91 protein-coding genes and 2 tRNA genes (1 of these 93 cut by a window edge) are annotated in these 114,241 nt (G+C 72.2%); 47 read left to right on the top strand and 46 right to left on the bottom strand.

Translation table 11 applies throughout. The features are described from left to right. The 7 genes from hscA to FGE12_RS09195 all read right to left on the bottom strand — a co-directional run. Positions 1-712 carry the start of a Fe-S protein assembly chaperone HscA gene (gene hscA, locus FGE12_RS09225; protein ID WP_153866046.1) on the bottom strand. It extends 1,139 nt beyond the left edge of the window, so 712 of the gene's 1,851 nt are visible here — the first part of the coding sequence; its start codon is at positions 710-712; the stop codon falls past the left edge of the window. 1 nt (position 713) lies between these two features. Next, positions 714-1,292, bottom strand: coding sequence for a Fe-S protein assembly co-chaperone HscB (hscB, locus tag FGE12_RS09220; RefSeq protein WP_370458957.1), 579 nt, complete (start codon positions 1,290-1,292; stop codon positions 714-716). Between the two features lie 162 nt (positions 1,293-1,454). Continuing rightward, on the bottom strand, positions 1,455-1,844 hold the full coding sequence (locus tag FGE12_RS09215; protein WP_153866313.1) for an iron-sulfur cluster assembly accessory protein: 390 nt from the start codon (positions 1,842-1,844) through the stop codon (positions 1,455-1,457). A 12-nt stretch (positions 1,845-1,856) separates the two neighbouring features. Then, positions 1,857-2,255: a Fe-S cluster assembly scaffold IscU gene (gene iscU / locus FGE12_RS09210; RefSeq protein ID WP_153866045.1), complete on the bottom strand. Its 399-nt coding sequence runs from the start codon at positions 2,253-2,255 to the stop codon at positions 1,857-1,859. Between the two features lie 49 nt (positions 2,256-2,304). Further along, positions 2,305-3,666 carry an IscS subfamily cysteine desulfurase gene (locus FGE12_RS09205; RefSeq protein WP_153866044.1) on the bottom strand — a complete coding sequence of 454 codons (1,362 nt, stop codon included), beginning with the start codon at positions 3,664-3,666 and terminating at the stop codon, positions 2,305-2,307. A 378-nt stretch (positions 3,667-4,044) separates the two neighbouring features. Continuing rightward, positions 4,045-4,662: a tRNA-uridine aminocarboxypropyltransferase gene (locus FGE12_RS09200; RefSeq protein ID WP_153866043.1), complete on the bottom strand. Its 618-nt coding sequence runs from the start codon at positions 4,660-4,662 to the stop codon at positions 4,045-4,047. Next, positions 4,659-5,210, bottom strand: a complete 552-nt coding sequence (locus FGE12_RS09195; protein ID WP_153866042.1) for a hypothetical protein — start codon at positions 5,208-5,210, stop codon at positions 4,659-4,661. Before FGE12_RS09195 ends, FGE12_RS09200 begins: the two co-directional genes overlap by 4 nt. A gap of 241 nt (positions 5,211-5,451) precedes the next feature. Between FGE12_RS09195 and FGE12_RS09190 the strand changes: the two genes are divergently transcribed. Next, the gene (locus FGE12_RS09190; protein WP_153866041.1) at positions 5,452-5,700 is read left to right on the top strand and encodes an arsenate reductase family protein; all 249 of its coding nucleotides are present in this window, start codon (positions 5,452-5,454) and stop codon (positions 5,698-5,700) included. 3 nt (positions 5,701-5,703) lie between these two features. On the opposite strand, the gene FGE12_RS09185 is transcribed toward FGE12_RS09190, so the two are convergent. After that, positions 5,704-6,387, bottom strand: a complete 684-nt coding sequence (locus FGE12_RS09185; RefSeq protein WP_153866040.1) for a hypothetical protein — start codon at positions 6,385-6,387, stop codon at positions 5,704-5,706. 128 nt (positions 6,388-6,515) lie between these two features. Between FGE12_RS09185 and FGE12_RS09180 the strand changes: the two genes are divergently transcribed. The 11 genes from FGE12_RS09180 (at position 6,516) to FGE12_RS09130 (ending at position 17,244) form a co-directional block, all read left to right on the top strand. Then, entirely contained in the window at positions 6,516-7,265 is a 750-nt protein-coding gene (locus tag FGE12_RS09180) for a YebC/PmpR family DNA-binding transcriptional regulator (RefSeq protein WP_153866039.1), read from the top strand. Between the two features lie 95 nt (positions 7,266-7,360). Further along, positions 7,361-7,954 (top strand): crossover junction endodeoxyribonuclease RuvC, encoded by a 594-nt coding sequence (gene ruvC, locus FGE12_RS09175; RefSeq protein WP_153866038.1) that lies wholly within the window; start codon positions 7,361-7,363, stop codon positions 7,952-7,954. After that, complete coding sequence (gene ruvA / locus FGE12_RS09170; RefSeq protein WP_153866037.1) at positions 7,951-8,571, top strand: Holliday junction branch migration protein RuvA; 621 nt, start codon at positions 7,951-7,953, stop codon at positions 8,569-8,571. The genes ruvC and ruvA overlap by 4 nt, the downstream gene beginning before the upstream one ends. 11 nt (positions 8,572-8,582) lie before the next feature. Then, complete coding sequence (locus FGE12_RS09165; RefSeq protein ID WP_153866036.1) at positions 8,583-9,125, top strand: DUF2378 family protein; 543 nt, start codon at positions 8,583-8,585, stop codon at positions 9,123-9,125. 73 nt (positions 9,126-9,198) lie between these two features. Then, positions 9,199-10,224, top strand: a complete 1,026-nt coding sequence (ruvB, locus tag FGE12_RS09160) for a Holliday junction branch migration DNA helicase RuvB (RefSeq protein ID WP_153866035.1) — start codon at positions 9,199-9,201, stop codon at positions 10,222-10,224. 95 nt (positions 10,225-10,319) lie between these two features. Continuing rightward, positions 10,320-11,834: a hypothetical protein gene (locus FGE12_RS09155; RefSeq protein ID WP_153866312.1), complete on the top strand. Its 1,515-nt coding sequence runs from the start codon at positions 10,320-10,322 to the stop codon at positions 11,832-11,834. 445 nt (positions 11,835-12,279) lie between these two features. Then, positions 12,280-13,218, top strand: coding sequence for a UDP-3-O-acyl-N-acetylglucosamine deacetylase (gene lpxC, locus FGE12_RS09150; RefSeq protein WP_153866034.1), 939 nt, complete (start codon positions 12,280-12,282; stop codon positions 13,216-13,218). A 112-nt stretch (positions 13,219-13,330) separates the two neighbouring features. Then, positions 13,331-14,434 (top strand): thioredoxin domain-containing protein, encoded by a 1,104-nt coding sequence (locus FGE12_RS09145; protein ID WP_153866033.1) that lies wholly within the window; start codon positions 13,331-13,333, stop codon positions 14,432-14,434. A gap of 20 nt (positions 14,435-14,454) precedes the next feature. Beyond that, on the top strand, positions 14,455-15,696 hold the full coding sequence (locus tag FGE12_RS09140) for a DUF4388 domain-containing protein (RefSeq protein ID WP_194797731.1): 1,242 nt from the start codon (positions 14,455-14,457) through the stop codon (positions 15,694-15,696). Then, positions 15,696-16,448: an orotidine-5'-phosphate decarboxylase gene (gene pyrF / locus FGE12_RS09135; RefSeq protein WP_153866032.1), complete on the top strand. Its 753-nt coding sequence runs from the start codon at positions 15,696-15,698 to the stop codon at positions 16,446-16,448. Before FGE12_RS09140 ends, pyrF begins: the two co-directional genes overlap by 1 nt. A 172-nt stretch (positions 16,449-16,620) precedes the next feature. Further along, positions 16,621-17,244 carry a hypothetical protein gene (locus FGE12_RS09130; RefSeq protein WP_194797730.1) on the top strand — a complete coding sequence of 208 codons (624 nt, stop codon included), beginning with the start codon at positions 16,621-16,623 and terminating at the stop codon, positions 17,242-17,244. On the opposite strand, the gene FGE12_RS09125 is transcribed toward FGE12_RS09130, so the two are convergent. Continuing rightward, positions 17,241-18,848, bottom strand: coding sequence for a leucyl aminopeptidase (locus FGE12_RS09125; RefSeq protein ID WP_153866031.1), 1,608 nt, complete (start codon positions 18,846-18,848; stop codon positions 17,241-17,243). The genes FGE12_RS09130 and FGE12_RS09125 overlap by 4 nt on opposite strands. A gap of 686 nt (positions 18,849-19,534) precedes the next feature. Between FGE12_RS09125 and FGE12_RS09120 the strand changes: the two genes are divergently transcribed. Together FGE12_RS09120 and FGE12_RS09115 are read left to right on the top strand one after the other, a co-directional pair. Beyond that, positions 19,535-20,332, top strand: a complete 798-nt coding sequence (locus FGE12_RS09120) for a sulfite exporter TauE/SafE family protein (protein ID WP_153866030.1) — start codon at positions 19,535-19,537, stop codon at positions 20,330-20,332. Beyond that, positions 20,311-20,793, top strand: a complete 483-nt coding sequence (locus FGE12_RS09115) for a hypothetical protein (protein ID WP_370458930.1) — start codon at positions 20,311-20,313, stop codon at positions 20,791-20,793. The genes FGE12_RS09120 and FGE12_RS09115 overlap by 22 nt, the downstream gene beginning before the upstream one ends. A 16-nt stretch (positions 20,794-20,809) precedes the next feature. On the opposite strand, the gene FGE12_RS09110 is transcribed toward FGE12_RS09115, so the two are convergent. Further along, the gene (locus FGE12_RS09110; protein ID WP_153866029.1) at positions 20,810-21,670 is read right to left on the bottom strand and encodes a tetratricopeptide repeat protein; all 861 of its coding nucleotides are present in this window, start codon (positions 21,668-21,670) and stop codon (positions 20,810-20,812) included. A gap of 51 nt (positions 21,671-21,721) precedes the next feature. Then, positions 21,722-23,269: a short-chain fatty acyl-CoA regulator family protein gene (locus FGE12_RS09105; RefSeq protein WP_153866028.1), complete on the bottom strand. Its 1,548-nt coding sequence runs from the start codon at positions 23,267-23,269 to the stop codon at positions 21,722-21,724. A 256-nt stretch (positions 23,270-23,525) separates the two neighbouring features. Between FGE12_RS09105 and FGE12_RS09100 the strand changes: the two genes are divergently transcribed. Beyond that, positions 23,526-24,479 (top strand): CoA ester lyase, encoded by a 954-nt coding sequence (locus FGE12_RS09100; protein WP_194797729.1) that lies wholly within the window; start codon positions 23,526-23,528, stop codon positions 24,477-24,479. A gap of 68 nt (positions 24,480-24,547) precedes the next feature. On the opposite strand, the gene FGE12_RS09095 is transcribed toward FGE12_RS09100, so the two are convergent. From FGE12_RS09095 to FGE12_RS09075, 5 genes are read right to left on the bottom strand one after another with little or no spacing between them, the layout of a single operon-like run. Further along, positions 24,548-26,191, bottom strand: a complete 1,644-nt coding sequence (locus tag FGE12_RS09095) for a DEAD/DEAH box helicase (protein WP_194797728.1) — start codon at positions 26,189-26,191, stop codon at positions 24,548-24,550. A gap of 33 nt (positions 26,192-26,224) precedes the next feature. Further along, on the bottom strand, positions 26,225-27,301 hold the full coding sequence (locus tag FGE12_RS09090) for a carboxypeptidase regulatory-like domain-containing protein (RefSeq protein WP_153866026.1): 1,077 nt from the start codon (positions 27,299-27,301) through the stop codon (positions 26,225-26,227). Next, positions 27,301-28,974: a caspase family protein gene (locus FGE12_RS09085; RefSeq protein WP_194797727.1), complete on the bottom strand. Its 1,674-nt coding sequence runs from the start codon at positions 28,972-28,974 to the stop codon at positions 27,301-27,303. Before FGE12_RS09085 ends, FGE12_RS09090 begins: the two co-directional genes overlap by 1 nt. 3 nt (positions 28,975-28,977) lie before the next feature. Beyond that, the gene (locus FGE12_RS09080) at positions 28,978-29,793 is read right to left on the bottom strand and encodes a hypothetical protein (RefSeq protein ID WP_228530682.1); all 816 of its coding nucleotides are present in this window, start codon (positions 29,791-29,793) and stop codon (positions 28,978-28,980) included. A 3-nt stretch (positions 29,794-29,796) separates the two neighbouring features. Beyond that, the gene (locus FGE12_RS09075; protein WP_194797726.1) at positions 29,797-30,372 is read right to left on the bottom strand and encodes a sigma-70 family RNA polymerase sigma factor; all 576 of its coding nucleotides are present in this window, start codon (positions 30,370-30,372) and stop codon (positions 29,797-29,799) included. A 138-nt stretch (positions 30,373-30,510) separates the two neighbouring features. On the opposite strand from FGE12_RS09075, the gene serC reads away from it, so the two are divergent. From serC to FGE12_RS09055, 4 genes are all read left to right on the top strand, one after another. Next, the gene (gene serC, locus FGE12_RS09070; RefSeq protein WP_153866025.1) at positions 30,511-31,599 is read left to right on the top strand and encodes a 3-phosphoserine/phosphohydroxythreonine transaminase; all 1,089 of its coding nucleotides are present in this window, start codon (positions 30,511-30,513) and stop codon (positions 31,597-31,599) included. A 110-nt stretch (positions 31,600-31,709) separates the two neighbouring features. After that, positions 31,710-32,273 (top strand): chalcone isomerase family protein, encoded by a 564-nt coding sequence (locus FGE12_RS09065; protein WP_153866024.1) that lies wholly within the window; start codon positions 31,710-31,712, stop codon positions 32,271-32,273. A 334-nt stretch (positions 32,274-32,607) separates the two neighbouring features. Continuing rightward, positions 32,608-33,813, top strand: coding sequence for a parallel beta-helix domain-containing protein (locus FGE12_RS09060; protein WP_194797725.1), 1,206 nt, complete (start codon positions 32,608-32,610; stop codon positions 33,811-33,813). Continuing rightward, the gene (locus tag FGE12_RS09055) at positions 33,800-34,894 is read left to right on the top strand and encodes an SO2930 family diheme c-type cytochrome (protein WP_228530681.1); all 1,095 of its coding nucleotides are present in this window, start codon (positions 33,800-33,802) and stop codon (positions 34,892-34,894) included. The genes FGE12_RS09060 and FGE12_RS09055 overlap by 14 nt, the downstream gene beginning before the upstream one ends. A gap of 10 nt (positions 34,895-34,904) precedes the next feature. Here the strand turns inward: FGE12_RS09055 and FGE12_RS09050 are convergent, their stop codons facing one another. Both FGE12_RS09050 and FGE12_RS09045 read right to left on the bottom strand, forming a co-directional pair. Then, positions 34,905-35,939, bottom strand: a complete 1,035-nt coding sequence (locus FGE12_RS09050; protein ID WP_153866021.1) for a PA0069 family radical SAM protein — start codon at positions 35,937-35,939, stop codon at positions 34,905-34,907. A gap of 94 nt (positions 35,940-36,033) precedes the next feature. Continuing rightward, positions 36,034-36,106, bottom strand: a tRNA-Gly gene (locus FGE12_RS09045). A 223-nt stretch (positions 36,107-36,329) separates the two neighbouring features. On the opposite strand from FGE12_RS09045, the gene FGE12_RS09040 reads away from it, so the two are divergent. Further along, complete coding sequence (locus tag FGE12_RS09040) at positions 36,330-37,865, top strand: hypothetical protein (protein WP_153866020.1); 1,536 nt, start codon at positions 36,330-36,332, stop codon at positions 37,863-37,865. Between the two features lie 54 nt (positions 37,866-37,919). Here FGE12_RS09040 and FGE12_RS09035 read toward each other — a convergent pair whose 3' ends face one another. Continuing rightward, positions 37,920-39,824, bottom strand: coding sequence for an ABC transporter substrate-binding protein (locus FGE12_RS09035; RefSeq protein WP_370458929.1), 1,905 nt, complete (start codon positions 39,822-39,824; stop codon positions 37,920-37,922). Positions 39,825-39,968: 144 nt separating this feature from the next. On the opposite strand from FGE12_RS09035, the gene FGE12_RS09030 reads away from it, so the two are divergent. Then, complete coding sequence (locus tag FGE12_RS09030) at positions 39,969-40,880, top strand: hypothetical protein (RefSeq protein ID WP_153866019.1); 912 nt, start codon at positions 39,969-39,971, stop codon at positions 40,878-40,880. A 22-nt stretch (positions 40,881-40,902) separates the two neighbouring features. Here FGE12_RS09030 and FGE12_RS09025 read toward each other — a convergent pair whose 3' ends face one another. From FGE12_RS09025 to prfA, 4 genes are all read right to left on the bottom strand, one after another. Beyond that, positions 40,903-41,292 (bottom strand): zf-TFIIB domain-containing protein, encoded by a 390-nt coding sequence (locus FGE12_RS09025; protein ID WP_153866018.1) that lies wholly within the window; start codon positions 41,290-41,292, stop codon positions 40,903-40,905. A 115-nt stretch (positions 41,293-41,407) separates the two neighbouring features. Continuing rightward, positions 41,408-42,673, bottom strand: coding sequence for a UDP-N-acetylglucosamine 1-carboxyvinyltransferase (gene murA, locus FGE12_RS09020; RefSeq protein ID WP_194797723.1), 1,266 nt, complete (start codon positions 42,671-42,673; stop codon positions 41,408-41,410). A 13-nt stretch (positions 42,674-42,686) separates the two neighbouring features. Next, positions 42,687-43,568: a peptide chain release factor N(5)-glutamine methyltransferase gene (gene prmC / locus FGE12_RS09015; RefSeq protein WP_153866017.1), complete on the bottom strand. Its 882-nt coding sequence runs from the start codon at positions 43,566-43,568 to the stop codon at positions 42,687-42,689. Then, positions 43,565-44,653, bottom strand: a complete 1,089-nt coding sequence (gene prfA / locus FGE12_RS09010) for a peptide chain release factor 1 (protein ID WP_153866016.1) — start codon at positions 44,651-44,653, stop codon at positions 43,565-43,567. Before prfA ends, prmC begins: the two co-directional genes overlap by 4 nt. A 130-nt stretch (positions 44,654-44,783) precedes the next feature. On the opposite strand from prfA, the gene FGE12_RS30655 reads away from it, so the two are divergent. The 3 genes from FGE12_RS30655 (at position 44,784) to FGE12_RS09000 (ending at position 47,272) form a co-directional block, all read left to right on the top strand. Beyond that, on the top strand, positions 44,784-44,906 hold the full coding sequence (locus FGE12_RS30655; protein ID WP_255449876.1) for a hypothetical protein: 123 nt from the start codon (positions 44,784-44,786) through the stop codon (positions 44,904-44,906). Between the two features lie 185 nt (positions 44,907-45,091). Beyond that, a complete protein-coding gene (locus FGE12_RS09005; RefSeq protein WP_153866015.1) occupies positions 45,092-45,907 on the top strand; it encodes a lipopolysaccharide assembly protein LapB in 816 nt (271 codons plus the stop codon). Positions 45,908-45,943: 36 nt separating this feature from the next. Further along, the gene (locus FGE12_RS09000) at positions 45,944-47,272 is read left to right on the top strand and encodes a hemolysin family protein (RefSeq protein WP_153866014.1); all 1,329 of its coding nucleotides are present in this window, start codon (positions 45,944-45,946) and stop codon (positions 47,270-47,272) included. Between the two features lie 7 nt (positions 47,273-47,279). Here the strand turns inward: FGE12_RS09000 and FGE12_RS08995 are convergent, their stop codons facing one another. Genes FGE12_RS08995 through FGE12_RS08985 form a run of 3 tightly spaced genes read right to left on the bottom strand, consistent with a single transcriptional unit; the run spans position 47,280 to position 49,982 of the window. After that, on the bottom strand, positions 47,280-47,846 hold the full coding sequence (locus tag FGE12_RS08995) for an RNA polymerase sigma factor (RefSeq protein ID WP_153866013.1): 567 nt from the start codon (positions 47,844-47,846) through the stop codon (positions 47,280-47,282). A 9-nt stretch (positions 47,847-47,855) separates the two neighbouring features. After that, positions 47,856-48,365, bottom strand: coding sequence for a PaaI family thioesterase (locus FGE12_RS08990; protein ID WP_153866012.1), 510 nt, complete (start codon positions 48,363-48,365; stop codon positions 47,856-47,858). A 30-nt stretch (positions 48,366-48,395) separates the two neighbouring features. Beyond that, on the bottom strand, positions 48,396-49,982 hold the full coding sequence (locus tag FGE12_RS08985) for a glucose-6-phosphate isomerase (RefSeq protein WP_153866011.1): 1,587 nt from the start codon (positions 49,980-49,982) through the stop codon (positions 48,396-48,398). Positions 49,983-50,176: 194 nt separating this feature from the next. Here FGE12_RS08985 and FGE12_RS08980 point away from each other — a divergent pair, with 194 nt between their 5' ends. Beyond that, positions 50,177-52,108 carry a carboxypeptidase regulatory-like domain-containing protein gene (locus FGE12_RS08980; RefSeq protein ID WP_194797722.1) on the top strand — a complete coding sequence of 644 codons (1,932 nt, stop codon included), beginning with the start codon at positions 50,177-50,179 and terminating at the stop codon, positions 52,106-52,108. A 9-nt stretch (positions 52,109-52,117) separates the two neighbouring features. Here the strand turns inward: FGE12_RS08980 and FGE12_RS08975 are convergent, their stop codons facing one another. After that, on the bottom strand, positions 52,118-52,993 hold the full coding sequence (locus tag FGE12_RS08975) for a hypothetical protein (RefSeq protein ID WP_153866009.1): 876 nt from the start codon (positions 52,991-52,993) through the stop codon (positions 52,118-52,120). A 189-nt stretch (positions 52,994-53,182) separates the two neighbouring features. Here FGE12_RS08975 and smc point away from each other — a divergent pair, with 189 nt between their 5' ends. Continuing rightward, positions 53,183-56,785, top strand: a complete 3,603-nt coding sequence (smc, locus tag FGE12_RS08970) for a chromosome segregation protein SMC (protein ID WP_153866008.1) — start codon at positions 53,183-53,185, stop codon at positions 56,783-56,785. An 83-nt stretch (positions 56,786-56,868) separates the two neighbouring features. Here smc and FGE12_RS08965 read toward each other — a convergent pair whose 3' ends face one another. Continuing rightward, entirely contained in the window at positions 56,869-58,068 is a 1,200-nt protein-coding gene (locus FGE12_RS08965) for a hypothetical protein (RefSeq protein ID WP_153866007.1), read from the bottom strand. 37 nt (positions 58,069-58,105) lie between these two features. Further along, entirely contained in the window at positions 58,106-59,479 is a 1,374-nt protein-coding gene (locus FGE12_RS08960) for a sigma 54-interacting transcriptional regulator (RefSeq protein ID WP_153866006.1), read from the bottom strand. A gap of 99 nt (positions 59,480-59,578) precedes the next feature. On the opposite strand from FGE12_RS08960, the gene FGE12_RS08955 reads away from it, so the two are divergent. Continuing rightward, a complete protein-coding gene (locus FGE12_RS08955) occupies positions 59,579-59,905 on the top strand; it encodes a PilZ domain-containing protein (RefSeq protein WP_153866005.1) in 327 nt (108 codons plus the stop codon). Between the two features lie 5 nt (positions 59,906-59,910). Here FGE12_RS08955 and FGE12_RS08950 read toward each other — a convergent pair whose 3' ends face one another. The 4 genes from FGE12_RS08950 to groES all read right to left on the bottom strand — a co-directional run bounded on the left by FGE12_RS08950 (position 59,911) and on the right by groES (position 62,849). After that, positions 59,911-60,345, bottom strand: coding sequence for a hypothetical protein (locus FGE12_RS08950; protein ID WP_153866004.1), 435 nt, complete (start codon positions 60,343-60,345; stop codon positions 59,911-59,913). A gap of 102 nt (positions 60,346-60,447) precedes the next feature. After that, positions 60,448-60,705: a glutaredoxin 3 gene (gene grxC / locus FGE12_RS08945; protein WP_194797721.1), complete on the bottom strand. Its 258-nt coding sequence runs from the start codon at positions 60,703-60,705 to the stop codon at positions 60,448-60,450. A gap of 172 nt (positions 60,706-60,877) precedes the next feature. Continuing rightward, the gene (gene groL / locus FGE12_RS08940; RefSeq protein WP_153866003.1) at positions 60,878-62,521 is read right to left on the bottom strand and encodes a chaperonin GroEL; all 1,644 of its coding nucleotides are present in this window, start codon (positions 62,519-62,521) and stop codon (positions 60,878-60,880) included. Positions 62,522-62,558: 37 nt separating this feature from the next. Beyond that, positions 62,559-62,849, bottom strand: coding sequence for a co-chaperone GroES (gene groES / locus FGE12_RS08935; protein ID WP_153866002.1), 291 nt, complete (start codon positions 62,847-62,849; stop codon positions 62,559-62,561). Positions 62,850-63,257: 408 nt separating this feature from the next. Here groES and FGE12_RS08930 point away from each other — a divergent pair, with 408 nt between their 5' ends. Continuing rightward, positions 63,258-63,851 carry a hypothetical protein gene (locus FGE12_RS08930; RefSeq protein ID WP_153866001.1) on the top strand — a complete coding sequence of 198 codons (594 nt, stop codon included), beginning with the start codon at positions 63,258-63,260 and terminating at the stop codon, positions 63,849-63,851. Positions 63,852-63,879: 28 nt separating this feature from the next. Continuing rightward, positions 63,880-64,524 carry a hypothetical protein gene (locus FGE12_RS08925; RefSeq protein ID WP_153866000.1) on the top strand — a complete coding sequence of 215 codons (645 nt, stop codon included), beginning with the start codon at positions 63,880-63,882 and terminating at the stop codon, positions 64,522-64,524. Positions 64,525-64,533: 9 nt separating this feature from the next. On the opposite strand, the gene rpoZ is transcribed toward FGE12_RS08925, so the two are convergent. From rpoZ to FGE12_RS08895, 6 genes are all read right to left on the bottom strand, one after another. Further along, complete coding sequence (gene rpoZ / locus FGE12_RS08920; protein WP_153865999.1) at positions 64,534-64,782, bottom strand: DNA-directed RNA polymerase subunit omega; 249 nt, start codon at positions 64,780-64,782, stop codon at positions 64,534-64,536. Positions 64,783-64,860: 78 nt separating this feature from the next. Beyond that, positions 64,861-65,832 (bottom strand): hypothetical protein, encoded by a 972-nt coding sequence (locus FGE12_RS08915; RefSeq protein WP_153865998.1) that lies wholly within the window; start codon positions 65,830-65,832, stop codon positions 64,861-64,863. Positions 65,833-65,844: 12 nt separating this feature from the next. Beyond that, on the bottom strand, positions 65,845-67,398 hold the full coding sequence (locus FGE12_RS08910) for a caspase domain-containing protein (RefSeq protein ID WP_370458928.1): 1,554 nt from the start codon (positions 67,396-67,398) through the stop codon (positions 65,845-65,847). 86 nt (positions 67,399-67,484) lie between these two features. Beyond that, positions 67,485-68,252: a DUF4384 domain-containing protein gene (locus FGE12_RS08905; protein WP_153865997.1), complete on the bottom strand. Its 768-nt coding sequence runs from the start codon at positions 68,250-68,252 to the stop codon at positions 67,485-67,487. Continuing rightward, the gene (locus FGE12_RS08900) at positions 68,249-68,800 is read right to left on the bottom strand and encodes an RNA polymerase sigma factor (protein WP_370458927.1); all 552 of its coding nucleotides are present in this window, start codon (positions 68,798-68,800) and stop codon (positions 68,249-68,251) included. The genes FGE12_RS08905 and FGE12_RS08900 overlap by 4 nt, the downstream gene beginning before the upstream one ends. Before the next feature lie 26 nt (positions 68,801-68,826). Further along, positions 68,827-69,819 (bottom strand): hypothetical protein, encoded by a 993-nt coding sequence (locus tag FGE12_RS08895; RefSeq protein WP_153865996.1) that lies wholly within the window; start codon positions 69,817-69,819, stop codon positions 68,827-68,829. 287 nt (positions 69,820-70,106) lie between these two features. Here FGE12_RS08895 and FGE12_RS08890 point away from each other — a divergent pair, with 287 nt between their 5' ends. From FGE12_RS08890 to FGE12_RS08880, 3 genes are all read left to right on the top strand, one after another. Continuing rightward, positions 70,107-70,949, top strand: a complete 843-nt coding sequence (locus FGE12_RS08890; RefSeq protein WP_153865995.1) for a nucleotidyltransferase — start codon at positions 70,107-70,109, stop codon at positions 70,947-70,949. Positions 70,950-71,134: 185 nt separating this feature from the next. After that, the gene (locus FGE12_RS08885; protein ID WP_194797782.1) at positions 71,135-72,331 is read left to right on the top strand and encodes an aspartate kinase; all 1,197 of its coding nucleotides are present in this window, start codon (positions 71,135-71,137) and stop codon (positions 72,329-72,331) included. Positions 72,332-72,374: 43 nt separating this feature from the next. Next, the gene (locus FGE12_RS08880; RefSeq protein ID WP_153865993.1) at positions 72,375-73,100 is read left to right on the top strand and encodes a hypothetical protein; all 726 of its coding nucleotides are present in this window, start codon (positions 72,375-72,377) and stop codon (positions 73,098-73,100) included. An 18-nt stretch (positions 73,101-73,118) separates the two neighbouring features. On the opposite strand, the gene FGE12_RS30900 is transcribed toward FGE12_RS08880, so the two are convergent. The 5 genes from FGE12_RS30900 to FGE12_RS08855 form a co-directional block, all read right to left on the bottom strand. Then, positions 73,119-74,921, bottom strand: a complete 1,803-nt coding sequence (locus FGE12_RS30900; RefSeq protein WP_153865992.1) for a glycosyltransferase — start codon at positions 74,919-74,921, stop codon at positions 73,119-73,121. Positions 74,922-74,961: 40 nt separating this feature from the next. Beyond that, positions 74,962-75,381 (bottom strand): serine O-acetyltransferase, encoded by a 420-nt coding sequence (locus tag FGE12_RS30895; protein WP_370458956.1) that lies wholly within the window; start codon positions 75,379-75,381, stop codon positions 74,962-74,964. Positions 75,382-75,824: 443 nt separating this feature from the next. Further along, positions 75,825-77,390 (bottom strand): nitrous oxide reductase family maturation protein NosD, encoded by a 1,566-nt coding sequence (locus FGE12_RS08865; RefSeq protein WP_153865990.1) that lies wholly within the window; start codon positions 77,388-77,390, stop codon positions 75,825-75,827. 186 nt (positions 77,391-77,576) lie between these two features. Then, complete coding sequence (locus FGE12_RS08860) at positions 77,577-78,512, bottom strand: ATP-binding protein (RefSeq protein WP_153865989.1); 936 nt, start codon at positions 78,510-78,512, stop codon at positions 77,577-77,579. 67 nt (positions 78,513-78,579) lie between these two features. Beyond that, positions 78,580-79,242, bottom strand: a complete 663-nt coding sequence (locus FGE12_RS08855; protein ID WP_153865988.1) for a hypothetical protein — start codon at positions 79,240-79,242, stop codon at positions 78,580-78,582. A 276-nt stretch (positions 79,243-79,518) separates the two neighbouring features. Between FGE12_RS08855 and FGE12_RS08850 the strand changes: the two genes are divergently transcribed. The 9 genes from FGE12_RS08850 to FGE12_RS08805 all read left to right on the top strand — a co-directional run bounded on the left by FGE12_RS08850 (position 79,519) and on the right by FGE12_RS08805 (position 105,414). After that, positions 79,519-83,157 carry a tetratricopeptide repeat protein gene (locus FGE12_RS08850; RefSeq protein ID WP_153865987.1) on the top strand — a complete coding sequence of 1,213 codons (3,639 nt, stop codon included), beginning with the start codon at positions 79,519-79,521 and terminating at the stop codon, positions 83,155-83,157. Further along, positions 83,157-84,617 carry an adventurous gliding motility TPR repeat lipoprotein GltE gene (gene gltE / locus FGE12_RS08845; RefSeq protein ID WP_153865986.1) on the top strand — a complete coding sequence of 487 codons (1,461 nt, stop codon included), beginning with the start codon at positions 83,157-83,159 and terminating at the stop codon, positions 84,615-84,617. Before FGE12_RS08850 ends, gltE begins: the two co-directional genes overlap by 1 nt. Before the next feature lie 134 nt (positions 84,618-84,751). Further along, positions 84,752-85,036 (top strand): adventurous gliding motility protein CglF, encoded by a 285-nt coding sequence (gene cglF, locus FGE12_RS08840; RefSeq protein ID WP_153865985.1) that lies wholly within the window; start codon positions 84,752-84,754, stop codon positions 85,034-85,036. 3 nt (positions 85,037-85,039) lie between these two features. Then, positions 85,040-86,977, top strand: a complete 1,938-nt coding sequence (gene gltG, locus FGE12_RS08835) for an adventurous gliding motility protein GltG (RefSeq protein WP_153865984.1) — start codon at positions 85,040-85,042, stop codon at positions 86,975-86,977. A gap of 131 nt (positions 86,978-87,108) precedes the next feature. Then, positions 87,109-87,744 carry an adventurous gliding motility protein CglE gene (cglE, locus tag FGE12_RS08830; RefSeq protein ID WP_153865983.1) on the top strand — a complete coding sequence of 212 codons (636 nt, stop codon included), beginning with the start codon at positions 87,109-87,111 and terminating at the stop codon, positions 87,742-87,744. A gap of 12 nt (positions 87,745-87,756) precedes the next feature. Further along, complete coding sequence (locus tag FGE12_RS08820) at positions 87,757-89,706, top strand: DEAD/DEAH box helicase (protein ID WP_194797720.1); 1,950 nt, start codon at positions 87,757-87,759, stop codon at positions 89,704-89,706. 125 nt (positions 89,707-89,831) lie between these two features. Further along, complete coding sequence (locus FGE12_RS08815) at positions 89,832-102,131, top strand: tetratricopeptide repeat protein (protein ID WP_153865982.1); 12,300 nt, start codon at positions 89,832-89,834, stop codon at positions 102,129-102,131. A 143-nt stretch (positions 102,132-102,274) separates the two neighbouring features. Beyond that, entirely contained in the window at positions 102,275-104,197 is a 1,923-nt protein-coding gene (gene gltJ, locus FGE12_RS08810) for an adventurous gliding motility protein GltJ (protein WP_153865981.1), read from the top strand. 116 nt (positions 104,198-104,313) lie between these two features. After that, on the top strand, positions 104,314-105,414 hold the full coding sequence (locus FGE12_RS08805) for a TIGR04552 family protein (protein ID WP_194797719.1): 1,101 nt from the start codon (positions 104,314-104,316) through the stop codon (positions 105,412-105,414). Between the two features lie 54 nt (positions 105,415-105,468). Here the strand turns inward: FGE12_RS08805 and ffh are convergent, their stop codons facing one another. Beyond that, positions 105,469-107,136, bottom strand: a complete 1,668-nt coding sequence (gene ffh / locus FGE12_RS08800; protein ID WP_153865980.1) for a signal recognition particle protein — start codon at positions 107,134-107,136, stop codon at positions 105,469-105,471. A gap of 107 nt (positions 107,137-107,243) precedes the next feature. Between ffh and FGE12_RS08795 the strand changes: the two genes are divergently transcribed. Further along, positions 107,244-107,329: transfer RNA gene (locus FGE12_RS08795), tRNA-Leu, on the top strand. A 27-nt stretch (positions 107,330-107,356) separates the two neighbouring features. Here the strand turns inward: FGE12_RS08795 and FGE12_RS08790 are convergent. Further along, positions 107,357-107,827, bottom strand: coding sequence for a site-specific integrase (locus FGE12_RS08790; RefSeq protein WP_228530701.1), 471 nt, complete (start codon positions 107,825-107,827; stop codon positions 107,357-107,359). 741 nt (positions 107,828-108,568) lie between these two features. Between FGE12_RS08790 and FGE12_RS08785 the strand changes: the two genes are divergently transcribed. The 5 genes from FGE12_RS08785 (at position 108,569) to FGE12_RS08765 (ending at position 112,656) form a co-directional block, all read left to right on the top strand. Beyond that, positions 108,569-109,006, top strand: coding sequence for a hypothetical protein (locus FGE12_RS08785; protein ID WP_153865978.1), 438 nt, complete (start codon positions 108,569-108,571; stop codon positions 109,004-109,006). After that, the gene (gene istA, locus FGE12_RS08780) at positions 109,003-110,550 is read left to right on the top strand and encodes an IS21 family transposase (protein WP_153865977.1); all 1,548 of its coding nucleotides are present in this window, start codon (positions 109,003-109,005) and stop codon (positions 110,548-110,550) included. The genes FGE12_RS08785 and istA overlap by 4 nt, the downstream gene beginning before the upstream one ends. Continuing rightward, positions 110,540-111,292 carry an IS21-like element helper ATPase IstB gene (istB, locus tag FGE12_RS08775; protein WP_194797718.1) on the top strand — a complete coding sequence of 251 codons (753 nt, stop codon included), beginning with the start codon at positions 110,540-110,542 and terminating at the stop codon, positions 111,290-111,292. The genes istA and istB overlap by 11 nt, the downstream gene beginning before the upstream one ends. Positions 111,293-111,414: 122 nt before the next feature. Continuing rightward, positions 111,415-112,191: an RHS repeat-associated core domain-containing protein gene (locus FGE12_RS08770; protein WP_194797717.1), complete on the top strand. Its 777-nt coding sequence runs from the start codon at positions 111,415-111,417 to the stop codon at positions 112,189-112,191. Positions 112,192-112,215: 24 nt separating this feature from the next. Next, on the top strand, positions 112,216-112,656 hold the full coding sequence (locus tag FGE12_RS08765) for a hypothetical protein (RefSeq protein ID WP_153865974.1): 441 nt from the start codon (positions 112,216-112,218) through the stop codon (positions 112,654-112,656). Positions 112,657-114,241 lie beyond the last annotated feature (1,585 nt).

Genomic DNA, 114,241 nt, shown 5'->3' with positions numbered 1-114,241 from the left:
CGCCGAGCGCCGAGTCGCCGCCGGTGCTCTTCACCTCGAACACCCCGTCCACCAGCTTCAGGATGGAGACGTCGAAGGTGCCGCCGCCCAGGTCGTAGACGGCGAAGGTGCCCTGGCTGTTCTTGTCCAGGCCGTACGCGAGCGCCGCCGCCGTGGGCTCGTTGATGAGCCGCAGCACCTCGAGCCCCGCGAGGCGGCCCGCGTCCTTCGTGGCCTGGCGCTGGGCGTCGTCGAAGTAGGCGGGCACGGTGATGACCGCCTGCTCCACCTTGCCCGCGAAGTGGCTCTCCGCGCGGCGCTTGAGCGTGCGCAGGATCTCTCCGGACACCTCGATGGGCGTCACCGGCTGGCCGCCCGCCACGTCGAAGCGCACCACGGAGTGGCTGCCCTCGATGAAGCGGTAGCTGCCCAGCTTGCGGGTCTCGGGGTCGTCCGGCGAGCGCCCCATGAAGCGCTTCACGCTGACGATGGTGTCCGTGGGGGCCTCGGGCGCGAGCCTGCGCGCGCGCGCGCCCACCACCACGCCGCCGTCCTTCGCGTAGTGCACGACGGAGGGGAGCAGCAGGGCCTCGCCCTCGTCCGCGGGCAGGCACTGGGGCTTGCCGCCGATGACCGCCGCCACGAGCGAGTTGGTGGTGCCCAGGTCGATGCCCACCGCGTGGCCCTTGGGCTTGAGCGGGTCGTGAATCTGCAGATAGCCGTTCTTGCTCATGTCAGCCCAGTGCCTCCTCCTCGAAGGCTTCCACCTGCTCGAGGAAGCGCGTGAAGTACCTCACGCGTCCGAGCCCATGCGAGGCCTTTGTGAGCGCCGCGGCCGCTTCCTCGCTGCCCGCGGGCGCCGAGCCCAGCGCGTGCAGCGCCGCCACCGCCTGCGCGAGCGCCTCCTTCTGGCGCGCCGTCACGTCCACCGCCATGCCTTGCGCGCGCGTGAGGTCCTTCGCCTCCATCGCCTCGTCGAGCGCCTCGCGCAGCTCCATCACCTCCTCGAGGAAGTCGAGGGGCATGTTCTTCTGCGCGCTCGCGTCGTCGCGGTCCAGGTCCACGCCCTGCAGCTTGAGCAGGTAGAAGGCGCGCCGCACCGGGTCCTTCAGCGTCTTGAAGGCCTCGTTGAGCGCGGTGGTCTGCTCGAGCGAGAGCCGGCGCTCCTTCGCCTCCGCCTGTGCGAAGCGGTCCGGGTGCAGCTTGAGGCTCAGCTCGCGGTAGCTGCGCTCGAGCGCCGGCGCGTCCACGTCGTAGGCGCGCGGCAGGCCGAACACGTCGAAGTGGGTGGCGCCGGCGGGGCGCGCGGCGATCTTCCCGCAGGCGGGGCAGAAGGGGCTCGCGCCCGGGTCACTGTGGCAGTTCCAGCACTTCACAAGTCGCTCCGGGAGCAGGGGCTCCAAAGACGAGAGGCCCGACCCTGCAGACGGGCCGAGCCTCGAAACCTTACGGGGGCGCGTGAGCCACCCCCGGGCTCAGATCGCGAAGCTCTCGCCGCAGCCGCACGCCGCCTTGACGTTGGGGTTCTGCAGCTTGAAGCCGCTCGCCATCAGCCCCTCCTCGTACACGAGCTCGGTGCCGATGAGGTACAGGTAGCTCTTGGGGTCCACGAACACGCGCACCCCGTCGCGCTCGAAGATCTTGTCGCGCTCGCGAGGGCGCTCCGCCCACTCCATGGAGTAGGCGAGCCCCGAGCAGCCGCCGCCCTTCACCGCGATGCGCAGGCCGGCCTCGGGCGTGTTGCGCTCGGCGAGCAGCAGCTGCAGGCGCTTCACCGCGCTGTCCGCCACGCTCACGCCGCGTGCGGGCTTCGCGGCCGGGGCCTGCGGGGGAGTGCTCTGGGTCTGGGTCGCCGCGTCGCTCATCGTCAGCACGCCTTACGCCTTCTGAGCGCGGGCCTCGCGCTTCTTCTTGAAGTCCGCCACGGCCGCCTTGATCGCGTCCTCGGCGAGCACGGAGCAGTGGATCTTGACCGGGGGCAGCGCGAGCTCGCGCGCCACGTCCTTGTTCGAGATCTCCATGGCCTGGTCCACGCTCTTGCCCTTCACCCACTCGGTCACGAGCGAGCTGGAGGCGATGGCGGAGCCGCAGCCGAAGGTCTTGAACTTCGCGTCCTCGATGATGCCCTCGTCGCTGATCTTCAGCTGCAGGCGCATCACGTCGCCGCAGGCGGGCGCGCCCACCAGGCCGGTGCCCACGTTCGGGTCCGCCTTGTCCAGGGTCCCCACGTTGCGGGGGTTCTCGTAGTGGTCGATGACCTTGTCGCTGTAAGCCATGGTCTTGCTCCCTGATGCGTGTGCGTAAACGCGGGTTGGGGCGGCCGCGCTAGTGCGCCGTCCACTCGATGCTCTTGAGGTCGATGCCTTCCTTGGCCATCTCGTACAGCGGGCTCATCTCGCGCAGGCGCCGCACCTTGTCCACCATGAGGCGGATGACGTAGTCCACCTCCTCCTCGGTGTTGAAGCGCCCGATGCCGAAGCGGATGGAGCTGTGCGCCATGTCCTCCTCGACGCCGCAGGCGCGCAGCACGTAGCTGGGCTCGAGCGAGGCCGAGGTGCAGGCGGAGCCGCTGCTCACCGCCACGTCCTTGATCGCCATCATCAGCGCCTCGCCCTCGACGAAGGCGAAGGAGATGTTGAGGTTGCCCGGCAGCCGGTGCTCGAGGCTGCCGTTCACCGTCACCATGTCCAGCTGCTCCATGATGCCGGTGCGCAGCCGCTCGCGCAGGCGGTAGGTCTTCGCGCTCTCCGCGGCCATGTCCTGCTGCGCAATCTCGGCCGCGGCGCCGAAGCCCACGATGGAGGCCACGTTCAGGGTGCCCGAGCGCATGCCGCGCTCGTGGCCGCCGCCGTCGATGATGGGGGCGATGCGCACGCGCGGCTTGCGGCGCACGTAGAGCGCGCCCACGCCCTTGGGGCCGTACATCTTGTGGCCGCTCATGGAGACCAGGTCCACCTTGAACTCGTCCACGTTGAAGGGGACCTTGCCCACGCTCTGCACCGCGTCGCAGTGGAAGAGGATGCCCTTCTTGCGGCACAGCGCGCCGATCTCGGCGACGGGCTGCAGCACGCCGATCTCGTTGTTGCCGTGCATGATGGACACGAGGATGGTGCGCTCGGTCATCGCCGCCTCGAGCTTCTCGAGGCTCACCCGGCCGTCCTGCTCCACGTCCAGGTAGGTCACGCGCGCGCCGCCCGTGGGCAGCTCCGCCCACTTGCGGTAGGTCTCGTCCCCCTCGATGCCGTGCTTGAGGCTGAGCTCGGCGAGGTTGTCCTGGGTCACGTCCTGGCCGCTCAGCTGCGCGAGCCGCAGCATCTTCAGCTCGTCCAGGCGCTCCTGGCGCACGCGCTCCAGGCGCTTGCAGGTGTCCAGCACCGCCTTGTGCTCGGTCTTCAGGGTGATGATGTGGTCGCCCTTGGAGCGGTAGAACTCCACCACGCCCTTGATGGCGAGGTTGTCGCTCTCGGTGGCGCCCGAGGTGAAGACGATCTCCTTGTCGGACGCCCCGATGAGCGCCGCCACCTGCTTGCGCGCCTTCTCCACCGCGGCCTCGGCCTTCCAGCCGAAGGCGTGGTTGCGGCTCGCCGCGTTGCCGAAGTCCTCGCGCAGGTACGGCAGCATGGCCTCCAGCACGCGCGGGTCGAGCGGCGTGGTGGCGTTGTTGTCCATGTAGATGGGCAGCTTCATCGCTCTCGAGTCCTTACCGCGCGGGTCCCCGCGCGAGCGTCCGCTCCGGAGGGGCTCCTACCGGCTCCCACCGAATGTGGACCAAACTGGTCTATTATAAAAATCCGTCCCCCAGGGTCAAGCAGACATAAGCCCGTTCGCGGCTGGCGGGCAGGCGTCCGGTCCGACTGGGAAGACCCGGCGACTCCCTACACCAAGCGGCGCGCGGATGCACCCCGGCGGCCCCTCTCTAGGACGCGGGAGGGGGCACGGCGTTGCGCGTCCAGGAGCTCCGAGGGGGTCACCGCAGGGCCTCTCCTCGTGAGCGCCCGCCCGCCCTGCACGCCGTGCAGAAGGGGGCCTGCTGGGTGCCATGGGACGCGGGCGGGAGAGGGAGGGCTAAGGGGCCGCGTTGCCGCGCAGGGCGGCGATCGCCGCCTCCATCCCGCCTCGCCCCTCCCACACCGCCTGCACCATGCGCTGGTGCAGCGCGCGCAAGGGGGCGGCCTTCTCCTCGCCCTCCAGCAGCGCCACCGCCTCGGCGATGGCCTCCAGCGTGGACATGCCGTCCGCGTGCGGGGGCTGGCGAAGCCGCTTCGTGCCCGGGACCGGCGGGGGCAGGGACAGGCGGGGCAGCCCGCGCAGCTGCGGCAGCCGGTGCACCATGCGCCGCGCCTGGCTCCAGCTGCCGTCGATGACCACCACCTGCTCGGGGGGCGGCGCATGGGCGGGAGGGCCCGAGGCTCCGGGATAGAGCAGCCAGGTGTTGGGCGCCTCGAGCGCCGCCGCGTCGAAGGGCTCGCCGGGCACGCTGTAGGGCAGCAGCCGCCCGCGGGTGAGGGCGAGCAGCGCGATGCGCGCGGTGTTGCTCGTCTTCCAGGTCTCGCGCCCGTGGCGCACCACGAGGAAGCGCGTGCGCGTCTCCACGCGGGGGACATCTGCGCAGAAGCAGAAGCGCTCCTGCACCCAGCAGTGCTTGCAGCGTCCGGCCAGGTCCGCCGGGGTGGAGCTCCTCATGAGCGCTCGCGCCGGGCGTCGCGGTAGCGCTGCATCAGCGCCCGGGCCTCCTTGAGCTTCTCCTCGACGAAGCGGTCGTCCGCGTCCGTCTCCTCGTCCGCCTCGATCGCGAACAGCTCGGTGAGGGCGGTGGCCGGCAGCCCCAGCCACTCGCCGGCGCGCAGCAGCACCGGCTCGCGGCGGCCGGCGAAGGTCTCGGGGCCCTCGGCGGGGCCGCAGCGGCACAGGCGCGCCCCGTCGCTCTCCACGTCCACGTAGAGCCCCAGCACCTCCGCGTCCAGCTCCGCGGCGATGGCGCAGGTGACCTCGGCCACGTACGCCGCGAGCGCGTGCGCCGCCGAGCGCTCGGAGGTGGAGCGCACCTCGTAGGCGTGCCAGCCGCCCGCCTTGATCTCCGCGCCCCCGGACACCGGCGCGAGCTCCGCGGGCGGGCCCTCGATGCGCGAGAGCAGGCGGCGCACGGGCGCCTCGAGGCGCTTCTCGTGCGCACTCGCGGCCGGGCAGAAGAACAGGACCCGGTACTCACGGCTGTTGACGGCGGTGTCCATGCGGAGAATCGGCGGGAGGGGCCACGGCGACGGGCCGCGGCGGGGGCGAAGAAGACCCGCGAACGCCCCGGCGTGCAAGCCCTGCCTGGCCTCCTACACGGAGATTGAGCCGCGGGCGCCCGCCTGCTAGACCCGCGACCCCATGGCGACCACGCTCTACGTCAAGAACGGTTGAACGGGCTGCAAGTCAGCGCGGGAGTTTCTCGCGCACAAGCAGGTGCCCCACACGGTCCGGGAGCTGATGAAGCAGCCCCTGACGGAGGCCGAGCTGCGCGCGCTCGCTGAGCGCATCGGCGGCGTGCGCGAGCTCGTCGCGCCCAAGCGCCGCAAGGAGCTGGCCGAGATCCCGGACGAGGCGCTCGCGCGCCACCTCGCCGAGAACCCGAACCACGTGCGCAGGCCCCTGGTGGACACGGGGCGGCAGCTGCTGGGCGGCTTCACCGCGGACGTGCGCGCGGCGCTCGAGTCGGAGTGGGGCACCGGCGACTAGTCGCTAGAAGAGGCGGAAGCCCACGCCCAGGCGCAGGGTGTAGCCGAGCCGCGTGGTCCAGTCCTCGGCGGGGCGCTCGCGCAGCGCGTCCACGCCCAGCTGACCGGCCACCAGCAGGCTCACGTCCTCCCCGAGGTAGGCCTCGATGCCGCCGCCGCCCAGCGCCTGGAAGCGCCGCGCGCCGCCGGGGCTGAGCCCGAGGTCCAGCGGCAGGTCCACGAGCCCCAGCGCGTACACCGTCTCGCTGAGCCGGTAGCTCGCCACCAGCCCCGGCGTGACGCGCGCGAACACTGCGTCGAAGTTGTCCTCGTCCAGGTAGGTGGCACCCGCGTCCAGCACCAGGCCCGCGCCGAGGCTGGGGGCCACCGAGAGCGGGCCGCGCTCGTACACGCGCGCGCGCACCAGCCCCTCGAGCGCGAGCGAGATGCGGAAGTAGTCCAGGCGCGCGCGCCCCTCGAGTTCGAAGAGCGAGTGGCCGCTGCGCACCCCGGCCGCGAGCTCCGGCGCGCCCACGAAGCCGTACCAGGACATGCCGCCGTCGGGCAGCACCGCGGGCGCCACCGCGCCGCCGAACTGCTCCTGCCGCTCGGCGGCGCCGGGCAGGTGCACGGGCGCCTGGGCGCGGGCCCTCGCGGGCACGGTGGAGAGGGCGAGCAGCAGCAGCGGCAGCAGGGGGAAGCGCGTCATGGCGAGGGCGCAACTTGCCGCCCTCCGCACACGGCGTCGAATTCTTCCGTTGCGCTTGAGCAATTTTCCCCGCGCTCGCCGCCGCGCGGGTTTGACGAGCGCCCGCGGCTCGGGGCAGAAGACGCGGCATGTCCGGTCACAATCGCTGGTCCAAGATCAAGCGCCAGAAGGCGGCGATGGGCGCGAGCAAGGGCAAGCTGTTCAGCAAGGTCATCAAGGAGATCACGGTGGCCGCGCGCCTGGGCGGTGGCGACCCCGCGGGCAACGCGCGGCTGCGCGTGGCCATCTCCGCCGCGCGCGACGCGAACATGCCCGGCGACTCCATCCAGCGCGCCATCAAGAAGGGCACCGGCGAGCTGGAGGGAGCGCACTACGAGGAGGTCATGTACGAGGGCTACGGCCCCGGCGGCGTGGCGGTGATGGTCGAGTGCGTCACCGACAACCGCAACCGCACCTCGGCGGACGTGCGCAGCACCTTCGGCAAGGAGGGCGGAAACCTCGGCTCCGAGGGTGCGGTCGGCTGGCTGTTCGCCAAGAAGGGCGTCATCGGCGTGAAGCCCGGCCCCAGCGAGGACCAGGTGATGGAGCGCGCCATCGAGGCGGGCGCCGAGGACGTGGTGCCCCACGGGGACGAAGGCTTCGAGGTGAGGACCGCGCCGGCGGACCTGCACCAGGTGGCCAGCGCGCTCGAGGCCGCGGGCCTGGCGCTCGCCGAGCAGAAGTGGGCCTACTTCCCCTCGACCACCGTGCGGCTCTCCGGCGAGGCCGCCAAGAAGATGCTCAAGCTGCTGGAGGCGCTCGAGGAGAACGACGACGTGCAGAACGTGCACGCGAACTTCGAGATCGACGAGGCGGAGCTGGAGGCGCTCAGCTCCTAGGGCCTCCCAGGCCTCTAGCCCGAGGCGCCCCGCGCGCGGTACAAGCCTCCGGGGGCGGATGTGAACATCCGTTCCGTCTTCGCTCGGAGTGGACCTTGCGCGTTCTAGGGGTGGATCCCGGCAGTCGCTTCATGGGCTACGGCGTCGTGGAGGAGCGGCGCGGCCGGCTCGTGCACGTGGGCCACGGCGTCATCAAGGTGGACCCCGACGCGCCGCTCGAGCAGCGGCTCATGGTGCTGCACACGGAGCTCGCGCACGCCATCGCGCTCTACAAGCCCGCGGCCGTGGCGGTGGAGGGGCTCTTCACCTTCCGCAACGCGCGCAGCGCCCTGGTGCTGGGGCACGCGCGCGGGGTCGCGCTGCTCGCCGCCTCGCAGGCGGGCCTGAGCGTGCACGAGTACGCGCCCAGCCGCGTGAAGAAGGCGGTGGGCGCGGGCGGCGCGGACGGCAAGGACGCGGTGGCGCGCATGGTGCGCATCGTGCTGCAGATGCCCGAGCTCGCGCACGAGCGCGCGGACTCGAGCGACGCGCTCGCCGTCGCGCTCTGCCACCTGAACCTGCACCGCGGCGCGCTCGCGAGTGGCGCTGCGCAGCCCGCGCAGAAGTCAGGGGCGCGCGGTAAGAAGGGGGCTTTCGCGCACCTGGAGGGCCGGCTCAGCCCCTCCTACAAGCGCCCGGAGGCCGGATGATCGCAGCGCTGAACGGACGGGTGGCCGAGAAGAGCCTCGGCGAGGCCGTCATCGACGTGCAGGGCGTGGGCTACCGCGTCGCCTTCTCCAACCTCGCGCTCGGGCGGCTGCCGCCCGAGGGGGAGGGCGTGCAGGTGCGCGTGCGCACCGTGGTGCGCGAGGACGCGCTGGACCTCTACGGCTTCCTCACCCGCGGCGAGGAGGAGATGTTCCTGCTGCTCACCAGCGTCTCGGGCGTGGGGCCGAAGCTCGCGCTCAACGTGCTCTCCGGCCTCGAGGTCCCCGAGCTCGCGGTGGCGCTGGGGCGCGGCGAGGTGAGCCGGCTGACCAAGATCCACGGCGTGGGCAAGAAGACGGCCGAGCGCCTGGTGCTGGAGCTGAAGGAGAAGGTGAAGGAGCTGCACCTGGAGGCGGTCGCCAGCTCCCTGGGCGGTGCGAGCGCTCCGGCGCCCGCGAGCGGGGCGAAGAGTGATCTCGTGTCCGCATTGCTCAACCTCGGGTACAAGGGTCCCCAGGCCGAGAAGGCAGCAGATCTCGCGAGCGAGCGGCTCGGGCCCGAGGCCCCCTTCCAGCAGCTGTTCCGCGAGGCACTCAAGTCCGTGCGCTCCAGCGCATGAGGTGAGGTCGGATGGATGGCTCTCAGGGCGCTCCGGTGCCGCGGCGCAACTTCGAGGGCCTCTTCGAGCACGTGCTCCAGCCGGATGGGGCCTTCCGCGAGGCGCTGCGCCGGGCGGGCTACGACGCCGCCGACCCGCGCGAGAGCTACCCGCTGGGCGTGTGGCGGGAGGCGCTGCGGGTGGCGCGGGCGCATGCGCACCCGCAGCTCACCGAGGCCCAGGCCTACCGGGAGCTGGGGCGCCAGGTCATCCAGGGGCTGAGCCACACGCTGGTGGGGCGCGTCTTCGCGCTCGCGGCGCCGATGCTGGGCCCGGCGCGCTGCGTGGCGAAGATGCCCACCTACCTGCGCTCGAGCCGCGAGGACGTCCGCGTGCACGTGCGCGCGCTCGAGCTGCGGCTCTGGGAGGTGGAGGTCCACGACCCCGACCCGCTGCCCGAGTTCGTGGCGGGCTCGGTGGAGGCGGTGCTGCGTCTCACCCGGGTGCTGCCGCGGGTGGAGGTGGAGCTGCAGAGCGCGAGCGCCTACGTGCTGCGCGTGAGCTGGATCGCCTAGGCAGGCGGGCGTGTGCGGGGCCGCGAGAACGGCGCCCGGAGCGTGGGAGGTCTTTGGTAGGGTGCTGGGCGATATGGCGAGGAAGGAAGACACCCTGTCGGGCCAGCAGCAGAGCGAGGAGGTGCGGGTCGAGGCCTCGCTGCGCCCGCGCAGCTTCGACGAGTACGTGGGCCAGACGGCGGTGGTCCAGAAGCTCAAGGTCTACGTGCAGGCGGCCCAGGGGCGCCAGGAGGCGCTGGACCACTGCCTCTTCTCGGGCCCCCCCGGCCTGGGCAAGACGAGCCTCGCGTTCATCATCGCGGCGGAGCTGGGGGTGGGCGTGCACGTGACGAGCGGCCCGGCCATCGAGCGCAAGGGCGACCTCGCGGGCCTGCTCACGAACCTCAACCCGCGCGACGTGCTCTTCATCGACGAGGTGCACCGCCTCAACGCGGCGATCGAGGAGTACCTCTACCCGGCGATGGAGGACTTCCGGCTGGACGTCACCATCGACACGGGGCCGGCCGCGCGCGCGATGAAGATCGAGCTGCCGCCGTTCACGCTCATCGGGGCCACCACCCGCACGGGCCTGCTCACCAGCCCCCTGCGCGACCGCTTCCAGATTCAGGAGCGGCTCGAGTTCTACGAGCCCAAGTTCCTCGAGCAGATCCTGGACCGCTCCGCGCGCATCCTCGGGGTGAAGCTGGACCGGGGCGGCTCGCAGGAGATCAGCCATCGCTCGCGCGGCACGCCGCGCATCGCGAACCGGCTGCTGCGCCGCATCCGCGACTTCGCGCAGGTGGAGGGCGACGGGCGCATCACCCGGGAAGTGGCGGCGCAGTCGCTCGACCGGCTCGGCGTGGACAAGAGCGGCCTGGACGCGATGGACCGGCGCATCCTGCTCACCATCATCGAGAAGTTCGGCGGGGGCCCCGTGGGCGTGGAGACCATCGCCGCGAGCGTGGGCGAGCAGCGCGACACCATCGAGGACGTGTACGAGCCCTTCCTCCTGCAGGAGGGCTTCCTGCAGCGCACGCCGCGCGGCCGCCTCGCCACCCACCGCGCCTACCAGTACTTCGGCAAGGCGCCGCCCGCGACGCCCCAGGGGACCCTCTTTTGAGCCCTCCGCCTCCCGCCGCCCCCCGCAGCACGCCGGGCGCGCTCGCGCGCTCGGGCGGCCCGCCGCGCCTCGCCGCGGACTTCTACGCGGACCTGATGCGCAGCAGCCAGGCGAGCCGCGCCGGCTACCTCGCCGAGCGCGAGCGCTGGCTGCGCAGCGTGCAGGTGGACGGGCGCGAGGAGCTGCTCTTCGAGCTGGAGATGCTGCTGCGCGGGGTGGAGCGCTACTTCAACCTGCACAACATCACGGTGGATGCGCGCGAGCGCCCGCTCGTCACCCGGGACTTCCGCGAGGAGCTCGCGGACGTGCGCGACGCCATCAACCACTGCATCCGGCTCGCGCGCCAGCTGCTGGACCCGGACAGCGACCAGAAGATGGTCTTCCGCAAGTACGTGGAGAGCCAGCTCGCGGACGACCGCGTGCGCCGCGCGCTGCTCGAGGAGGCGCTGGACCAGGACAGCCCGCAGGAGAGCCTCTTCGTGCTGCGCCAGAGCTTCGATGCGCTGCGCACGGTGATCGATCACCTGCTCAAGCTGCCCGCCTGCGCGCTCAACCTCTTCACCGACGTGGGCAACCTCGCGCTGCGCGAGATCGTGCTCAACCGCTACTTCCGCCCCTTCCGGCCGCTCGAGTTCCGCATCGAGTACGACCGCATCAAGTCGGTGCGCCTGCTCGAGCTGCTCGCGGAGATGCCGGAGACGGACCGGCCGCTGTACTCCACCGCCTTCCTCGCGCTGTTCCGCGTGCTGCACTACCTCTCCTACGTGGAGCCGCGCGACCCACGCGAGGCGAAGGAGGGGCGTGACGCGGGCGCCGCCGCGGCCCCGGCTGCGGGCGCGTTCCCGCGCCGCGTGCGCGTGGTGCTCGCGCTGGTGCGCAGCGAGGCGGTGAGCCTGGTGGGCTTCCTCAACGCGGAGCTCGCCCCGCGCGCGGGGCCCAAGCGCCTCAAGGCCGCGGCGCTGCGCGCGGCGAGAGACCTCGCCAAGGAGTGCGAGCGCATCTCGCGCCGCGTGCTCGTGGACCTGGACCGCGATCCGGAGGCCCCCGCCCACGCGGCCGCCGCCTTCCGCACCCTGTTCCGCGAGCAGGTGGTGGCGCTCGCCGCGGCGCTCGGCGCCAACGGCCACAGCTCGCCCGAGGACGCCTTCGAGGCGCTCGTCTCCCCCGAGGAGCGCGCGCACCGGCTGCGCCAGGACCTGTGGGTGTTCGCCCAGCTGTGCCGCGCGACGGAAGGGGCGCTGCGGCGCGACGAAGCAGCGGGCGCGGCAGGCGCTCCGGGCCCGGACGCCTCGGACACGGCGCGCCGCGCGGACGCGCACCTCGCCGCGCTGGGGCGCTTCCTCGCGGACTTCCACGCCGTGAGCTACCAGCTGCTGCGCTACGGGGACTTCGAGCCCTTCGACCGCTTCGCCGCGCTGCTCACCGAGCTGCCCTGGCCCCCCGAGGGCCCCGGCATGCGCCAGCGCCTCGCGGAGGACCTGCGCCTCTTCGGCAAGGTGCTCGAGAGCACCTTCCGCGCGGTGAGCCGGCGCGCGCTCCTGCGCGAGCGCGCCTTCGAGCGTGCCGAGGCCGAGGCGCTGCGCGACCGCTACCTGCCGCCCCCGGCGTAGCGGCGCTGCGCCCCCGGGCGCCGTCCCTGCCCACCCCGTCACACGTTGCGCGCGAATGTCGGACTTTCCGGCATTCGTCGGCGAGCGCGTTGCCTTGTGGACCTTGGCTGGGCTAAACACGCGCCGCATTGCGCCATCGCCCTGCGGGACGGTGGCCCGGCGGAGAACCGGGACACGCATGTCGCGGTCCGCGGTGGGTGTGGCGGGACCCTGAGGCGGGGAGCGGCGTGGGGCCCGGGCGGCGGGGGAGGGTGGGCCGCAGAACCCTCCTGATAACGAGTGCTTGTGGCGGACTCCGGGGTGGGCAAAAAGTAGACGGCGAGCGGGCCCCCTGGCACATCGATTGCTCAAATTGCGCGGCGCATCAGATCAGCAGCGAACGTTTCTGGCCGGCGGGCAGGCGTCGCCCGGGCAGGAATCGGAAGTCACGAGAGGCAACTGCGACATGTCCGTGTCCTCATTCAATCAGCGCACGCTCAACACGGTGGTCTCCACGCAGGGCGTGGGGCTGCACTCGGGTGCGCCGGTGACGCTCACGCTGCGGCCCGCGCCCGCCAACCACGGCATCGTGTTCGTGCGGACGGACCTCGCGCGGCCGGTGAGCATCCCCGCGCTGAGCGAGTACGTCGTCGACACCTCGCTCGCCACGACGCTGGGCAAGGACGGCGTGCGGGTGGGCACGGTGGAGCACCTGCTCGCGGCGCTCGCGGGCCTCGGCATCGACAACGTGCGCATCGAGCTGGACGGGCCCGAGGTGCCGATCATGGACGGCAGCGCGGCCCCCTTCGCCTACCTGGTGAAGACCGCGGGCGTGCGCGTGCAGGACACGCCCAAGAGCTTCGTGGTCATCAAGCGCCCGGTCACGGTGATGGAGGGGGACAAGGAGGCCACCTTCGCCCCGGCCAACCGCTTCAAGGTGAGCGCCACCATCGACTTCAAGCACCCGCTCATCAGCGACCAGTCCTTCGAGCTCGAGTTCAGCGACCGCTGCTTCAACCGCGAGATCGCCCGCGCGCGCACCTTCTGCTTCCTGCGCGACGTGGAGATGCTCAAGAAGATGGGGCTCGCCAAGGGCGGCTCGCTGGACAACGCCATCGTGGTGGACGAGTTCAGCATCCTCAACCCGGACGGCCTGCGCTTCGCGGACGAGTTCGTGCGCCACAAGATCCTGGACGCCATCGGCGACACCTCGCTCTTCGGCCGCCCGGTCATCGGCCACCTGAAGGTCTTCAAGACCGGCCACGCGCTCAACCAGAAGCTGGTGGCCAAGGTGCTCAGCGACCCCGCGAACTACGCCGTCGTGCACGCCTGCAAGCGCGACGTGGAGCACATGGATCTGCGCCTGCCGGACCTGGCGGGAATCCTCCAGCCGCTCGTCGGTTAGCTGGCCGCTCGGCAGAGCGCCGCGCCCCTCGGCTCCCTTTGACCGCCCGGCGGTCGGAGGGAGCCGAATTTCTTTGCCGCCCCCCACATCCTCGCACTAGACCGTCCAGACCATGTCCTTCTCGCCTCGCCGCTTCGCCCCCACCGCCCTGGCCGCCCTCCTGGCCCTGTCCTTTACCGCCGGCTGCAACAAGGAGAAGACCCCGGCCGCCACGCCCAGCACCTCGGCCGCGCCGGCCACCCAGGGGGAGCCCTCGGCGGACACGGTGGTCGCCACCTACGGCAACGAGAAGATCACCTTCGGCCAGCTCAACGAGCGGCTGAAGGAGCCGCTCGCGAACATGGAGTCCGAGTACCGCAAGCAGAAGCAGCAGATGCGCGAGCAGGGCCTCGAGGGGATGATCACCGAGCGGCTGGTGCAGGCGGAGGCCAAGAAGCGCAACCTCACCGAGGAGCAGCTGATCAAGGCCGAGGTCGAGGACAAGGCGCCGGTGCCCTCGGACGCCGAGGTGAAGAAGCTCTTCGAGCAGGCGCAGAGCGGCGGCCAGCTGCCCCCGGGCACCACGCTCGAGCAGGTGAAGCCGCAGATCATCAACTTTCTGCAGCAGGGCAAGAAGCGCGAGCTCGCGCAGGCCTTCTTCGAGAAGCTGCGCAAGGACAACAACGTCCAGGTGACGCTGCCCAAGCCCCCGGTGGAGCGCAAGGAGGTGGCGGCCACGGGCCCCGCGCGCGGCCCCGAGAACGCGCCCATCACGATGGTGGAGTTCAGCGACTTCCAGTGCCCCTTCTGCGGCCGCGCGGTGGGCACCGTGGAGCAGGTGATGCAGGCCTACCCGGACAAGATCCGGCTCGTGTTCCGCCAGTTCCCGCTCGAGATGCACAAGGACGCGCCCAAGGCGGCCGAGGCGGCGCTGTGCGCGAACGAGCAGGGCAAGTTCTGGCAGTACCACGACACGCTCTTCAAGAATCAGCAGGCGCTCTCCGTGGATGACCTGAAGAAGCACGCCGGCAGCGTGGGGCTGGACGGCAAGAAGTTCGCCGAGTGCCTCGACTCCGGGAAGATGAAGGCCACGGTGGACGCGGACCAGAAGGCCGGCTCCGCGGTGGGCGTGACCGGCACCCCTGCCTTCTTCATCAACGGCGTGATGCTCTCCGGCGCGCAGCCCTTCGACGAGTTCAAGAAGGTCATCGACGAAGAGCTGCAGGCGAAGAAGTAGGCGGGCGGGGCGACCGGCGCGTGGCCTCCCGTCCCCGAGCGACGCCGCGGCTGGGCGGCGAGGCCGCGGCGCTCGAGCTGGAGCTGCCGCTCGCGGCGGCCCTGCGCTCGGCGCGCCCCTTCGCCGCCCACTTCTACGCCCCCGAGGGCCTCGTCCTCCTGCAGGAGGAGCTCGCCCCCGGGGGCTACTTCGCCGGCAGCCTGCCGGCGCTCTCGCTCGCGGAGGTGTTCGGCCACGTGCTGAGCGGCATCCGCTCGGGCGTGCTGGTGGTGCGCCGCGGGGCGCTGCGCAAGAGCGTGCACTTCCGCGACGCGCAGGTGGTGTTCGCCACCTCCACGGAGGCCCATGAGCGCCTGGGCAGCGTGCTCACGCGCCTGGGGCTGGTGAGCACCGAGCAGCTCGCCGAGGGCCTGCGGGCAGTCGCGCCCGGGGTGCGCCTGGGGCAGGCGCTCACGCGCGCGGGCTACCTCACCGAGGCGAACCTCTACAACGCCATGACCTACCTCGTGCGCGAGGTGGTGGTGGACCTCTTCGAGCTCCCGGACGGGGACTTCCTCTTCCTCGAGGGCGCCCCGCCCCCCGAGGGCGACAGCCTCAAGCTGCCGGAGCGCACGCGCGAGCTGGTGCTGGAGGGGATGAAGCGCGCGGAGGGCGTGCTGAGGCTGCGCGAGCGCTTCCCGGACTCGGCGCGCGTGCAGCCCCTGCCGGACGCCATGGGCGCGCCGGGCGAGGAGCGGCTCCTCACGCGCGCGGCCGCGCGCCCCACGGTGGGCGAGCTGCGCACGCACTTCGAGGGCAGCCTCTACGGCTACCTGCACTGGCTGGACGAGCGCGTGCGCGACGGCACCTTCGAGGTGGCGCTGCTGCCAGAGCCCGGGCCCCCGGAGCTCGCGGGCGAGGGGCTGGGAGCCGCGGCCCTGGGGCCCGAGGCGCGCTACGCCGCGCTCATCGCGCGCGTGGCCGAGGCGATGCGCCGCGCGGGGCTGGGGCTCGAGTCGCTGCGCGGCTTCCTGCTCACCCCGCCGCCCACGCTGCAGGCGGCCTTCGAGGGCGTCACGCTCTCCGAGGAGGGGCTGCTGGACGTGGAGCGCCTGAAGCAGAATGTGGCCGCGCGCGCGCCGGTGCTGGCGCGCGCCCGCACGCTCGAGGCGCTGGACGCCTTCGCCGCCTACGCCCTCTTCTCCGCGCGCAACCTGCTCTCCGAGCAGGAGGCCGCCGCGCTCGCCCGCGCCTACCGCGCGCTCCAGGAAGGAAGCCCCTGATGCCGCCGCCGCCGCCCCCGTCCGCGCCGGACTCCCGCGCCGCCGCGCGCTCGCGCATCGCGCTCGCCGCGGACCTCCCGCTCGCCGAGGGGCTCGCGCTCTACGCCCGGGTGGCGCCCCACGTGGGCTACGCGAAGGTGGGGCTCAGCCTCTTCGTGGAGCACGGGCCCGCCGCCGTGCGCGCCTTCCAGGAGCGGGGCGCGCAGGTGTTCCTCGACCTGAAGCTGCACGACATCCCCAACACCGTGGAGCTCGCGGCCGCGCGCGCGGCCGCGCTCGGCGTGGCCTTCCTCACGGTGCACGCCTCGGGGGGAGACCCGATGCTGCGCGCCGCGATGCGCGGCGTGAGGGCGGGGGCGCAGGCCGCCGGCTGCGCGCCGCCGCGGGTGCTCGCCGTCACGGTGCTCACCTCCTTCTCGCCCCCGGAGCTGCAGGCGGTGGGGCTCGAGGGCGGGCCCGAGGCGGCCGCGGCGCGGCTCGCGGCGCTGGCCGTGGGCGCGGGCGTGGACGGGCTGGTGTGCTCGCCGCGCGAGGTGGAGGGCCTGCGCCGCAGCCTCGGCCCCGCGCCCTACCTGTGCACGCCGGGCATCCGCCCCGAGGGGGCGGCGCGCGGCGACCAGGCGCGCGCCGAGACGCCCGCCTATGCCGTAAAGGCCGGCGCGGACCTGCTCGTGGTGGGCCGGCCCATCTACGCCGCCCCCGAGCCGCTCGCCGCGGCGCGCGCCATCGCCGAGGAAGTTTCCGCCGGCTGACAGCCCTCCTGTACCCCGGCCCGCAGGGCCCCTGGCCGCGAGGCGCCCGCGTGCGCAGCGTTGGGGGAGCGGGCCTCCCTGCCTGCGCTCCCCCGAGGGCGCAGCGGGACGTGTGGGGCCCCGGGAGGCCCGGATGGGCGGCGCACGGCGGCAGCGGCGGTGGATGGGGCAGATGGCGCGCGGAGGCCTCGTCGCGCTCGGAGCGCTGGTGGGGCTCACGGGCTGCAGCAGCGCGCGGCCCCTGCAGCGCGCGAGCCCCGCCGGGGCGCCCTCGGTCGGCGCTGCCGCGGCGGCTGCGGCCACCACGCCCGCGCGCTACGTGGACGAGGTGCTGGGCTTCGAGATCTCCCGCCCGTCCGCGGAGTGGCAGCTGGACGAGACGGACGAGCGCACCCCCGAGGGGCTGGTCATCCCGGTCATCCTGCGCAACCGCGCCACCGGCGCGCAGGTGGTGCTGCAGGTGGCGCCGGCGGTGGCCACCCCGGCGCAGTTCGCCGAGCGGCTCACGGACGGCCTGCGCACCCAGCCGGGCTTCACCACCACCGACCCCGAGCCCCTGCCGCTCTCCGACAGCGCGGTGGGCTTCCACTTCACCATGGGCGAGGCGGTGCACGGGAAGGTGGCGGTGCTCGACGGCGGCGAGGACCGCGTCTTCATGATGATGGCCACCTGGCCCGCGAGCGCGCCGGCCGCCGTGCTGGCGAGCGTGGACGCCATCATCGGCAGCGTGCACGCGCTGCCGGCGGACGCGGTGCCTGCGCTGCAGGTGCCCGCGCCGCCGCTCGCGCTGCGCTAGGCGCTGCGGCCCGCGCGCGCGCCCTTCTTGCCCTTGGCGCGCGCCGGGGCCTGCGTGCCCCCGGCCCCGGGCTCTCCGAGCTCCGACTCGAGTTCGCTGGTGCGCCGGCGCACCAGCTCCACGAGCGTGCGCACGCCCACGCCGGTGGCGCCCTTGCCGTGGTAGCCGCGCTCCTTGGGGCTCTGGCTGGGCCCGGCGATGTCCAGGTGCACCCAGGGCGTCTCGCCCACGAACTCGCGCAGGAAGTGGGCCGCGTTGATCGCGCCGCCCCAGCGCTCGCCCGAGTTCTTCATGTCCGCGATCTCCGAGCGCAGCGCGTCCTTCTGCAGCTCGTGGATGGGCATGCGCCACAGCTCCTCGCCCGCGCTCCAGGCCGCCGAGAGCACGGCCTCCATCGCGCCCTCGTCGTCGCCGAAGGCGCCGACGATGTAGTTGCCCAGCGCCACGATGCAGGCGCCGGTGAGCGTGGCCAGGTCGACGATCTGCGCGGGCTGGTGCTCGGCCGCCCAGGTGAGGATGTCACCGAGCACGAGCCGCCCCTCGGCGTCCGTGTTGGTGATCTCCACCGTCTTGCCCAGCCGGCTGGTGAGCACGTCGCCGGGGCGGTACGCGGTGCCCGAGGGCATGTTCTCGCAGGCGCCGATGAAGGCGTGCACGGGGAAGGGGGGCTTGAGCTGCGCGATGACCTTCATCGCGCCGAGCACGGCGGCGCTGCCCGCCATGTCCGTCTTCATGTCCACCATGCCCTCGGCCGTCTTGAGCGAGAGGCCGCCCGAGTCGAACGTGATGGCCTTGCCCACCAGCGCGAGCGGCGCGCGCTTGGCCGCGGTCGGGTCCTTGGGCACGTAGCTCACCTGGATGAGCCGCGGCTCCTCGGCGCTGCCCTGGGTGACGCCCAGGAACATGCCCATCTTCATGCGCTCGATCTCGCGGCGCCCGCCGATGGTGGCCTTGAGCCCGCCCTCGCGCGCCGCCTCCTGCGCGGCCTCCGCGAGGCGGGTGGGGTTCACCACGTTGGGCGGCTCGTTCACCAGGTCGCGCGCCCAGTTCGTCGCCTCGGCCACGCGCACGCCGTGGTCCAGCGCTGCCTGCAGCGCGCGGTCCTTCTCCACGCCCTCGGGCAGCAGCACGCGCACCGTGGCGAGGCCCTGCGCGTCGCGGCCCTGGGTCTTGTAGCGGTCGAAGCGGTAGGCGCCGAGCACCAGCCCCTCCGCCACCGCCTGCACGCAGGCCTCGCGCGGCTCGGCCGCCGCGGGCAGCGCGAGCGTGAGCTGCGCCGCCTTCAGCCGCAGCGCCGTCTTCGCCGCACGGCCCGCCGCGAGCCGCAGCACCTCGGGCGTGAAGCGCGCGGGCGCGCCGAGCCCCAGCAGCAGCACGCGCCCCACCTTCAGCTTGCCGTGGGTGTGCAGCACCAGCGACTGCTCCGCCTTGCCCTTGAAGCCCTCCTGGGTCGCGGCCTCGCGCAGCACGCCGTCGAGCGCCGTGTCCACCTGCGCCAGCGCCGCAGCGGCGCCGGACGCGCCGAGCTCGCCTTCGAAGAGGGGGATGACGAGCAGCTCACCGCTCGCGCGGGCGGCGTCGCCGCTGAGGAAACCGAGGTTCATGGACGGGGCCTTCATGACGGAGGATTCGGGGACGGCCTTCACCGCAGGCCGATCCAGAGAAAATGGGGTCGCGGACTGTAACGTTCCGCCTGTTGTGCGCCAAGCGAAGCCTGCCGCCCACACACCGCTTCTCGCGGCGTTGACGCGGTGCAATGGAGGGACGCGCGCCTCGCGGCGGGCGCTGTGGCCGCGCGCGTGTCGGGCGAGGACCCGGCGGCGCGGCGCGCGCAGGTGCAGCGCGCGGGGCCCGGGCCCGCTGAGCGAGCAGGCAAGCTCACGTCGGAAGGCCCGTCCACGCTCCCGCGCGGCGCGGGCCGTCCCGCGGCGCTGTGAGCCGCTGCGGCTGCCGTCATGCGCAGGGTGCTCTGCCTCCGCGTCAGAGCTCCGCGCCCGGCGCGAAGCGCTCGACTGTGAGCCAGACATGGACTTCGCGGCAGACGTGGAGCGCGCGCACGCGGAGCACTGGGGTACTCGCGCGGCCGAAGCCGCCGCTCGTTCGCAGCAACTGCGCGCTTCGCACGCGCTTGCTCCGCGCAGGCGAGGCGGCCTCGCGCCGTGGGTTGCCGAGTTGTGGACAGCGCAAGTCGCGTGAGCCGATGCAGAAGCAGCCGTGCGGACGAGCCGCGGCGCGCGCGCGTTGGCACGCCGCTGTCCGGGTTGCAGGGCGCGCCCTATGCTCGTGCGCAATGACGGTTCTGCTGCTCATCGGCTCGGGGGCGCTCTCTGGCGGGGCGGGGGCCCTGCTCGGCATCGGCGGCGGCATCGTGCTCGTGCCGATCCTGGTGCTCGGCTTCGGTGTGCCGCTCGAGAACGCGGTGCCCGCGAGCCTGATGTGCGTGGTCGCGAGCAGCTGCGCCGCGGCGGCGAGCTACGTGGAGCACCACCTGAGCGACCTGCGGCTGGGCCTCACGCTGGAGCTGGCCACGGTGGCGGGCGCCATCCTCGGCGGGCTCGCCGCGGGGCTCATCGCGCCGGCGGGGCTCGCGGTGGCCTTCGGGCTCTTCTGCCTCTACGTCGCGCTGCAGATCCTGCTCACGCGCGCGCAGCCCTCGCCGGAGCACGCTTCGGAGGCCGAGGCGACCGAGGGCTACCGTGTGGAGAACTACCCGCTGGGCATCGGCGGCTCGCTGGTGGCCGGCGGGCTCTCGGCGCTCCTGGGCGTGGGCGGCGGGCCGGTGAAGGTGCCGCTCATGGCGTACGGGATGCGCGTGCCCTTCAAGGTGGCGGCCGCGACGAGCAACCTCATGGTGGGCGTCACCGGCGCAGCGAGCGTGGCGGCGTACGCGTTTCGCGGCCACCTGCAGCTGGGGCTGGTGGCGCCGCTGGTGGTGGGCGTGCTCGGCGGGGCCTGGGCGGGCAGCCGGGTGATGCCGCGCGTGCCCACGCGCGTGCTCAAGCGGCTCTTCGCCCTGGTGCTGCTGTGGGTCGCTGCGCAGATGCTGTGGAAGGGGGGACACGTCCTGTGGCCGAGCCTGGCGAGGTAGGGGAGAAGGTCATCGCAGTCAGCGTGCCGGTGGGCGCGGACGAGTCTGCGCCGCCGCTGCGCGGGGGATCGCTGGGCGACCCCGCGCTGGAGGACGCGCTCGATGACGCGCCGGACGCGGTGACACGGGGCGCATCGGCCAAGGGAGGCGTGCGCGCCCGCGGCGAGGTGATCGCCGGCGAGCGGTGGATCGCGCGCGTGCTGCGCACGGGCGCGGTGCTCAGCGGCGGCCTCTTCCTCAGCTCGCTTGCGCTCGAGCTGCTGCCGGCGAGCCAGGGCACCAGCGTGGCCATCGACTCACTGCGGAAGGCCGGGGCCTCGCTCCTGCTGGTGACGCCCGTGGCGCGGCTCGCGGTGGCGGGCGTCGCGCTGGGGCTGCGGGGCGAGTGGCGCTACACGCTGTACGCTGCGGGCGTGCTCGGGCTGCTCGCGCTCGCGGTGGGCGCGGGCGTCGCTGCGTAGCGGCGCCTCCGCTGTTCTAGACGCCGCGGGCGCTGAAGTGCGCGAGCACGCTGCGCACCTTCGCAGCCTCCTCGGTGCGGCCCTGGTCCTCGTAGAGCGGGAGCACGGCCTCGAACTGCTCGCGCGCAGCAGCCCAGTCCTGGGAGTGGTAGCAGGCGAGCCCCAGGTCCCAGCGCGCGCGCGCCTCGTAGAGGTGATCGTGCAGGGCCTCGTAGGCCTTCACCGCGGACAGCAGGTGGGGGCGCGCTGCCTCGGGGTTACCCAGCAGCCCCTCGCACTCGCCCAGCAGCAGCTGGCACAGCGCCGCGGGCAGCGGGTCCTCGTCCTCCTCGGCGAGCGGGAGCGCCTCGAGGAAGCGCCCGCGGGCGGCCGCGTAGTCGCCGCCCTCCATGCGCAGGTCGCCCAGGTCCATCAGCAGGGCGGTGATGCGCTGCCGGTTCTTGAGCTGGCGGAAGAGGATGAGCGCCTCCTGGTACTTCTCGGCCGCCGCCTCCTTCTGGCCGATCGCGCGCAGCGACTCGCCGATGCCCGCGCGGCACAGCGCCTCGCCCTCGCGGTCCTTGCTCTCGTTGAAGAGCAGGGCGGCCTTGGCGATGTGCTCCATCGCGCCCTTGTGATCCTCGAAGTTCGCTCGCACGACGCCCAGGCCGAACAGCGCCTGCGCCTCGCCCCGCTTGTCCTTCGCGGCGCGGAAGTGGCCCAGGGCCTCCTCGTAGTGCTGGCGGCTCTCGGCGTGCTCCTCGAGCAGGCCGTGCAGCTCGGCGAGCTCGAGCAGCTCCTTGCCGATGGCCGCGGGGTCCCCCCCGAAGCGCACGGTGGCGAGCTGGGTGCGCTGCTTCTGGAGGGCGTCCTGCAGGGCGGAGCGATCGTGTTCCATCTTCGGAGTCGTTCGACAGGGTCGTCGGAGAGGAGGGGGAGGGCGAGGGACTCAGGCTTCCGGCTCGCCCTTGTTGCGGCGCCGGGGGCTCTTGTCCAGGCTTTCCGCCTGCCCGTGCTCGTGCACGAGGAGGGGACTGAAGAAGCAGTCCTTCTTCGTGTACTCGTCGAAGGAGAAGGCGAAGCGGTAGCTGGCGGCCGCGCGCTGGTTGCAGTCGGTGCGCTCGCAGAAGCGGCAGCTGACACCGCTGGGCACCGCGTCCTTCTTCAGGTCGTTGGTGGGCAGGCCGTACGCGAGGTACTTCGCGTTCTCTGCGTGGGTGCCCAGGCCGATGGAGTAGGCGGTCCCCTTGACGATGGAGCCCTCCACCGGCTGCAGCTGCACCTTGGCGAAGCAGAAGTAGGTCTGCCCGTCCGGCATGATCGAGTACTGGCGGGTGATCTGCGAGGGGTTCAAGAAGGCCAGGTGCACGGCCCACTTGCCGCAGCTGCCGCTGCCGCCGCTCGCGAACTTGAGCCCCGTGCCGCTGTAGCGCTTGCTGATGTTGCCGGCGATGTCCGAGCGCAGGAAGTGGAAGGGCAGCCCCGAGCGCTTGGGGTCCGAGAGGTTGCACAGCCGGTGCGCGACGGTCTCGTAGGTGGTGCCGAAGATGTTGCTGAGCAGCTCCACGTCGTAGCGCGTGCGCTGCACCTCCTTGAAGAAGTCCCCGTAGGGCAGCATCAGCGCGCCGGCGAAGTAGTTGGCGAGGTTCACCTTGATGAGCCGCAGCGTCTCGGCGTGGCGCGTGCGCGCGCCGCCCACGATGCGCTCCACCAGGCGCTCGCGGTCCAGGGTGAGCAGGCCCGCGCTCGCGGCGAGCTGGAACTTGAGCGGCTGCTCGGTGAGGTCCGGCGAGAGGTTGAGCGTCTGCGTCTCCGGGTCCAGCCGGCGCACCACGCTGGAGCCGCCGGCCGCCGGCTCGAAGGAGACGCGGTAGCCGAAGCGCTCCTCCAGCGCGCGCGCCAGCTGCAGGCTCGTCACCTGGCGCTCGAGCCGGAAGTCGCGCCGCAGCGCCTCCGCCTGCTCCTCCAGCTCGGGGAAGAAGTTGCGGTGGCTCTCGAGGAAGTCCGTCACCTCGTCGAAGGGCGAGTAGTCGAAGCGCAGGCCGCTCGAGCCCGGCGCGGTGCCGCTCTGGGTGCGCGCGCGCTCCTCGGCGGAGAGCTGCGCGAGCACGTTCTCGAGCTGGGTGCGCGTGTTCTTGTACAGGTTGAAGAGCGCGGCCACGGTGCCGGCGAGCTTCGGCTCGGCGGACAGGCTCTGCAGGCTCTCCGGATCGATGTCGAGGCTCTTGAGCAGCGGCTCGTCCAGCAGCTTCGCGAGCGCCTCGTCCACGCGGCCCTCTCCCAGCGTGCCCATGAACTGCTCGGGGTCCTGGTCGAAGTAGCGCAGCGCCTTCCAGAGCAGCGGGAAGGGCATCACGCGCTTCCCCTTCTCGATGAGGTTCAGGTACGCGGGGCTGACCCCCAGGTCCTTCGCGGCGTCCGTCTGCTTGATGTTGCGCGCGAGCCGCAGGCTGCGGAGCTTCAGCCCCACGTTCGCGTTGAGGGCATTCTCGTTCATGGTTGCTCCCCACTGTGCGGGGCGATTTACGGATTTGCAATCAAAGGTGTGCAGGATTGACAGGCGCGTTGCAGGGCGAGCGGCCGCGTGCTCCGCGGGCCGCGGGCGGGCCGGCGGCTCCCCCAAGCGTGGGTAATGACTCCCGTTTGTCATACGAATGGGCAGGCAGGCGTCTGGCCTGATTCTTCGGTCAATTTTTACCCGTGTCGGTGAAAAGGCACGCGGGTGGGGTGGGGCGGGGGCAGAATCCGGCGCCATGGCCTCCCCCACCGCCCAGCTGACGATCGCGAAGGACTTCCGGGTCCGGCGCTCCGAGCTCACCTGCCCCGCGCACTCGCTGAAGATGATGGCCAAGGCCGCGGCGAGCGCGGCCGACGAGGTCATCTTCGATCTCGAGGACGCGTGCGCGGTGTCCCAGAAGGTGGCGGCGCGCGCCACGCTGATCGAGGCGCTGCGCACGCTGGACTTCGGAGGGAAGGTGCGCGCGTTCCGGCCGAACGCGGTGAACACGAAGTACTTCTACCGGGACCTCATCGAGGTGGTGGAGGCGGCAGGCGCCTTCGTGGACGTGGTGGTGGTGCCCAAGGTGTACACCGCGGACGACGTGCGCTTCGTGGACCGGCTGCTCACCGGCGTCGAGCAGGCGAGTGGGCTGCCGGTGGGGCGCATCCGGCTCGAGGTGCTCATCGAGAGCGCGCAGGCGCTCCTGCGCGCAGAGGAGATCGCCGCGTGCTCCCCGCGCATGGCCTCGCTCATCTTCGGCATCGCGGACTACGCGGGGGACACCGGGGCGCGGCGCTTCACCGAGGCGGAGTTCCAGACCTTCCACTACCCCAAGAGCCACATCATCGCGGCCGCGCGCGCCGCCGGCATCGACGTCATCGACAACGTGACGGTGCACTTCCGCGACCTCGAGCAGGTGCGCCGCGACGCGGAGGCGGGCAGCCGGCTTGGCTTCGACGGCAAGTGGGCCATCCACCCCTCGCACATCGAGCCGATCCACGCGGCCTACACGCCCACGCGCGAGGAGCTCACCCGCGCGCTCGGCATCCTCGAGGCCTACCGCAAGGCGGACGTGGAGCAGGGCACGGGCGCCATCGTGTACGAGGACGAGATGGTGGACGCGGCCACGCTGCGCGTGGAGTGGAAGAAGCTCGCCGTCGCGCGCCAGGCGGGGCTGCTGGACGAGGCGGGCCAGCTCAGGCCCTGAGCGTGCACCCCGACGCCGGTGCAAGCGCCCGGTCCCGCCAGAGGGCCGAGCGCGCTTCCGGACACGGCCTAGCGGCGCCCGCCCGGCGCCCGGCCACCGCCGCGTCCACCACCGCCCGGGCCCTTGCGCGGCCCGCCGGAAGCAGGCCCCGAGCGCCGCGGACCACCGCCTGCGCCGCGTGCGCCGAAGCCCTTGCTGCCGCCGCCTGCGGCGAAGGACTTGCCCGGCTTGCCCCCACCGCGCGCCTTGCCCAGCGCTCCGCGGCCCTCGCCGCGCACGCCCTGGCGGCGCCCCTCGCTGCGGCCCTCCGCGGCTTCGAGCCTGCGGGGCGAGGCCCCCCGCGCATCGCGCTGCTGGCGCGCATCCATGCGGCCGGGCGGCAGGGGCGCGCGCCGCGGGGCTCGGCCCTCGTCCTCGTCGCTCGTGCGCACGCGGCGCTCGGGCTTCGCGGGGGCCTGCGCCTGCGGCTTGCCGTGGCTGCGCGCGTGGCGCCCGAGCGGCTCTCCCGGGCGCTTGCCGGACACGCCGTGGTCCGGCTGCGGAGGGCCGGGGTCCTTCTGCGCGGCGTAGAAGCGCTCGAGCTCGGCGACGAAGGTGGCATCGCGGCGCGGCACCTCGGCGCGCGGGATGCGGGCGCGGATGATGCGCTCGATCTCCTTGAGCCGCTCGGCGTCGTCCTCGGTGGCGAAGGTGGAGGCGAGCCCGCTCGCGCCAGCGCGCGCGGTGCGCCCGATGCGGTGCACGTAGTCCTCGGGCGAGTGGGGGAGGTCGAAGTTGATGACGTGGCCGATCTCCTCCACGTCCAGGCCGCGCGCCGCGATGTCGGTGGCCACGAGGCAGCGGTACTGGCCGCGCGAGAAGCCCTCCAGCGCCTGCTTGCGCTGGTTCTGGGTGCGGTCGGAGTGGATGGCCGCGGCCTTGTAGCCCTCGCGCTTGAGCGCCTTGAGCACCTTGTCCGCGCGCTGCTTCGTCGCGGCGAACACCAGCACGCTGGCCTCGTCGCGCTTGAGCAGGGTGAGCAGCATCGCGTACTTCTCGTCCTGCTTCACGACGTAGAGCTTCTGCGCGGCGCGCGCCGCAGGCGTGCCGCTGGGCGTCACCTCCACGCGCACCGGCTTGCGCAGCTGGCGCTGGGCGAACTCGGTCACGTCGTGGCCCAGCGTGGCGGAGAAGAGCAGCGTCTGGTGCTGCTTGGGCAGCACCTTCAGGATCTCCTCGAGCTGCTGCTGGAAGCCCATGTCCAGCATGCGGTCGGCCTCGTCGAGCACCAGGCCCTCGACGCGCGAGAGGTTCACCGACTTCGTGGAGAGCAGGTCCACGAGCCGCCCGGGCGTGGCGAGGATGAAGGTGGGCTGCTGCTTGAGCGCCTCCACCTGCGCGTTCATGTCCTCGCCGCCGATGACCACCGCGTGGCGGAGGCCGTGTGCCTCGCCGAAGAAGCGCGCCTGCTCGGCGATCTGCATCACCAGCTCGCGCGTGGGGGCGAGCACCAGGCCCCGCGTGCCCTCCTGCCCGCGAAAGCGCTCCATCAGCGGCAGCAGGAAGGCGGCCGTCTTGCCGGTGCCCGTGGCTGCGCAGCCCACCACGTCGCGGCCGGCGAGGGCCGGCGGGATGGCCTGGGACTGGATGGGGGTGGGGGCCTCGAAGCGGGCTCGCCGCAGCGTGGCGAGGGACTCCGGGGACAGCCCGAGGGACTCGAAGGTAGCGCTCACGCGCCCTGCGCTATCACGCCATCCCCGCGCCCGCTAGGGCAGGGCGCTGCACACCGGGGTGCTGCCCTTGCCGCAGCTGCTGCCGTCCGGGCACTGCGCGTTGTCGGTGCAGGAGAGGCCGCAGCTCCCGGAGGCGCATACCCCGCCCTCCAGGCCCCGCGCCTGGCACTCGGCGTCCTCGGTGCACGCGCCGCCGAGCACCTGGTAGCCCGCGCAGGTGGCGGGGCGGCGGCTGCCGTCCGGAACGCAGCTCCCCTCGACGCAGGCGAAGCCCGCGCTCGAGCAGGTGCCCGCGCCGGTGCAGGGCACGAGGCAGGCCGAGCCGCCCTCGGGCAGGGGGCGGCACAGGGTGTTCTTGCCGCACTGCCAGTCCCCGCTGCAGGCCGCGCACAGCTTGCCGCTGCCCTCGCAGCGGTCGTTCTTGCACTTGAAGCCCGCGGCGCACTGCGTGTCGCCGGTGCACTCCACGCAGCGCCCGTCCGCGGCGCACACCGCGCCAGCCACGCAGCCCGAGTACTGGCAGCCGCGCTGGGCGTAGCTGGGGTCGTCCGCGAGCTCCACCTTGAGGGGCTTCTGCTCGCCCGGCGTGACGCAGCTCTGCTGGGCGCTCACCGGGAAGCCCGCGGCCGTCACGGCGATCTCGTAGCAGCCCTCGGGCAGGGGGCCCACGCGCGCGCGGCCCGTCTTCTCCAGCTTCAGCTTGCGCAAGGGCGTGCCCTCCACGGACACGCTCGCGTTGCTCAGCGCCATCTGGCCGGGCGTGGCCACCTCCAGCTGCAGGAAGCCGCCGGGGCGCGGCGCCACGTCCCCCAGCTCCACGGCGCGCGCGCCGTCCACGTGCACGGGGATGCGGGTGGCCGAGTCGGAGCTCGCCAGCACGAAGAGCTCGGACTCACCGGCGGGCACGCCCGCGAGCTCCCAGTGGCCGTCCGGCCCCACCGCGGTGGAGATCTCCGGCGCGCCCACCACCGCGACGACGGCGAGCGTGGGGTCGCTCTGGGTGAGCCGGCCGCGCACGGTGCCCACGCGCAGGGGCGCGTTGTCGATGCTGCCACAGCCGCTCAGCGGGCCCGTGAGGAGCGCGAGGGCGAAGAGGAGTGCGTTGCGCATCAGAACCGGTACCCCACGCCTGCCCAGCCGCCGGTGTAACCCACCGCCTGGGCCTGGCCATCCGTCATCACGTACGTGACCATCAGGTGCGCCTGGGAGCTGAGCTCCAGCCGCTCCGTCAGGCGCCACACCACCCCGCCCACCACGCCGGGGCTCACTGTGAGGTAGCTCTGCGCCCCGTGGTAGGCCTCCAGCTGGAAGGACCTCTGCAGGGAGAGGGCGGCCACGCGCGGGCCGGCAAAGAGGCTCAGGCGCTCGAAGCGCCAGGTGTAGGGAACCGCCATACCGAGCGAGAGGGTGCGGTAGCGGAAGGGCACCGGGGCGCTGCCCGGGTCCAGCGCGAGCGCGTGGCTGCCCGTGCCCGCGCTCACGTCCAGGAGCAGGCTGAAGTCCTCGAGCGGGCGGTGCTCCCAGCGGAAGGCCACCCCCAGCTGGGGGCTCGCCGGCAGGAGCTGCTCGCGGCTGTGGCGGTCGACGAATGCGAACACCCCGCCCATCAGGCTCACCGTGCGCTGCGCCTGGGACTGCTGCACCAGCTGCTCGAGCGGCAGGCGCTGGCCGGCGAGCAGGTCCACCTCGCGGGTGAGCAGCACGCTGCCGCCCTTCTCCAGCTGCACCGTGCGCTTGCCCGGGGCCACCGCCGCGCCGCCCGGCAGCTCCACCCGCTGCTCGCCGTCCACCTTGAGCGTGAAGCCGTCCAGGCGCGGGTTGTAGGAGTAGAGCTCGGGGCGCCCCGTGCGCCGCACGCTGCCGGCGAGCACCACCGGGTCCGCGCCCACCTCGAGGATCTCCGCGCTGGGGCGCTGGCGCCCCTCGGTGAAGGCGAAGGTGCGGCGGCGCGCGTAGTCGTGGGCCTCGGTGGCGGTGACCGCCCCGTCCACGTTGCGGTCCGCCTCGCCGGAGAGCCCCTCGATGAGGAAGTGCGTGTAGATGTCGTTCTGGAGGGTGTCGTCCTCGCGCGCCGTCTCGCCCCAGTCGGCGGCCGCGAACTTCAGCGCCGCGCGGCTCGAGTCCTCGAGCGGCCGGGTGAAGAAGCCGGCCTTGATGCCCGCGAGCTCCTTCTCCAGCGCCTGCGGCAGGAGGCTCTTCCCGCTGCCCGAGTGGCAGGTGGCGAGCACCAGCAGGCGCCGGCGGCTGGGCAGCTGGTCGAACTCCGCCTCCAGCGCGTCCATGGAGAGCGCCGTCTGCGGGATGGCGCGGAAGGAGGCGTCGCGGGTGACGAGGTAGCGGCGCAGCTCGCCCCGCTCGTCGCGCGCGAGCGTGCCGTGGCCCGAGAGGTACACCACCACGATGTCGTCGGGCCGGGTGGCCTCGCGCGCGAGCTGCCGCACCGCCGCGAGCACCGCGGCGCGCCCCGTCTCGCCGGGCGTGGCGAGCACCCGCACGCTCTGGAAGGCGCCGCGCGCGGGGTCCTTCAGCGCGGCGGCGAGGTCCGTTGCGTCCTTCTCCGCGTAGCGCAGGGCGCGCCACTGCGGGTCGTCCGGGTGGCCGATGCCCACCAGCAGGGCGAAGCGGCGCGGCGCGTAGGCGCTCGCGAGTGCCCCCTCGTCTACCTGCAGCGGGACGAGCCCTCCCTTCTCACCCCCGCTCCCCTGCGCGCGCACGGAGGCCGCCGGCGCGCCACAGGCGGCCAGCCACGCGAGGAGGAGGAGGGGGAGGAGGGCGCGCGTCACAGGTCAGCGCGCATTCTCTCCAGATCCCACCCGCACGTCGAACCGGGAGACCTGCAGGCCCAGGTCGCGGGGGGCGGAAGTGTCACCTGCCAGGGCGCGGCGTACCGCCTCGGGCTCGACCGGCTGGCCGGCCGGCAGCCCCACGAGCAGCAGGCGCAGGGGACCGCGCTCGCCCTGCAGCCCCACGCCGGCGAGGCCCGCGTCGCCCGCCAGGTCGTGCGTGCCCGCCTCGAGCGGGAAGCGCCCGAGCAGCTCGGGGGCGCTGCCCGCGCGCTGCTGGAAGAGCAGGGCGGTGCCCGCCTCGGTGGCGTGGTAGCGCAGCAGGAGGACGTCCGCGTCCTGCACCGGGGCGCCCGCGTCCAGCCGGCGCAGCGCGCCCGAGCGCGAGCGCGCAGCCACCGAGAGCTCCAGCTCCAGGCGGCCCGCGCCCTTCACCCCCTGCTCCTGCGGGGCGAGGGGAGGGGGCTGCAGCTGGCGCACGGCGACCATCGCCACCAGGCCCGCGGCGAGCGCGGCGGCGCCCGCGCCCACCCAGCGGCGGCGCGCAGGCGGGGCAAGCGCGCGGCGGATGCGCGCGAAGCCCACCTCGTCCAGGGGGCGCTCTGCGGGCGGGGCGAGCGAGAGCAGCAGCCGGTCCACCTGGCCGTCCAGCAGGCCGGGGCCCGCGCTCTCCTGCAGGAAGCGCTCGCACACCTCGCACTCCTCGGCGAGGTGGCGCGCGAAGTGGGCGCGCGTCGCCTCGTCGCCCGCCTCGAGGGCGCGCAGGGCTTCTGCGCTCAGGTGCTCGCTCATGTTCCGGCCCATCGTCTCATCCCCCATGGCTCACTCCCTGCGTCCTGCGAGCACCTGGCGCAGCAGCTCGCGCTTGATGCGTGCGCGAAAGCGCTCCAGGCGCATCGTCACCGCACTCTTGCCCACGCCGAGCTTCTCGGCGATCTCGCGCGCGCTCAGCTCGCCCTCGACGTAGAAGAGCTGCACCGTGCGCTTCTCCTCGCCCTCGGGCAGCCGCTCGATGAGCTCGCGCACCACGGCGATGTCGCGCTCGAGCTGCAGGGCGGGGGGCAGGTGCGGCACGCTGTCCGGCTCCGCGTCCGCCAGCTCCTCGTCCATCCGCCGCGCCTGGCCCCGGCGCTCCAGCCGGGTGCGGGCGCGGTTGCGCGCGATGGAGAGCAGCCACGCCTCGAAGGCGGCCGGCTCCTTCAGCCGGGGCAGGGCCTTGAAGGCCCGCACGTAGCTCTCCTGGATCACGTCTTCCACCTCGTCCGGGTCCAGCGGAGCGAACGCCGCCACCGCACGCCCCACCAGCGGGCGCGTGCGTCGGTACAGCTCACTGAAGGCAGGCGCATGCCCGTCCACCGCGCGCCGGACCCAGTGCGTCAGCTCCTCCGTGGGACCCACTTGCTCTCCTGACCTCCCGAGCGGCCCAGCGGCCACAGGCGCCTGCCGGACGCCGGGCGCCAGTTCCTGCTGGCCCGCTGCCCCAGGTGGGACACAATGCCCTCCCGCCAGCCCCCCTTCCTGCCACGAGGACGCCCCATGCGCGCCATCAATTTCAGCGCCGGCCCTGCCGGCCTCCCCCTGCCGGCGCTCGAGCGCGCCCGCGACGAGCTGCTCGACTACGCGGGCAGCGGCATGTCGATCATGGAGCAGAGCCACCGCGGCAAGGTGTACGAGGCCGTGCACGCCGAGGCCCAGGCGCTCCTGCGCGAGCTGCTGGGGGTGCCCGAGACCCACCAGGTGCTCTTCCTGCAGGGTGGCGCGCGCCAGCACTTCGCCCAGGTGCCCATGAACTTCCTGCCGCCCGGCGGCAGCGCGGACTACCTGCTCACGGACACCTGGAGCGAGGGCGCGCTCGAGGAGGCGCGCTGCTACGGAAGCCCCCGCGTGGCCGCGAGCACCGCCGGGCCGGACGGCCGCTACACCCGCGTGCCCCGCCAGGGGGAGCTGCAGCTGGACCCGAAGGCCGCCTACGTGCACCTCACCAGCAACAACACCCTGTTCGGCTCGCAGTTCCACACCTTCCCGGACGTGGGCAGCGTGCCGCTGGTGGCGGACATGAGCAGCGACTTCCTGTGGCGCCCCACGGACGTGGGCCGCTTCGCCCTCATCTACGCGGGTGCGCAGAAGAACGTGGGCCCCTCGGGCCTCGTCATCGTGCTCGCGCACCGGGACTTCCTCGCGCGCGGCCGCAAGGACATCCCCAAGATCTTCCAGTACGGCGTGCACGCGGCGAACGACTCGCTCTTCAACACCCCGCCGACCTTCGCCATCTACCTGTGCCGCAACGTGCTCGCGTGGGCCAAGGGCGTGGGGGGCCTCGCGCAGCTGGAGCGCTGGAACCGCGAGAAGGCGGCGCTGCTCTACGGCACGCTGGACCGGCTCTCCGGGTTCTACCGCGCGCCGGTGGAGCGCGAGAGCCGCTCGGTGATGAACGTGGTGTTCCGCCTGCCCACCGAGGCGCTGGAGGCCACCTTCGTCGCCGAGGCCCAGAAGGCCGGCATGGTGGGGCTCAAGGGCCACCGCAGCACCGGCGGCATCCGCGCCTCGCTCTACAACGCGGTGAGCGTGCAGGACGTGCGCACCCTGGTGGACTTCATGGAGGCCTTCGCCCGCACGCACGGCTAGCGGGCGCAGTGTTCCCCCGCACGATGAATATGGCCCCGGGCGCGGCGTCCCCCTCGACGCGCCGTCCCGCGTTTGACTAGACCTGTCGCCCCAACCCCGGAGAGAACCCCATGAAGAAGCTGTCGGTTCCCGTGCTGCTCCTGTCGCTCGCGCTCGCCCTGCCTGCCCTGGCCAAGGAGAAGGCCGGCGTGAACCTGCCGGACCGCGTCACGGTGGAGGGCAAGAACCTCACGCTCAACGGCATCGGCCTGCGCACCAAGCTCATCTTCAAGGTCTACGTGGCCGGCCTCTACCTCGAGAACCCGTCCAACAACGCCGAGCAGGTCATCCACTCCGACCAGGTCAAGCGCGTGCAGATGGTGATGCTGCGCGACTTGGAGAAGGAGAAGGTCGCCGAGGCGGTGCGCAACGGCTTCGAGAAGAACAACAAGGAGAAGATGCCCGCGCTGAAGGAGCGCCTGGACAACCTCGTCGCCGAGATTCCGGACTTCAAGAAGGGCGAGTCCTTCGTCATCACCTACCTGCCCGGCAAGGGCGTGACGATGACGAACAAGGCCGGCCAGGTCGTGACCGTGCCGGGCAAGGACTTCGGCGACGCGCTCTTCTCCGTGTGGCTGGGCCAGAACCCGGTGGACGGCGGCCTGCGCGACGAGATGCTCGGCAAGAAGGGCTAGCCCGACCCCGACTTCCCGCAGGGCCCGCGCCCCGCTTCGCCCCGCCGCCCTCACGGCGCGGGGTGGGGCGGGGCGCGCTCTTTCCGCCCACCGTCACGAGGGACGTACCCGGGTCGCAGGAATCAGCCCGGTCGCCGAAACGGCTGTCCGCGAGAGGACGCGCCCACCCGCTGGGCGGGTCCCGCTTTTCCAGGCCATCCGAATTCTCCCCTGCAGGGCCGGCGAATGGCCGCCGGGAGACTCTGGGGGGCCGATGTTCAGGCGTGCGCTGTGGCTGTCCGTGTTGTGCGGCGCGTGCTGGGGCTGCGGAGGCGGCAGTCCACCGCAGCCCGCCGTGGACCCGCTGTGCAGCGGCGTCGCGGGCACCTGCACGGCGTTCGCCGCGGGGACGAGCGAGCAGGACATCCAGCGCGCGCTCGTGGCCGCAACGCCGGACAGCACCTTCGTCTTCGGCGAGGGCACCTTCTCCTTCCAGAATGCGCTCGCGCTGGTGAACGTGGCGGGCGTCACGCTCCAGGGCGCAGGGCGCGAGCGGACGGTGCTCGACTTCTCGGGGCAGGTGGCCGGCAGCGAGGGCCTCTCGGCAGAGACCACCAGCCGCCTGCGCGTGCGGGACCTGGGCTTGAAGGACCCGAAGGGGGACGGCATCAAGGTGGTGGGCTCCTCGGACGTGCGCTTCGAGCGCGTGCGCGTGGAGTGGACGAGTCCAAACGCCGCGGAGCACGGCGCCTACGGCCTGTACCCCGTGCAGTGCACCCGCGTGCTCGTCCAGGACAGCTACGTGCGCGGCGCCTCGGACGCGGGCATCTACGTGGGACAGAGTCGGGACATCGTCGTGCGGCGCAACGAGGCCACGGGCAACGCGGTGGGCATCGAGATCGAGAACTCGCAGCGCGCCGACGTGTACGAGAACGCGCTGCACGGCAACACCGGCGGCCTGCTCCTCTCCTCGCTGCCACTGCTGCAGGTGGGCAACGCACGCCAGGTGCGCGCCTACCGCAACCAGATCCACGACAACAACCTGGCCAACTTCGCGGCGGGCGGAAACACGGCGGCCCTCGTGCCCGCGGGCACGGGCGTGCTGGTGCTGGCGCACGCGGACGTGGAGCTGTTTGACAACACGGTGTCCAACCACCACTCGGTGGCCATGGCGGTCCTCAGCTACCTGCTCACCGGGCTGGAGCTCGGCGAGCCCGCCTACGACCCCTACGCGCGGGGCGTGTACCTCCACGACAACAGCTTCTCCGGCAACGGCTCGGCGCCGGACACGGCGACCTCGCTGGGCCAGATGCTCTCGCCGCTGCGCTCCCACATGCCCGGCAAGCGCACCGCCGACGTGGTGACGGACGGCCTCGTGCCGCCGGGCGCCAGCGGCGCGAACCCGCTCGAGCTGTGCCTGGGCAGCGCGACCGCCAGCTTCGTGAACCTGCACGCGGACGCTCCGGACGAGCACGGGCTCTTCACCCACTTCGACACGGACGTGGCCCCCTATGCCTGCACCCGCGCTGCGCTGCCGGAGGTGTCCTTTGAGGGCCTGTAGCGCGCTGCTCCTGCTGCTCGCGCTGCTGGGCTGCAGCGCGGGCGACGCTCCGTCCGACCCGGAGCAGCCCGCCTGCGACGGCCCCGCGGCGGGCTACCTCCAGACGCCGCCGCCGAAGCTCTCCGCGTGGTGCCTCGTGCGCAATGACGGTGGGGTGCTCCAGCCCCTGGGCCGCAGCGTGCCCTACGAGCTCAACACGCCGCTGTTCTCGGACTACGCGCAGAAGTACCGCACCGTGTGGGTTCCCCCCGGAACGCGCGCCGCCTACCGGGACGCAGGCCCCATGGACCTGCCGGTGGGCAGCGTGGTGACCAAGACCTTCTCCTTCGCGCAGGACCTGCGCGCGCCCGCCGCGCAGCAGCGCCGCGTCGAGACGCGCATCCTGATGCGCACCGAGGCCGGCTGGGTGGGGCTGCCCTACCTCTGGAATGCCGAGGGCACGGACGCGACCCTGGAGCCCGCGGGCGCCATCGTGGACGTGGCCTGGACGGATGCCGCGGGCGCACCGCAGCGCACCCAGTACCTGGTCCCCAACCAGACCCAGTGCAAGAAGTGCCACGAGGACGCCGCGGGCCAGCCGATGCACCTGCTCGGGCCCACCGCGGGCCAGCTCAACCGCACGCTGGACTACGGCCAGGGCGCCGAGAACCAGCTCGCGCACTGGACGCAGGTGGGCCTGCTCGAGGGCGCTCCCGCCCCCGAGGCCGCCCCGCGCCTCGCCGCGTGGGATGCGCCCGGGGAGAGCGTGGAGGCGCGCGCCCGCGCCTACCTGCAGGCCAACTGCGCCCACTGCCACAGCCCCAGCGGCCCCGCGCGCACCAGCGGCCTGTACCTCACGGTCGACGAGACGGACCCCCTGCACCTGGGCATCTGCAAGCCGCCGGTGGCCGCGGGCGCGGGCTCTGGCGGCCACGACTTCGACGTGGTGCCCGGCAAGCCCGAGGAGTCCATCCTCAGCTACCGGCTGCGCTCGGTGGACCCCAAGGTGGCGATGCCCGAGCTGGGCCGCAGCGTGGTGCACGCGGAGGGCGTGCAGCTCGTGGAGGCGTGGATACGCGGCCTGCCGGGCAGCTGCAGGTAGGCGGCGGCCTTCAGAAGAGGCTGAGCTGGGGCCCCTCGCGCACCGGGCGGCGGAAGGGGCTCGGCCCCGGCTCGGAGTCCCCCATCTCCGTGGGCAGCAGCCCCAGGCGGCGCGCCGTGGTCTTGAACAGCGCGTCGATGGCGCGCGCGTACACGCCCTGGCCGTGCATGCGGTGGCCGAAGCGCGAGTCGTTGAGCTCGCCGCCGCGCGTCTCGCGGATGCGGTGCAGCACGCGGTCCGCGCGCAGGGGGAGGCGCGCGCGCAGCCGCTCCTCGAAGACCTGGGCCACCGGGCCCGGCAGCCGCAGGAGCCCGTAGAAGGCGCTCGTGGCGCCCGCGTCCTTCGCGGCCGAGAGCACCCGGGCGATGTCCTCGTCGTTGAGCCCGGGGATGAGCGGCGACACGGACACGGAGACCGCGATGCCCGCCGCCGCGAGACGCTCGATGGTCTGCAGGCGCCGCTTCGGCGTGGCGACGTAGGGCTCCACCGCGCGCGCGAGCTCCGCGTTGTGGAAGGGCACGCTGATGCCCACCCACAGCCGCGCCTCGCGCGAGAGCGTCTGCAGCACGTCGATGTCGCGCTCGACGAGCGGCGCCTTGGTGATGATGCCCACGGGGTTGCGGTACTCGGCGCACACCTCGAGGCAGCGCCGGGTGAGCCGCAGGCTGGCCTCGAGCGGCTGGTAGCAGTCGGTGACGCCGCTGAACACGACCGTGTCGCCCTGCCAGCGCGGCCGCTCGAAGGCCTCGCGCAGGAGGTCTGGCGCGCGCGGCTTCACCACCAGCTTCGTCTCGAAGTCCGTGCCCGCGCCCATGCTCAGGTACTCGTGCGTGGGGCGTGCGTAGCAGTACGCGCAGGCGTGGAGGCAGCCGCGGTACGGGTTCACGCTCCAGGTGAAGCCCACGTCCGGGCTGTCGTTCTTGCCCAGCACCTCGCGGCTCTGGTCCTCGTAGACCTCGAGCGTGGAGGGAGGGATCTCCTCCAGGTACTCCACCTCCGTGCTCGCCCACGGGTTGGGCGGATTGGCGATGGGACGCGCGCGCATACACCCAGGGTGAGGCTGAACGTGCGTTCAGTCAAGCGCACTGGGCCGCAAAGACAGAAGGCCGGCCCTCCAGGGAGGACCGGCCTTCTTTGAGAGCGGCGGACCGGGTTCGAACCGGCGACCCCGAGCTTGGGAAGCTCGTGCTCTACCAGCTGAGCTACCACCGCGTGAGCAGGCGCCAAACTAGGGGCGAGCCCCTGCCTTGTCAACGCCGAACGAGCGCGCGGAATCGATGTCCACTGCGCGACGCCGTACCGGTGTGCAGCGGACGTCGCGGCGACTGCCTGCCGCGCACCGTGCAGGCGAGCGCGCGGGGCGCAGTCCGGCCGTCCTGCGCGAGCGCGGCGGCGTGCGCATCCCTCGGAGCAGGGCTGCTGCTCGGAGGGGGACATGGGCGTGGGACGTTGGGGCACGAGGCTCGGCGCGCTGGCGTTGGTGGGGCTGCTGGCCGCGTGCGGCGGCTCGGACGGGGACGCGCCGCCGACGCCGCAGCCCTCGCCGGACCTTCCTGACGCCGGCCCCGGCCTCCCGGACGCGGGGCCCTCCGCGCCGGACGCGGGTCCGGGCGACGACGGCAGCACCGGAGGCCAGCTCGGGTGGTCGCGCGAACAGGGCTACGTGGGCGACTCCTGGAACCTGCGGGCGATGGAGGGCGCGAAGGACGGCAGCTTCGTCGTCTGGACCTTCTGCCTCCGCGACTGCACGGGCGAGACGGGGTCGCTCGTCTCGCGCGTGGACCGGGTGCAGGCCTTCCGCGCGGACGGCACGCTCTCCTGGTCCCGGGACTTCCCCCGCACGGCGCGCCTGCTGAGCCTGGAGGTCTCCGCGAGCGGCCGCGTGGTGATGTCCGGCAACTACTCGGGCGCACCGGACTTCGGCGGCGGTCCGCTGCAGGTGCCCCGGCCTCCGGTCGACGGCGGCTTCTTCCTGCTCGTGCTCTCCGCGGACGGCCAGCACCTCTGGTCGCGCGGCTTCGCCCCCACGCCCGTGGAGCCGAGCGGCGCGCCGCGCAGCTTCCAGCTCCGCGTCGCTGCGGACGACTCGGACCACCTCGTGCTCGCCGGCCGTCACACGGGCCCGCTGGATCTCGGCGGCGGGGTGCTCGAGCCCGGCTCGCGCAGTCCCTACCTCTTCGCGGCGCGCTTCGATGCCGCGGGCCAGCACCTCTGGTCGCGCTCGCTGCACGCCGTAGCGGCAGGCGGCGACGTCTCCGTGGAGGCGCTGGGCACGGACGCTGCCGGCAACCTCGTGCTGGGAGGCACGGCCGCGCCTCCCGGCGCCCCGCGCGGCGACTCCACCTGGGACACCGAGGGTGGGGCGCCCTACGCCCTGAGCCTCGCCGCGGCGGACGGGAGCCCTCGCTGGACGCAGCTGCTCGAGGGGCCCCGGGGCGCGCTCACCGCCGTGGCGCGCACGCCCGAAGGGGGCGTCGCGCTCGCGGGCCACTACGGCCGCAGCGGGTTCGAGTTCGCGGGCCGCGAGGTCGCAGCGCCCCGAGGCCTGGATGCGCTGCTGCTCGCCGTGGGGCCCGGGGGTGAGCCGCGCTGGGCGCGCGCCTTCGCGGGCTCCTCGCGCGAGGTGGAGCCCAAGCTCGTCTCCGACGCGCAGGGGAACCTCACCCTCGCCGTGGTCTCGGACGGGACGCTGGACCTGGGAGGGGAGACCTTCGTCCCGCCGCCGCGCAACGAGCCCAAGGGCCAGCTGTACCTCGGCCGCTACGCCGCGCAGGACGGCGCCCACGTCTGGTCGCGCCTCATCGGCAACCACACCCGCTTCAGCTCGCCCTTCTTCGTCTACGGCATCTCGCCGCAGCCGGATGGGTCCGTGGTGTACGGCGTGCTCAACAGCCGGCTGGAAGACCCGGTGGTGTTCGACGGGAAGACCTTCCGCCAGCGGGGCCTGCTCTTCCTGCAGCTGCTGCCCTGAGCATCGCGAAAGCCCGTTGCAACTCAGTTGCAACGGGCTCTCGGCGCGTGGGGCCTAGCCCTCCTCCTCCACGCTGAGCTGGTAGGGGTCCTGGAAGTTCGACTCGCGGTTCTTCGAGTCGCGCACCTCGAGCAGGTACACACCGGGCTCGGCGCTGTAGCGGATGGACTCGGGCGCATCGCCCTTGGCGCGGTCGCTGGTCTGCACCAGCTGGGGCTTGCCGTCCTCGCCGAGGCGGTGGAGGTAGAGCCCCACGTCCACCTTGAGCACGCCGATCAGCGTCACCTTGAGCGAGGTGCGCACGGGGCGGTCGCTCAGGTCGAGGCGGTAGAAGTCGGTGTCCTTCTTCGGGAACACCGTGCCACGCAGCGGCTTGCCGATCGTGATGGGCGTCGCGCGCTCGGGGGTGTTGTTCGGCTCGCGCTCGTAGCTGCCATCATCCGGGGCAGCGGTGAGGGTGAGGCGGTAGGGGACCTCGGCGTTCTCGTAGTCCTTCACCCACTTGCCCTCCACCTTGCGCGGCGCGCCCTCCACGCGGAAGTAGCAGGCGCCCTGGCAGGTGACGTCGTTGAGGCGCTCGGGCTCCTTGAGGGCGCCGTCGTTGGCGCGCAGCGTGACGGTCTCGCTGCCGCCCTCCGTGGCCGGCGGCTCCACGACGCTGAGCATCAGGTCCAGGCGCTCCACGCCCGAGAGCTCCGCGCGCACGCGCAGCGGCTCCTGGGTGTGCAGCACGAAGGTGTCCACGTCGCCCTTGGGCGAGAGGAAGCCCTCCTTGTACGCGGTGCCAGTGGGGCCGGGCAGCTGCACGGGCGTGGCCTTGGCGAGCGCGTCGTTGGGCTCGAGCTCGGCGTTGGCGCCCGCGGGCTCGCGGGTGACGCTCAGCGTGTAGGGCGTGTCGGTGTTGGCGCCGCGCTTCGCCTCCTTGCCGGTGCCGCTCCAGGCGCTCTTCACCACCAGGTAGACCACCTGGTCGTTCGCGCGCACGCCGATGTTGCGCAGGGAGAGGGGCTGGCCCTCCTGGCCCCGCGTGGTGAAGAGCGGCGCCTCGGCGGCCGAGAGCAGGGTGAGCTCGGGGCGCACGCCGGGCACGGCGGACAGGTCGATGCGCAGCGCGATGCCGGGGGGCTCGGGCGGGGGAGGGGGCGTCGCTCCGGGCAGCACCACCGCGGCGGCGCCGCCCGCCTGGGCCGCCTGCGCCGCGGCCTCCTCGGCGCGGCGCGCCTCCTCGTCGGGATCCGGGGCTGCCGGGGCCGGCGGAGCGTTGGCCTCGGCCGCACCGCCCGCATCCGCCGTGGCCTCGGCCGGAGCAGGCGCGGGGGCCGCAGGCTCGCCGCTGCCCGCGTCACCTGCGCCTGGCTGCAGCTCGAGCCGGTACCAGTCCTCGTCCGCGGCGTGGCCGATGTACGCGGCGACCGCCTGGCCCAGCAGCAGCGGGGTCGCATCCGCGGCGCGGTCGTTGGGCTCGCGCTCCTCGCCGTCGCCCGGGGCGCGGAAGCTGACCTGGAGGCGGTAGGCGCCGCCCGCGCCCTTGCGCGCGGCGGCCACCCGCACCCAGCGCTCGCCGTCCACGTACAGGTTGGGCAGGTGCTCGCCCTGGCCCTCGCCGCCGCCGTTCACGGTGACCAGCGGGTTGCGGTCGCGGTCGAAGACGCCGAGCGTGACGTCGCTGCCGGGGATGCCCGAGACGCTGACGTCGGCCACGCGGGGGCTGCCCGGCGCGAGCCGGTACCAGTCCTCGTCCGCGCGCGAGGGGTCCGCCGCGAGGCCCGCCGTCACCACGGCGTCGCCGCTGATGCTCAGCGCCTGCTCGGGCCGGTCGTTGGGCTCCTGCTCGTTGAGGGCCGCGGGGCCCGCATCCGGAGCGCCCGCGTCCGGCGCCTCGCTCGCGCCCTTGCGGCAGCCACTGCCGGCGGCGAGCAGCACCGCGCACAACCCCACCCAGCCCAGACGTCGCGTCACGTGTCCTCCTGGCACCCGCCTACTCTTTCCGGTGGTGCCGTGGTGTCAAGGACGCCAACAGGGCGCCGCGCGCTTTCATCCTGCGCCGGGGGCCGAGGGGTGGGGGACTGGAGCGGTGTAGGCAAAGTGATCCAGGATGCCCGCATGGCCTCCTCTCTCCCCACGTTCCCCCTGGCCCTGCTCCTCGCCTCGGCGCCCGTCGCCGCCGCGCCGCCCCGGGCGGCCTCCGTCCCGAGCGCAGCTCCGAGCGCAGCCGTGCGAGCGCCCGCGGGCGTGGGCTACGCGCAGGTGCGCGACTACTACCAGCGCGAGGAGAAGCCCGGGCGCTACGGCGTGCTCAACCTGCTGGACGGGCGCGAGCTGAGCGCCTGGTGCACGCCCGGGCCGGACACGCTGGACGTGCCCGTCACCGTGGGCTTCAAGGACAGCGTCACCCTGGACGAGGTGCGCGTCTTCACCGGCAACGGCGCGGACGAGAAGAGCTTCCAGGGCACGAGCCGTGCGCGCGAGTTCTCGCTCGAGAGCGCGAACGGCGCGCGGCGCTTCAGCGTGGCGGATCAGCGCGGGCTGCAGACGGTGCAGCTCAACCCGCCCCTGAGCGGCGCGCGCTTCACCCTCTGGGTGCTGGACCAGTACCCCTCGCAGGACCCCGAGGCCCCGGTGTGCGTGACGGACGTGGTGTTCGTCTCGCAGGGCAAGGCGCTCAACGGCCCCTGGCTCGCGCCGCGGCTCAAGCCGGACGCGCGCGTGGCGCCGCTGCTGGGCACGTGGTTCGCCGGCTACGACGGCGCCCCGGACCGCTTCCTCTCGTTCTACTTCGACGGCACCTTCCGCTACGTGGCCGAGCCCTTCGAGGACGCGGCGGGCAAGCGCAACGTGGTGGGCAGCTACGCGGTGAGCGGCACCCACCTCACGCTGGAGCTCCCCAAGCGGGGCAAGGTGCGGCTCGCGCTGCGCCGGGAGGCGCGCGAGGGCGGCGGCGAGCAGCTGCGGCTGGACGGGACGGCGCCCGAGGGACTCGAGGCCCTCCGGGAGCCCTTCCGCAGCCAGCCCTGAAGCGCTGGCTGCCGCGCGGACGCTAGAGCGCCGCGGACTTCTTCTTCGCGCTGAAGTGGCGGAAGAAGTGGATGATCTCGTCCTTCGCGGTCTTCTGGTCGCTCGCGTCGCGGAACTCGGACTCGAGGAACATGCCGCCGCAGGACTCGCAGGTGTCGTAGTGCAGGGGGTGCTGGCGATCCCCCCCGTCCACGCGCACCAGGTCCACCTGGCACTCGGGGCACTGACCGGTCAGTGCGTTTGCGTCCACCTTGCCGCCCAGGCTCTCGAGCCCCGGCAGGTTGGCGTGGAGCAGCTGGCGGTTGAGGTCGGCGACGTCGACCCAGAGGCCTCCGCACTCTCCACACTTCCGCAACGTCATCTCCTCCCCTTCGAGATCGGCCATCTCGACGTTGCAACCGGGGCAATCCATGGGGCGGGTCATTCTCCTGAAAGGGGGAGCACTGCTCCCGGTGAGAAGAGGATGATAAGGCGCGCTATTTTGAGGATGCAACCCGGCATCCCGGTCGATGTTGCGAAAGTGCGCCCTAGGCCTTGACGCGCTCGATGTCCGCGCCCAGGCCGCGCAGCTTGCGCTCCAGGTGCTCGTACCCGCGGTCCAGGTGATAGACGCGTTGGACTTCGGTCCTACCCTCGGCGCGCAGCCCCGCGAGCACGAGGCTCGCGCTGGCGCGCAGGTCGGTGGCCATGACGGGGGCGCCCGAGAGGCGCTTGACCCCCTTCACGATGGCGTTGGCCCCGCGGATGGTGATGTCCGCGCCCATGCGGTCCAGCTCCGGCACGTGCATGAAGCGGTTCTCGAAGATGTTCTCGCTGATGACCGAGGTGCCGCTCGCCACGCTCATCAGCACCATGAGCTGGGCCTGCATGTCGGTGGGGAAGCCCGGGTGCTCGCTGGTCTTCACGTCCACGCTCTGGATGACCTCGGGGCCCTGGCAGCGCAGCCCGCCCGCCTCGGCGCTCAGCGTGCAGCCGGCCTCGCGCAGCTTGAGGATGACCGCGTCCAGGTGCTCGGGCACGGCGTGGCGCACCAGCACGTCGCCGCCGGTGATGGCGGCCGCGACCAGGAGTGTGCCCGCCTCGATGCGGTCCGGGAGGATGGCGTGCTCCACGGGCTTGAGCGCGTCCACGCCCTCGATGGTGATGACCGAGGTGCCGGCGCCCTCGATGCGCGCGCCCATCTTGTTGAGCACCCGCGCGAGCTCCTCCACCTCGGGCTCGCGCGCGCAGTTCTCCAGCACGCTGCGCCCCTTCGCGAGCGCGGCGGCCATCATCACGTTCTCGGTGCCGGTGACGGTGATCACGTCGAAGCTGACCGTGCCGCCCCGGAGCCGGTCCGCGCGCGCCTCCACGTAGCCCTCGGTGAGGGTGATCTCGGCGCCCAGCGCCTTGAGCCCCTTGAGGTGCTGATCGATGGGGCGCGCCCCGATGGCGCAGCCGCCCGGCAGGGACACGCGCGCGCGGCCGTAGCGGGCGACGAGGGGCCCGAGCACCAGCACGCTCGCGCGCATCGTCTTCACGAGATCGTAGGGCGCCTCGGGGGTGATGGGGCCGTGCACGCCCACGCGGCAGCGGTCGATGTGCTCGCCCGTGAGCCGCTCCGTGTCGCAGCCCATGATGCGCAGCAGCTTGAGCATGGTGGCCACGTCCGCGAGCTCCGGCACGTTGCGGTAGGTGCTGGTGCCGTCCGCGAGCAGGCTCGAGGCGAGGATGGGCAGGGCCGCGTTCTTCGCGCCCGACACGTTCACCTCGCCCTTCAGCCGCGCGCCGCCCTTCACGATGATCTTGTCCACGTCTGCGTATCCTTTAGCTCGGCTGCGGCTCGGCGGCCGCAGGCTGTGTCCCGAACGCCATGCGCTCGCGGCGCTCCAGGTCGCGCTCCACGCGCGGGCTCTCGAAGCCCGCCTCGGTGAGCAGTGCCAGGAGCGCCGCACCCTGGGTCTCCCCGATCTCCAGTGCAAGCAGCCCGCCAGGCTCGAGCCACTTGCGCGCGCCCGTCACGACCCGGCGCACGAGCGCCAGCCCGTCCGCTCCGCCATCCAGCGCCATGCGCGGCTCGCGCCGCACCTCCGCCGACAGGCCCGCAATCTCCCCCGTGCCCACGTAGGGCGGGTTCGAGACCACCAGCCGGAAGCGCGGAGCGGGCGGCAGGGGCGCATAGAGGTCCCCGTGCAGCACGCTCACGCGGGCGCCCACCCCCAGCGCCTCGGCGTTCTCGCGCGCGAGCGCGCAGGCGTCCGGGGAGAGGTCCACGGCGACGACCTCCGCCTGCGGCCGCTCGGCCGCGAGCGAGATGGCGATGCAGCCCGAGCCCGTGCACAGGTCCAGCGCGCGCGCAGGGGCGTCCTTGGGCAGCGCGTGCAGCGCCGCCTCCACCAGCAGCTCGGTCTCGGGGCGCGGGATGAGCACGCGCGGGTCCACCTTGAAGGGGCGGTTGTAGAACTCGCGCACCCCGGTCAGGTACTGGGTGGGCTCACCCGCCATGCGCCGCTCGATGAGCGCCTTGAAGAGGGCGAGCTCCTCCTTGGAGAGCGGGCGGTCCAGGTCCACGTAGAGCCGCACCCGGCCCACCTTCAGCACGTGGGCGAGCAGCACCTCGGCGGTGAGCCGGGGGCTGTCGATGTGCCGCTTCTCGAAGTGGCCGGTGGTCCAGGTGAGGACGCGGCGCACCGTCCAGATGTCGCTCATGCGCTGGGCGGCTTCGGCGCGCCGGTCTGCTCCTTGAGCGCTGCGGCCTGGAAGAAGGTGCGGCAGGCGGTGACGAGGTCCTCGATGTCCCCGGCCATGATGGCAGGCAGGTTGTGGCGCGTGAGCCCGATGCGGTGGTCCGTGAGCCGGTCCTGCGGGAAGTTGTAGGTGCGGATCTTCTCGCTGCGGTCGCCGGTGCCCACCTGGCCCTTGCGCATGCTGTCGCGCTCGCTCTGGATGCGCTCCTGCTCGAGCTCGTAGAGCTTCGCGCGCAGCATGCGCATCGCCTGGGCGCGGTTCTTCGTCTGGCTCTTCTCCTGCTGGCACTTCACCACGATGCCCGTGGGGTGGTGGATGAGGCGCACCGCCGAGTCGGTGGTGTTCACGCTCTGGCCGCCCGCGCCCGTGGAGCGCATCACCTGCATCTCGATGTCCGAGGGGTTGATGTGGATGTCCACGTCCTCGGCCTCGGGCATCACGCTCACGGTGATGGTGGAGGTGTGGATGCGCCCTTGCGCCTCCGTCGCAGGCACGCGCTGCACCCGGTGCACGCCGCTCTCGTACTTGAGGCTGCTGAACACCTGGTCGCCCGAGAGCGTGACGGTGACGTCCTTCACGCCGCCCGCGCCCCCGGCGCTCATGTCCACGATGTCCGCCTTCCAGCCGCGCCGGTCCGCGTAGCGCAGGTACATCTGGAGGACCTCCTGGGCGAAGAGGCCGGCCTCGTCGCCGCCGGCGCCCGCGCGGATCTCCAGGATGACGTCCTTCTCGTCGTTCGGGTCCTTCGGCAGCAGGAGGATCTTGAGCTCCGCCTCGAGCGCGTCGCGCTTCTCCTTCAGCCCGGGCAGCTCCTCGCGCGCCATGGCCTTCTCGTCCGGGCCGCCGGTGGCGAGCCACTCCTCCACCTGGGCGAGGTCCTGCAGCACGCTCCGGTAGGTGCGGAACGTGTCGACGAGCTTCTCCAGCCCGGCGCGCTCCTTGGACACCTTCTGGAGCTTCGCCGAATCGCCGAGCGTCTCGGGGTTCGACAGGTCGGCCGTGAGGCGCTCGAACCGGCGCTCCACCTCTTCAAGCTTGTCAATCATCGTAGTGGGAGGGGGTATTGCCCCTTTGGCCTCCGCCTGGCAAGGGAGAGCGCCGTCAAGAAAAACCTTGGATGTTCAGGGGGGGCCATGAAAGAAGGGCGCCCTCTTTCCTCACCGGAGTCCGATAGAGATGCCTACCCCCAAGGGAAACCGCTCGAAGAAGAAGCTGTCCAGCCGCGCCAAGGTCAAGAAGGGCGTGCTCAAGCGCCGCCGCGCTCGCGCCAAGAAGGGCCAGAAGAACAACAAGATCTAGCGGCTCAGGCCCGCGTCCTCCGCGGGCCCTCTCCGATCGGCTGCTCTCTCCTCTCCTCTTCAGGGGAGAGAGCCCACCGGGACGTCTGTCTCTCCGTCTCCTCCGGCCGTGGCCCCGCGCGGGTCCCCTGGGGAAACTCTGCCTTGCACCCTCGAATGGGCGGCGCGTATGTTCGCGCCGATTTCATGGCCCGCGACAAGGACAACATCGCGCTCTCCGACGAGCACAACTCCCGGGGGATCGAGCTCGCGGACCGCGGCTGGCTCGACGAGGCGATCAAGGAGTTCAAGAAGGCGATCGACCTCGATCCCGACTCCGCGCACGCCCACGACAACCTGGCGACCGTGTACGCGGAGAAGAAACTCTTCCGCGAGGCGCTCGCCGAGTACCTCACCGCGCTCAAGCTCGAGCCGGACAGCGCCACGGCCCACTACAACCTCGCCTGCTTCCTCTCCAGCCACGCCGGCGAGTTCGCCGTGGCCGAGTACAAGGAGGCCATCGAGCTGGACCCGGAGTACCCGGACGCCCACTTGAACCTCGGCCTCACCTACGCGGACCAGGGGCGCATCGAGGAGGCGATGAAGGAGCTGCAGACCGCGGTGGAGCTGGACCCCGCGGACGCCTTCCCCCGCCACGAGCTCGCGGCCCTGCTGATGGACGAGGGCGACTACCGCTCGGCCATCACCCAGCTGAAGGAAGTGGTGCGCCTGGAGGCGGACAACTTCGAGGCGCAGCTGGACCTGGGCATCTGCTACGCGCAGAAGGGCTTCTACGCCGAGGCGGAGCGCGCCTACGAGAAGGCCCGCGCCATCTCCCCGGACGACCTGCTGCTCAACTACAACCTCGCCGCGCTCTACGCGCTGTGGGGCCGCCGGCAGGAGGCGCTCGAGTACCTCAAGCGCGCCATCGCCGCGGACCGCGCCAAGGTGACCGGCTGGCTCGCCTCGGACCCGATGTTCGACGCCCTCAAGGGCGAGCCCGAGTACGAGGCGCTGCTCTAGCGCTCCACGCAGCCTCTCCTCCCGGCGGCGCATCCTATGGAATGGGTCTTCCTCGGCCTGGCCCTCCTGCTCGTGGTGGCCAACGGCTTCTTCGTGGCGACCGAGTTCGCCATCGTGAAGGTGCGCTCCACGCGCCTGCAGGCGCTCGCGGACGACGGGCGCCCCGGCGCGGCCAACGCCCTCAAGATGACCGAGCGGCTGGACGCGTACCTCTCCGCCACGCAGTTCGGCATCACGCTCGCCTCGCTGGGGCTGGGCTGGCTCGGTGAGCCCGCCTTCGCGCACCTGGTCGAGCCGCTGATTGCGCGCGTGGTGCCCGCGAGCGCGGCGGAAGGCCTGAGCCACTCCATCGCGGTGGCCATCGGCTTCGCCATCATCACCTTCCTGCACATCGTGATGGGGGAGCTCGCGCCCAAGAGCCTCGCCATCCAGCGCGCGGAGGCCGTGACGCTGGGCGTGGCGCTGCCGATGCGCGCCTTCTACTTCGTCTTCTACCCGGGCATCTGGCTGCTCAACGGGATGGCCGGCAAGGTGCTGCGCCTCTTCGGCCTGGAGCAGGCGGGCGAGAGCCACGAGGCGCACAACGAGGACGAGCTGCGCGTCATCCTCCACAGCTCCGCGCAGGCGGGCGCCATCACCACGGCGCGCGCCGAGCTGCTCGAGCGCGCGCTGGAGATGGCCCAGAAGACGGCGCGCCAGGTGATGGTCCCGCGCAGCCAGGTGCGCTACCTCGACCTCGAGGAGAGCCTGGAGAAGAACATCGCGGATGCGCGCGCGGCCGGGCACACCTGGCAGCCGGTGTGCCGCGGGGACATGGACCACGTGGAGGGGATGGTCAACGCGAAGGACCTCTTCTTCCTCCTCAGCCGCGACGAGCTGCGCACGCTCGCGCAGGTGCAGCGCCCGGTGCTCTTCGTGCCCGAGACGGCCACGCTCGAGCAGCTGCTGAGTGAGTTCCGCCGCCGCCGCCGCCAGATGGCGCTGGTGGTGGACGAGCACGGAGGCACCAGCGGCCTCGTCACGCTCGCGGACGTGGTCGCAGAGGTCGTGGGCGACGTGGCGGAGCTGGGCCGGCGCGTGGGCGAGGTGCGCGTGCTGCCCGGCGGGCGCCTCGAGCTGCCCGGCACCACGCAGCTCGACGACCTCGAGGACCGCCTGGACGTCTCCTTCGAGCTGGACGAGGACGAGGAGGGCGAGGTCACCACCATCGGCGGCTACCTCATGGCCAAGCTGGGCCGCATCCCCGAGAAGGGGGACACCCTGCGCCTGGACATGTGGCGCATCCAGGTGGAGGAGGTGGACGGGCCGCGCGTGGTGCGCGTGAGCGTGGAGCCCGGCGCGGGGCCCAAGCCCGCGGCGACGTAGCGCAGCGCTAGGCCTCCCGGTAGCCGGCGCTCGCCATGCAGGTGCGCAGCTGGCCCTTCGCCCGGTGCAGCAGCACCGCCACGTTGCCCGCGCTCGTGCCCAAGAGGCGCGCCACGTCCTCGCCGGGCACCTCGTCCAGCAGCCGCAGCGTCACCACCCGGCGCTGCACCTCGCCCAGGTGCGCGACGCAGCCCACCGCCGCCGCGTGCGCCTCCGCCGCGGCGATCAGCGCGTCCACCGACGGCCCCTCCGAAGGGAGCGCGGCGAGCTCGGCGGGCGCGTGCGTGCGTGCGACCGCGTGGAGGCGCCGGCGATTGCGGGCGAGGTTTCGCGCGAGCACGCTGAGCAGCTTCGCCGCATCCTCGGGCACCTCCACGAGCTGGCGGGCCTGGGGCAGGGTGAGGAAGCTGCTGAAGGCCTCCTGCACGCACTCCAGCGCGTCCTCGGCGCTCAGGCCCTCGCGGCGCACCTGGCGCACGAGGCGGGCGCGCTGCGCGTGCACGAGCTCGCTGAGCCAGGCGAGGAAGCGGGGAGGGGCGGGCGGCAGGGGACGCGCAGGGCGGGGCTTCGGCATGCGCTCTTCCTAGCGCTGTGGCGCGGGGAAGACGAGGCAGGTGCTGGTGGCGTGCGCGAGCAGCGTGCCTGCCGCGTCGCGCAGGCTTGCCTGGGCGCTGCTCACCCGGCTGCCTCGCGAGAGCAGCGTCCCCTCGCAGCGCACGGGGCCCGTGGCCGCCGTCACCGGGCGCAGGAAGCTCACCTTCAGCTCCAGCGTGGTGTAGCCCTCGCCGGGCGCGAGCGTGGAGTGCACCGCGGCGCCCATCGCGGAGTCGCACAGGGTGCTGAGGATGCCGCCGTGCACCGTGCTCAGCGGGTTGTAGTGGAACTCCGCCGGGGTGAGCTCGAACACCGCGCGGCCGCGCTCCGCCTCCACGAGCCGGAAGCCGAGGCACTGCGCGGAAGGGGCCGAGCCCTCGTCCGGGCCTCGCGCGATGAGGGCGCGCAGGAAGGAGAGGCCGTCCGTGTCCCGGGCGGCAAGGGTGAGGGCGGCGGGATCGGACCAGTGGAAGGTGCGGCTGCGGAGGGGAGGGCTCATGGCCCTCCCAGGTGCCGAGCCGCGCCGGGATTACACGCGGTAGCGCGCCTCGAAGTAGGAGGCGCCCGGCTCGCGGCGCACGCCGTGCTCCGGGTTCGCGGCCAGGTGCTCGAGCACCTTGAAGGCCGTCTCCACCTCGTCGGGGGCGCCCACCGCCTGGGCGAGCTGCTCCGCGGTGCGCGGGGCTGCGCCCGGGCGGCGCAGCTCGGCGAGCAGCTTGAGCTGCAGCGCGAGCACGGCGCCCGCCGCCTTCTTGCCCGCCTCCACGCCCGGCTGGTGGTAGGCGTTGATGTTCACGAGAGAGGCGTAGAGGCCCACCGCGCGCTCGTAGAGGGCGATGAGGCTGCCCACGGTGCGCGCGCTCACGTCCCGCACGGTGAGGGTGAGCGACTCGCGCCCCTTCTCGTGCAGCGCGCGGCGCGTGCCGAGCAGGAAGCCCAGCAGGTAGTCGCCGCTGGTGATGTCCGGCTCCACCTCCATCCCGGCCGCGGGGCGATCCTTCAGCACCTCGATGAAGGTGGCGAAGAAGTTGTGCACGCCCTCGCGCAGCTGCTGCACGTACGCGTGCTGGTCGGTGGAGCCCTTGTTGCCGTACACGGCGATGCCCTGCATCACCGGCTTGCCGGAGAGGTCCAGCTCCTTGCCCAGGCTCTCCATCACCAGCTGCTGCAGGTAGCGCGACATCAGGAGCAGCCGGTCCTTGTAGGGCAGGATGACCATGTCCTTCGCGCCCTTCCCGCCGCCCGCGTGGTGCCACATGAGGGCGAGCAGGGCGGCCGGGTTCTTCAGCGCGTCGCGCGAGCGGGTGAGCACGTCCGTGTCCCGCGCGCCCGCGAGCAGTCCGTCGATGTCCAGGCCCTGCAGCGCCGCGGGCAGCAGCCCCACCGCGCTGAGCACCGAGGTGCGGCCGCCGACCCAGTCCCACATGGGGAAGGTGCGCAGCCAGCCGCCCTTGCGCGCCACCTGGTCCAGCTCGCTGCCCTCGCCGGTGACGGCGACCGCGTGCGCCCCGAACGCCAGGCCCCGGGCCTTGTACGCGGCCTCGGCCTCCAGCATTCCGTTGCGCGTCTCCTTCGTCCCGCCGGACTTGCTGATGACCAGCACCAGCGTCTCCGAGAGGCGCTCGCCCAGTGCCCCGAGCGTGCGGTCGAAGCCGTCCGGGTCGGTGTTGTCGAAGAAGTGCACGGCCATGCGGTCCTGCGGGCCGCCCAGCGCGTCCGCCACCAGCTGCGGGCCCAGCGCCGAGCCGCCGATGCCCACCACCAGCAGCTGCGTGAAGCGCGCGGCGCGCTCGGGCTTCACGCGGCCCGCATGCACGTCCGCCGCGAAGCTGCGCACGGAAGCGACCGTGTCCTGGATGGCGCGGGTGAGGCCGGGCTCGGGCGCCAGCTCCGGGGCGCGCAGCCAGTAGTGGCCCACGCGCCGCTTCTCGTCCGGGTTCGCGATGGCGCCCTTCTCCAGGGCCTCCATCGCGTCGAAGGCGCTCGCGAGCGGGGCCTGCATCCGAGAGAGGAAGGCGTCGTCGAAGCCCATGCGCGACACGTCCAGCGTCAGCCCGATGGGCTCGCACACGCAGAGGTACTTCTTGTAGCGCTCCCACTGCTGCCGCTCGCTCATCGCCGCTTCCTCCGTCCGGGTGGGTGTGGCTCAGCCCTCTACCGGTTCCCTCGCAGGGGCGGAAGGCGCTTGGCAGGGGGCGGCGGGGCGTGGGGCGGGCCACTGAACACCGGCGCCCCTGCTCGCGGCGCTTGCCCGCCCATCGAGGGGCAGGGCTAGCATCCGGGCCCATGCGTTCCTCGCGTGCTCCGCGGTTGGCTCTCCTCGCAGTGCTGGTGATCCTCGCGCTCGCGCTGCTCCTGCGCGTCGCCCGGCGTCCGGCCTCACCGCCTGCGGCTTCGGCCCCGGTGGCCGCCAGTGCCCCTGCCGCCGCGCCCGCGGCCCCCCATCACCTGACCGAGCCCGAGGATTCGGCGCCCGCGGTGCGCCTGGTGCCCGCGCGCCTCGCCGCCGAGCCCTCGGCCGCGGCGGGCGCCTTCACGGGGCAGGTGGTGAGCGCCGAGACGGGCGCGGGCGTCGCGGGGGCCGAGCTCACCTTCGCCTCGGACGCGGGGGCGGCCAGCGTGCACACGGACGCGGGCGGGCGCTTCCGCTTCGCCCCTCCTTCTCCCGGGCCCTACCAGCTCGCCACGGTGAGCGCCGAGGGCTTCCTGCCCTTCGCCCCGGAGTGGGGGCAGAGCCCGGTGCGCCTCACGGCGGTGGCGGGGCAGCGCGTGGAGGGCATCCTGCTCGCGCTCACCCCGGAGCTGGAGCTGCTCGGGCGGGTGCTCTCCCCCGAGGGCACGCCGGTGGCGGGCGCTCAGGTGCGGCTCACCACGGGACACGCCGGCGAGTCCGTGCTGCACCCGGTGGCGGACCGCTTCGTGTCGGACGCGAAGGGGGAGTTCCGCTTCCGCGCCCCCGAGCAGGCCGCGCTCGAGGCGCGCCACCCGGACTACGAGGCGGGGCGCGCCGTGGTGGGCGCCGTGGCCCGGGCCGCTCGCGTGGTGGAGCTGCGGCTGCGTCCGCGCGCCCCCGGTGCGGACGGGGGCACGGAGGCGCGCGAGGTGGCGCTCGCGGGGCAGGTGGTGGACGCGCGGGGCCAGCCCGTGGGCGGGGCCCTGGTGACGGCCCACTCCAGCGCGCGGCGCTTCCCCACGCGCTACGGCGACGAGCTGGGCTATCAGGCCAGCACGGACGAGCAGGGACGCTTCGCGCTCGAGGGCGTGCGCGAGGGCTCCTACGACCTGGACGCCCAGGCCGAGGGGCTCGCGCCCGGGCGCCTCGACGACGTGGCGGCGGGCCGCGCGGACCTGCGCCTCGTGCTCGCCGAGGGGGCGCTGCTCACGGGCCGCGTGCGGGACGCCGCGAGCGGTGCACCGCTGCCCTCGTTCAGCGTGGCGGTGAGCCAGGCGGTGGGGCCGCTGCGGCGCGAAGGGGTGGCGGAGCAGACCGTGCTGGACCCCGAGGGGCGCTACCGGGTGGCGGGCGTGCCCTCGGGCGAGCTGGTAGTGGAGGTGGCCGCGCCGGGTCACGCCCCCGCGGAGGCGCGCGTGCAGGTGCCCGAGGGGGCGAAGGGTCCCCTCACCGCGGACTTCGCGCTCGAGCCGGGCGCGCGGCTCACGGGCACGGTGGTGGAGCGGGACAGCGGCAAGCCCCTCGCCGACGCGCGCGTCTCGCTCGAGAGCGGGCAGGGTGGGGGCGCGCTCTCGGTGCGCCTGGACGCGCGCACGGACGCCTCGGGCGCCTTTGCCCTGGAGGGGCTCGCCCCGGGCCGCGCGACCCTGGTGGCCTCGCTCGCGGGCCACCACACCCGCCTCCTCTCCGGCGTGCCGGTGGAGCGTGGGCAGGCCTCCGCGCCGGTGCGCATCGAGCTCACGGCGACGAAGCCCGGAGAGGAGCCCAGCGTGGAGCTGATGGGCATCGGCGTGGTGCTCGCCGCGCGCGACGACATGCTCGTGGTGGGCGAGGTGATGGCGGGCGGCGGCGGCGCCGAGGCGGGGCTCTCGCCGGGCGACGGCATCCTCAGCATCGACGGCCAGCCGGTGGCGCAGGTGGGCTTCAGCGGCGCCGTGGGCCTCATCCGCGGCCCCGAGGACAGCCGCGTGCTGCTCGGTGTCCAGCGCGGCGCAGCGCTCGCGCCGGACGGGGGCGCGGGCGCGCCGGTGCAGCCGGTGTGGGTGGTGCGCCGGCGCATCCGGCGCTGAAGCACGGGGCTACTGGGCGACGGCGCGCTTCTTCTTCGCCTTCTTCGCGGTGCCGCCGTCCGCCTGGGCGGCTGCCACCGGGCGCTCCACGCGCACGAGCTCCAGGTCCACCGAGGTGCCGGTCTGGATCTTCACCAGGCCCACGCCCGGCGCGAACCACAGGGTGCTCTCGATGGAGCGGCCGGGGTCGGCGCCGGGGCGGTTGCCCGAGCGCGCGGTGGTGCGGTTCTTCACCTTGAGCGCCTGGAAGGTGCCGCCCTCCACCGTCACCTGCTCGGTGCCCTCGACCGTGGACTCCTTGTCGAAGGTGGTGGAGATGACCGGCCGCATGCCGCCCAGGTTCGCCCGCTCCGGGGGGCGCATCTTGATGGAGAGCGAGTTCTTCCAGCTGCCGCCCGGCACCATGCGCGCGGGCGGAGGCACGGCCACGCCCTCGGCCGCCGTCACCTGCACGTCCAGGCCGCTCGCCGAGAGCAGCACGCCCTCGAGCCCGCCCAGGCCCGTGCTCACGCCCTCGGCGCCGCAGGTGGCCTCGGTGCTGCCCTTGCGGTCCTTGATGTCCACCTCCACCGTGCCCTTGAGCCCGGCGCCGTCCGGCGTGGGGTGCACGTCACGGGTGAGGATGAGGACCTCGCTCTTGCCCGCGCGGTAGGTCAGCCGCAGCCCGTCCTCCAGGGGGAAGTAGGGGTTGGGGCAGGGCGCGGGCGCCGCCGCGGCCTCCGCGGCCGGCGCAGGGGCAGCGGGAGCCGCCGCAGGAGCCGGGGCTGCCTGGATGAGCAGCGAGAGAGCGAGCAGGGGCGTGTACGTGGGCTTCCTCCTGAAAGATTCAGGGGAAGGTAGGGTGCACGCGCAGCATTTCAACCCGCGCCGTCGGGCAGCGAGCACTCCACTCCGGCTACCCGAAGGGCGCACCAGGGCGCGTGGGAAACGGCCACGCATGTAGGGTCATGCCTCGTCATGCTTGATCGTCCGAAATTCGGCGTGTTACTCCTGCGAGCGCCGCGCGGGCCGATTTTTCGGCCTCCGGCGCGCCCCCACATCTCTCGCCCCGCCTCCTAGAGGAGCTCACAAGGCATGCGAATCAAGCGCCTGGACATCACCGGCTTCAAGTCGTTCATGGAGCGGAGCGTGTTCAGCTTCGACGATGGGGTCACCGGCATCGTCGGCCCCAACGGCTGCGGCAAGAGCAACGTGGTGGACTCCATCCGCTGGGTGATGGGCGAGCAGAGCGCGAAGAACCTGCGCGGCCGCGGCATGGAGGACGTCATCTTCAACGGCTCCGAGTCCAAGGCGCCGCTGTCGATGGCCGAGGTGAGCCTCACCTTCCACGTGGACGAGGGCGACCAGCTCGCGCCCCAGTACCAGGGCTTCCCCGAGATCACGGTCACCCGCCGCCTCTTCCGCAGCGGCGAGAGCGAGTACCTCATCAACAAGACCGTGTGCCGCCTGCTCGACATCACCGAGCTGTTCCTCGGCACCGGCGTGGGCACCCGCGCCTACTCCATCATCGAGCAGGGCCGCGTGGGCCTCATCGTGTCCTCGAAGCCCGAGGATCGCCGCAGCCTCATCGAGGAGGCGGCCGGCATCACCAAGTACAAGGCGCGGCGCAAGGCGGCCGAGCGCAAGATGGAGGCCACCGAGGCGAACCTCCTGCGCGTGACCGACATCACCAACGAGCTGGAGAAGCGGCTCGACACGCTCGCGCGCCAGGCGAAGAAGGCCGAGAAGTACCGCAAGCTCAAGAGCCAGATGCGCGAGATCGAGCTGCACTCGGCGAGCCACCGCTACCTCGAGCTGCAGGCGGAGAAGAAGGTGCTGCAGGCGCGCCTCGAGAACCTGGGCGGCGAGGAGAAGGAGAGCCTCGAGCGCGTGCGCGAGCTGGAGCAGACCATCGCCCAGCGCCGCGGGGAGATCGAGGCCGAGGCGGCCGCGCTGCAGGCCCTGGCCGAGCAGGTGCACGGCCTGGAGAGCGCCGTGCAGCGCGACGACCAGGACCTCTCCTACTGGCGCAAGGACCTGGAGGAGACGGGCGCGCGCGTGGCCGCGAGTCAGGCCGAGCTGGACGCGCTGCTCGCGCGCCAGGCCGAGGTCGAGGGCACGCTGGGCGCGCGCGAGGCCGAGCTGAGCGGCATCGCCGGGGCGTGGAAGGAGGACGAGGTCGCGATGCAGGTGGCGCAGGAGGAGCTGCGCCGCGCCACCCAGCTGCAGACCGAGATCGCCCTGCGCCTCGAGCAGGAGCGCCAGGCGCTGGTGGGGGTGGCCACCCGGCTCGCCAACCACGAGAACAACCTGGTGAACCTCGCCCGCCAGCGCGCGGACCTCGAGACCCGGCGCGCGAAGAACCGCGGCGAGGCGGAGGGCCTGCGCGAGCAGGAGCGCGAGCTGGACGCCGCGCGCGCGGACGTGGCCCGGCGCGTGGAGGAGAGCCGCCAGCTCGCCCACGAGCTCGCCGAGCGCAAGGGGCACGAGGAGGAGGCCCTGGTGCGCACCCGCGAGGCCTTCGCGGAGAACGAGATCCAGGTCATCTCCCTGCGCGAGGAGCTGAGCGACAAGCGCAGCCGGCTGGGCAGCCTGCAGGACATCCAGAAGAACTACGACGGCTTCGACCGCGGCGTGCGCGCGGTGATGCTGCGCGCGGGCAGCGCCGCGCGCGAGCAGGGCATCTTCGGCCTCGTCGCGGACGTCATCTCCGTGTCCGCGCGCTACGAGCGCGCGGTGGAGGCGGCGCTCGGCGAGCGGCTGCAGCACGTGGTGGTGGAGAGCCGCGAGCGCGGCTTCGAGCTGGTGGAGTACCTGCGCGACCTCTCCGAGGGGCGCGGCTCCTTCCTGCCCGTGCCGCGCACGGAGAGCCCCATCGCGGCGCCGGACCTCTCGCGGCGCGGCGTGCTCGCGGCCGCCTTCGGCGAGGTGACGTGTGAGGAGCCCCTGCGCCCGGTGGTGCAGGCGCTGCTGGGCAACGTGGTCATCGTGCAGGACCTGGCGACCGCGCGCGCCTACGCGGGCGACGGGGACGGGGAGGGCGCGGGCTACACCCTGGTCACGCTGGAGGGCGAGGTGTTCCGCCCGGACGGCACCCTCACCGGCGGCACGCTCGAGGGCGCGGCGGTGGGCGCGCTGCAGAAGAAGCGCGAGATCCAGGAGCTCTCCGCCGAGGTCGCGCGGGTGGAGGAGCGCTACAACGAGATCCTCACCCGCCACTACGCCCTGCAGAAGCAGATGGGCCACGCGGAAGGGGTGCTCAAGGGGCTCGCGAAGAACCAGCACGCCGAGGAGCTGAACCTCGCGAGCCAGGAGAAGGACCTGCACAAGGCGGGCGAGGACCTCGCGCGCATCCGCGAGCGGCTCGCCCAGCTGGACACCGAGGAGGGCCAGCTCGCCCACGCGCACCAGGCGCTGGTGCACGAGGAGGAGAGCAGCCGCGGCGAGGTGGCCCACGGCCAGGCGGACCGCGAGGCGCGCGAGGAGAAGGTGCGCCAGATGACCGCGGAGCTGGAGACCCTGCGCCACCGCGCGGACACGCTCTCCAACGAGCTCACCGCGCTGCGGGTGAAGGTGGCCGCGGGCAGCGAGCGCGGCGAGGCGGCGCGCAAGGAGCTGGAGAGCCTGCTCTCGCAGAAGGCCGAGATGGGGGCCCGGGTGCAGCGGCTGCAGGCCGCGGTGGGCGAGGGCTCCTCCCGCGTGGAGGACCTCAAGGCCCGCATGGCGGAGACCGAGGCCGCGTGCAGCGGGCGCCGCGAGGAGTACCGCGCGGGGCAGGAGAGCCTGGAGGGGCGCCGCAGTGCGCACGCCCTCTCGAGCGGCGAGGTGCGCGAGCAGGAGAACGCGCTGCGCGAGCTGCGCACCCGCGTGGACTCGCTCATCCAGGGGCTGAGCGCGAGCTCGCTCAAGGAGCGCGAGATCGAGCTGGAGCTCACCCACCTGGTGGAGGGCATCCGCGAGCGCCACCTGGTGGAGCTGGGCCAGGAGCTGCACCGCTTCCACCTGCTCGCCCCGCTCGCCCCCGAGACGGAAGGCGAGCTCAAGGACCTGCGCGCGCAGCTCGAGCGCATGGGGGAGATCAACCTCACGGCGATCGAGGAGCACGCGGAGCTGGAGAAGCGCTTCCGCTTCCTCAGCGAGCAGAAGAAGGACCTCACCGGCTCCATCGAGCAGCTGCGCGAGGCGATCGTGAAGATCGACGCCACCAGCCGCGAGCGCTTCAAGCAGACCTTCGACGTGGTGAACGAGAAGTTCCAGGCCATCTTCCCGCGCCTCTTCGGCGGGGGCCGCGCGAGCCTCATCCTCACCGACGAGGGCCCCGGCGCGGAGCAGGGCGTGGAGATCGTCAGCCAGCCGCCCGGCAAGAAGCTGCAGAGCGTGAACTTGCTCTCCGGCGGCGAGAAGGCGCTCACCGCCGTGGCGCTCATCTTCGCCATCTTCCTCATCAAGCCCACCCCCTTCTGCCTCCTGGACGAGGTGGACGCGCCGCTCGATGAGGGCAACGTGGGCCGCTACAACGACATGGTGAAGGAGATGAGCAAGCAGTCGCAGTTCATCCTCATCACCCACAACAAGCGCACCATGGAGGTCGCCGACACGCTCTACGGCGTCACCATGGAGGAGCCCGGCATCTCCAAGCTCGTCAGCGTGAAGCTGAAGGAGGCCGCGGCCGCCAACGACAACGCCTCGGCCGCCTAGGCCCCCGGGCGCTGGAACGAGAAAGGGCGCGGCCCCCGAGTCGGGTGCCGCGCCCTTCGTGCTTCAGGAGCTCGCGCTCGAAGCTACTTCTGCTTGTAGCTCACCTTCGGGCACACCTTCTGGTCCGCCACCTTCGCGGCCTGCGCCTCGGCGAGGTCCTTCTTGGCGGTGTCCACCTGGGCCTGCGCCGGGGCCTCGACCTCGCCCCACGCCGGGTCCTTCGCCTTGCTCTCCTGCACGAAGGCGAGGGTGCGGTCCGCGAGCTCGCCCTGCTTCGTCAGCGAGGCGATCCAGGTGTCGTCCGCCTTCACCAGGGCGGCGCACTTGTCCACCAGCTCCTGGGGGTTCACCTTCTTGGGGTTCGCCTTGTAGGCGACCACGGCCGCGTCGTAGGTGGTGACCGCGTTCACGCGGCTGCCCACCGCCATGGCCACGTCCGCCACGCGCTGGCCGCGCACCGCGTCCAGGTGGGTGAAGCGCAGGTCCTCGGCGAGGCCCGCCGCCGCCTCACCGGCGTTGGAGTTGATGGCGAAGAAGGGGTAGGCCGGCAGCTTCGTCTCCGCGTCGGTGGCGGTGAAGTCCAGCGCCTGCAGCTTCTGGGTGAGGCAGGCGGTGAGCTTCTCGGCGCCCGGCGCCGGCTCGAAGGCGGGGGGCGAGAGCTTCGTCGCCTTCGCCGGCAGGTCCAGCGCCACCTTCAGCTCGGGCGGCACGCTGTCCTGGTAGTCCGCGTAGCACTCGCAGAAGTGCGGCTGGTTCAGGCGGATGGTGCCCGCGATGTCGCTGGCCGGGTTGATGCCCATGGTGACGGCCGGAGCGCGGCCGCCGTGGACGATCTCGGCCTGGGCCGTCACCGGCTGGGCGCCGGCGGGCAGGGGCTTGAGCGGGATGCGCTCGGCGAGCACCTTCTCCACGCAGGCGGTGCCGGTCGGGGTCATGTTGTCACCGGACACGGCGAACTTCGCCTGGGTCTGGTCCACGGTGGCGTTCACCACCACGCGGGTGGTCTCCGCGGGCCCGCGGTTCTTCGGGTCCACGAGGCACTCGAGCACCTGCGGGCGGGTGGCGACCACGGCCCCGATGATGCCCGGCTGGTTCGCCGGCTCCGGCGCCTTCAGCGGGCGCGGGTTGCAGGTGGCCAGGTCGAAGTAGGTGAGGTTGTTGAGCCGGGCCCGGGTCTCCTTCGAGACGGGAGCGCCCTGGGTGTTCCCCTCGGGGGCCTTCTGCTTGCTCGCGCAAGCGGCGACGGACAGTGCGAATGCGGCGACGGCGAGACGACGGAACATGGTTCCCTCCTGGCCCTGAGAGGCCACTAGCGGGCGATCACTTATCAAGGTCTTCGGCATTCTTGAGTTCCTTGATGCGAAGGCCGTTCTTCTTCAACAACCGGTAGAGGCTCTGCATCGACAGCCCGGTACGCTCCTCTGCCCGCGGCATATCGAAGCCGACCTCCCTCATCACCTCGGCGAAGTAGTGGCGCTCGAACTGCGCGAGCACCCGGTCCTTCGCCTCGTGGTACGACAGCTTGCACAGCCCCGGGGTACGTGCCCCGGCCAGCGTCGCGTCCTGCGCGCCCGGCCCCCGCGCGAGCAGCGCGCGGGCCGCCTCGGGAGCCTCTCCCGCGGCCTCCAGCGCGCCGCTCCCCTCGAGCACGTTGCGCAGCTCGCGCACGTTGCCCGGCCAGTCGTAGCCCTCGAGCAGCGCGAGCAGGGCAGGGGGAAGCGCTCCGGGGCCTCCGCGCTCCTCGCCCAGCGCCCGCGCGAGCAGGGGCAGGTCCTCGCGCCGCGCGCGCAGGGGCGGCAGGCGCACGCGCAGCCCCGCGAGCCGGTGGTAGAGGTCCTCGCGGAAGCGGCCGCGGCGCACCTCTTCCTCGAGGTTCTTCTGGGTGGTGGCCACCAGGCGCAGGTCCACGCGGGCCCCCCTCCCGGGCACCTCGCGCGCCTCCAGCGCCCGCACCAGCCGCGCCTGCAGCGAGAGCGGCACCTCGCCCACCTCGTCCAGCACCAGGGTGCCGCCGCGCGCGGCCTCCAGCGCGCCCACGAAGGCCGGGGGCGCGTCCGGGCCCGGCCCGGCCGGAGCGCCGAACAGCTCGCGCTCGGCGGCCGGCGGCAGGAGCGCACAGTCCAGCACGTGGAAGGGGCCCCGCTGGCGCAGGGAGTGCTGGTGCACGGCGCGCGCGGCGAGCTCCTTGCCGGTGCCCGTCTCGCCCTCGATGAGCAGGCTCAGGTCCTCGTGCGCCGCGGCGTGGCGCAGCAGGGCGAAGGCGTGGCGCATGCGCTCGCTCGCGCCCACCAGCTGCCCGAAGCGCGCGTCCGCGCTCAGCTCGAGCTCGCGCGCGCCGGTCTCCCCGCGCACGAGCAAGCGGGTCGCGCCCAGCTGCAGGCGCTCGCCGGGCTGCAGCGGGGCGTGGAGCACGCCGCGCCCCTCGAGCAGCGTGCCGTTGCGGCTGCCCAGGTCGCGCACGCGCAGGCCGCGCGCATCGCGCTCGAGCTCCACGTGGCGGCGGCTCACGGTGGGGTCGCTGAGGACGAGGTCGTTGTCCTCGCCGCTGCCCACGCGCAGCAGGTCCTCGGAGGTCTCCACCCGCAGGCCCGCGTCCGGCCCGGCGAGCACCTCCACGGCCCAGGTGGCCACGCGCACGCGCGGAGGCGGGAGGGGGGCGCGCAGCGACTGCGTCTGGGGTTGCTGGTCCGCCATCGGCCTCGGAGCCCTCCCTCCGCGTCGGGCCCGCCCCTCGAGGGAGGGGTCGGGCGCCTGCTTGCGCACACGCGGGTACCTGTTTACGGGTGAGAGCACATGGCGGGCAAGACAAACAGTCGACACACGCAGCGCGTCACGCTCGCGAGCCCCGCGCGGCTCGAGGGCCCCCGGGGCCCGGTGCGCGGCACCTGCCGCTCCCTGAGCCAGGGCGGGCTCTACTTCCTCGGGGCGCAGCTGCCCCTGGGCCAGCAGCTCTCGCTCGCCGTCGAGCTGCCGCGGCTGGGGCGGGTGGAGGCCGTGGGCGAGGTGCGCTACCACCACGCCTCGCTCGAGGGGCAGGGCATGGGGCTGCGCTTCACGCGCCTGGGCCAGGACAGCCTCGCGCGCATCCAGGACTTCGTGGCCAGCGTGGGCGCGGGGTAGGGCGCTCAGTACTTCGCTGGCGCGTCACTCGCGGGGAAGGACTCCTTGGACATCTCGTCCTCCACGGAGTCGCTGCGGTGGCCGGCGTCCCCCAGCGTCCCGCCGCTCTTCACGCTGGCGTTCGTCTGGCTCTTGCTCTCGCGCACCGGGGTGGACTTGGCGCGGCTCTTCTTGCCGCTGCTGGAGCTGCTGCCCGAAGCTCCGGCCGACGCGCCCTCCATCTGGCCCAGCTTCGCGCCGAGCAGGTTCTTCGCGCGCTCGGCGAGGTCGCGGTTCTGCTCCTGGCAGTCGCGGAAGAACTCCTCGAGCTCGCGGTCACCGGCCTCCTGCGCATCCCGGATGTACTGGTCGCAGGCGTCCGCCCCCTTGAGGGAGTGGTACAGGTTGCTCACCAGGTTGTAGGTGACGTCCCGGGCTCCGGTCTTCTGCTCGCTCGCCATGTCGTGCGCTCCGTTCGCGTGGGTGGGGGCAAATGCTTTGCCCTCCAAGGTAGGCACGCGGGAGCGCAGGCTGCGGGCGAGCGGGGGTGCTCGCCCGGACGCTCAGGCGCCGAGCATCGGGTCCAGGCGGCCCTCGGAGTCGAGGCGCGCGAGGTCGCTGTAGCCACCCACGTGGGTGTCCCCGATGAAGATCTGGGGCACCGTGCGCTGGCCGCCGCTCATCTCCACGAGCTTCGTGCGCGCGGCGTCGTCACCGGTGACGTCCACCTCCTGGTAGTCCACGCCCTTGCGCTTGAGCAGGTCCTTCGCGCGGACGCAAAAGCCGCAGTAGGTGGTGGTGAAGATCTTCACTGGCTTCACGGTGCTGCCTCCTGGAGTGGGGATGAAAAGAGGGGGATCGGGTGAAAGCTAAGGGTCCGGGCGCGGGCGTGCCACGCTCGCGTGAGGGCCCCAGAGCCGGAAAAACAGACGGCCCCCGGCTCGAGGAGCCGGAGGCCGTCTTGAGATGCGTGAGGCAGGAAAGGGGTGCGACTTACATCCCCATGCCGCCCATACCGCCCATGCCGCCCATGCCGCCGGCGGGCATGCCCTTGGCGTCGTCGTCCTTCGGGCGGTCGGCGACCATCGCCTCGGTGGTGAGCATGAGGGAGGCCACGGACGCCGCGTTCTGCAGCGCGTAGCGGCTCACCTTGGCCGGGTCGATGACGCCCGCGGCGAGCAGGTCCTCGTAGACGCCGGTCGCGGCGTTGAAGCCGAACGAGCCGGAGCCCTCGCGCACCTTGTTCACGATCACGCTGCCCTCGAGGCCGCCGTTGCCCACGATCTGGCGCAGGGGCTCCTCGACCGAGCGGCGGATGATGTCCACGCCGAACTTCTCACCCTCGTCCACCTTGAGGGTGTCCAGCGCCTTGGAGCAGCGCAGCAGGGCCACGCCGCCGCCCGGGACCACGCCCTCCTCGACCGCCGCGCGGGTCGCGTTGAGCGCGTCCTCCACGCGGGCCTTCTTCTCCTTCATCTCGGTCTCGGTCGCCGCGCCCACGTTGATCACGGCCACGCCGCCCACGAGCTTCGCGAGGCGCTCCTGCAGCTTCTCGCGGTCGTAGTCGCTGCTGGTCTCCTCGATCTGGGCGCGGATCTGCTTCACGCGCGCCTCGATCTCCTTCTGCGCACCCGCACCGTCGATGATGGTGGTGTTGTCCTTGTCGATGGTGATCCGCTTCGCGCGGCCCAGGTCGTTCAGGGTCAGGGTGTCCAGCTTGATGCCCAGGTCCTCGGCGATCATCTTGCCGCCCGTCAGGGTGGCGATGTCCTCGAGCATGGCCTTGCGGCGGTCACCGAAGCCCGGCGCCTTCACCGCCGCCACGTTGAGCACGCCGCGGATCTTGTTCACCACCAGGGTGGCCAGGGCCTCGCCCTCGACCTCCTCGGCGATGATCAGGAGGGGCTTGCCAGAGCGCGCCACCTGCTCGAGCACGGGGAGCAGGTCCTTCATCGACGAGACCTTCTTCTCGTTGATGAGGATGTAGGGGTCCTGGAGGACCACCTCCATGCGCTCCGGGTCGGTCACGAAGTAGGGGCTGAGGTAGCCGCGGTCGAACTGCATGCCCTCGACCACGTCCAGGGTGGTCTCGAGGCCCTTCGCCTCCTCGACCGTGATGACGCCCTCCTTGCCGACCTTCTCCATCGCGTCCGCGATGATCTGGCCGATGGTGGTGTCGCCGTTGGCGGAGATGGTGCCGACCTGCGCGATCTCCTTCTTGTCCTTCGTCGGCTTCGCGAGCTTCTTCAGTTCGGCCACGATCGCGGCCACGGCCTTGTCGATGCCGCGCTTGATGTCCATCGGGTTGTGACCCGCGGCCACCAGCTTCGCACCCTCGCGGAAGATGGCCTGCGCGAGCACGGTCGCGGTGGTGGTGCCGTCGCCGGCCACGTCAGAGGTCTTGCTGGCGACCTCCTTCACCATCTGCGCGCCCATGTTCTCGAACTTGTTCTCCAGCTCGATCTCCTTGGCGACGGTCACGCCGTCCTTGGTGATCGTGGGAGAGCCGAACGACTTCTCGATCACCACGTTGCGGCCCTTGGGCCCCAGGGTGACCTTGACCGCGTCGGCGAGGATGTTCACGCCGCGGAGGATCGCCTCGCGGGCGCGCACGTCGAAAATGATGTCCTTAGCCATGTAATGGAATCCTTGGAGTGGGGTGGGGAAGCGGGGACTACTTCTCGATCACGCCGAGGACGTCTTCCTCGCGGAGGATGAGGTGGTCCTCACCGTCGATCTTGACCTCGGTGCCCGCGTACTTGCTGAAGAGCACGGTGTCGCCGGCCTTGATGTCCAGCGGGCGCACCTTGCCGTCCTCGAGGACCTTGCCGTTGCCCACGGCGACCACGAACGCCTCGAGCGGCTTCTCCTTCGCGGTGTCCGGGATGATGATGCCGCCCTTGGTCTTGCTCTCCTCGGCGACGCGCTTGACGATGAGGCGATCCTGCAGGGGACGAATCTTCATGGGGTGTCTCCTTCGAATGAGCCCGGGTGAAGAGAGGCAGGCCCGGGCAGGGGTCCAGGAACGTCTGGGTGAGCCGGGCCTTTAGCACTCCTACCTCCCGAGTGCTAAGTCCCAAGCGCAGGGCACAATAACCAGGGGAAGATCGCTGTCAAGGCGACCCGGCGAGCCCTCCCTGCAGCGCTAAATTCCCGACTTCACGAGGATTTTTCGCAGGTCGCACCGAATCCTACCTCCCTGCACCGGAGTCCAACCGCCGCCGTGCGGCTGGCAGTCCGCTCCCGCGAGTGCCAACGCAAGTGCCCGGAATGACTGGGGGTCGCTTTTGCACGGCCCGGACCTCGTGGCTACGCTTCTGACAGGGGCCAGAAGCTGGAGGCCCCGCTCAGGCCGGAGGGAGGACAGACCGAGATGAGTGAGCTGGTGACCGCCTCGTCCCTGAAGGAGTTCTTCAAGTCGCTCCTGGAGGACGTCATCCGCCGGCGGCAGGTGCAGATCACGGACGGGACCGAGTTCTACCTGGTGAACCTGCTGTCGGACTTCGTGAGCAGCGACCGCCTCTTCGACCAGGAGCTGGGCGAGGGGCGCGACCACGAGCCGCTGGCGCTGCTCTACCACCGGGCGCTGCAGCAGGAGCGCGAGGCGCGCATCCGCACGCTGCGCCGGCTCGGGGACGTGTCCCTGTACAAGGCGGGCTTCTTCGCGGACGCGCTGCGCGACGGGCCCGTGGGCCCGGACTACTACATCCAGATGGGCGGGGCCGCGTACGGGCAGGTGGCGAGCCTCGCGCCCGCGGCCGGCTTCGCGCTCGTGTACCGCGAGCTGTGCGCGAAGTTCCGCGCGCTGGTGGAGGTGCTCGAGGAGATCTCGGCGAGAGGCCTCGTGCAGAACGGCCCCGCAGGCGCGCTGCACGTCTACGAGAGCTGGGTGCGCACCGGCAACGAGCGGCTCGAGCGGGTGCTGGTGGAGGCGGGGCTGGTGCCGCCGAAGGGGCTCGCGAACTGAGGGCCAGACCCGGAATGGGAAATCTCGCATGGTGAACCGGCTCCAGGAGCACCTCGAGGCCATCTACGGCTTCCAGTGCGAGGCGCGCGCCGAGGCCTTCCTCGTGCAGGACCCCGCGCTCGCGCTCGCGCTCGGAGGCACGGGGCGCAGCGAGGAGGAGCTGCTGGTGGGGCAGGGGGAGGACGGGCTCGAGCTCGCGCTCTGCTTCGCCCCCGGGCTGCTCGCGCGGCTCGAGGCCTATGAGGGCGGCCCCGTGCAGCGGCTGCTCGAGCGCGAGCTGGACGGCTACTGCCAGCTCGCCGAAGGGGTGAGCCACTTCCTCTACCTCGCGCGCAGCGCGGCCCACGAGCGGCGCGTCTCGCTGCTCGAGCTGGAGGCGCAGGCGGAGGTGGACAAGTTCGCGGTGTGCCTGCTGCACCGCTGGGGCGACGGGGTGGAGCGCTGGGCGGAGGAGCTGCTGGGGCGGCTCTTCGACCGGGTGCGCTACCGCGAGCAGCTCGCGCCCGAGGAGCGCTGGCGCTACCAGGAGGCCAACCGCGTCAGCCGCGCGTACTGCCGCAGGCTGATGGGGCACGTCTCGGCGCGGCGGCTCGAATCGCTGTTGCGAGAGCTGCGCTACGCCTACCGCCTCGGTGCCGGGGCGAAGCTGGACTACTTCGCCTGCGGCACCTGAAGCGGGGGACTACCCCTCCTTCGGGGCGTCCTCGGCGGCGTCGAACTTGCCCGAGAGGGCCTCGCGCACGTCGCGGTCGTACTTCACCTTGCCGGTGGCGATCTCGCGCAGGCTGAGCACCGGCGGCTTGTTCTTCGAGATCTCGATGATCGGGCGGGCGCCGGCCATCAGCTGGCGGGCGCGCTTGGCGCCGAGCAGCACGAGGGCGAAGCGGTTGTCCACGAGGGGGAGGCAGTCTTCGACGGTTACGCGAGCCATGGGGCAGGAACCTAAAGACCTACCCCCCGCCAGTCAAGGAAGGAACGAGGGGCAGCCAGGCAGCCAACGGCGTCTCTTTCAGGTTCCCGGCAGCGCGCCGAAGGCCGAGAGGTCCGGGCAGGCGCGCAGCTCGCCGGAGCCGCCGAAGGGGTCCCAGTTGGCGCGCTCGAACACCGTCTGGCCGGCGCCGTTCCAGCACTCCACGCTGCGCGCTCCGGCGTAGTCGCCGCTGAGCACCAGCACCGAGCCCGCGCCCCCCTGCGACGCCGTCCAGCGGCTGGTGATGTCCAGGGTCTCGAGCGCCGTGCCCGGGGTGGCCTGGGTGTCGCGGATGACGAAGTGCATCTCGCCGGGCCCGTCCGTGAAGGCGCGGTAGGTGTAGCGCACCTCGGAGGGGCCGGTGGTGCCGGCCGCGAAGTCGAAGATCTCCTCCACGCGCACCGGCTGGGTGAGGGTCTGGTAGCCGATGCTCAGCGTGTCCAGGCCGGAGAGGTCCCCCTGCGCGTAGCCGCGGGCGCGCGCCTCGGAGATGAGCAGGCTCACGCTGCCCTCGCCCTTGCGAATCCCGGCGGACGCGTTGAACTCGCCCTCGATGAGCGACCACCACGCGTCTTCGCCCTCGCCGGTGCGCCGGTACTGCAGCGAGTAGGTGAAGCGCGCGAGCTGCCGCGTCATGAGGAAGCGCACGTCCATGCCGGGGTGCTGCTTGTCGGGGTAGGGACCCCAGGTGCGGGCGCCCGGAGCGCGCGTGGTGGGCGGCACGCTGCGGATGCCCTCGAGCAGCGCGAGCAGCCCGTCCACGCCGCGGTTGAACTCGGTCGAGACGCGGCGCGTGTCCGCGTAGAGCTTGGAGGTCTCGCCCAGCGCGAGCGCGCTCACGCTCCCATCCAGCGCCGCCGCGTTCTGCGGCGCGTCCGGCAGGGCGGCGGCGAGCACCTTGCGCTCGGGCAGCGCGTTGAGGAACTCGAGGTCCTCGTTGGAGAAGTCTCCGCCGCAGCCGAAGGAGCCGAGGGAAGCGAGGACGAGCGCGCCGAGGAGGAGGTGTCTCATGGGGTCACCGGTTCAGAGGGCGTACGTGATCAGCAGCGCGCCCTCGCCGTAGCCGAGGGAGCGCTGTGCGTCGACGTCGTAGCGCAGGTAGTGGACGCGGCCGCGCAGCGTGAGATCCAGCCGCTCGAGGAGCCGGTAGCGCAGGCCCGCGACCACGCCCGGGCTCACCACGGCGTAGTGCTGGTCCGGCAGCGAGCCGTCCGTGAAGTCGCGCGCGAGCATGAGGTAGCTCAGCCGCGCGCCGGCGAAGGGAGCCCAGCGGCCCAGGGGCCACTCGGCCACGAGCGAGGTGCCGAGGCTGAGCACCGAGTAGCGGTACTCCGCGCCCTCGAGCGTGGGCAGCGCGAGCTGCGCGCGCGTTCCGCCCACCGCCACGTCCAGGCTCCACAGCCAGTCGCGGCGGAAGTAGTTCTGCAGCGTGGCCTCGGCGCCCACCAGCGGCACGGACAGGAAGAGCTGCTCGCGCGTGGGGCCGTCGAAGAAGGACTGGTAGCCGCCCGCGAGGCTCACCGTCCAGTGCGACTGCGAGCGCCGCAGCATCAGGCCCTTCACCGGGTCGTCGGTGAAGGGCGTGTCGCGCAGGCGGGACTCCTCGAGCACCGCCGTCTGCCCGCCGCGCACCTCCACCTCGCCCACGCGCAGGTGGTCCGGCAGGCGGCGCTTCACGCGGTAGCGCCCGGGCGCGAGCGCCACGCGGCGCTCGGCGCCTTCCGCCTTGGCGATCTCCGCCACCACGAAGCCGCGCCCGTCCACGAAGTAGTACGCGCCCGCGGGGGCGGCGCCGGGCAGCACGAGGCCCTCGGCGCGGCTCGAGAGATCCGTGAGCACGAGGTCGCCGTTGCCCGCGAGGTCGTAGCTGAAGGTGGGGTGCTGCGCGCCGGCCGCGCTCTCGGCGGTGTCCGCCACGGTGCGCTCGTACGCGTAGGAGTAGGCCTCGAACAGCGTCACCCGGCCGTCGCCCGAGCGGTCCGCGTCCCCGAGCAGCCCGCTGCCCAGGTGGTGGCTGAAGTAGCTGCCGCCGAGCGAGTCGGACTCCTGGCTGTCCTCGTCCGCGGCGCTGGAGGTGAGGATGACCAGGCCCTGTGCCTCGCGCGCGGGGCCGCTCTCCACCTCGAAGGCAGGGGCGCGGCGCGCGCCCTTCGTGCGGGTGAGCGCGCCGGAGCGGCAGGAGTCGAAGATGGCGATGCGGATGTCCGCAGGGGACTGGGCGAGCCGCGCCTTGAAGGCGGAGAAGGCGAGCTCGGAGCGGCCGAGCCGCAGCGCGCCGTCCTTCGCGTGGCCCGAGTAGTAGACGAAGAGGGCAGTGCGCTCGCCGCGGGCGCGGGCCTCGCGCGCGCGCACCTCGAGCGAGCCGAGCGCGGAGAGCACCTCGTCGGCGCTCGCGTCCAATAGGAGCCGCGAGTCCTCGGGCTGCACGCCGCCGAGCCGCGTGAGCAGCCCGTGCATCCTGCGCGCGTCCTCGCGGGCGAAGAGCAGGGGTTGCGTGCCATCTCCCCCGGAGTCATTCCCCGCCACGAGCGCGAAGCGCCGCAGCGCCTGCGCCGAAGCAGTGAAGGAGAACAGCACCACCACCGTGGCCAGGAGGGCGAAGAGTCCCCTCTCCCCCTGGGAGAGGGAAAGGGTGAGGGATGATCGCGTTTTCTGCGTCCCTCTCACGGCTTCACCAGCAGCCACTGCGTCTGCTCACCGGGAACGTCGAGCGCGCCCATCGAGGAGACGTTCCGACCGGCCCGCTCGAAGGCCCGTTCCGCCGCCGCGCGCACGCTCTCCACGGTGAGCGGCCGGCGGCTGCGCACGAGCACCACGCGCTCGAGGCCCGTCCCGGTGAACTCGAGGCTGTCGGGCAGGTACTGCAGGCCCGCGCCCACCTGTGCCGGAAGACTCTCCCCGGTCTCTGGGTAGAGCGCGCTCACCACGCCCGCAGCGTCCACCGACACGGCGAGCACGTATTCGCCCTGCAGTGCGGCGTACCCGAGGCGCACGCGCTCTCCGGCCGCGAGCGCCTCAGGCTCGCCGGGCGTGGCCACGCGCTGCTGCGCGCCCCCGGCACCGGCGATGCGCAGCTCGGATACCGCGTCGCCGCCCTTGATGCGGTTGCCATGCGTGGGCTCGCGCATCAGCTGCGGCACCACCGCCACGCCCACGAGCAGCACCGCCGCCATCGCCGCGAGCGGTGCGAGCCTGCGGCCGATCGGAACGGCCACGCGCTGCTTCGGGGCCGCGCGCTCGAGCACACCCGCCTCGAAGCGCGCGAAGGGCACCGAGGCCTCGAACTGCTCCTGCTGCGCGACGTGCGCCTGCAGCGCTGTGCGGCACGCGACGCAGCTCGCCGCGTGCTCGCGCGCTTCGTCCGCGCCGGCGAAGTTCCGCTCGCCTGCGTGCAGGCGGTGCAGCGTCCATGCGGAGGGATGCGTGCTCATCGCAGGGCCACCTCCGCGCCGCCGAGCGCCGCGAAGGTTTCCAGGCGCTTGCGGATGGTGGGCACGGAGCGCCCGAGCAGCGCCGCCACCTCCTCCAGCGTCATGCCGTCCACGTGGTAGTGCACCACCGCGGCTTGCGTCTCCCGGTCCACGCGCGAGAGCAGGCTGCGCACCAGGTCGCGCGTCTCGTGCACCTGCGGGCCGCCGTGCCCCTCGGGCTCGGCCGCCGCGTCGCGCTCGAACCACGCGCGCCACGGGGCGCGCTCGCTGCGCAGCTGGTTGAGGCAGTGGTGGGTGGCGATCTTCATCAGCCAGGTGAGGGGAGAGGCCTCGGCGCGGAAGGCGTCGGCATGCGTGAGCGCCCGGGCGAACACCTCCTGCATCGCGTCCTCCGCCCGGTCCGGGTCCTTCAAGAGGTAGCGGCAGCGCCCGTAGACGCTGCCGCCGTGGGTCTCGTACATCGCGCGCAGGAAGGCCTGCCGGTCGCCGTCGCGCGCTTCGCGACGGCCACCGACCACTTGCAACGCAGGCCGGGGGCTGGCCGTCACGCGCGCTCGACTCGGGGGGCTACCGGCTACGGCAGCGCGGCAGCGTACGACGCGGTGGTGAAGACGCAGTTGGCGTCCTCGGAGCCGTAGCCCGCGGGGGCGCCCGGGTACTGGGCGTTGTAGTAGCGGCTGATGAAGTTCGTGTCCCAGCACTCGCTCACGGTGAAGGCGCCGGCGCCCAGGTCACCGCCGGAGAGCCGCACGTCCGAGCGGCCCGCGCCGCCCGCCTGCCAGCGGCTCTTCACGGTCATGCGCTCGAGGCCCGGGTTCGCATCCACGTTCTTGTTCTGGACGAAGACGAACTCCCCACCGGCGCGCGGAGTGGCCTTGTAGCTGTAGTCGGCATCCACGCGGCGGCCGCTGTCATCGCGGATCTGCGTGAACTTCACCGCGACGCTCGCCTCGGCGCCGGGAGCGAGGCGCGAGTAGGTGAAGAGGCCCGAGCCCACGTTGTTGTCGTGCTCGGCAAGGGTCGCCCCCTTGTCCCAGTCCACGGTGAAGGTGCCCGAGCCGAAGTGCTTCAGGCGCGCCCCGGAGCCGTCGCGCGCGACGGTGTGCGTGCCGGAGAGCACCGTGACGTAGGCGGAGTCGTCCGCCGCCTTGGCCTTGCCCTCGAGGGCGTAGGTATAGGTGTCGTCCGCAGTGCGGGTGACGCTGAGCTTCCAGGTGTTGGGGGCGAGGTCGTCGGTGTACGGGCCCCAGACGGCCGTGTCGCCGCTCACGCTGGTCGGGGTGTGGTCGGTGATCTTCTCGAGCAGGGTGAGCACGGCCACCGTGCCGCCGTTGACCAGCGCCGTCGCGCCGCGGGTGAGTTGATAGAGGTCCGCGATCTGGCCCTGACCGCCCATCGCCTGCACGCGACCGTCGTTCACGCTCTGCCCGGACACGGACGGCACGTTCACGGCCGCCGTCTCGGTGGAGGGCAGGCCCTCGCGGAACGGCTCCCCCTCGTCCGCGGGCTGGCAGGCGGACAGCAGCAGGGCGGCGGTGGCACCAGACAGCAGGCTCTTGCGAAGCATCGATCTCTCCTCGGCAGCGCCGGCAGCATTGCCGGCCGCTTCCCAGCACGTCCCCCGGCGGGCCGTCCTGGTTTTCCCTATGGACACCGCACCCCCTAAAAACAGAAAGCGGACCGCGAAATAGGTCAAAAGCTGGGGAGTTTCGCGGGTTTGTGCGGCGGCCGGGGAATTCCGCGCCATTGTGCCCGATGCGGGAGGTCGTTGTCGCCTTGCCCGCTCGGACGCTGCACGGCCGTACAAGGGGCGCGCAGGCTCCCGGGAAATGACCCCGTCCCTAGCTTTGGCAAATGGAAAAGCGACACCCGAACCACCCTGGTGAGCTGGGCACCGACTCGACGCTCGCAGAGCGGCTGCGGCAGCCCGACGAGATCAACGCCCGTGCGCGCGCCATCGAGGTCCTCCAGGCGGCCGGGGTCCCGTTCGTGGTGGGAGGCGCGTACGCGTACGCGACCTACACCGGCATCTACCGGGACACGAAGGACCTGGACCTCTTTCCGCGCAAGCGCGACGCGCTGCGCGCGCTCGAGGTGCTGGAGAAGGACGGGTGGCGCACGGAGCGCACCGACGAGGTGTGGCTCTACAAGGCCTTCAAGGGCGAGTACTTCGTGGACTTCATCTTCTCCTCGGGCAACGGCATCGCGACCGTGGACGACGAGTGGTTCGAGCACGCCAAGACGGGCAAGGTGTTCGGCCACGAGTGCCTCATCGCACCGGCCGAGGAGGTCATCTGGTCCAAGGGCTTCGTCATCGAGCGCGAGCGCTACGACGGCGCGGACGTGAACCACCTCATCCTCAAGGCCGGGCCCCACATGGACTGGGAGCGGCTGCTGCGCCGCTACGACCGGTACTGGGAGGTGCTCTTCAGCCACCTGATGCTGTTCCGCTTCGCGTACCCCTCCGAGCGCGACATCGTGCCCGAGTGGCTGATGGCGGAGCTCATGTCCCGCACGCTCGACAGCGTGAAGGAGGGCAACTGGGACCGGAAGCTGTGCCGCGGCAACCTCATCTCCCGCGTGAACTACACCGTGGACATCGGGCACTGGGGCTTCGAGGACGGCCGCAAGTGGGACGAGGGCGAGCGCGACCAGCCGATGGACGACGTGCCCGCAGCTGCAGCGAACGGGCACTGAGCCGTCACGAGTGTCCCCTCTCCCTCTGGGAGAGGGTCAGGGTGAGGGAAGCGGATCCCGCACTCGCGTAACCCTCGCGCTCCGCCCTGGCCGGCGGTATGCATCCCCGTCACGGAAGACACGTGCCCTGTGGCCGCCGAGCCACATGGGACCGCTCTCGGGGAAGGCGCCAGATGTCCACCGCAGTGCCGATCGTGGTGCAGAAGTACGGCGGCTCGTCCGTCGCGGACGTGGAGAAGATCCGCAAGGTCGCGAGCCGGGTGAAAGCGACGCGGGATTCGGGGCGGCAGGTGGTGGTGGTGGTGAGCGCGATGGGCGACACCACGGACGAGCTGCTGGGCCTCGCGAAGCAGGTGTCGCCGGATCCGCCGCGCCGCGAGCTGGACATGCTGCTCACCTGTGGCGAGCGCATCAGCATGGCGCTGCTGTCGATGGCGCTGCACGAGCTGGGTGTCGCGGCGATCAGCTTCACGGGAAGCCAGAGCGGCATCATCACGAACGACGCGCACGCACAGGCGCGCATCGTGGAGGTGCGGCCCTACCGCATCCAGGACGAGCTCGCGAAGGGCAAGGTCGTCATCGTCGCCGGCTACCAGGGCGTCTCGTACAAGCGCGAGGTGACCACGCTGGGGCGCGGTGGCTCGGACACGACGGCAGTCGCCCTCGCGGCGGCGCTGAACGCCGAGGCCTGTGAGATTTACTCGGACGTGGACGGCATCTTCAGCGCGGATCCGCGGGTGGTGCCGGACGCGAAGAAGCTGGACCAGCTCACCTACGACGAGATGCAGGAGCTCGCGAGCGCGGGCGCGAAGGTGCTCAACGCGCAGGCGGTGGAGTTCGCGAAGGCGAAGGGCATCGTCATCCTGGCGAAGACGGCGCACGCGCAGGGGAGTGGCACGGCGGTGCAGGACCTCGCGGCTCCGGCGGACGTGCGCGTGCGCGGCGTGACGGCGGAGGCCGAGATGGCCGTGCTCACGGCGAGCAGCGAGGGGCGCGAGCTCGCGGAGTTGCTCGAGTTCCTCGACGCGCGCGGCGTGCGCGGGCGGGCACTCTCCTTCGACGGGCTCCCGGGCACCGGAGGCCGCAGCTTCATCGCGGTGCCGCTGCAGGACGTGCACGGACTGGAGGCCCTGGAGCGAGACCTGCGCGCCCGGTTCGGCACGCGCGTGGCGCTGCAGCAGGAGGTGGGCACGGTGACCTGCGTGGGCGCGGGGCTCAACGCGGACTGGGGCCACCTGCGCCGCGCGATGCTCGCCGCGGACGCGCTGGGAGCCCGCGTGCACGCGGTGCACACGTCTCCACTGCAGCTCTCGCTGCTCGTGGACAAGGCGCACCTCAAGCCACTCACGCAGCGGCTGCATGCGGAGTTCGTGCGCGGTTGAGGCTTCGTCGGCTGCTGTGGAATCCATGCGCTAGGGTCCGACCATGGGAATGACAGTGGTCTGGAGCGAGGCACTCGACCGACTGCGCGCGGCAGGTACGGAACGAGAGGCTCTGCAGGCCACGGCCGAGTTGATCGATGAGGTCGTCGACGGTGGCGTCGCAGTGGCGGAGGCGGCCGCGCCGGCCGCGGCGTCGATCATCAGCGACCTCGGCAATCGACGTGAATTCCGGATCTGCTCTCTCTGGGTACTCGTTGAGATTGCGCGATGTATCGGCCTCTGGGCCAAGACAGCACGGGGAAAAGATGCGCCGAACATCCGCGCAGCCGTCGAGCACGAGGCGCACGTCGCGAGCGTCCTTGCGACGGGTCAGCACGCCTACGTCAGCCTAATGTCCGACCACGAGGCAGACGTGAGGTCCATGGCGTACCTCCTGACCGGCCTCTGCGCGCCGGAGCCCGCGGTCGCAGCGCGATTGCTCGCCGAGCACGAGCGCGTCGAGACTCACCGTCTGGCCAGGGCATGCGCACGGCAGGGAGTGCTCGTAGCAGTGGCTCGGGCGAAGGCGGAGGAGCGCGAGCCGGCGCTCGTCGAGTCAGTTCGAGAGTACGTGCGCTCCGGTACTTCCGAGGACCGAGGGCGGCTACGACGAGTGGTCGAGGAACACTCGGGCGTGGGTCTGCCCCCGGCCGCACGTGAGGTGCTAGGCGCAACTGTCACGCTGCTGAGTGACCCAGAGGGGCCCTTCTGGCCGATCGAGAACCTCTGATGCCCCTCCAGCCGCGCCTCAGCCGGCAGACGCAGCCTGCTCCGGCGCACTCGCGCGCTGCGCCTCGAGCGGCACTGACGGCGCGGCAGCCTGCTCCTTGCCCGGCACGGACAGCCGCACCGGCGGCGCGCTCTCGCGCGGCATGACGAGCGTCTCGCCGCGTGCCACGTGCCGGTACACGGCGTCGTGCGCGGCGACCATCCGCTGCAGCGTCAGCTCGCGCTCCACGAACGCGCGGCCCGCGACGCCCATCTGCCGCGCCCACGCGGGCTCCTTGAGCAGCCGGCTGAAGGCATTGGCGAGGCTCACCGGCGCCTCCACGGGCACCACCAGGCCGCGCTCCTCGTGCTTCACGAGCTCGGGATTGCCGCCCGCGTGGGTGACGACCATCGGCAGCGCCGAGGCCATGCCCTCCATGATGGCGTTGCTCAGCCCCTCGTGCGTGGAGCAGAGGACGCCAAACGTCCCTCGCTCGTAGATGGCCGGCACGTCCGTGCGGTGCCCGAGGAAGTGCACCTTGTCCGCGACCCCCAGCGTGCGCGCGAGCAGCTCGAGCTCACCGCGCCGCGGCCCATCGCCCACGAGGTACGCGTGCAGCGGCTGGCCGAAGCGGTTCACCTGGGCCACCGCGGCGAGCAGGTCCTCCTGCCGCTTCACCGGGTGGTTCATGTTCGCCACGTGGATGACCACGGGCGCGCCCCGGGTGTCCGGCAGCGGCGCCTTGAGCCCCTCGCGGCGGCGCGCATCGAAGCGCGGCAGGTCCAGACCGTTGTGCACCACGCTCACGCGGTGCGCGGGGATGCCCTCGCCCTCCACGAGCATGGTGCGGATGAGCTCGGCGTTGCCGATGACGTGGTCCGCCATGCGGCTGAGCTGCGTGAGCAGCAGGCGCTGGGCCGGGTTGTGCCAGTGCGCGAGGTCCAGCCGGCCGACGATCACCTTGCACCCGGCGAGCTTCGCGGCGGGCACGGCGACGAGCGTCGCGGTGTAGTCGTGCACGTGCACCAGCTCGATCTTCTCCTTGCGCAGCCACGCCGCGAGCCGGGCGATCTGCAGGGCGGTGTTGGGGCGCGCGAAGCCGCCGGTGAGCGGGAAGGCGCGCGGCACGTGGCCGAGGCGCTCCACCTCGGCGAGCAGGGGCCCCTTGAGGTCCAGCACGCCCACGCTCACCTGGTAGCGGGCGCCGAGCCCGCGCAGCAGCTCCACGATCTGCACCTCGGTGCCACCGAGGTAGAAGGCGCGGGTGAACTGGGCGAGTCGGATGGGGGCGGAGGGCGCATCGGGGCGCACGGTGTTTCGAGAAGGCATTTCCAGGATCTCCGTCGCGTGCTGCAGACCGGCAACGCCTACATCGGGCTCCATGCCGGTGAAGAGTTCAGGGTTGGACCCCGCATCCAGGCGTGCGAAGGGCGCAACGTCGCGGTCCACCACGGCGTTGGGGCCGATGACCGCGCCCTCGCCGATCCGGATGGCGCCCACGAGCTTCGCGCCGGCGCCGATCTGCACGTGGTCTCCCACGCGCGGGGCCTCGGCGTCGCGCCACTCGCCGATCATCACGTCCTGCCCGATGCGGCAGTGCGCGCCGACCTCGGCGCGCGGGTGCAGGAACACGCCGCGGCCTCCCTCCTCGAGCACGGTGCCCTCGCCGATGCGCGCACCCAGCGGCAGGTGCGAGCGCGTGAGCAGGGATGCGGCGCTCTGGGTGAGCGAGGGCAGCATCGGCACTCCCCGCTGCTGCAGGCGCTGCGCGAGCCGCTGCAGGCGCAGGGCATCGAGCACACCTGGAGCCTCGGGCTGCACCGCGGGGTTCTCGGCGCTCATCACGGGCTCCTTCCGGGCGCGCGGAGGGCGCGCTCCAACGTCAGGCGTAGATCTCGTCCTCGTCGCCGGGCTTGCGCGCGCCGGCCGCGGGAACCTCGAACTGCGGGAACAGCTCGGGCGCACCCTGCGCCACGGCGTTGCCGTGGGCGCTCAGCTCGGGCTTCAGCTCGAGCGCGGCGGCCTTGAGCAGCTGCGGCGCGGAAGAGAGGGGCTGCGGCGCGTTGGCGCGGTCCTCGGGCGGCACGGCGCGGCCGGTGGCCTGCTCGTACTCGGTGGCCGGGTCGTTCATGAGGCGGATGACCTTCGCGGGCACGCCGCCCACGATGGCGCCGGCCGGCACGTCCTTGGTCACCACCGCGTTCGCGCCGATGACCGCGAAGTCGCCGATCTTCACGGGCCCCAGGATCTTCGCGCCCGCGCCGATGCGCACGTAGTCACCGATGGTGGCGCCGCCCTGCATCCCCTCGCGGCCGCCCACGATGACGAACATGGAGAAGAGGCAGTGGCGGCCGATCCTCGCCTGCGGGTGGATGAAGTTGCCCACGCCGTTGTAGCCGAACTTGGTGCCCTCGCCGACCTCGGTCGTGTAGGGCAGGTAGGCCTGGTACAGCAGCCGCATCATCTGCCGCACGAGGCTGGGCACCACCGGGATACCCAGCTGCTTCGCCTTGCGCCCCACCCGCTGCAGCCCCAACACGTCCATGTCACTCCCTCCCTGGCAGCGCCTCCTTGCGAGGCGGGGCAACGTAGGGACGCGCCTGGGGAGCGGCAAGGCCTGGCGGGAGAAGCGGGGCTCCCAGGATCTGCCCGGCGCGTGCACACCGTGGGCAAGACCCTGGAAGGACGGGCGAATGCGCCGCCTTGTACGCCGGTGCGAGGGCGCACCGGCGTCCAGGCAACTGACTACTCCGTGACGCTGGCGGAGGCGCCCGCGGTGCAGCCGGACTCCACCGCGCCGAGGTCCGGCGCCTTGCCGCAGTAGGGCAGGCCCAGGTCCACGCCGCGGTCCACCGCGTCGCTGCCGGGCATGAGCGCGGAGCCGCTCGCGAGCGCGTTTGCCGTCTGCACCGAGTGCGCGTCGTTGCCGGTGGCGCGCCAGGCGCTCAGCGGGTCGCCGGTCCACGAGGAGGACGGGGCGAACATGGAGCCCTCGGTGAAGCTCGCGCCGTTGAGGTACAGGTTGTAGTCCATGGCGAGGCCCGGGGTGAGGCTGCCCAGGTTCACCGCGGCGCGGGAGGCGAAGATGTTGTTCTTCACCACCGTGTCGTTGGACGCGCCGTTGGTGCCGTGGCCCACGCTGAAGGCGAAGCCCTCGGTGTTGGTGATGGTGTTGTTGAGCACGCGCACGTTCTGGCTGCCCTCGATGCGGATGCCGGTGCCCTCGGGGATGACGGTGTCGCGGATGCGGTTGCGGCGGATGGAGACGTTGCTCACCTGGCCGTAGTTGCCCTTGTTGCCGCCCACCGCGATGCCGAGCGCGGCGTCCGAGATGTCGTTGTCCTCGATGACCACGTCGCGCGCGCTCAGGTGCACGACGATCGCCTCACCGCGCGCCGAGGCCGACGTCCGGAAGCCGTGCATGCGGTTGCGGCGCACCGTCACGCCGAAGCAGGACTTGATGTCCACGGCGTTCTCGTCGTTCGAGTAGAGGTGGTTGCCCTCGATGAGCACGTTCTCGGCCGGGGGCAGGGTGCTGAAGCCCTCGGGCCCGAGGCACTGCACCGAGTCACCCGAGTTGCGGTGGATGTCGTTGTTGCGGACGGTGATGTCCTTGCTCGTGGGCGTGATGACGATGCCGTGGCTGTCGTCCGAGCCGCGCGAGAAGTCGTGGATGTGGTTGTTCTCGATGGTCACGCCCACCGCGTCGTCAGCGGTGTTCACGCCGCTGCCGAAGGCACCGTGGTGCAGCTCGCTGTTGCGCAGCACCGAGCCCTGCGTGGTGCCGGAGAATGTGACGGCGGCCTGCGCCTGGCCCTTCACGTCGAACTCGAAGCCGTCGATGACCCAATGGGGCCGCTGCACCTGCAGCATGTACCAGCCGCCGGAGACGGGGACGATCGTGGGGCTGCCCTCGCCCTTGAGGGTGATCTTCGCGCTCGCGGTGCCGGCCTTCGCGTTCGTGCCGATGCGCAGGCGCTCCGCGTAGGTGCCGGACTGCACGCGCACGACCTCACCGGGACCCGCCACGGTGATCGCCTTGCCGATGGTGCGGAAGGGCGCGGCCTTGCTGCCCGCGGAGGCGTCGTTGCCCGAGGGGCTCACGTACCACTCGCGCGTGTAGCTGGGCTCCTGACCGGGCGTCGTGGGCTGGACGCCCGCGCCGGTGCCGGGCGTCACGGTGCCGGGCTGCGAAGGGGAGGGCGACAGGCCCGTGGGGTCCTCGGTCACGGTGCCGGTGCCCTGCTGATCACAGGCGGCTACTCCCAGAGCGAGCGAGCACGTGAGCAGGAGGCTGTGCAACTTCGTCATGCGTGGACACCCTTTCGTGTTTGAGCGCCCGCCTGAACGCGTCCCGCACGTGCCTCATTCGCCCGCGCTCCCCTGCCGGCCTGCAGGGCAGGGCGGCGAGTACGATGTAGGCCTCCGAACGCAGCAAGGCCCCGGATTCACCCACAGCGGGGGTGAAGCCAGGGCCTCGGGGACCGGAGCGGACGGCTAGCGCTTCGTCAGCGCGCTGAGCGCCTTGAGGCGCGGATCCAGCTCCTGCTTCGTGCGGCGCTGATCCGGCGTCTCCTTCGGCAGCTCCACGAAGGTGCACATCTCGCACAGGCGGCTGTAGATGCGCTCGCCCACCCGATCGCGCAGCAGGAGCTCGGGCTCGGCGGCCGCCTGCTTGAGCCCTTCACTGGACTGATAGCCCGCGGCCGTGCGCACGCTGCGCTTCTCCGGCGCGAGCGCGTAGTTGGTCGCGAAGAGGGTGGTGCGCTTCGCGTTGTAGCGGCGCGAGATGAGCTCATCGAGCGTGTCCAGCTCGAACTGGCTGCCGCGCCCCTTGCCCAGCTCGTCGATGGCGAGCACCTCGACCTCGGAGAGGGGGCCGATGATCTCGCCGCCGCTCTTGCCGTCCTTGAAGCCCTTGCGGATGGTCGCGTAGAGGAACGAGATCTCCACGTACTGCGCCTCGGCGCCGCCCTCGAGCACGAGGTGCGCGAGCGTCGCGGCGAGCAGGTGCGTCTTGCCCGTGCCCACCGGGCCGCTGAGGATGAAGCCCTTGTTGTCGCCGTCGCGCTTGTAGTGGTGCGCGAAGTCCATCGCCACGTGCTTGGCCAGCTCCGCGGGCGCGCTCGAGGCGCGGTAGTTCTCGAAGGCCGCGTGCGCGAGGACGCCGGGAAGCTCCACCTGGTTGAAGCGCGCGATGCGCCGGCGCAGGAGCGCGCAGCTGCAGGGCACCAGCACCTCGTACTTCTTCGGGCCCACCTTCGAGCTGAAGGTCTCCTCGCGCACCGCGTACACGCTGCCGGTGCCGTTGCACGCGTCGCAGCGCTCCGAGCACTCGCAGGCGCGCGCCAGCGCCCGCATGTCCCGCCGCTCGATGACGTACTTCCTGCCTGCGCACCGGGCGCAGCCCTCTGTGCTTCGCGTGTTCTGCATGTGCACGGACTCCATAGCAGAGGCTCCCCGCGGGCGCACCCGCCCCTCCCGGAGGAGGAGGGGACTGTCAGAGCTCGGTCAGCCCCAGGCGGCGGCGCACCAGCGCGATCAGCCGGAAGCGGCGCGAGAGCCGGCGCGAGCGCGCGCTCAGGCCCGCCTGGCTCGTGGGGTCTCCCTGCGCCTCGCGCCACAGCGCGCGGCGGTTTCTCCAGGGCATCGCGCGCAGCAGCAGCGCGAAGGCGAGCGCCTCCTGCCGGTCCGCCTGCGAGGGCTCCTCGGGCACCTGCACCAGCACCCGCTCGAGCAAGAGCGCCACGCGCTCGGTGAGCGCCGGGGCCTCCACCGCGAGCTGCGCGAGCGTGGCGCGCAGCCGCAGGTGCCGCGTCTCCTCCCACGTCTTCGCCTTGCGCTTGCCCGCGCCGCTCTCGGGCTCCTCGGTCCCCGTGCCTCCGGCCGCGCGCTGCAGGTAGCGGCGGATCTCCGCGTCCACCTGCCGCCGGCACGCGCGAAGCGAGCGCAGCAGCGGCTCTCCGGGGCGCGCGTCGAACTGGGCCTTCTCCGCCGAGCGCGCGATGCCGCGCGCGACCACCTCGAAGGGCACCTTCGCCTCGGCCCAGCTGACCAGGAGCTGCGCGTCGAGCGCGCTGAGCATCAGCCCCGCACCACGCACGGCGAGGAAGTAGTCCTGCACCAGCTCTTCGAAGCTGGCGCCTTCGGGAAGGAGGCTCATGAGGGGAACGGGCGGTGGATGTAGGGCCGGAGCTGAGCAGGCAAGGAGACGAGCGACGGCCGTTCTCTACCAGCCCGGACGGACATTCCACAGCACCCCTGAAAAGAGTTGGTGATGCCTTCCTCGCCGAGCAAGCTGGCACCCTCGGTTAGTTGACCGCCTCCTGGCCATTACGCATCATGCGCCGGCTTTTCTCCTGAAATTCCCGAGCAGTCCCGGCCACTTGCCATGTAGGGAAGTGGGCGAGCGGCCCTCGGCTCAAGCGATAGGATGACCATGCGCCGTTCGCTCTTCCTCAGCCTCGTGCTCCTCGCCACGGTGTCCGTGGCGCAGGACAAGAAGGCCCCGCGCGATGCCGACCTCGGCAAGAAGGCGGCGACGTCCGTCGACAAGTCGCTCGCCGGTGACATCAGCCGCACCAAGGCGGCGGCGGACAAGGCCGTCCCGCTGCAGTACGACCAGTTCCGCCTCGGCGTGGAGCTGCAGGTCGCGAGCAAGCGCCGCGAGCAGATCGAGAGCCTGAAGAAGATCATCTCGCTCTCCGCGGACCAGAAGGAGGCCCCCAGCCTGCACTTCCGCCTGGGCGAGCTCTACTGGGAGGAGGCCAAGTTCTTCTTCATCGAGGCGAACCGCAAGGACGACGACCTCATCGCCGCGATGAACCGCAACGACGCCGCGGGCCAGAGCCGCGCGAAGGCGGACAAGGCGGAGCTGCTCGCGCAGAGCAAGAGCTACGGCAAGCTCGCGGTCGAGCAGTACACGAAGATCGTGCAGGAGTACCCGAAGTTCGAGCGCACGGACGAGGTGCTCTTCTTCCTCGGCCAGTACCTCATGGAGAACGGTGAGGATCGCAAGGCGCTCGTCGCCTACAAGCGGCTCATCGAGAAGTTCCCCAAGAGCAAGTACGTGCCGGACGCGCACCTGGCCTTCGGCGAGTACTACTTCAACAACTCGAAGGGGAAGCGCGAGGAGCTGGAGAAGGCGCTCGCCAGCTACAAGAAGGCGGCCGAGTACCCGGAGAACCAGGTCTACGCCTTCGCGCTCTACAAGCAGGGCTGGTGCTACTTCAACCTGGCCGACTACGCGAACGCCAAGGACAAGTTCAAGACGGTGGTGCTCTACGGCGAGCTCGCCGGCGCGCAGGCCGTGGAGAAGGACGGCGGCAAGAGCGGCAAGGGCACGCTGGTGCGCGAGGCGCGCGGCGACTTCGTGCGCAGCTACGCACGCGAGGGTGACGCGAAGGCCGCGCGCGACGAGTTCGGCAAGGTGGCGAGCACGCCCGAGGACCGGTTCACCATGCTCAAGCAGCTGGCGAACCTGTACTACGAGGACGGCAAGGACCGCGAGGCGGCGCTCACCTTCAACACGCTGATCAAGGAGAAGCCGCTGTCCCCCGAGGCCCCCGGCTTCCAGGGCAAGATCGTCGACTGCGTGCTGCGCATGGGCAACAAGGAGCGCACCGTGGGCCAGGTGCGCCGGCTCGTGAAGATCATGAACGACGTCGAGAGCTCCGGCGTCATCAAGAGCGACAAGGACAAGCAGGCGCTGGCGGACGCGCGCGAGCTCTCCGAGCGCACGCTCTCCAACCTCGCCGTCACCTGGCACAACGAGGGCAAGAAGACCCGCGACGAGGAGACCTTCAAGTACGCGGACATGATCTACGGGGACTACCTCACGCTGTTCCCGGAGAACCCCAAGGCCTACGACCTGCGCTTCTTCTGGGCCGAGCTGCTCAACGACAACCTGCAGCAGTTCGAGAAGGCCGCGGAGAACTACACGCTCGTCGTGCTGCAGGACGCGAAGAAGCTCGAGGCGAAGGACCCGAAGGGCAAGCCCGCGCCGCAGAAGGCCGGCAAGTGGCTGACCAACGCCGCCTACAACGCGGTGCTCGCCTACGACGAGGTGGTGAAGAAGCTCGAGGAGAGCGGCCAGCTCAAGACCGAGACCGGCTCGGACATCCAGAAGAAGGTGGCCATCCCCGGGCCGAAGCAGGCGCTGCTGGATGCCTGCGAGCGCTACATCCGCTACGTGCCCAAGGGCGACAAGCGGGTGGAGATCGAGTTCAAGGCCGCGAACATCTACTACCGCTACAACCACTTCGACGAGGCGGTGCTGCGCTTCAGCGAGATCGCGCTCAACTACCCCGAGTACAAGTTCGAGAACGGGGAGCGCGCCGCCGAGATCGCCGCCAACCTCATCCTGGACTCGTACAACCTGCTGCAGGACTACGCGAAGGTGAACGAGTGGGCGCGCCGCTTCTACAACAACGACAAGCTCGCCAGCGGCCCCTTCCGTGACCAGCTCGCGCGCCTCATCGAGCAGTCCAGCTTCAAGCTGGTGAACCAGCTCGAGGCCAAGGGCGAGTTCGCTCGCGCGGGCGACGCCTACCTGACCTTCGTGGCGGAGTTCCCGAAGTCCGAGATCGCCGACAAGGCGCTCTACAACGCGTCCGTCGACTTCTTCAAAGCGAAGATGGTGGACCGCTCCATCCAGACCCGCCAGCGCATCATCCAGAGCTACCCGCGCTCCAGCTTCATCCCCGCCTGCATCTACGCGAACGCGGAGGCGCTCGAGGCGATCGGCGACTTCAGCGAGGCGGCCGAGGCCTACGAGCTGTACGTGCGCGGCTACGAGCGCAGCATTGACGCGAAGGGCGGTATGAAGAGCGGCGGCGGCGCGAGCAAGGCCGCGCACGCCCGCGCCCGCGCGCAGGCGAGCCGCAAGAAGGCGAAGGCCCAAGCGGCCGCCGCGGCCGAGCCCGAGAAGAAGGATCCCGTGCAGGTGTGGGAGGAGCCCAAGGCGCAGGTGGCCCTGTTCAACGCGGCCACCTACCGTGACGGGCTCGGCCAGTACAAGGCGGCGCTGAAGGACCGCGAGCACTTCCTCGAGCTGTGGCCCAAGAGCAAGGACGCGGAGAGCGTGTTCCTCTCCATCGCGGACCTCTATGAGAAGAGCGGCGCCTACGGCCGCGCGCTCAAGCAGCTCGAGGACTACGAGCGCGAGTACATGCGCTCGCCCAGCAAGGTGCTCGAGGCGGAGGGCCGCATCGCGGCCATCTACGAGCAGAAGCTGCGCCGCCCGCGCGAGGCGAACCGCATCTACAACCGCGTCTACGACTACTTCGAGAAGCTGCCGCGCCGCATCCGCAAGGAGCTGGACAAGCCGGCGCTCGCGGCCGTGGCCCGCGCGCACATGCTGCGCATCGAGCCGGACTACGCCCAGTTCGCCCGCCTGCGCCTGTCCTGGGGCCGCCCGGCCTCGCCCGAGGCCTTCAAGGCCAGCATCAAGGAGAAGAAGAAGGCGCTGGACGTGGTGCAGCGGCTCTACGTGGAGACCGTGCAGCTGGGCGCCGCCGACTCCGGCATCTGCGCCCTGCACCGCCTCGGCCTCGCGTACGACAACTTCGCGGACAAGGTGATCAACGCGCCCATGCCCCCGGGCACCGACGAGGCCATGCGCGACGCGCTCAAGGAGCAGTTCACCACCGAGGCGCAGCCGCTCAAGGACCAGGCCACCGAGGCGCTCAAGAGCGCGGTGGCCAAGGGCCACGAGCTGGACGTGTACAACGACTGCTTCGCCAAGAGCCTGCAGCTCTTGCGCACCACCTACGCGCCCGAGCAGTTCCCCGAGGTCCCCGAGGACAAGCTGCCGCTGCTCAACGTGAAGCACGCGGTGGCGGTGGAGGGCGGCGGGCTGCTCAGCGACATCCAGCCCGTGCCGGCCGCGACCGTGCAGGCCCCGCAGAAGGCGGCGGAGAGCCAGGACCTGCGCGAGGACCTCGAGGCCCTGACCAAGCAACTGCGCGCCAAGCAGGCCAGCACGCCCGCGGCGGAGCGCACCCAGACCCCTGACGCAAAGACTGCCTCGGACAAGGCCAAGAAGGCCGACTCCGAGGAGCCGGAGGACTTCCTCTAATGCTGCGCACCCTGATCACCCGCTCCTGCCTCGTCGCCCTCGCGGCGCTCGCCGCCACCGGCTGCTCGGCCTCCAAGGCCACCAGCAAGGTCGCGCCCGGGGCCACCGCGGCGCGCCCGCAGGCGGAGGCCGCGCCCGAGATCTCCAACCGCGCGAAGCTGCTCTTCGAGGACGCGGTGAAGAGCTTCGAGGCGCAGAAGAAGGCGAAGGCCTTCGACTACGCCTCGCTCGAGCGCAAGTTCCGGCTCGCGCAGGAGGCGGACGGCAACCTCGCCGAGGCGGACTACAACCTGGGCGTCATCGCCGAGCGCCAGGGCAAGCTGCAGGAGGCGCGCGCCCACTACAACGACGCGCTCAAGAAGAAGCCCTCCCTGCGCCAGGCCTCCGAGAACCTCGCCGTGCTCACCCAGAACAGCGGGGACGTGGGCGGCGCGGTCGCGCTCTACCAGGACATCCTGCAGCGCTTCCCGGACGATGCCTCCGCGCGCGCCCGGCTCGCGGAGATCTACCGCCAGACCGGCGACCACGCGAAGGCGATGGAGTTCGCGCGCGCCGCCCGCATGCGCGACCCGCAGTCCATCGCGGCCTACAAGGTCGCGATCCGCAGCTACCTGGACCGCAAGCAGTTCTCCATGGCGAAGCTGGAGCTGCTGCGCGCGGTGAAGCTGGACGAGAGCGACCCCGAGCTGCCGTACCTCGGCGGCCTCATCTTCCAGGCCGAGGGCAAGCCCGAGGACGCGCGCCTGCAGTTCGTGCGCTCGCTCGAGGCGCGTGCCGACTACCTGCCGGCGCACGTGCAGCTCGCGCAGCTCGCGCTCGCAAGCGAGAACTACGCGGGCGCCGAGGAGCACCTGCGCCGCGTGCTGCAGGCGGACGGCAAGAACGCCGCCGCGCACCTGGACCTGGGCGTGGCCTACAAGGGCCAGGGCCAGTACGACAAGGCGATGCAGGAGTACGACGAGGCGGAGAAGCTCGACCCCGAGCTGCCCGCCATCTACCTCAACCGCGCCATCGTCCTGCACCGCGCGAAGGACGCGCCCGAGCGCGCGATCGAGCTCTACAAGAAGTACCTCGCGATGAACGGCGGGGACGTGGCGCTCAGCGCCGAGGCGCCCGTGTTCGCGCTGCTCAAGGACGCGGAGGCGGCGGTGCAGACCAAGGCCGAGGCCAAGCGCGCGATGGAGGAGGCCGCGAAGATGGAGGCCGCCCAGGCGGCGCAGGACGCCAAGATGAAGGCCGCCGAGGCGAAGTCCGGCGAGCCTGCGGGCCCCGCTCCGGCTCCCGCCGCAGCGCCGGCCACCGGCGGCAAGGTGACGCCCGCCTCGGGCACCGCCGCTCCCGCGCAGGTGCAGCCCGCGACGCAGAAGACGCCGGTGGGACCCGTGGCGCCGGTGAAGCCGAGCGAGCCTGCGAAGAAGAAGCAGGCCGCGGATCCGGACGAGCCTGAGGACGCCCTCTAAGGGCTGTGTGATCGGGTGGGGCCCCCGCCGCCGCTGTGGGTGTGGGCCGAAGGGCAGTCGGATGGGCGCGGAGTAGGGCGGGGCTGGCGGGAGGGGCGCCGAAGATGCGAGAACGTTGTGGTGGAGGACGTGGAATGCGGAAGGCAATGCTGACGTGCGTGCTGTTCCTGGCAGCCCCTGCTGCGCTCGCCCAGGATGCGAAGGGCGGCGACAAGGCGGCGGCGACGAACCCCGGTGAGGGCAACGTGCGCTACTCGAAGACGACGACCATCGACTTCGAGGACGACACCATCGAGGGCGACCTGACCAAGCCCGATGGCGAGTACATCGAGGCGCGCAAGAAGGTGAAGCACTCGAACCTCATCCGCGTCCGCGAGGACTTCGAGGACAAGGTCATGCAGTCGGTGGGAGAGCTCTAGGCCATGGCCGTTCCTCTGACGCTCAAGGTGTTCAAGGGCGACGCGCTCGTCGCGACCAAGGACTACGAGCGCGACATCATCAAGATCGGCCGCCTCTCCAGCGCGCACCTGTGCCTGGACGACGAGAAGGTCAGCCGCATCCACTCCGTGATCGAGGTGGCGGGCGACGGCAGCCTGTCCATCATCGACATGGGCAGCGTGGAGGGCACCTACGTCAACGGCAAGCGCGTCAACAAGGGGCAGCTCTCCTTCGGTGACGAGATCCGCCTGGGCGCCACCACCATCGTGGTGGAGAACCCGGCGGCCTTCGCCGCGGCGAACCTCTCCGCTGCCGCCGCGACCAACGCGGGCGCGACCGACCCGGTCGCCTCCGTGGCCGCGCCGGTGGACGCGCTCGCCGCGGGCCTCGCGAACGCCGCCAGCGCCGCTCCCGCGAGCGCGCCGGTGATGGCGCCTGCCGCCATCGACGCCTCCTTCGCCTCCACCGAGAAGCACGCGGTGGTCGCTGCGGCGCCGGCCGCCGCCGTGGCCCCTGCGGCCGCTCCGGTGCGCCGCGTGCGCCCGGCGACCCGCAAGGCCACCGGGCCGCAGGGCCTCGCGGTGCGCCTGTCGTGGGGCGACCAGCGCGTGGGCGACTTCTTCCTCGCTCCCAACCAGAAGCACGCGTTCACGGTGGGCAGCGCCGCCGGCGTGGACTTCGTGATGGGCGAGGGCAAGCTGGGCGCGCCCCGCTTCGAGCTCGTGCGCGCGGACGCGCAGGCGGGCTTCAGCGTGCGCTTCACCGGCAAGATGAAGGGCGAGCTCACCCGCCGCGGTGAGACGCTGGACCTCAAGGCCGTCATCGAGAGCGGCAAGGCCACCCACGAGGGCGAGGCCTACCAGCTCTCGCTCGAGGCGGACGACCACTTCTGGGCGGACCTGGGCGGCGTGACGCTGGAGCTGTTCTTCCAGCAGCAGCCCAAGCGCGTGGCGGTGCCCGTCAGCGAGTCGCTCGACTTCACCGTGGTGAACATCTTCCTGGTGACGTTCTTCCTCGCGGCGCTCTTCGTGGTGAGCGCGATGAACCGCAACGCCGAGGGCGACCAGTACGCGGACGAGCTCAACGACAACTCGGCGCGCATCGCCAAGCTGATCATCAAGCCGCCCGAGACCCAGAAGAACAAGTTCCTCGAGCAGCTCAAGACGCAGAAGGAGCAGAAGAAGAGCGGCGAGATGGCGGCCAAGGCCCGCGGCGACGAGGGCCAGATGGGCAAGAAGGACGCGCCCAAGACCGGCAACCGCACCGCGCCCAAGGGCGACCCGTCCAAGAAGGACGAGGCGCGTGCGCTCGCGGCGCGCGTGTTCGGCAGCGGCAAGGGCGGCGTCTCCACCATCTTCGGCAAGAACGGCCTGGGCGGTGAGCTCAAGAGCGCCATGGGCAACATGTTCGGCGCCAAGGCGGGTGACTCCGGCGGCTTCGGCGGCCTCGGCCTGCGCGGCACGGGCAAGGGCGGTGGCGGCACCGGTGACACCATCGGCATCGGTGGCATCGGCACCAAGGGCCGCGGCGGCGGCACCGGCACCTACGGCACCGGCGTGGGCGTGCTCGGCGGCAAGCAGAGCACGGACATCGGCATCGCCTCGTCGGACCCGGTGGTCATGGGCTCGCTGGACAAGGAGCTCATCCGCCAGGTGATCCGCCGCAACATCGGGCAGATCCGCTTCTGCTACGAGAGCCTGCTCAACCGCTACCCGAAGCTCGCCGGCAAGGTGCCGGTGAAGTTCGTCATCACCGAGAGCGGCACCGTGGCCTCCTCGCAGCCCAGCGGCTCCACCTCGGGCAACGCCGAGCTGGACAGCTGCGTGGCGGGCCGCGTGCGCACCTTCGTGTTCCCCAAGCCCAAGGGGGGCGGCGTGGTCGTCGTGACCTATCCGTTCATCTTCAAGGCCTCGGGCGAGTAGTCGGCGCACAGCCTCGCGGTAAGTTTGGAGGGCGGCCTCATGCGGGGCCGCCCTTCGTGTTTTTGGGGCCTGTGTGGGTGTGCTTTTGGCCGCGCATCCCGAGCATCGGCTGCGCTAACCTTCGCGCCCGCATGAACGTCTTTGTCCCGTCGCTGCTCACTGGCCTCCTGCTGCTCTCCACCGTCGCGAACGCGCAGGGCGCAGAGGCGCCCGCCGCTGCCCCGCAGGACCGCGCCGCGGTGACCTTCAACGAGATCGAGCGCGGCCTGTACTTCGGCCTCGGCGCCGGTCCCTTCTTCCTCTCGAACCCTCCGTCCGAGACCGGCCCGCGCCCCTTCTCCTCGGGCCTGCACACCCAGGTGTCCCTGGGCGTGGACCTGGGCACGCGCCTGTCCATCGAGGCCTTCCTGCACGTCTCCAGCAGCCGCGCGGGCGCCGAGTACACCGGCAACTCGGGCGGCAGCGTCTCCGGCGACTTCACCACGCTCGCTCCCGGAGCAGCCCTGCGGGCGCGGCTCGTCGGCTTCGCCGACAGCCAGGAGGTCGTGCGCACGTGGATCTACCTGCGCGCCGGCGCGGGCTACGCCATGTTTTCGCCGAAACAGCTCCTCCCCGACTCCGACATTCTGGTGTTCGGCGGTCCCGGAGTGGAGTACTACACCCGCCTACGGCATTTCTCGGTGGGTCTCGAGGTGACGGGCACTTATCTCGTCAGCGCCGGGACTTATGGGTTCGCGGTGACGCCGAACCTTCGATACGCGTTTTAGCGGGAGAGTCACGTGGCACAGGAGAACGGTAGCGGCGGGCCGCGCGGTGGTGGACGCGGTCGCGAGGGTGGTGCGCCGGGCGCAGGTCCCGGTCAGCGGCGCGAGGGTCCCGGCGGCGGCTTCGGCGGCCCCGGTGGCGGGCGCGGCGGTGGCTTCGGCGGCGGTCCCGGCGGTGGTGGCGGGCGCGGCGGCGGCTTCGGCGGTCCGGGCGGACGCGACGGCGGCCGCGGGCGTGGGCGCGGTGATCGCCGCGACCGCGACGAGGGCGGCAGCGGCCCCGGCTACCGCGTGGTCGCGGAGCTGAGCACGCTGGAGAAGGCGCTCTCCAAGAACGACTTCGCGGCCCAGAAGGCGCCGCTCGAGGCGATCGTGCGCGCGCTGCGCCCGCTGCGCCTCAAGTCGCTCGAGGACCTGGACCTCGGCACCCGCGGCAAGCTCATCACCTCGCTGCTGCGCACGCAGCGCCAGCCCAAGCCGCCCGCGCCCGAGGCGCCGGCTGCCGAAGGGGCGGCGAGCGAGGCGGCGGCCTCCGAGGCTCCGGCTTCCGGGGCTCCTGCGGCGGAGGCTGCGCCCACCGAGGGCGCGGCTGCCGAGGCGACCTCCGGTGATGCGGCGGCTGCGAGCGAGGCTCCGACCGAGCCCGCGGGCTCCGAGACGCCGCCGGCCGCTCCTGCGGCGCCGGCCGCGGACCCCGTGCGCGAGAAGTACACCGCGTACACGGACGTGATGTTCCTGGTGGGCCAGGCCTGGCGCGCCGCCGGCGAGCGCGAGCGCGCGGAGCCGGCGTTCGCGGCGGCCGGGCGCCAGCCCCGTCCCGAGGACGACGCGCCCCCTGCTGCCGCAGCATCCGGCGGCGCCGAGCGCAGCGCGCGCGGCGAGCGCCCGGAGCGCGGGCCTCGCGGCGAGCGTCCCGAGCGGGGCGCGCGCGGTGAGCGTCCCGAGCGTGCGCCTCGCGGCGATCGTCCGGAGCGCCCCGAGCGCGCGGCCCGAGGCGAGCGCCCGGAGCGCGAGCGCCGCCCGCCGCTCGAGGAGTTCACCGGCCCCTGGGAGGAGCAGGTGAAGCAGCTGGAGGCCGCGGGGCGCACCCGCGATGCCGCCCGCATCCACGAGCGCAACAACAGCTTCGCGGAGGCGGTGCGCCTCTTCGAGGCGGGCGGAGACCTGAAGAGCGCCCTGCGCGCCGCGCTCGCGGGCAAGGACACCGAGGCTTCGCGCCGGCTCGTGGGCACGCTGCCCGCCGACCAGGTGCCCGCCACGCTGGAGAAGGCCGGCGCCTACGAGCTCCTCATGGAGCACTACGTGGGCAAGGGCGACTTCGAGAACGTGGCGAAGCTCTACGAGCGCGCCCGCCAGCACGACCAGGCGGCGCTCGCGTACGAGCGCGCGGGCAAGTACGGCCTCGCGCGCAAGGCCTTCGAGCGCGCCAAGGACATGGCCGGCGCAGGCCGCGTGCGCGGGCTCGAGGTGAAGGGCCTGGTGGAGCGGGGGGATCGCCTCGGCGCCGCCACGCTGCTCGCCGGCGCGGGCCAGCGCCGCGAGGCGGTGGAGCTGCTCTCCGCGCTCCCGCCGCCCAAGGCCTTCCACTTCCTGCAGCGCCTGAAGCTGGACGAGGAGGCGCAGACGCTCGCGCGCTCCGAGCTGGCCAAGGCCGAGGCCGAGAACAAGCCCGCGGGCCGCGCCCGCTGGCTGGAGCTGCTCGGGGACAGGGCCGCGGCGGCGGACATCTGGGAGCAGTCCGGGCGCAAGGACAAGGCGCTCGCGCTGCACGAGGCCATGGGCAACACGGCGCGCGCCGCTGCGCTCGCCGAGTCGCTCTCCCTGCGTGACAAGGCGATCGCGCTGTACACCCAGCTCAACGACGCGGCGGGGCTGGAGCGGGCGAGCGCCCTTCCCACGGCCCCTGCCCAGCCGGCCGAGCAGGCCCCTTCCGCTCCCACGGTAGACGAGCAGGAAAGCCAGTAAATACCGCCGCTTGGCGGGGAATGCCCGATTGATCAGGAGCGCCCGCGGACGCTAGAGTCGACGACTCTGCGCCCTGCGGGCGCTCTTCATTTTTCAGACCCACTCCGGTCGGGGATTCCCAGCACATGGACACGTCCACCCCCTCGCGTCCCGCGTCGCGCGGCTCGCAGCGCGTCTTCGATGACCGGCCCTTCCTCGAGGCCGAGGCAGCGCTGGAGCGGGCGGGCCGCGTGGACGAGCTGGTGCGGCTCTACGAGGGGCGAGCGCGCGAGGTGCCCGCCACCGAGGCCGCGTACCTGCTGGGGCGCGCCGGCGAGCTCGCCCAGGAGCGGCTGCGCAACCCCGCGCGCGCGGAGGAGCTGTTCCGCCGGGCGCTCCTGCTCGCGCCCGAGCCGCGCGCGGCGCTGCTCGGCCTCAAGGCGCTGATGGAGGCGCGCCAGGATCCCTCCGGCCTCGCCGAGGTGCTCGAGCGCCTGGGCTCAGCGAGCCGCGGCGCCGAGGCCGCGGGCTACCTGGTGCGCGCCGCCGACCTGCACGAGCAGAAGCTGTTCCGCCGCGACCGCGCGGTGCTGTGCCTGCAGCGCGCTGCCCGCGCGGACCCCACGCAGCGCGCCGCCTACCGGCGCGTGCGCCAGCTGCTGCTCGCCGAGGATCGCTTCCAGCCGGTGTTCGACGCGCTGGAGCACGAGCGCTCGGCGCTCGGCGCCGAGGGGCTGGGCGAGGAGTACGCGCTGCTCGCCGAGCGGCTGGTGGATGATCCCACCGAGCACCCGCTCGCGCAGCGCGCGCTCGCGGTGGCGCGCGAGCTGGACCCGCAGAACGCGCGGGCCGAGAAGACGGCGCGCGCGCTCGAGAAGTTCGAGCACACCTGGCGCGACAAGGTGCGGATGCGCCGCAGCCTCTCGCTCGAGGAGCGCGACCGCAAGAACGCCGCGCGCCTCTCGCTCTCCGTCGCCAAGCTCTTCGCCTGGTACGACGCGGGCTCCGCGGCGAAGGTGAAGGAGGCGCTGGACCGATGCTTCCTGCTGTGGCCGGGCATGCCCGAGGCGCTCACCTTCATCGAGCGGCTCGCCGAGCGCGCGGGCGACTTCGCCCCGGCGCTCGCGCAGCTCGAGGCCATGGCCCAGGAGGCCAAGGACCGCGCGGCGCAGGTGGACCTGTGGCTGCGCGTGGGCACGCTGCGCCTCACGCGCCTCAGCGACGCGGTGGGCGCGCTCGCGGCCTTCGAGCGCGCGGCGGCGGTGGACCCCTCGCGCGCGGACGCGGCGAGCCTCGCCGCCGAGCTGCAGCTGGAGGCGGGGAGGGCGCCGGACGCCGTGGCCCTGCTCGAGCGCTACCTCGCCACCGTGAAGGACCGCGCCACGCAGGTGGCCCTGCGGCTGCGCCTGGCGGACCTCTGCGTCCACCCGCTGCGCCAGGGCGCCCAGGCGCGCGCGCACCTGGAGGCGGTGCTCAAGCTGGACCCGGCCAACGCGCTCGCCGCCTACCAGCTCGCGCGCCTGCTCGCCGAGGACGAGGAGCTGGAGCAGCTCGCGCCCCTGCTGGACCTGGCGCTGCTCGCGCCCCGGCCCGCCTCCGAGCGCGTGGCCTTCTGCGAGGCGCTCGCCTCCCTCTACGAGGATCGCGGGGACGCGCAGGGCGCCTTCGCCGTGCTCGCGCGCGCGCTCGCGCTCGAGCCCACGCGGCCGCTGCTGCTGGGCACCGTGCTGGAGACCGCCCAGCGCGCCGGCGCCGCCACCGCGCTCGCGCACGCGCTGCGCCGCGCCGCGCACGTGGCTCCGCCGGACGCGGGGCTCGCGCTCTGGCGCCAGCTCGCGCAGCTGCTGCAGGGGCCGCTGAAGGATCCCGCGGGCGCAGAGGCCGCGTGGCAGGAGGTGCTCGCGCGCGCCCCCGGTGACGCCGCCGCCGCCGAGGCCGTGCAGAAGCTCGCGACGGCCGCTGCCCTGGCCGAGGACCCGCAGGGCCGGCTCGAGGCCGAGCTCGCGCGCCGCGAGGCCGCCGGTGCGGCGCCTTCGGAGCTGGAGCCGCTCGCGCGCGAGCTGGTGGCGCTCGCGCCCGAGGACGTGGGTGCGGTGCAGCGCCTGCAGGCGCTCTGCGTACAGCTCGGGCACTACGAGGAGGCAGCGCTGCTCGCCGCCCGCCTCGCGACGCTGGTGGACAGCCCGCTCGAGCAGGGCGAGTGGCGCGCGCGCCAGGCGAAGCTGCTCGCCGAGCAGCTCGAGCGCCCCGAGGAGGCTGCGGCGCTCTTCCTGGACCTGCTCGCGAAGAACGTGCCCAGCGGCCTCGTGCTCGCGGGGCTCGAGCGCCTCGCGGCCGCGGGCGTGCGCACCGCGGACATCGCGGGGGCGCTCGCCGAGCACCACGGCCACACCGGGGACCACGCGCGCCAGGTGGCGAGCCTGGAGCAGCAGCTGCAGGCCACCCGCGAGCCCGCCGAGCGCCAGCGCCTGCACGCGACGCTCGCGGGGCTGCACGAGAAGCAGCTCGCGGACAGCCGCGCCGCACTCGACGTGCGCGTGCGCGCGCTGCGCGAGGACGCGACGGACGCGGTGAGCCGCACCGAGGCCTCCCGCCTCGCGCGCGACTTGGGCGCCCACGCGGAGCTGGTCGTGCTGCTCGAGGAGCTGGCCGCGCGCACGCCCGCGCTCGCCGCCTCGCTGCGCGGCGAGGCCGCGGGCCTCGCCGAGGAGGCGGGGGACCTTCCGGCTGCGGCCGGCGCGCTGGAGCGCGCGCTGGAGGCGGCGCCCGAGTCGGCGGAGCTGCTGCAGCAGCTGGTGCGGCTCTACGGCAAGTCGGGCCGCGTGGCGGACGCCGAGGCCCTGCTGCGCCGCCGCATCGGCGGGGCGAGCGGCCCCGAGCGCACCCAGCTGCTCCTGCAGCTGGTGGAGCTCAACGCGGAGCTGAACCGCCCGCTCGAGGCCGCCGAGGCCCTGCAGGCCGCGCTCACCTCGGGCGCGAGCGAAGCGAGGCACCTGCCGCGGCTCGCGGAGTTCTACGAGAAGGCAGGCCGCACCCAGGAGCTGAGCGACACGCTCGCGCGCCAGGTGGCGCTGGCCGAGGCCGCCGGGGACCGCGACCGGCTCGCGCGCCTCAAGCTGCGCCGCGCGCAGGTGCAGGCGGGCGCCCTGGGCAACGCCGTCGAAGCAGTGAAGAGCTACGCGGACATCCTGCGCCAGCGCCCCACGGACCCGGACGCGCTCGCCGCACTCGAGGGGCTGCTCGCCTCCGGCAGCGCCCGCGAGGAGGCGGCGCGCGCGCTGCTGCCCGCGTACGAGGCCACCAAGGATCACCGCAAGCTCGTCTCCGCCCTCGACGTGCTCGCCGAGGTCGCGCGCGATCCGAACATCCGCGTGAAGGCGCTGCGCCACGCGGCCCAGGTGCACCTCGTGCACCTGCGCCAGCCGGAGCTGGCCTTCGCGTCGCTTGCGCGCGCCGTGCGCCTCGCGCCCGCGGACCCCGCGCTGCGCTCCGCCGCGCGCCAGGCCGCCGAGGACGCCGAGTGCGTGGACGCCTACGCCGAGGTGCTCACCGAGCTCGCCGAAGAGGGGGGCGCGCAGGGCAATGCCGCTTCCGCGGCGGCCCGTCCGGGCCTGCTGCGCGAGCTCGCGGAGCTGCAGGAGCGCAAGCTGGACAACCGCGCCGGCGCCGTGGAGGCGCTGCGCGCGCTGCTCGCGCTGCAGCCGGGGAGCGCGGATGCGCTGCGTGCGCTCGCGCGCCTGCACCGCGCGGGCGAGGAGTGGGCCGCGCTCGCGGAGGTCCTCGAGCGCCTCGCCGCCGTCGCGCCCGAGCGCGCGGAGCAGGTCGCCTGCCTGCGCGATGCGGCGCTGGTGCACGAGCAGCGCCTCACCGACAAGGAGAGCGCGGCGGGCGCCTGGCGGCAGCTCGCCGAGCGCGATGCGCAGAGCCGCGAGGCGGCCGCGAACCTCGAGCGCCTCTACGCCGAGCTGGACAGCCCCGCGGAGCTCGCGTGGGCACTCGCGCTGCGCCGCAGCCAGGAGGGGCAGAGCCCGCAGGGGCGCGAGATCTCCTTCCGGCTCGCCGAGCTGCAGCGCACGCGGCTCGGAGCCCCGCGCGAGGCGCTCGGGCTCTACCAGGAGCTGCTCGCCGAGGACCCCGCCCACCCGGGCGCGCGCGCCGCGCTCGAGGCCTGGGTGCGGGGCGGGGAGCAGATGAGCGCCGCGGCGCTCGAGGTGCTGGACCCGGTGCTCGCGCAGGTGGGGGACCACGCCCGCCGCGTGGCCCTGCGCGAGGCGCGCATGGAGGGCGCTCCGGGCGCCGAGCGCGTGCAGCTCGCGGCCGAGCTGCGGCGCATCCAGGAGGTGGACATGCGCCAGGCGCCGCTCGCCTTCATGTCCGCCGTGAAGGCGTTCGCCGCGGGGCTGGACCGCGAGGGGCTGCGCCCCGAGCTCGAGCGGCTCGCCGAGGAGACCGGCAGCCAGGAGGTGCTCGCGGAGATGTACGAGACGGCCGCGGGTGAGCTGCCTGCGGGCGATGCCGAGGGGCTCGCGCTGCTGCGGCGCACCGCCGAGCTGCGCGAGGCACTCGGCCAGGCCGAGGAGGCCGCGCGCGCCTGGAAGGCGCTGCTCGCGCACGCGCCGCAGGATCGCCAGGCGCTCGAGAGCCTCGGTCATCTGTACGAGCGCAACCGCAACGCGAAGAGCCTCTCCGAGGTCTATGCCGCCCAGGCCCAGCTCGCGCGCGAGCCGGCCGAGCGCGCCGCGCTGCTCTTCAAGGCGGGCGCCGCCTACGCCGAGTCCGGCGAGGACGCGCGCGCGGTGGACTGCTACCGGCAGGGGCTCGCGCTGCGCAAGGATCCGCAGGGCCTGCTCGCGCTGGAGAAGCTGTTCTCGCGCCTGCGCCGCCACGAGGAGCAGGCCGAGGTGCTGCAGCAGCTCGCCGAAGGGGCGGGCGACGACGACGCGCGCCGCGGCTTCCTCCTGCGGCGCGCGCAGCTGCTGGAGAAGGAGGGCAGCGCCCAGGACGCGCTCGCCGCCTTCGCGCGCCTGCTCGAGCGGCACGCGCTGGACCCCGAGGCGGTGTACGGCCTGGAGCGGCTGCTCTCCGAGGAGCCGCTGCGCCTGGAGGCCGCGCGCCTGCTGGAGCCGGTGTACCGCTCGCTCGGGGACACGAAGAAGCAGGTGGAGATGCTGGACCTGCTGCTCGCGGGTGCGCCCGCGGGCGAGCGCCTCGCGCGCACGCAGGAGATCGCGAGCTTGCGCGAGTCGCTGGGCCAGCTCTCGCTCGCCTTCGCCGCGCGCCTGCGCGCCTTCAGCGAGCAGCCCCAGGCCCCCGGCGTGCGCGACGAGCTGGAGCGGCTCGCGGCCGAGTCGGGCGCCTACGAGGAGGTGGCCGCGGCCTACGAGGACCTGCTGGACCGCAATCCTCCCGAGCCGCTCGCGCTGGAGCTGTGGCGCCGCCTCACCGCGCTCTACGGCGAGCGCCTGCAGCGCCACGACCTGGAGGTGCGCGCACTCGAGCAGGTGAGCCTGCGCGAGCCGCAGGACCGCGAGGTGCTGGAGGCCATCGCCCTGGTGCACCGCCGCTCGGGCGCGCACCGCGAGCTCGCGGACGTGATGCGCCGCCAGGTGGCGGCGGAGCCCAGCGACACCGCGCGCGTGGGCCGCCTCTTCGAGCTCGCCGCGCTCGCCGAGGAGACGCTCCTGGACAAGGCGCTCGCCGCCCAGGCCTACGAGGACATCCTCGCGCTGCGCCCGGACAACGCGAACGCGCTCAAGCTGCTGGACAAGGTGCTCGGCGAGTCCGAGCGCTGGCCGGAGCTCGCGCGGCTGCTGGAGCGCGAGATTGCGCTCGCCGATTCGCGCAGCGCGCAGGAGGAGGCGAGCGAGCTGCGGGTGCGGCTCGGCCGCCTCAAGCTCACCCGCCTGGGAGATCCCCGCGGTGCGCTCGAGCTGTACCAGGAGGTGCTCGCGCACCGCGAGGCGCACCCGGGCGCCGTCGGCGCGCTCGAGGAGATGGCGCGCTCGGAGAGCGCCCTGCGCGGCGCGGCCGCCCAGGCGCTCGAGCCGCTCTTCGCCTCCGGAGGAGACCACCTGCGCCTCGTGCAGATGCTCGAGGCCCGCGTGGGCACCGAGACGGTGGCGCAGGAGCGCGCGGCGCTGCAGCGCCGCATCGCCGAGACCTACGCGGGGCCGCTGAACGAGGCGGAGCTGGGCTTCCTCTACGCCACGCGCGCGCTGCGCGAGGTGCCTGACGACGCGCGCTCGCTCGAGCTGTGCTTGGAGCTCGTGGACCGCGCGGACGCGGCCGAGGACTTCGGCGCGGTGCTCGAGGAGGTCGCCCCCCGCGCCTCGGACGACGCGGCGCGCCTGCGCCTGTTCCGCGCGCTCGCGCAGCTGCAGGCGAGCCTGGGGGAGGGGACTGCCGCGCTCGCCTCGTGGCGGCGCGTGCTGGAGCTCAAGCCCAGCGACGCGGAAGGCCTGGACAGCGTGGCGCGCCTGGTGGGCGCGCAGGGTACGCCCCAGGAGCTGCTCGAGGTGCTGCGCCGCCAGCTCGCGGTGGTGGAGGAGCCGGAGCGCCGCGCCGCGGTGCTGTTCCAGATCGGCACCCTGCAGGAGACGCAGCTGCGCGACGTGGCGGGGGCGCTCGCCACCTTCCGCCGCCTGCTCGAGCACCGGCCGCAGGACGCGGCCGCGCTCGCGCGCATGGAGGCCCTGTGCCAGGCGCAGGAGCGCTGGCCGGAGCTCGCGGACGTGCTCAGCCGCCGCCTCGCGGTCGTCACCGGCGCCGAGGCCCAGGAGCTGCGCTACCGGCTCGCGGTGGTGCGCGAGAGCAAGCTGATGGACCGCACCGGCGCGCTCGCCCTCTACGGCGAGGTGCTCGCCGAGGAGCCGCGGCACGCGGGAAGCCTCGCGCGGCTCGAGGCGCTGCTCTCGCGCGAGCCCCAGAACCTGCTCGCCTTCGACACCCTCGCCGCCGCGCTGCGCGCGAGCGGGGAGGGGGCGCGGCTCGCCCAGCTCATCGACGCGCGCGTGGGCGTGTCCACGGACGCTTTCGAGCGCAAGAGCCTGCTCGGCGAGCTCGCCTCGCTGCGCGAGGCGCAGGGTGAGCCCGAGCTCGCCTTCCTCGCGCTGTTCCGTGCCTTCGGGGAGGACCCCAACGACGCGGCCCTGCGCAAGCGCCTGGAGGGCGCGGCGGACGCGGCCGGCACCTGGGACGCGCTCGCGGCAGAGTACGAGAAGGCGCTGCCGCGGCTCGCGGAGCCCGCGGACGTGGCGCAGGTGTGCCTCACGCTGGGCGGCCTGCTCGAGGACCACCTCGCCGAGCCCGAGCGCGCGGTGGGCTTCTACGAGCGCGCCCGCGAGACGGACGCCGCGACCTCTCCGCGCGCGCTCGCCGCCCTGGACCGCCTCTACGCGCAGCTGGAGGCCTGGCCGGAGCTGGCGGGCATCCTGGATGCGCAGGTGGCCTCGGCAGCAGAGCCCGCGGACCAGGTGGGCTTCCTCTTCCGCCTGGGTCAGCTCGCCCACGAGCGGCTCGAGCAGCCGGACCGCGCCGCGCGCGCGCTCGAGCAGATCCTCGCGCTCGAGCCCGGCCACCTCGCCGCCGCGCGCCGCCTGGAGAGCCTCTACGAGGCCGCCGGCGCGAGCCAGAAGCTCTACGACGTGCTCAAGCTGCAGAGCGAGCGCGTGAGTGGCCACGAGCGCGAGCGGGTGCTCGCGCGCATGGCCGAGGTCAGCGCCGCGGGCCTCTCGGACGTGGGCCGCTCCATCGAGCTGTACCGGGAGCTCCTGCAGAAGAACCCGCGCAACGAGCAGGCCTTCACCGCGCTCGAGGGGCTCTACGAGCGGGCGAGCCGCCCCGAGGACCTGCAGGCCCTGCTCTCCGCGCGCCTCGCGCAGACGCTGGACCCGCGCGAGACGGTGCGCCTCAACGAGCGCCTCGGCCGCGTGCTCTACCGGCTGCAGGGCAAGCCCGAGGAGGCGGTGCCCTTCTTCAAGGCCGCGCTCGACCGCGACCCGCGCCACCGCGCCTCGCTGGAGGCGCTGCGCGACCTCTACGAGGAGACGCAGAAGCGCGAGGACCTCGTCGCCGTGCTGCGCCGGCTGGTGCCGCTGCAGGAGTCCGCGGAAGGGGTGAAGGCGCTGCGCCTGCGCCTCGCGGAGGTGCTCGCGGAGCTGGGGCGCCGCGAGGAGTCGCTGGATGCGGCGCGCCGCGCGCTCGAGGTGGAGCCGCACGCCGTCGCGGAGCTCACCCGGGTGCAGGCGCTGTTCACGGGCCTTCGCGCCTTCAACGACGCGGTGCGCGCGCTCGAGCTGCAGGCGCAGGTGCACCTGGCGGCGGACGAGCGCGAGCAGGCGGTGGCCGCGCACTTCGCGGTCGCAGACCTGTGGCAGGGGGAGGGCGGCAAGCCCGAGCTCGCCGCCGGGGCGCTCGAGAAGGTGCTCGAGCTGGACCCCGCGCACCGCCGCGCCTACGAGCGCGCAGGCCAGCTCTACCGCCAGCAGGGTGACTGGCGCGCCTACGCGCAGGTGGTGGACCGCTACGTGCCCCACCTCGTGACCGACGAGGAGAAGCTCGCCGCGCTGCGCGACCTCGCGCGCGTGCAGGAGGAGCGGCTGGGCCAGAAGGACGTGGCCTTCCTCGCCCTCTGCCGCGCGCTGCAGATCAGCGCCGCGGACGACTCGCTGCGTGAAGAGGTGGAGCGGCTCGCCGAGGAGACCGGCAGCCACGAGGAGCTCGCGGCCGTGTACGAGGAGGTGGCGGACGCGCTGCCCCGCGGGCCGCTCGCCGAGCGCCTCTACATCACGCTCGCGCGCGTGCACGACGGCAAGCTGGACGACTCGGACGCCGCCGAGGCCGCGCTGCGCAAGATCCTCGACTTCGACCCCACCAACTCCACCGCCCTGGACACGCTCGCCGGGATGTTCCAGCGCCGCGGCCAGGCGCGCGAGTACGTGGTGGCGCTGGAGCAGAAGCTCGAGGCGGCGCCCTCCATCGAGGCGCGCAAGGCCATCCTGAGGGAGATCGCCCGCGTCTACGACGAGCAGGCCGAGGAGCCCACCGAGGCGGCCGCGGCGCTGCTGCGCGCGCTCGAGCTGGAGCCGGACGCCGAGACGCTGGGCGTGCTCACCGCGCTCTACCGCCGCGAGCGCTCCTTCCCGGACGTCGTGACCACGCTCCTGCGCGCGCGCGACCTCGCGGCCACGCCGGAGGAGCGCGCGAGCATCCAGGTGGAGGTCGCCTCCGTGTACGAGCGCGACCTGGGCGACGACGAGGCCGCCATCGCCTCCTACCGCCAGGCGCTGGAGTTCGACCCGGGCAGCCGCGAGGCGCTCGAGGCGCTCGAGCGCCTGCACACGAAGCTGGACCAGCCGGCGGACCTGCTCGGCATCTACGAGCGCCAGCTCGAGCTCAGCCCCGACTACCGCGAGAAGGTGCGCGTGCTCTTCAAGAGCGCGGCCATCTGGGAGGACAAGTACCGGAACCTCGCCCACGCGGACGCGTGCGTGGAGGGCGTGCTCTCCATCGACCCGCAGAACCTGCAGGCCGTGCGCACCCTGGTGCGCCTGCGCCGCAGCCAGGAGCGCTGGGAGGACCTGGTGAGCGCCTACGAGCGCCAGCTCGCGCTCACCGCCGACCCCGCCGAGCAGGCCCAGCTGTGCGTGGAGATCGGCACCGTGTTCCACCAGCAGCTGCGGCTCGCGGACCGCGCCGTGGCGAGCTACGACCGCGCGCTCGCCATCGACCCCGCCTGCCGCCCGGCACTGCACGCGCTGGGGCAGCTGTACGAGCGCAGCGGCAACTGGCCCTTCGCGCTCGAGATGCTGCAGCGCGAGGCGGACGTGGCGGGCGAAGCGCCCGAGGCGGTGGAGCTGTTCCACCGCATGGGCAAGATCAACGAGGACATGCTCATGGACCGCGCCAGCGCGCGCGCCGCCTACGAGCACGCCCTGCGCCTGGACGCGGGCTACCTGCCCTCCATCCGCGCCCTCAAGGGCATCCAGGAGGCCGAGCAGGACTGGACCGGCTACGAGCAGACCCTGCTGCAGGAGGCCCGCCAGACCGAGGACCCCGAGGCCAAGGCGCGCGCCCTGCTGGACGTGGCGCGCTACCACCAGGACACGCGCGAGGACCGCGACACGGCCGCCGGCTTCTACGAGGAGGCGCTCAAGCACCAGCCGGACGCGCTGGAGGCGGCGCGCCCGCTCGCGGACACGTACATCGCGCGCGAGAACTGGGAGGCCGCGGAGGGGATGCTGGACATCGTGGTGCGCCGCATGGCCGAGCGCGCCGTGAGCGAGCCGGAGGCGCAGCTCTCCTCCGAGCTGTGCCGCCAGCTCTACCGCCTGGGCTACGTGGCGGAGAAGCTGGGCCGGCGCGACAAGGCGCTCGCCTCCTACGAGAAGGCCTACGGCCTGGATGCGACGTACCTGCCGGCGCTCGAGGGCTTCGGAAACCTCCTCGTGCAGACCAAGCGCTACGAGGACGCGCTCAAGGTGTACCAGTCCATCCTCATCCACCACCGCGAGGACCTCACGGACCTCGAGGTGGTGGAGGTCTACTGGCAGCTCGGTGACGTGCACGCCGCGCTCGCGCAGGCGGACCGCGCGCAGAACCACTTCGAGAAGGCGCTCGCGCTGGACCCGGGCCACGAGCCCTCCTTGCGCGCGCTCGTGGGCCTGATGGATGCGGCCGGCCGCTACGATCGCTCGGCCGAGCTGCGCCAGCAGCTGGTCAACGTGCTGGAGGGCGAGGCCAGGGCGCAGGTGTACCTGGAGCTCGCGCAGCTCGCGCGCGAGAAGCTCGAGGACCCCTACATGGCCATCGACGCGTACGTGGGCGCGCTCAAGCTCGAGCCCGAGCGGCTCGAGGTGAACGACGCGCTCTACGTGCTCTTGCGCGAGACGAAGCAGGGGGCGCGCGCGGCGGAGGTGCTCGAGCGCATGCTCGCGCTGCCCGCGCTCGCCGCCGAGCCGCTCAAGGCCAAGCGCGTGTGGTTCGCGCTGGGCGAGCTGCGCCGCGACGAGCTCAAGGACGTGGAGGGGGCGGCGGCCGCCTTCAACGCGGCGCTGGATTTGGACCACCGCTTCGTCGAGGCCTTCAGCGCGCTGGAGGCGCTGCTGGGCGGGGCGCGGCAGTGGAAGGTGCTCGAGGAGAACTACGTGCGGATGCTCGGGCGCATCCCCAAGGGACCCGAGACGCACGCAGCGCGCATGGCGCTGTGGCGCGCGCTCGGCGACCTCTACGTGCAGGTGCTCAAGAACCCGGAGGGGGCGCTCGCCGCCTACGGCGTGGTGTCCAAGGGCCTGCCGGACGAAGCCGCGGTGCAGGAGACCTACGCGGAGATCGCCGGGGCCATCGCCGGCAAGGAGGACGAGGCGATCGCCGCGCTGCGCCGCGCGCTGCCGGGCACCAAGGACCCGAAGAAGGTGTGCAGCCAGCTCGTGCGCCTGTGCGCGCTGCGCAAGGACTACGACGGGGCGTGGATGGCGGCCCAGGTGGTCTCGGGCCTCATCGGCGAGCCCGGCGAGGACGAGCGCGAGATCCTCACCAAGCTGGGGCCCTACGCCCAGCGCAAGGAGGTGGCGCAGCGCCCGCTCACGGACAGGCTCTGGCAGACCCACCTCCTGCACCCCAAGGTGCGCGGGCCGCTGGCCGAGCTGATGGGGATGCTCTTCGAGCAGGTGGGGCACCTGTACGCCGCGCCCTTCACCCACTACCAGGTGGTGCCCAAGAAGCACCGCATCGACGTGGCCAGCGCGCAGGAGTACCACGTGCACCACTACCGCTCGGTGGCACGGCTCTTCGGCATGGAGGGCGTGGAGCTGTACTCGCCCTTCCTCGTGGCCACCCGCGAGCGCCTGGGCAAGCGCAGCAACGAGCCGGTGCCCGAGCCGCTCGTCAATGTGGAGGTGCTGCAGACGCAGCCCCCCTGCGTGCGCGTGGGCGGGAAGTTCTTCGCGGAGCAGGGCACGCGCGAGGTGCACTACCTGCTGGGACGCGCGCTCGCGCTGGTGCGCCCCGAGCTCGCGTTCAGCCAGCGCCTCGCGCCCGAGCGGCTCGAGGCGGTGCTGCAGGCGGCGCTCAGCCTCGCGGTGGGCCCGCTGCGCGTGACGGCGGACCCGCGCGCGGTGGACGCGGAGCGCAAGCTGCTGGAGAAGCACCTGCCCGAGCCCGCGCGCGCGGCGCTCGCGCGGCTCGCGCGCGAGTACCTGCCCACCGCTACGCCGGACGACGTGCGCCAGTACCTGGACGGCGCGGAGCTCACGGCGGTGCGCGCGGGCCTCTTCGCCGCCGGCGAGCTCGAGCCGGTCAAGCGCATGGTGATGGCGGAGACGGCGAGCAGCCAGCGCCTCAGCCCGCGCACCAAGCTGCGCGACGCGATGGTGTTCGCGGTGAGCGAGGACCTGCGTGACCTGCGCGTGGCCGTGGGCACGCACGTGGAGGTGCTGGTGCGCAAGTAGCGCCTGCGCGTCCACAGGGCTGTGTCAGCCCCAGCATCCGAGCAGGCGGCACCCGGGGGAGTCTCCTTGACCCCCCTGGGGCCCCCCTCTACGATTTTTCCTCAGGCTTTCCGCCGACTTTTACGAGCTTCAGCAGGGGACCGATGCGCTTCGTGTGCGACAGCTGCCGCGCGCAGTACATGATCAGCGACGACAAGGTTGGCGCCAAGGGCGTCAAGGTTCGTTGCAAGAAGTGCGGCCACGTCATCACCGTGCGTCCCGCAGGCGCCGTGGCGCCGCGCGAGGAGGAGGGCAGCGACGCCCAGGCGCCCGCCGCCGCGCCTCCCGCGGCGGACCGCACGCCCCCGGGCGGCATGCCCGCGGCCACCGGCACTCCGCCCCCGGGCGGCCTCTTCGGCGGCGGCGTGGAGGACGACGAGATCGGCGCCGTGTTCGACTCGGTGCTCAACTCCGGGCCCCACCGCATGCCGGCGCCCCCGCCTCCTGCCGAGGAGGACCTGGACAGCACGCGCGTGATGGACATGGACGCCGCGCGCAGGCTGCAGGAGGCGGCGGCCGCTGCGGAGAACCCCGCGCAGCACGACTGGTTCGTCGCCATCGACGAGAAGCAGGTGGGCCCGCTCACGCTCGAGCGCGTGAAGGATCACTGGGAGCGCGGCGAGGTGGGCGCGGACAGCCTGTGCTGGCGCGCAGGCTTCGCGGACTGGCTCCCGCTCTCGGACGTGCCCGAGCTCGCGAGCGTGCTCGCGCCCCGGCCCGCGCGCCCCGTCATCGTGGCCCCGGCCTCCGTGGCGCAGGCGCCTGCCGCCGTGGTCAACGTGCCGGTGGAGTCCGCCTTCAACGCGGGCGGGGTGATGAGGAGCGTGCGCTCCGAGGCGCCGGTGCTCGCAGGCGCGCCCGCGGAGGAGCCCAGCGGCAGCGGCTGGAAGCCCTCCGCCGCGAGCATGCTCGCCTCGCTGGTGAAGGAGGAGAACGAGGCGCTCAGCAAGCCGCCGCCGCGCGTTCCCTCCGCCCAGCCGCAGCGCCCGGTGCTGCAGCCCGCGGTGCCCGGCCTGCTGGATCTCTCCACCGCGGAGACCTCGCCGCACCTCCCCGTGGCGCCTCCGGTGCTCGACGACGCGGCCTCCTACGCCACGCGCGGGCTGCCCACCGTGCAGCCCGCGCCCGTGTACCCCACGTACACGCCGCCGCCGCCCGCGCGCGGTGGCAATCGCAAGGTGGTGCTCGCCGCGGCGCTCGGTGCCCTGGTGGCCGCGGGCGCTGCCGCAGGCGGCATCTACGCCCTCACCCGGCCCTCCGCGCCGCCTCCCGCCGCGCCCGTCGCCGAGGCGCCGCGTCCCGTGACGCCTCCGGTCGCCGCGGTCATCCCGCCGCCTGCGCCCCCGCCGGCCGCTGCGACCGCGCCGGCCGCCACCCCCGCGCAGACGCCGCCCGCCGTGGCCACCGCGACGCCGCCCGCCGTGCAGCCTCCGGCCCCGACGAATGCCGCGCCGAGCGCCCCCGTGGCCCGCGCAGAGCCTCCGGCCACGGTCGCCGCCGCGCCGCGCCGCGAGCGCACCGCGCACGCCTCCTCGACGCGCACCGAGGCGCCGCCGAAGCCGGCCGAGGAGCCCAAGGCCCCCACGCGCACGGCCTCCGCCTCCTCGAAGAGCGCGGACGGCGACGACGACTTCGACGAGCTGTTCGAGACGAAGAAGGCCCGCAAGGAGCCCGAGGCCCAGGCGCCCGCGCGCAAGAGCTCCTCCACCTACGTGCCGCCCGCGCCGGGCAGCGGTGACGTGCTGGAGCGGCTCGGCCAGTCGGACATCGTCGCCGTGGTGCTCGCGAGCAAGCCTGCGCTGGGCAAGTGCCGCGAGGAGCACCTCAAGCGCCACCCGGACCTCACCGGCCGCATGGTGATGCGCTGGACCATCCAGACCAACGGCCGCACCTCGGGCGTCGCGGTGCAGAGCGACGAGTTCAAGGGCAGCTACGCCGCCACCTGCTTCAGCGGCCTCATCAAGAGCTGGACCTTCCCCAAGCACCGCGTGCAGGGCGATCCCATCGACTTCCCCTTCACGCTCTGACGGGAAGTACGCCGCACCGCAGCATACCGAAGGCCCTCTCACCTGCCTGGCGAGGGGGCCTTCGTGCGTGGGACGCCACTTTCCCTGGCGGCCCTGCTCGGCTACAAGCCGCGCCCGTGCGACCCGCCTCACTCATCCCCCGGCTTCCGGACCTGCCCGTGCGGCGCGTGGAGGAGATGGGCCTCAAGGAGCTGGAGCGCATCCGGCTCATCCTGCGCGGCGGCTCGGTCATCGAGTGGCGGCGCATGCACTTCCAGGAGCGCGACGAGGTCGACCGCTTCCTGAAGATCTGCCTCCTGGATCTCACGCGCCCCGCGGACGAGGCGTGGGCGCGCCAGGTGCTCGCGGACGCGGTGGAGTACCTGCGCCGCACCTTCGGGTACCGGGTGGCGGACGCGGTGGCCAACCCGGGCGAGATCCACGATCTCTTCCTCTACGCGAGCGGGGTGGGGGGAGACCGCAAGTACCGCCGCATCGCGTGCATCGTGCTCAAGGTGATGCACGTCATCCAGCACATCGAGGGGCGCGACCTGCTCTTCCGCCTGCCCGTCTCCGAGGTGGAGCTCGCGGAGCTGGTGACGAGCAAGGTGCTCAAGGTGGCCAAGGAGCTGGAGCTCAAGGGCCTGCCCATCGTGGAGTTCGCGGACAGCATCAAGACGCGCGAGTCCATCATCACCAAGCTGCTCGCGAAGAAGGAGCACGTGGCGGCGCAGGTCTACGATCGCACGCGCTTTCGCATCGTGACCCGCACGCGCGCGGACATCCTCCCGGTGCTCTACGCGCTCACCCAGCGCCTCTTTCCCTTCCACACCGTCGTCCCCGGCCAGACCGAGAACACGCTCATCTCCTTCAAGGGGCTGCTCGAGGACCACCCGCACTTCCGCGAGTACGTAGAGCAGCTGCACCTGGACCTCGACTACGAGGACCGCGAGGCGAGCGGCGGCAACCCCTTCTCGGGCCACACCTACAAGGTGCTCAACTTCGTGGTGGACGTGCCGGTGCGCATGGACGCATACCTGCCGCCGCCCGAGCGCGACCGCCGCCCGCGCAAGGGCCGCGTGGTCTTCACGTCGGTGGAGTTCCAGATCGTGGACGTGGAGACGGCGCGCCAGAACGAGGAGGGGGAGAACGCCCACGCTCTCTACAAGCGCCGCCAGCGCCGCCGCGTGCTGCGCCGCCTCTCCAGCGGCCTCGTGGTGCCCAAGCGCACCCCGTAGAAAGCAGAGCGGGGCGCCCTCTCGAGCGCCCCGCCACGTGCTGCCGGAGACCGCCTACTTCTTCTTGCGGTTCTTCTTCTTGTTCGCCTTCTCGCGCTTGCGGCGCTCCTTGATGGCGTCGCGGTCCTCGCTGCTCGTCTGGACCTGGCCCGGAGGCGCGTAGCCCATGAGGCGCGCGCGCGCCATGGCGGCCTGGCCCATGGGGGGCGTGTAGCCCGGGGCCACCTGGGGCAGCTGCAGGGGCATGCCGCCCATGCCGCCGCCACCGCCCATGCCGCCCATCATCTGCTGCATCATGCGCGCGTCCCCGCCGCCGCCGCCCAGCATGCTGCCCAGGTCCATGTTCTTCATCTTGGACAGCTGGCCCAGCTGCTTGAAGCCGGGGATGCGCCCGAGCAGGCCGGGGTTCGCGCCGATGCTGCCCATCACCTGCTGCATCATCTGGAACTTGCCCAGCAGCTCGCGCACCTCCTCGGTCTTGCGGCCCGAGCCCTTGGCGATGCGCTTCACGCGGCTGTCGTTGATGAGGGAGGGGTTCGTGCGCTCCTTCTCCGTCATCGAGCAGTACATCGCCTCGATCTTGGTCAGCTCGCTCTCGTCCGGGTTGAGCTGCTCGGTCATCTCGCCGAAGAGGGGGAACTTCTCCAGCAGGTCCTTGAGCGGCCCCATCTTGCGGACCATGCGGATCTGCTCGACGAAGTCCTTCATCGTGAAGTTGCCCGAGAGGAGCTTCTTCGCATCCTCCTCGGCCTTCTTCTCGTCGACGACCTCCTTGAAGTCGTTCATCAGCCCGACGATGTCGCCGAAGCCGAGGATGCGGCCGGCGAGCCCGTCCGGGCGGAACTCCTCGAGGCGGTCCATCGCCTCGCCCATGCCGAGGAACTTGATGGGCTTGCCGGTGACCTCCTTGATGGAGAGCGCCGCGCCGCCGCGCGCGTCACCGTCCAGCTTGGTGAGGATGAAGCCGTCGAGCCCGAGGCGCCGGTCGAACTCGGCCGCGGTGCGCACCGCGTCCTGGCCGATCATCGCGTCGCACACGAGCAGGATGTTGTCCGGGTGCACCGTGCCCTTGATCGCCTCGAGCTCGGTCATCAGCGCCTCGTCGATGGCGAGGCGGCCGGCCGTGTCCACGATGACCACGTCGCACTGCTGCGCACGCGCTGCGGCGTAGCCCTTCTCCGCGAGCTGCGGGGGCTGCAGGCCGGGCTCGTGGAAGACGGGAACCTTGAGCCGCTCGCCGAGCACCTTGAGCTGGTCCACGGCGGCCGGGCGGTAGATATCCGCGGCGACGAGCAGGGGCTTGCGGCCCTCCTTGAGCAGCTTGCTCGCGAGCTTGCCGGTGGTCGTGGTCTTACCGGAGCCCTGCAGGCCGACCATCATGATGCCGGAGACCTGGCCCTTGGGCTTGAGCTTGAGGCTGGTGTCCACCGGGCCCATCAGGGCCTCGAGCTCGTCGTGGCAGATCTTGACGAAGTGGTCGCCTGCCCGGACGGTGCGCTTCTGGCCGGCCTTGTCCGTGATGGTGGTCTGCACCACCTCGCCCACGGCCTTCTCACGCACGCGGGCGACGAACTTCTTCACGACGTCGAAGGCGACGTCGGCTTCCAGGAGGGAGACGCGGATGTCGCGCAGCGACTCGTCCACCATCTCCTGGGTGATCTCGGTCTTTCCGGCCAGGCGGTTCTTGGCGGCGCGGAAGCCCTTGGTAACGGTCTCGAGCATGGGAGCGCACTTATAACAGCGCGCCCCGGGATGCGACTCCGCTGATGGGTTCCGCGTTGCCGCGCGCCGACAGTTGCGCCAAGGTGCCCCGCCGCAAGGCCTCTCCCGCACGAGTGGCGAAACTGGCAGACGCAGCGGACTTAAAATCCGCTGGCCCGAGAGGGCCGTCCGGGTTCGATCCCCGGCTCGTGCATCCCTTTTCTCCCCGCGCTTCAGGGGCTTAGGCGTCCCCCTCCGCGCGTGTGCCCCGGATGTGCCCCTGGGCCCCTCCGTCGAGGAGCCCCACCGCGTCGCGCCGCACGTCGGGCGACAGGTGCGCGTAGCGCATCGTCATCTCCAGGCTCGCGTGCCCTAGCAGCTCCTGCACGCTCTTGAGGACGGCGCCGCGCATGACGAGGTGGCTCGCGAAGGTGTGGCGCAGCGTGTGCCAGCCTACCTCCCGGAGGCCCGCCCGCCTGCACGCCCGGAGGAGGGCAGAGCGGACGGTGTCGTTCTTCAGGTAAGTCCTGGCCGCGTCGCAGAACACGAAGGGCCCCCGCAGGTGCGGGTGCGCCTGCAGGGCGTCGAGTGCCCGCGCGTTGAGGGGCACCTCGCGGCTGCGGCCGCCCTTGGGGCTGCCGAAGTGGCCGCGCCATACGGTACGCCGCACCACGAGGCGCCCGGCGACGAGGTCCACGTCCTCCCAGCGCAGCGCCTGCAGCTTGCGAAGCGAAACCTCGCTTCAGCCGCCTAGCGCAGGTGCCGCCACGTGCGCCCCGTCACCGCAGCTCCTACCGTGCTGAGGCTGCAGCCCGCCTCCTGCGCGAGCGCGCGCAGCGTCGCGCCCTCCGCGCGTCGGCGGCGCAGCTCGCGCACCTGCGCCTCGGTGAGGCGCGCCTGGGTGTTGCCCTCGCCTGGAAACGCTCACGTGAAACCGCGGAAGAGCGAGCAGGACGAGCGCGGGAGTTGAGCGGATCGCGGGCTGCTCGCGGCCTGAGATGTTCTCGGTGGAAGCGTAGCAGTCGGACGGAAAACTGGCGCTGGCGGGCGGGCGGGTAAGGCTCGGGGCTGTCGGAGGTGCCGGCGCTGGACGTCCTGCTCGCACGCGACTGCCGTGCGTGCGGCAGCCGCTTCCTTCTGTGCCGGCGGTGCGACCGCGGCCACGCGTACTGCGCCGAGGCGTGCGCAGCGGGGGCACGGGGACGGCAGCTGCGGGAGGCGGGCCGGCGCCACCAGGCGAGCGCCGAGGGCCGGGCCGACCACGCCGACCGGCAGCGTGCGTACGCCGCGCGCAGGCGTGCAGGGCAGCCGCGAGGACGTCGGGGCCCGCGACGCGCTGCGCCGCTGACGCATCCGGCTTCTGGTGCGCGAGGCGCGCAGCTACCCATGGCCTCCGTTGCGCACGCAGGCCGCACGGATGCGGCCCGGCCGATGCGCACGGAGGTAGTCATTCATGTCCTCCCTGCTGCCGCCGCCCAGTCCGAGGCCCCGCCTGTGGCTCGCGATGGAGCCGCACGAGCGCGAGTTGCGTCTGTCGCTGGCGCAGTCCTTTGGCGGGCCGCTGTTGCGCGCGCGACTGCCTCTCTGGCCGCACGCCTCCACGGCGCTGCCCCAGCTACTCGAGTCGCTGTCGGACTGGGTGGGCGGGCCCTTGTGCGCTGTACTCGATGCGGACGCGCCGGACGTGCGCCGGCGGCCCGAGGCCTGGCAGCGCCTGCTGGGTAGCTGCGTGGGGCCGCGCGTGGACGTGGAGTGGGTGGCGGTGCCGCCGGGGCGCAGTGGCGCCCAGCGCGGACGGCGCCACGAGGCGGACAGGTTCCTCTCGGCCGTGGGCCCGCAGGGACGCGCCCGCCCGCTGCTCGCCTTCGCGGCGCTGGGGAGGGCGCGGTGATTTCCCCCGAGGTGCGCGCACAGGCCCGCCGGCTGGTGCTGGTGGAGGGGATGAAAGTCGAGACGGTGGCCCGCCGCTTCGGCGTGCACCACTCCACCGTGCGCCGCGCGCTCGAGGAGCCCGAGGAGGCGCCCGCGCGCCGCCCCTCCATCGTCGACCCCTTCAAGGACTTCCTCGTGCAGCGCCTCACCGAGGCGCCCGACATCTCCAGCGTGCGGCTGCTGGCGGAAGCGCGCGCCCGCGGCTACCCCGGGGGCGTCGCCCAGCTGCGCCGCTACGTGGCCCGCGTGCGCGCGCCGGTGCGAGGGCGCAAGGCCTACCTGCGCGTGGAGATGGAGCCCGGGGAGCAAGCGCAGGTGGACTGGGGCAGCTTCGGAAGCCTTCGCGTGGGCCGCAGCGTGCGGCCCCTCTCCGCCTTCCTCATGGTGCTCTCCTGGAGCCGCGCCCTCTTCGTCGACTTCGCCTTGGACCAGCGCATGGAGACATTCCTCGAGATGCACCGGCGCGCGCTCGACTTCTTCGGCGGCGTGCCGCGCAGAATTCTCTACGACAACCTCAAGTCGGTGGTGCTGCACCACGCGGGCGCCACGGTGCAATTCAACCCGCGCTTCCTCTCCTTCGCCGGCCACTACCTCTTCGAGCCCGTGGCCGCCCCCGTGCGCTACCCCGAGGCCAAGGGCCGCGTGGAGGGCGCGGTGAAGTACCTGCGCCACAGCTTCTTCTACGGCCGCACCTTCTCCTCCCTTGCCGACGTACGGCAGCAGGCGGCCGCCTGGCGCGACGAGACGGCCAATGCGCGCCTGCACGCGACGACGCGCGAGAGGCCCGCCGAGCGCCTCGTCCTCGAGCGCCCGCGCCTGCGCGCGCTTCCCGCGCGGCCCTACGACACCGACTTCGTGGACACGTGCGTCGTGCACAAGGAGGCGCGCGTCGCCTTCGACTCCAACACCTACTCAGTGCCCCTGCAGCACGTGGGCAAGACGGTGCAACTGCGCGCGGGCGCGACGCACGTGCGGGTGCTGGACGAGAAGGGCGAGGAAGTCGCCGTGCACGAGCGCTGCTGGGACAGGCGCCGGGCCCTCGAGCACGCCGAGCACCTGGAGAAGCTGCTGCTGCGCCGCCCCGGCGCCCACCTCTCCCACAGCCGAGACCGCATTGCCGCCCTCTGCCCGGAGGCCCCGCTGTACCTGCGCGAGGCCGCCCGCAGCCGCCGCAGTTTGAAGAACGAGATTGAGCGCCTCACGCGGCTGCTGGAGCGCTACGGGCGCACCGAGCTCTCCGCCGGCCTCGTCATGGCCCACCGTCTCAAGCACTACGGCGCCCCCTTCGTGCAGGCCCTCATGGACCAGGAGCGCTTCCGCCGCGGCCAGGCAGAGGCGCCCCAGCCCGTCCTCACCGGCAACACCCTCGCCGACTCCCTCGTCGTCGAGCCCCACCCCCTGGAGACGTACGATGCCCTCTTCGACGGCCGCAGCAGCGACGACGCACGCAGCAGCAGCAGCGCAGACGGCGACGGCAGCGACGGTGAGCACCATGAACGCTGATGTCGCGACCCTCTCCCTCGAGCAGGTGATGCGGGCCTTGAGCCTCGCCCACGCCGCGGGCCTGCTGGATGAGTACTCGCAGCGCGCCATCGCCCGCGCGGAAAGCCCCACCGGCTTGCTCGACACGCTCATGCGCGAGCAGCTGCGCCACCAGACGGAGGCCCGCGCGAGGCTCGCCCTGCGGCGCTCCTCCATCTTCCCGCTCACGAGCCTCGCGACGTACGACTTCGACTACCCCCAACAGATTGACCGCGAGCTGTGCCTGCGCGCTGCCACGCTCGCGTTTCTGAAAGAGAAGACGAACATCGTCTTCGTGGGACCCAGTGGCGTCGGCAAGACGCACCTGGCCAATGCGCTGGGGCAGCTCGCGTGCCTGCAGGGCCATCGGGTGAAGTTTGTCGTCGCCGCAGACCTCGTGAACCACCTCGTCGCCGCCCAGGCGCGCAACGCCCTAGCCCGCGCCCTCACCACCTGGGGCGCCTACGAGCTGCTCCTCATCGACGAGCTCGGCTACCTGTCCTTCGACAGCCGCGGCGCCGACCTGCTGTACCAAGTCTTCAACCGCCGCTACCAACGCGGCAGCACCATCGTCACCACCAACTTGCCCTTCAAGGAGTGGGGCAAGCTCTTCAGCAACGCGGCCGCCGCCTCCGCCATCGCCGACCGCCTCGTGCACAAGGGCCTCCTCATCCGCATCTCCGGCAAGTCCCGCCGCTCTGACCAGGAGGTGGTGCAGGAGTAGCCCGCTGCCAAGAGTCCGTGCGGCGGCCAACGCACGCGCGCGCTCAAAGTCTTCAGGCCCGACCCGCGTCTCCGGCCTTGCGCCGGGGCGGAACACCGCGCTCAACTCAGAAAACGATCGCGGTGGACGCGGTCGAAACGCCGCGCTTCCTCAAGATCGCTTCCATCGAGGGCTACGAGTATCAGCAATTTGAGACCGGGACGCAGCCCTTCTGGACGCCGCTTCGCTTCCTAGGTCAGTACGCAGACGCCGAGACAGGCCTCTTTGAGAACTGGAACCGGTATTACGACCCGGGCGCCGGCCGATATATGGAAACTGAGCCGCTACTTGTAATGGCTCCTGGCGTAATGCCTGCGTATTCTTATGCCAATGGCAATCCGGTCAACATGGCGGATCCCTCTGGATTGACTTTGTATTTCGCGGACAGCACGGCCAAGTCGCTGGCCAGTCGCCTTTCCAAATCGGCCGGTGGTGCTGCGCTCATGAATTATCTTGAGCAGTCCCCATTGCAGTTCACGATATATGGAGACGTGCTTCCTCCTGACTATTTCCCCAAGAATGCATATGGGATTGCAGGCAATCTCAAGGGTAAGGAGACCAACCACGTTGGGATCAGAGACACAGGCCAAGTGTGCACTCTTCCCGGCGAGGATGTTCGACTGTTTAGCACCCGGGCAATTCTTGCAAAGCTAAATCCAGTGGCAAACCTTGGCCATGAGTTGATTCACGCTGCGCTTTGGACCATTAAATCCACGGGCCAGACTGGATATCCTGGGTTTCTTGAGCAGTGGATTGACGACGCAGATGAGGACGGGGGGCTGCCTGGAGAAGAGGGGGATCCGTTTAGTCCGCATGCGCTCATGGGAGAAACGGCGAATATGGCGTGGGGAAATCTCTGAGTTGCGATTTTCTGGGAGGCGGTCGTGAATGCTTACTGGATCTTGGCATTTTTGGGTTTTTTGTTCCCAGCGATGGGCCAGCCGCGTGAGTCTCTTGAGGCGCTCGGATTTAGCAGGGGGACGAATTCGGATGACGGCAGCAGCTTCGTGTCGTCGAAGCGGGTGAGCCATGAAGGTGTCGGCGATGTCGCGCTCATCGCATTCGGTGAGCGCGGGCGTATTGTGGCGCTTGTGATTGATCCGCTCAAGGCTACCTCGGTGCTGCTGAGAGAAATAAGAGCAGCGCCGCGGTGCAAGGAGTTGGACCCATTGACCTATTCCTGTCAGGTTCAGGGTGTTGGGTTGATGGGGGTTAAGGCGTGTGGCCGGGTTTTGGTTCTGTTCAAGGGGGAGCGGCTCGAGGCTGATTCGCAGGCAGCTCAAGCCTGCAAGTTGGGCGCGCGGGGAGGAATCGCCATTGAATGAGCGTCTTCCCGCCGCCAGTGGCGCTGAGTGACCGTGTCGGGCCTGAACACCGTGGGTTTCCGGGGCCGCTGGAGTGCAGGAACCGGTGTGAGGTATGCGAGTCGTCAATGGGGGACTGACGCGAGCCGAGGGATGCCCGTCGCGGCTCCGAACACCAGCCCCTGCAGCCTTGGCTTTTGCTCTGGTAAGGCATGGCGTTCACGCGCACTCGGGGTTCCCCGAACTTTAGCAAAACAAGGGTGGCCGGGCGCTTCGAATCAACGCTGATGCTGACTGCATGGGCTGTGTCTGTCGGGGTGAAAGCCGGCTGCGGTTTCTCACGGCATTCCAAACCCTCCAGAAGTCGTTATTGGCGGCGGTGCGCGGCCGTCGGCGCCGCAGTAATTGGCAGAACGTCTCCCCTGGACAGACAGCGTACATACGCCCCCCTTCGCTTCTTCCCCGTTTCTCCGCTCGCGCCTCGGGCGCCGTCATGCAAGCATCGGCAGCCGGCACGTCCCCCGGGTGGACCGCTTACTAAGAGAAGCTGGAACATCGCTGCGGCAAAGCTCGCGCGCGCTGAAGGGGAGCTTGTTGCTCTCACGGCGCCCCGAAATCCCCCGCGCAGTTCGGTGCGCGACGTGGCCAGCCCGTCAGGCGGGCTAACGCGCCGCTCGACTGAAACGGCGATGACACCCCGCGTGGCAGGGTCGGCTGGACGCAAGGGGATGCCGATATACTGGGTAGTGAAAGCCACTCAGTGGTGCTGAAGCGGCAAATCCACAGGCGCATCAGGTGCCCGGTATGTGCCTTCCGGCGCGGAAGCAAAGGGGACAGGGCGGGATGAGGTGGAGCGCGAAGGAGGAATTTCAAGGGATTGACGGGTGACGTACCATCTTGCCCCGGGTGTTCCCTGTCTTCGATTCCCGCTTCCTCTACTGAGTCCGTCAAGTCGCCTCGGGGTTCCTCTTGGAGCGGGAGCCTGTCCGAGCAGGCGCGGGGGAAGTGCTAAGTCACAGCATCTCGGCGGAGGCCTCAGTAGTTGCAACGCCGCGTGACCGAAGTGCACCTACCTGCAGCCTGAGGACTGATGCTTTGCGTGTTGCAAGCGATCGCGCGGTACACAGGTAGTCGGAAACGGAGGGGCTCCTGAAGCAACGGGGGAGGGCGATGCGTCGGGCGGCGCCCTGAGGCACCGGAGCGCTAACTTCACGCTCGACTCCTCGGTACAGGCGATGGATCGCCATGGGCGAGAGTAGGGCAGGCCCTACCATGTGCCCCGTATGTGCCCCGACAGCGGGGAACGGGGCACCACGGGAGGGTACGGGACGGCACGAACCGGAGGCCAAATCTCCGGAAAGACGAGGACAGGGCGGGCAAGTGCGCGTCCTGATTATGGGTTTCCCCTGCCCTCGGCGGGTTCGATCCCCGGCTCGTGCATCCCTTTTCTCCCCGCGCTTCAGGGGCTTAGGTCCTCATCCGCGTAACCGCCCGAGCGCCGACGTGACCCTCGGGCGCACCTTGGCAATGACCTGAGCAGCAGCTCGGCCAGACGTGTGAGGCTTGGAGTCCTTGGTGCCGTTGAGCGCGGGCTACGAGGTGTTCG

This window comes from Aggregicoccus sp. 17bor-14 (assembly GCF_009659535.1).
Taxonomy (GTDB): Bacteria; Myxococcota; Myxococcia; order Myxococcales; family Myxococcaceae; genus Aggregicoccus.
Note: the sequence above shows the minus strand (reverse complement) of the source record. Positions and strands in the feature narration are given on the sequence as shown.

What these genes read in the sequence shown, in the direction of transcription:
- FGE12_RS09215 (WP_153866313.1), bottom strand. Translation starts at nt 1,844, where the DNA reads ATGAGCGACGCGGCGACCCAGACCCAGAGCACTCCCCCGCAGGCCCCG.
- iscU (WP_153866045.1), bottom strand. Translation starts at nt 2,255, where the DNA reads ATGGCTTACAGCGACAAGGTCATCGACCACTACGAGAACCCCCGCAAC.
- FGE12_RS09205 (WP_153866044.1), bottom strand. Translation starts at nt 3,666, where the DNA reads ATGAAGCTGCCCATCTACATGGACAACAACGCCACCACGCCGCTCGAC.
- FGE12_RS09200 (WP_153866043.1), bottom strand. Translation starts at nt 4,662, where the DNA reads ATGAGGAGCTCCACCCCGGCGGACCTGGCCGGACGCTGCAAGCACTGC.
- FGE12_RS09195 (WP_153866042.1), bottom strand. Translation starts at nt 5,210, where the DNA reads ATGGACACCGCCGTCAACAGCCGTGAGTACCGGGTCCTGTTCTTCTGC.
- FGE12_RS09190 (WP_153866041.1), top strand. Translation starts at nt 5,452, where the DNA reads ATGAAGCAGCCCCTGACGGAGGCCGAGCTGCGCGCGCTCGCTGAGCGC.
- FGE12_RS09185 (WP_153866040.1), bottom strand. Translation starts at nt 6,387, where the DNA reads ATGACGCGCTTCCCCCTGCTGCCGCTGCTGCTGCTCGCCCTCTCCACC.
- FGE12_RS09180 (WP_153866039.1), top strand. Translation starts at nt 6,516, where the DNA reads ATGTCCGGTCACAATCGCTGGTCCAAGATCAAGCGCCAGAAGGCGGCG.
- ruvA (WP_153866037.1), top strand. Translation starts at nt 7,951, where the DNA reads ATGATCGCAGCGCTGAACGGACGGGTGGCCGAGAAGAGCCTCGGCGAG.
- FGE12_RS09165 (WP_153866036.1), top strand. Translation starts at nt 8,583, where the DNA reads ATGGATGGCTCTCAGGGCGCTCCGGTGCCGCGGCGCAACTTCGAGGGC.
- ruvB (WP_153866035.1), top strand. Translation starts at nt 9,199, where the DNA reads ATGGCGAGGAAGGAAGACACCCTGTCGGGCCAGCAGCAGAGCGAGGAG.
- FGE12_RS09155 (WP_153866312.1), top strand. Translation starts at nt 10,320, where the DNA reads ATGCGCAGCAGCCAGGCGAGCCGCGCCGGCTACCTCGCCGAGCGCGAG.
- lpxC (WP_153866034.1), top strand. Translation starts at nt 12,280, where the DNA reads ATGTCCGTGTCCTCATTCAATCAGCGCACGCTCAACACGGTGGTCTCC.
- FGE12_RS09145 (WP_153866033.1), top strand. Translation starts at nt 13,331, where the DNA reads ATGTCCTTCTCGCCTCGCCGCTTCGCCCCCACCGCCCTGGCCGCCCTC.
- pyrF (WP_153866032.1), top strand. Translation starts at nt 15,696, where the DNA reads ATGCCGCCGCCGCCGCCCCCGTCCGCGCCGGACTCCCGCGCCGCCGCG.
- FGE12_RS09130 (WP_194797730.1), top strand. Translation starts at nt 16,621, where the DNA reads ATGGCGCGCGGAGGCCTCGTCGCGCTCGGAGCGCTGGTGGGGCTCACG.
- FGE12_RS09125 (WP_153866031.1), bottom strand. Translation starts at nt 18,848, where the DNA reads ATGAACCTCGGTTTCCTCAGCGGCGACGCCGCCCGCGCGAGCGGTGAG.
- FGE12_RS09120 (WP_153866030.1), top strand. Translation starts at nt 19,535, where the DNA reads ATGACGGTTCTGCTGCTCATCGGCTCGGGGGCGCTCTCTGGCGGGGCG.
- FGE12_RS09110 (WP_153866029.1), bottom strand. Translation starts at nt 21,670, where the DNA reads ATGGAACACGATCGCTCCGCCCTGCAGGACGCCCTCCAGAAGCAGCGC.
- FGE12_RS09105 (WP_153866028.1), bottom strand. Translation starts at nt 23,269, where the DNA reads ATGAACGAGAATGCCCTCAACGCGAACGTGGGGCTGAAGCTCCGCAGC.
- FGE12_RS09100 (WP_194797729.1), top strand. Translation starts at nt 23,526, where the DNA reads ATGGCCTCCCCCACCGCCCAGCTGACGATCGCGAAGGACTTCCGGGTC.
- FGE12_RS09090 (WP_153866026.1), bottom strand. Translation starts at nt 27,301, where the DNA reads ATGCGCAACGCACTCCTCTTCGCCCTCGCGCTCCTCACGGGCCCGCTG.
- FGE12_RS09080 (WP_228530682.1), bottom strand. Translation starts at nt 29,793, where the DNA reads ATGGGGGATGAGACGATGGGCCGGAACATGAGCGAGCACCTGAGCGCA.
- serC (WP_153866025.1), top strand. Translation starts at nt 30,511, where the DNA reads ATGCGCGCCATCAATTTCAGCGCCGGCCCTGCCGGCCTCCCCCTGCCG.
- FGE12_RS09065 (WP_153866024.1), top strand. Translation starts at nt 31,710, where the DNA reads ATGAAGAAGCTGTCGGTTCCCGTGCTGCTCCTGTCGCTCGCGCTCGCC.
- FGE12_RS09050 (WP_153866021.1), bottom strand. Translation starts at nt 35,939, where the DNA reads ATGCGCGCGCGTCCCATCGCCAATCCGCCCAACCCGTGGGCGAGCACG.
- FGE12_RS09040 (WP_153866020.1), top strand. Translation starts at nt 36,330, where the DNA reads ATGGGCGTGGGACGTTGGGGCACGAGGCTCGGCGCGCTGGCGTTGGTG.
- FGE12_RS09030 (WP_153866019.1), top strand. Translation starts at nt 39,969, where the DNA reads ATGGCCTCCTCTCTCCCCACGTTCCCCCTGGCCCTGCTCCTCGCCTCG.
- FGE12_RS09025 (WP_153866018.1), bottom strand. Translation starts at nt 41,292, where the DNA reads ATGGATTGCCCCGGTTGCAACGTCGAGATGGCCGATCTCGAAGGGGAG.
- prmC (WP_153866017.1), bottom strand. Translation starts at nt 43,568, where the DNA reads ATGAGCGACATCTGGACGGTGCGCCGCGTCCTCACCTGGACCACCGGC.
- prfA (WP_153866016.1), bottom strand. Translation starts at nt 44,653, where the DNA reads ATGATTGACAAGCTTGAAGAGGTGGAGCGCCGGTTCGAGCGCCTCACG.
- FGE12_RS30655 (WP_255449876.1), top strand. Translation starts at nt 44,784, where the DNA reads ATGCCTACCCCCAAGGGAAACCGCTCGAAGAAGAAGCTGTCCAGCCGC.
- FGE12_RS09005 (WP_153866015.1), top strand. Translation starts at nt 45,092, where the DNA reads ATGGCCCGCGACAAGGACAACATCGCGCTCTCCGACGAGCACAACTCC.
- FGE12_RS09000 (WP_153866014.1), top strand. Translation starts at nt 45,944, where the DNA reads ATGGAATGGGTCTTCCTCGGCCTGGCCCTCCTGCTCGTGGTGGCCAAC.
- FGE12_RS08995 (WP_153866013.1), bottom strand. Translation starts at nt 47,846, where the DNA reads ATGCCGAAGCCCCGCCCTGCGCGTCCCCTGCCGCCCGCCCCTCCCCGC.
- FGE12_RS08990 (WP_153866012.1), bottom strand. Translation starts at nt 48,365, where the DNA reads ATGAGCCCTCCCCTCCGCAGCCGCACCTTCCACTGGTCCGATCCCGCC.
- FGE12_RS08985 (WP_153866011.1), bottom strand. Translation starts at nt 49,982, where the DNA reads ATGAGCGAGCGGCAGCAGTGGGAGCGCTACAAGAAGTACCTCTGCGTG.
- smc (WP_153866008.1), top strand. Translation starts at nt 53,183, where the DNA reads ATGCGAATCAAGCGCCTGGACATCACCGGCTTCAAGTCGTTCATGGAG.
- FGE12_RS08965 (WP_153866007.1), bottom strand. Translation starts at nt 58,068, where the DNA reads ATGTTCCGTCGTCTCGCCGTCGCCGCATTCGCACTGTCCGTCGCCGCT.
- FGE12_RS08960 (WP_153866006.1), bottom strand. Translation starts at nt 59,479, where the DNA reads ATGGCGGACCAGCAACCCCAGACGCAGTCGCTGCGCGCCCCCCTCCCG.
- FGE12_RS08955 (WP_153866005.1), top strand. Translation starts at nt 59,579, where the DNA reads ATGGCGGGCAAGACAAACAGTCGACACACGCAGCGCGTCACGCTCGCG.
- FGE12_RS08950 (WP_153866004.1), bottom strand. Translation starts at nt 60,345, where the DNA reads ATGGCGAGCGAGCAGAAGACCGGAGCCCGGGACGTCACCTACAACCTG.
- groL (WP_153866003.1), bottom strand. Translation starts at nt 62,521, where the DNA reads ATGGCTAAGGACATCATTTTCGACGTGCGCGCCCGCGAGGCGATCCTC.
- groES (WP_153866002.1), bottom strand. Translation starts at nt 62,849, where the DNA reads ATGAAGATTCGTCCCCTGCAGGATCGCCTCATCGTCAAGCGCGTCGCC.
- FGE12_RS08930 (WP_153866001.1), top strand. Translation starts at nt 63,258, where the DNA reads ATGAGTGAGCTGGTGACCGCCTCGTCCCTGAAGGAGTTCTTCAAGTCG.
- FGE12_RS08925 (WP_153866000.1), top strand. Translation starts at nt 63,880, where the DNA reads ATGGTGAACCGGCTCCAGGAGCACCTCGAGGCCATCTACGGCTTCCAG.
- rpoZ (WP_153865999.1), bottom strand. Translation starts at nt 64,782, where the DNA reads ATGGCTCGCGTAACCGTCGAAGACTGCCTCCCCCTCGTGGACAACCGC.
- FGE12_RS08915 (WP_153865998.1), bottom strand. Translation starts at nt 65,832, where the DNA reads ATGAGACACCTCCTCCTCGGCGCGCTCGTCCTCGCTTCCCTCGGCTCC.
- FGE12_RS08905 (WP_153865997.1), bottom strand. Translation starts at nt 68,252, where the DNA reads ATGAGCACGCATCCCTCCGCATGGACGCTGCACCGCCTGCACGCAGGC.
- FGE12_RS08895 (WP_153865996.1), bottom strand. Translation starts at nt 69,819, where the DNA reads ATGCTTCGCAAGAGCCTGCTGTCTGGTGCCACCGCCGCCCTGCTGCTG.
- FGE12_RS08890 (WP_153865995.1), top strand. Translation starts at nt 70,107, where the DNA reads ATGGAAAAGCGACACCCGAACCACCCTGGTGAGCTGGGCACCGACTCG.
- FGE12_RS08880 (WP_153865993.1), top strand. Translation starts at nt 72,375, where the DNA reads ATGGGAATGACAGTGGTCTGGAGCGAGGCACTCGACCGACTGCGCGCG.
- FGE12_RS30900 (WP_153865992.1), bottom strand. Translation starts at nt 74,921, where the DNA reads ATGAGCGCCGAGAACCCCGCGGTGCAGCCCGAGGCTCCAGGTGTGCTC.
- FGE12_RS30895 (WP_370458956.1), bottom strand. Translation starts at nt 75,381, where the DNA reads ATGCAGGGCGGCGCCACCATCGGTGACTACGTGCGCATCGGCGCGGGC.
- FGE12_RS08865 (WP_153865990.1), bottom strand. Translation starts at nt 77,390, where the DNA reads ATGACGAAGTTGCACAGCCTCCTGCTCACGTGCTCGCTCGCTCTGGGA.
- FGE12_RS08860 (WP_153865989.1), bottom strand. Translation starts at nt 78,512, where the DNA reads ATGCAGAACACGCGAAGCACAGAGGGCTGCGCCCGGTGCGCAGGCAGG.
- FGE12_RS08855 (WP_153865988.1), bottom strand. Translation starts at nt 79,242, where the DNA reads ATGAGCCTCCTTCCCGAAGGCGCCAGCTTCGAAGAGCTGGTGCAGGAC.
- FGE12_RS08850 (WP_153865987.1), top strand. Translation starts at nt 79,519, where the DNA reads ATGCGCCGTTCGCTCTTCCTCAGCCTCGTGCTCCTCGCCACGGTGTCC.
- gltE (WP_153865986.1), top strand. Translation starts at nt 83,157, where the DNA reads ATGCTGCGCACCCTGATCACCCGCTCCTGCCTCGTCGCCCTCGCGGCG.
- cglF (WP_153865985.1), top strand. Translation starts at nt 84,752, where the DNA reads ATGCGGAAGGCAATGCTGACGTGCGTGCTGTTCCTGGCAGCCCCTGCT.
- gltG (WP_153865984.1), top strand. Translation starts at nt 85,040, where the DNA reads ATGGCCGTTCCTCTGACGCTCAAGGTGTTCAAGGGCGACGCGCTCGTC.
- cglE (WP_153865983.1), top strand. Translation starts at nt 87,109, where the DNA reads ATGAACGTCTTTGTCCCGTCGCTGCTCACTGGCCTCCTGCTGCTCTCC.
- FGE12_RS08815 (WP_153865982.1), top strand. Translation starts at nt 89,832, where the DNA reads ATGGACACGTCCACCCCCTCGCGTCCCGCGTCGCGCGGCTCGCAGCGC.
- gltJ (WP_153865981.1), top strand. Translation starts at nt 102,275, where the DNA reads ATGCGCTTCGTGTGCGACAGCTGCCGCGCGCAGTACATGATCAGCGAC.
- ffh (WP_153865980.1), bottom strand. Translation starts at nt 107,136, where the DNA reads ATGCTCGAGACCGTTACCAAGGGCTTCCGCGCCGCCAAGAACCGCCTG.
- FGE12_RS08785 (WP_153865978.1), top strand. Translation starts at nt 108,569, where the DNA reads ATGTCCTCCCTGCTGCCGCCGCCCAGTCCGAGGCCCCGCCTGTGGCTC.
- istB (WP_194797718.1), top strand. Translation starts at nt 110,540, where the DNA reads ATGAACGCTGATGTCGCGACCCTCTCCCTCGAGCAGGTGATGCGGGCC.